This is a genomic window from Deinococcus aestuarii (genome assembly GCF_018863415.1).
Lineage (GTDB): Bacteria > Deinococcota > Deinococci > Deinococcales > Deinococcaceae > Deinococcus > Deinococcus aestuarii.
Genome location: NZ_JAHKSN010000011.1, coordinates 1 through 111,980, shown reverse-complemented (window position 1 = coordinate 111,980; position 111,980 = coordinate 1). Strand labels below are relative to the sequence as shown.

General features: G+C 70.5%; 109 protein-coding genes and 2 tRNA genes (1 of these 111 running past the window's edge). 49 read left to right on the top strand and 62 right to left on the bottom strand.

What is annotated here, in order from left to right:
* Positions 1-31, bottom strand: partial view of a PH domain-containing protein gene (locus IC605_RS14280; protein ID WP_216325435.1) — the 5' portion only. Its footprint begins 473 nt before the window's first position; the window shows 31 of its 504 coding nt (coding positions 1-31); the start codon lies at positions 29-31; its stop codon lies beyond the left edge, outside the window.
* A gap of 77 nt (positions 32-108) precedes the next feature.
* Between IC605_RS14280 and IC605_RS14275 the strand changes: the two genes are divergently transcribed.
* Positions 109-1,137, top strand: coding sequence for an aldo/keto reductase (locus IC605_RS14275; protein ID WP_216325432.1), 1,029 nt, complete (start codon positions 109-111; stop codon positions 1,135-1,137).
* Positions 1,138-1,220: 83 nt separating this feature from the next.
* A complete protein-coding gene (locus tag IC605_RS14270; RefSeq protein ID WP_216325594.1) occupies positions 1,221-1,967 on the top strand; it encodes a chlorite dismutase family protein in 747 nt (248 codons plus the stop codon).
* Positions 1,968-2,011: 44 nt separating this feature from the next.
* Here IC605_RS14270 and IC605_RS14265 read toward each other — a convergent pair whose 3' ends face one another.
* The 13 genes from IC605_RS14265 to IC605_RS14205 all read right to left on the bottom strand — a co-directional run bounded on the left by IC605_RS14265 (position 2,012) and on the right by IC605_RS14205 (position 12,536).
* Positions 2,012-2,452 carry a hypothetical protein gene (locus IC605_RS14265; protein ID WP_216325430.1) on the bottom strand — a complete coding sequence of 147 codons (441 nt, stop codon included), beginning with the start codon at positions 2,450-2,452 and terminating at the stop codon, positions 2,012-2,014.
* Entirely contained in the window at positions 2,449-3,327 is an 879-nt protein-coding gene (locus tag IC605_RS14260; RefSeq protein ID WP_216325428.1) for a hypothetical protein, read from the bottom strand. Before IC605_RS14260 ends, IC605_RS14265 begins: the two co-directional genes overlap by 4 nt.
* Positions 3,324-3,983 (bottom strand): response regulator, encoded by a 660-nt coding sequence (locus IC605_RS14255; protein ID WP_216325426.1) that lies wholly within the window; start codon positions 3,981-3,983, stop codon positions 3,324-3,326. Before IC605_RS14255 ends, IC605_RS14260 begins: the two co-directional genes overlap by 4 nt.
* The gene (locus tag IC605_RS14250; protein WP_216325424.1) at positions 3,980-5,041 is read right to left on the bottom strand and encodes a DUF4097 family beta strand repeat-containing protein; all 1,062 of its coding nucleotides are present in this window, start codon (positions 5,039-5,041) and stop codon (positions 3,980-3,982) included. The genes IC605_RS14255 and IC605_RS14250 overlap by 4 nt, the downstream gene beginning before the upstream one ends.
* The gene (locus IC605_RS14245; protein ID WP_216325422.1) at positions 5,038-6,762 is read right to left on the bottom strand and encodes a sensor histidine kinase; all 1,725 of its coding nucleotides are present in this window, start codon (positions 6,760-6,762) and stop codon (positions 5,038-5,040) included. Before IC605_RS14245 ends, IC605_RS14250 begins: the two co-directional genes overlap by 4 nt.
* Before the next feature lie 56 nt (positions 6,763-6,818).
* Entirely contained in the window at positions 6,819-7,460 is a 642-nt protein-coding gene (locus tag IC605_RS14240) for an alpha/beta fold hydrolase (RefSeq protein ID WP_281416289.1), read from the bottom strand.
* 62 nt (positions 7,461-7,522) lie between these two features.
* Entirely contained in the window at positions 7,523-9,001 is a 1,479-nt protein-coding gene (locus IC605_RS14235; RefSeq protein ID WP_343216622.1) for a M1 family metallopeptidase, read from the bottom strand.
* A 4-nt stretch (positions 9,002-9,005) separates the two neighbouring features.
* Positions 9,006-9,482: an NUDIX domain-containing protein gene (locus tag IC605_RS14230; RefSeq protein ID WP_216325417.1), complete on the bottom strand. Its 477-nt coding sequence runs from the start codon at positions 9,480-9,482 to the stop codon at positions 9,006-9,008.
* 139 nt (positions 9,483-9,621) lie between these two features.
* Positions 9,622-9,807, bottom strand: a complete 186-nt coding sequence (locus IC605_RS14225) for a hypothetical protein (RefSeq protein WP_216325414.1) — start codon at positions 9,805-9,807, stop codon at positions 9,622-9,624.
* Between the two features lie 45 nt (positions 9,808-9,852).
* On the bottom strand, positions 9,853-10,263 hold the full coding sequence (locus tag IC605_RS14220; protein WP_216325411.1) for an acyl-CoA thioesterase: 411 nt from the start codon (positions 10,261-10,263) through the stop codon (positions 9,853-9,855).
* Positions 10,260-10,547: a ribosome-binding factor A gene (locus tag IC605_RS14215; protein WP_216325408.1), complete on the bottom strand. Its 288-nt coding sequence runs from the start codon at positions 10,545-10,547 to the stop codon at positions 10,260-10,262. The genes IC605_RS14220 and IC605_RS14215 overlap by 4 nt, the downstream gene beginning before the upstream one ends.
* A gap of 141 nt (positions 10,548-10,688) precedes the next feature.
* Entirely contained in the window at positions 10,689-12,086 is a 1,398-nt protein-coding gene (locus IC605_RS14210; RefSeq protein WP_216325406.1) for a LysM peptidoglycan-binding domain-containing protein, read from the bottom strand.
* 162 nt (positions 12,087-12,248) lie between these two features.
* Positions 12,249-12,536: a hypothetical protein gene (locus IC605_RS14205; protein WP_216325403.1), complete on the bottom strand. Its 288-nt coding sequence runs from the start codon at positions 12,534-12,536 to the stop codon at positions 12,249-12,251.
* A 127-nt stretch (positions 12,537-12,663) separates the two neighbouring features.
* Between IC605_RS14205 and IC605_RS14200 the strand changes: the two genes are divergently transcribed.
* Complete coding sequence (locus IC605_RS14200; protein ID WP_216325400.1) at positions 12,664-13,620, top strand: LysR family transcriptional regulator; 957 nt, start codon at positions 12,664-12,666, stop codon at positions 13,618-13,620.
* A gap of 324 nt (positions 13,621-13,944) precedes the next feature.
* Here the strand turns inward: IC605_RS14200 and IC605_RS14195 are convergent, their stop codons facing one another.
* Positions 13,945-14,859 carry an ABC transporter permease gene (locus IC605_RS14195; protein WP_216325397.1) on the bottom strand — a complete coding sequence of 305 codons (915 nt, stop codon included), beginning with the start codon at positions 14,857-14,859 and terminating at the stop codon, positions 13,945-13,947.
* A complete protein-coding gene (locus tag IC605_RS14190; protein WP_216325394.1) occupies positions 14,860-16,857 on the bottom strand; it encodes an ABC transporter permease in 1,998 nt (665 codons plus the stop codon).
* A 214-nt stretch (positions 16,858-17,071) separates the two neighbouring features.
* Here IC605_RS14190 and ndk point away from each other — a divergent pair, with 214 nt between their 5' ends.
* Both ndk and IC605_RS25145 read left to right on the top strand, forming a co-directional pair.
* The gene (gene ndk, locus IC605_RS14185; protein WP_216325391.1) at positions 17,072-17,488 is read left to right on the top strand and encodes a nucleoside-diphosphate kinase; all 417 of its coding nucleotides are present in this window, start codon (positions 17,072-17,074) and stop codon (positions 17,486-17,488) included.
* 132 nt (positions 17,489-17,620) lie between these two features.
* Positions 17,621-18,670, top strand: a complete 1,050-nt coding sequence (locus tag IC605_RS25145; protein WP_281416288.1) for a GGDEF domain-containing protein — start codon at positions 17,621-17,623, stop codon at positions 18,668-18,670.
* Positions 18,671-18,724: 54 nt separating this feature from the next.
* On the opposite strand, the gene IC605_RS14175 is transcribed toward IC605_RS25145, so the two are convergent.
* Entirely contained in the window at positions 18,725-19,213 is a 489-nt protein-coding gene (locus tag IC605_RS14175; protein ID WP_216325388.1) for a hypothetical protein, read from the bottom strand.
* A 35-nt stretch (positions 19,214-19,248) separates the two neighbouring features.
* Between IC605_RS14175 and IC605_RS14170 the strand changes: the two genes are divergently transcribed.
* The 4 genes from IC605_RS14170 (at position 19,249) to IC605_RS14155 (ending at position 22,669) form a co-directional block, all read left to right on the top strand.
* Entirely contained in the window at positions 19,249-19,566 is a 318-nt protein-coding gene (locus IC605_RS14170) for a hypothetical protein (RefSeq protein WP_216325385.1), read from the top strand.
* Positions 19,567-19,681: 115 nt separating this feature from the next.
* Positions 19,682-20,458, top strand: a complete 777-nt coding sequence (locus IC605_RS14165) for a nitroreductase family protein (RefSeq protein WP_216325585.1) — start codon at positions 19,682-19,684, stop codon at positions 20,456-20,458.
* Positions 20,459-20,555: 97 nt separating this feature from the next.
* Positions 20,556-21,449, top strand: coding sequence for an aldo/keto reductase (locus IC605_RS14160; RefSeq protein ID WP_216325382.1), 894 nt, complete (start codon positions 20,556-20,558; stop codon positions 21,447-21,449).
* Between the two features lie 152 nt (positions 21,450-21,601).
* Positions 21,602-22,669, top strand: coding sequence for a type III polyketide synthase (locus IC605_RS14155; protein WP_216325379.1), 1,068 nt, complete (start codon positions 21,602-21,604; stop codon positions 22,667-22,669).
* Between the two features lie 201 nt (positions 22,670-22,870).
* Here the strand turns inward: IC605_RS14155 and IC605_RS14150 are convergent, their stop codons facing one another.
* Positions 22,871-23,215: a hypothetical protein gene (locus tag IC605_RS14150; protein WP_216325376.1), complete on the bottom strand. Its 345-nt coding sequence runs from the start codon at positions 23,213-23,215 to the stop codon at positions 22,871-22,873.
* 324 nt (positions 23,216-23,539) lie between these two features.
* Between IC605_RS14150 and acnA the strand changes: the two genes are divergently transcribed.
* Positions 23,540-26,260, top strand: a complete 2,721-nt coding sequence (gene acnA / locus IC605_RS14145) for an aconitate hydratase AcnA (RefSeq protein ID WP_216325373.1) — start codon at positions 23,540-23,542, stop codon at positions 26,258-26,260.
* Between the two features lie 94 nt (positions 26,261-26,354).
* Here acnA and IC605_RS14140 read toward each other — a convergent pair whose 3' ends face one another.
* Together IC605_RS14140 and IC605_RS14135 are read right to left on the bottom strand one after the other, a co-directional pair.
* Complete coding sequence (locus IC605_RS14140; RefSeq protein ID WP_281416287.1) at positions 26,355-26,705, bottom strand: Uma2 family endonuclease; 351 nt, start codon at positions 26,703-26,705, stop codon at positions 26,355-26,357.
* 15 nt (positions 26,706-26,720) lie between these two features.
* Complete coding sequence (locus tag IC605_RS14135) at positions 26,721-26,843, bottom strand: Uma2 family endonuclease (protein WP_216325367.1); 123 nt, start codon at positions 26,841-26,843, stop codon at positions 26,721-26,723.
* 164 nt (positions 26,844-27,007) lie between these two features.
* Between IC605_RS14135 and IC605_RS14130 the strand changes: the two genes are divergently transcribed.
* Positions 27,008-28,375 (top strand): S8 family serine peptidase, encoded by a 1,368-nt coding sequence (locus IC605_RS14130; protein WP_216325364.1) that lies wholly within the window; start codon positions 27,008-27,010, stop codon positions 28,373-28,375.
* A gap of 91 nt (positions 28,376-28,466) precedes the next feature.
* Here IC605_RS14130 and IC605_RS14125 read toward each other — a convergent pair whose 3' ends face one another.
* From IC605_RS14125 to IC605_RS14115, 3 genes are all read right to left on the bottom strand, one after another.
* Positions 28,467-28,742, bottom strand: coding sequence for a hypothetical protein (locus IC605_RS14125; RefSeq protein ID WP_216325361.1), 276 nt, complete (start codon positions 28,740-28,742; stop codon positions 28,467-28,469).
* 87 nt (positions 28,743-28,829) lie between these two features.
* The gene (locus IC605_RS14120; RefSeq protein ID WP_216325358.1) at positions 28,830-29,918 is read right to left on the bottom strand and encodes an enolase C-terminal domain-like protein; all 1,089 of its coding nucleotides are present in this window, start codon (positions 29,916-29,918) and stop codon (positions 28,830-28,832) included.
* Positions 29,915-30,694, bottom strand: a complete 780-nt coding sequence (locus tag IC605_RS14115; RefSeq protein ID WP_216325355.1) for an AAA family ATPase — start codon at positions 30,692-30,694, stop codon at positions 29,915-29,917. The genes IC605_RS14120 and IC605_RS14115 overlap by 4 nt, the downstream gene beginning before the upstream one ends.
* Before the next feature lie 121 nt (positions 30,695-30,815).
* Here IC605_RS14115 and IC605_RS25140 point away from each other — a divergent pair, with 121 nt between their 5' ends.
* Both IC605_RS25140 and IC605_RS14110 read left to right on the top strand, forming a co-directional pair.
* Positions 30,816-30,950, top strand: coding sequence for a hypothetical protein (locus IC605_RS25140; RefSeq protein ID WP_281416286.1), 135 nt, complete (start codon positions 30,816-30,818; stop codon positions 30,948-30,950).
* A 40-nt stretch (positions 30,951-30,990) separates the two neighbouring features.
* Positions 30,991-32,712, top strand: coding sequence for a PRC-barrel domain-containing protein (locus tag IC605_RS14110; RefSeq protein ID WP_216325352.1), 1,722 nt, complete (start codon positions 30,991-30,993; stop codon positions 32,710-32,712).
* Positions 32,713-32,772: 60 nt separating this feature from the next.
* Here the strand turns inward: IC605_RS14110 and IC605_RS14105 are convergent, their stop codons facing one another.
* Together IC605_RS14105 and IC605_RS14100 are read right to left on the bottom strand one after the other, a co-directional pair.
* Positions 32,773-34,020, bottom strand: coding sequence for an ABC transporter permease (locus IC605_RS14105; protein WP_216325349.1), 1,248 nt, complete (start codon positions 34,018-34,020; stop codon positions 32,773-32,775).
* Complete coding sequence (locus IC605_RS14100; protein ID WP_216325583.1) at positions 34,010-34,765, bottom strand: ABC transporter ATP-binding protein; 756 nt, start codon at positions 34,763-34,765, stop codon at positions 34,010-34,012. The genes IC605_RS14105 and IC605_RS14100 overlap by 11 nt, the downstream gene beginning before the upstream one ends.
* 428 nt (positions 34,766-35,193) lie before the next feature.
* Here IC605_RS14100 and IC605_RS14095 point away from each other — a divergent pair, with 428 nt between their 5' ends.
* Both IC605_RS14095 and IC605_RS14090 read left to right on the top strand, forming a co-directional pair.
* On the top strand, positions 35,194-35,697 hold the full coding sequence (locus IC605_RS14095) for a transcription initiation factor IIE subunit alpha family protein (protein ID WP_216325346.1): 504 nt from the start codon (positions 35,194-35,196) through the stop codon (positions 35,695-35,697).
* Between the two features lie 104 nt (positions 35,698-35,801).
* On the top strand, positions 35,802-36,131 hold the full coding sequence (locus IC605_RS14090) for a cyclic-di-AMP receptor (protein ID WP_216325343.1): 330 nt from the start codon (positions 35,802-35,804) through the stop codon (positions 36,129-36,131).
* 163 nt (positions 36,132-36,294) lie between these two features.
* Here IC605_RS14090 and IC605_RS14085 read toward each other — a convergent pair whose 3' ends face one another.
* The 5 genes from IC605_RS14085 to glmM all read right to left on the bottom strand — a co-directional run bounded on the left by IC605_RS14085 (position 36,295) and on the right by glmM (position 42,058).
* A complete protein-coding gene (locus tag IC605_RS14085; protein WP_216325341.1) occupies positions 36,295-36,894 on the bottom strand; it encodes an HAD family hydrolase in 600 nt (199 codons plus the stop codon).
* A gap of 96 nt (positions 36,895-36,990) precedes the next feature.
* Entirely contained in the window at positions 36,991-37,314 is a 324-nt protein-coding gene (locus IC605_RS14080; RefSeq protein ID WP_216325337.1) for a hypothetical protein, read from the bottom strand.
* A 215-nt stretch (positions 37,315-37,529) separates the two neighbouring features.
* Positions 37,530-40,259, bottom strand: a complete 2,730-nt coding sequence (gene polA / locus IC605_RS14075) for a DNA polymerase I (RefSeq protein ID WP_216325334.1) — start codon at positions 40,257-40,259, stop codon at positions 37,530-37,532.
* Between the two features lie 130 nt (positions 40,260-40,389).
* The gene (locus tag IC605_RS14070; RefSeq protein WP_216325332.1) at positions 40,390-40,566 is read right to left on the bottom strand and encodes a hypothetical protein; all 177 of its coding nucleotides are present in this window, start codon (positions 40,564-40,566) and stop codon (positions 40,390-40,392) included.
* Positions 40,567-40,723: 157 nt separating this feature from the next.
* Positions 40,724-42,058: a phosphoglucosamine mutase gene (glmM, locus tag IC605_RS14065; protein ID WP_216325329.1), complete on the bottom strand. Its 1,335-nt coding sequence runs from the start codon at positions 42,056-42,058 to the stop codon at positions 40,724-40,726.
* 102 nt (positions 42,059-42,160) lie between these two features.
* Here glmM and IC605_RS14060 point away from each other — a divergent pair, with 102 nt between their 5' ends.
* Both IC605_RS14060 and IC605_RS14055 read left to right on the top strand, forming a co-directional pair.
* Entirely contained in the window at positions 42,161-42,433 is a 273-nt protein-coding gene (locus IC605_RS14060) for a hypothetical protein (RefSeq protein WP_216325326.1), read from the top strand.
* Positions 42,430-43,446 (top strand): phosphotransferase family protein, encoded by a 1,017-nt coding sequence (locus IC605_RS14055; RefSeq protein WP_246580841.1) that lies wholly within the window; start codon positions 42,430-42,432, stop codon positions 43,444-43,446. Before IC605_RS14060 ends, IC605_RS14055 begins: the two co-directional genes overlap by 4 nt.
* Positions 43,447-43,468: 22 nt before the next feature.
* On the opposite strand, the gene IC605_RS14050 is transcribed toward IC605_RS14055, so the two are convergent.
* The gene (locus tag IC605_RS14050; protein ID WP_216325323.1) at positions 43,469-44,617 is read right to left on the bottom strand and encodes a DNA glycosylase AlkZ-like family protein; all 1,149 of its coding nucleotides are present in this window, start codon (positions 44,615-44,617) and stop codon (positions 43,469-43,471) included.
* A gap of 55 nt (positions 44,618-44,672) precedes the next feature.
* Positions 44,673-45,578, bottom strand: a complete 906-nt coding sequence (yedA, locus tag IC605_RS14045) for a drug/metabolite exporter YedA (RefSeq protein WP_216325320.1) — start codon at positions 45,576-45,578, stop codon at positions 44,673-44,675.
* A gap of 70 nt (positions 45,579-45,648) precedes the next feature.
* Here yedA and IC605_RS14040 point away from each other — a divergent pair, with 70 nt between their 5' ends.
* Positions 45,649-46,026, top strand: a complete 378-nt coding sequence (locus IC605_RS14040; protein ID WP_216325317.1) for a ComEA family DNA-binding protein — start codon at positions 45,649-45,651, stop codon at positions 46,024-46,026.
* The gene (locus tag IC605_RS14035) at positions 46,026-48,260 is read left to right on the top strand and encodes a DNA internalization-related competence protein ComEC/Rec2 (RefSeq protein WP_216325314.1); all 2,235 of its coding nucleotides are present in this window, start codon (positions 46,026-46,028) and stop codon (positions 48,258-48,260) included. The genes IC605_RS14040 and IC605_RS14035 overlap by 1 nt, the downstream gene beginning before the upstream one ends.
* A 55-nt stretch (positions 48,261-48,315) precedes the next feature.
* On the opposite strand, the gene IC605_RS14030 is transcribed toward IC605_RS14035, so the two are convergent.
* Positions 48,316-50,115, bottom strand: a complete 1,800-nt coding sequence (locus IC605_RS14030) for a 30S ribosomal protein S1 (protein WP_216325311.1) — start codon at positions 50,113-50,115, stop codon at positions 48,316-48,318.
* A gap of 270 nt (positions 50,116-50,385) precedes the next feature.
* On the opposite strand from IC605_RS14030, the gene IC605_RS14025 reads away from it, so the two are divergent.
* The 7 genes from IC605_RS14025 to IC605_RS13995 all read left to right on the top strand — a co-directional run bounded on the left by IC605_RS14025 (position 50,386) and on the right by IC605_RS13995 (position 54,909).
* Positions 50,386-50,459, top strand: a tRNA-Gln gene (locus tag IC605_RS14025).
* A 148-nt stretch (positions 50,460-50,607) separates the two neighbouring features.
* A complete protein-coding gene (gene trxB / locus IC605_RS14020; protein WP_216325309.1) occupies positions 50,608-51,582 on the top strand; it encodes a thioredoxin-disulfide reductase in 975 nt (324 codons plus the stop codon).
* Between the two features lie 71 nt (positions 51,583-51,653).
* A complete protein-coding gene (locus IC605_RS14015; protein WP_216325306.1) occupies positions 51,654-52,166 on the top strand; it encodes an HDIG domain-containing metalloprotein in 513 nt (170 codons plus the stop codon).
* 92 nt (positions 52,167-52,258) lie between these two features.
* A tRNA-Glu gene (locus IC605_RS14010) sits at positions 52,259-52,333 on the top strand.
* Between the two features lie 61 nt (positions 52,334-52,394).
* On the top strand, positions 52,395-53,075 hold the full coding sequence (locus IC605_RS14005; protein ID WP_216325303.1) for a hypothetical protein: 681 nt from the start codon (positions 52,395-52,397) through the stop codon (positions 53,073-53,075).
* 70 nt (positions 53,076-53,145) lie between these two features.
* Complete coding sequence (locus tag IC605_RS14000) at positions 53,146-54,330, top strand: MFS transporter (protein WP_216325300.1); 1,185 nt, start codon at positions 53,146-53,148, stop codon at positions 54,328-54,330.
* A gap of 126 nt (positions 54,331-54,456) precedes the next feature.
* The gene (locus tag IC605_RS13995) at positions 54,457-54,909 is read left to right on the top strand and encodes a MarR family winged helix-turn-helix transcriptional regulator (protein ID WP_216325296.1); all 453 of its coding nucleotides are present in this window, start codon (positions 54,457-54,459) and stop codon (positions 54,907-54,909) included.
* Positions 54,910-54,945: 36 nt separating this feature from the next.
* Here the strand turns inward: IC605_RS13995 and IC605_RS13990 are convergent, their stop codons facing one another.
* From IC605_RS13990 to xpt, 5 genes are all read right to left on the bottom strand, one after another.
* A complete protein-coding gene (locus IC605_RS13990) occupies positions 54,946-55,377 on the bottom strand; it encodes a type II toxin-antitoxin system RelE family toxin (RefSeq protein ID WP_343216621.1) in 432 nt (143 codons plus the stop codon).
* Entirely contained in the window at positions 55,286-55,570 is a 285-nt protein-coding gene (locus IC605_RS13985; RefSeq protein ID WP_216325290.1) for a type II toxin-antitoxin system Phd/YefM family antitoxin, read from the bottom strand. Before IC605_RS13985 ends, IC605_RS13990 begins: the two co-directional genes overlap by 92 nt.
* Positions 55,571-55,721: 151 nt before the next feature.
* The gene (locus IC605_RS13980) at positions 55,722-57,284 is read right to left on the bottom strand and encodes an acyl-CoA carboxylase subunit beta (protein ID WP_216325288.1); all 1,563 of its coding nucleotides are present in this window, start codon (positions 57,282-57,284) and stop codon (positions 55,722-55,724) included.
* A 98-nt stretch (positions 57,285-57,382) separates the two neighbouring features.
* Entirely contained in the window at positions 57,383-57,871 is a 489-nt protein-coding gene (locus IC605_RS13975; RefSeq protein ID WP_216325285.1) for a YflT domain-containing protein, read from the bottom strand.
* A gap of 69 nt (positions 57,872-57,940) precedes the next feature.
* On the bottom strand, positions 57,941-58,564 hold the full coding sequence (gene xpt / locus IC605_RS13970) for a xanthine phosphoribosyltransferase (RefSeq protein ID WP_216325283.1): 624 nt from the start codon (positions 58,562-58,564) through the stop codon (positions 57,941-57,943).
* Between the two features lie 62 nt (positions 58,565-58,626).
* Between xpt and IC605_RS13965 the strand changes: the two genes are divergently transcribed.
* Positions 58,627-59,592, top strand: a complete 966-nt coding sequence (locus tag IC605_RS13965; RefSeq protein ID WP_216325280.1) for a phosphotransferase family protein — start codon at positions 58,627-58,629, stop codon at positions 59,590-59,592.
* A gap of 56 nt (positions 59,593-59,648) precedes the next feature.
* Here the strand turns inward: IC605_RS13965 and IC605_RS13960 are convergent, their stop codons facing one another.
* From IC605_RS13960 to IC605_RS13945, 4 genes are all read right to left on the bottom strand, one after another.
* The gene (locus IC605_RS13960; RefSeq protein ID WP_216325243.1) at positions 59,649-60,587 is read right to left on the bottom strand and encodes a quinate 5-dehydrogenase; all 939 of its coding nucleotides are present in this window, start codon (positions 60,585-60,587) and stop codon (positions 59,649-59,651) included.
* Positions 60,588-60,749: 162 nt separating this feature from the next.
* Positions 60,750-62,078 (bottom strand): Glu/Leu/Phe/Val family dehydrogenase, encoded by a 1,329-nt coding sequence (locus IC605_RS13955; protein WP_216325226.1) that lies wholly within the window; start codon positions 62,076-62,078, stop codon positions 60,750-60,752.
* Positions 62,079-62,167: 89 nt separating this feature from the next.
* The gene (locus tag IC605_RS13950; RefSeq protein WP_216325224.1) at positions 62,168-63,415 is read right to left on the bottom strand and encodes a Glu/Leu/Phe/Val family dehydrogenase; all 1,248 of its coding nucleotides are present in this window, start codon (positions 63,413-63,415) and stop codon (positions 62,168-62,170) included.
* 254 nt (positions 63,416-63,669) lie between these two features.
* Complete coding sequence (locus IC605_RS13945) at positions 63,670-64,644, bottom strand: polyprenyl synthetase family protein (RefSeq protein WP_216325220.1); 975 nt, start codon at positions 64,642-64,644, stop codon at positions 63,670-63,672.
* Positions 64,645-64,849: 205 nt separating this feature from the next.
* Between IC605_RS13945 and IC605_RS13940 the strand changes: the two genes are divergently transcribed.
* Entirely contained in the window at positions 64,850-65,449 is a 600-nt protein-coding gene (locus IC605_RS13940) for a hypothetical protein (RefSeq protein WP_216325217.1), read from the top strand.
* Between the two features lie 169 nt (positions 65,450-65,618).
* Here the strand turns inward: IC605_RS13940 and IC605_RS13935 are convergent, their stop codons facing one another.
* A complete protein-coding gene (locus IC605_RS13935) occupies positions 65,619-66,323 on the bottom strand; it encodes an aminotransferase class IV (RefSeq protein WP_216325215.1) in 705 nt (234 codons plus the stop codon).
* Positions 66,320-68,206, bottom strand: a complete 1,887-nt coding sequence (locus IC605_RS13930) for a chorismate-binding protein (protein ID WP_216325212.1) — start codon at positions 68,204-68,206, stop codon at positions 66,320-66,322. The genes IC605_RS13935 and IC605_RS13930 overlap by 4 nt, the downstream gene beginning before the upstream one ends.
* 137 nt (positions 68,207-68,343) lie before the next feature.
* On the opposite strand from IC605_RS13930, the gene IC605_RS13925 reads away from it, so the two are divergent.
* The 15 genes from IC605_RS13925 (at position 68,344) to IC605_RS13855 (ending at position 85,147) form a co-directional block, all read left to right on the top strand.
* Positions 68,344-68,805 carry an RrF2 family transcriptional regulator gene (locus IC605_RS13925; protein ID WP_216325210.1) on the top strand — a complete coding sequence of 154 codons (462 nt, stop codon included), beginning with the start codon at positions 68,344-68,346 and terminating at the stop codon, positions 68,803-68,805.
* 94 nt (positions 68,806-68,899) lie between these two features.
* Complete coding sequence (locus IC605_RS13920) at positions 68,900-69,985, top strand: quinone-dependent dihydroorotate dehydrogenase (RefSeq protein ID WP_216325207.1); 1,086 nt, start codon at positions 68,900-68,902, stop codon at positions 69,983-69,985.
* 102 nt (positions 69,986-70,087) lie between these two features.
* Positions 70,088-70,840: a sulfite exporter TauE/SafE family protein gene (locus tag IC605_RS13915; RefSeq protein WP_216325203.1), complete on the top strand. Its 753-nt coding sequence runs from the start codon at positions 70,088-70,090 to the stop codon at positions 70,838-70,840.
* Entirely contained in the window at positions 70,837-71,121 is a 285-nt protein-coding gene (locus IC605_RS13910; protein WP_216325200.1) for a hypothetical protein, read from the top strand. Before IC605_RS13915 ends, IC605_RS13910 begins: the two co-directional genes overlap by 4 nt.
* A gap of 43 nt (positions 71,122-71,164) precedes the next feature.
* Positions 71,165-72,271, top strand: coding sequence for a basic secretory family protein (locus IC605_RS13905; protein ID WP_216325197.1), 1,107 nt, complete (start codon positions 71,165-71,167; stop codon positions 72,269-72,271).
* A 98-nt stretch (positions 72,272-72,369) separates the two neighbouring features.
* Entirely contained in the window at positions 72,370-74,703 is a 2,334-nt protein-coding gene (locus tag IC605_RS13900; protein ID WP_216325194.1) for a 3-hydroxyacyl-CoA dehydrogenase/enoyl-CoA hydratase family protein, read from the top strand.
* 4 nt (positions 74,704-74,707) lie between these two features.
* On the top strand, positions 74,708-75,898 hold the full coding sequence (locus tag IC605_RS13895) for an alpha/beta hydrolase family protein (RefSeq protein WP_216325192.1): 1,191 nt from the start codon (positions 74,708-74,710) through the stop codon (positions 75,896-75,898).
* Positions 75,891-76,790, top strand: a complete 900-nt coding sequence (locus tag IC605_RS13890) for a DUF4393 domain-containing protein (RefSeq protein WP_216325189.1) — start codon at positions 75,891-75,893, stop codon at positions 76,788-76,790. Before IC605_RS13895 ends, IC605_RS13890 begins: the two co-directional genes overlap by 8 nt.
* A gap of 10 nt (positions 76,791-76,800) precedes the next feature.
* Positions 76,801-77,994, top strand: a complete 1,194-nt coding sequence (locus IC605_RS13885) for a thiolase family protein (protein WP_216325186.1) — start codon at positions 76,801-76,803, stop codon at positions 77,992-77,994.
* 83 nt (positions 77,995-78,077) lie between these two features.
* Positions 78,078-79,295, top strand: a complete 1,218-nt coding sequence (locus tag IC605_RS13880; RefSeq protein WP_216325183.1) for a 23S rRNA (cytosine(2499)-C(5))-methyltransferase — start codon at positions 78,078-78,080, stop codon at positions 79,293-79,295.
* Between the two features lie 15 nt (positions 79,296-79,310).
* Positions 79,311-80,390, top strand: coding sequence for a DNA polymerase IV (dinB, locus tag IC605_RS13875; protein WP_216325180.1), 1,080 nt, complete (start codon positions 79,311-79,313; stop codon positions 80,388-80,390).
* A 63-nt stretch (positions 80,391-80,453) separates the two neighbouring features.
* Positions 80,454-81,647 carry a branched-chain amino acid ABC transporter substrate-binding protein gene (locus tag IC605_RS13870; protein ID WP_216325175.1) on the top strand — a complete coding sequence of 398 codons (1,194 nt, stop codon included), beginning with the start codon at positions 80,454-80,456 and terminating at the stop codon, positions 81,645-81,647.
* 116 nt (positions 81,648-81,763) lie between these two features.
* Positions 81,764-83,041 carry a glycolate oxidase subunit GlcF gene (glcF, locus tag IC605_RS13865; RefSeq protein WP_216325171.1) on the top strand — a complete coding sequence of 426 codons (1,278 nt, stop codon included), beginning with the start codon at positions 81,764-81,766 and terminating at the stop codon, positions 83,039-83,041.
* Positions 83,038-84,501: an FAD-binding oxidoreductase gene (locus tag IC605_RS13860; RefSeq protein ID WP_216325168.1), complete on the top strand. Its 1,464-nt coding sequence runs from the start codon at positions 83,038-83,040 to the stop codon at positions 84,499-84,501. Before glcF ends, IC605_RS13860 begins: the two co-directional genes overlap by 4 nt.
* A complete protein-coding gene (locus IC605_RS13855) occupies positions 84,488-85,147 on the top strand; it encodes a DUF5639 domain-containing protein (protein ID WP_216325165.1) in 660 nt (219 codons plus the stop codon). The genes IC605_RS13860 and IC605_RS13855 overlap by 14 nt, the downstream gene beginning before the upstream one ends.
* Before the next feature lie 84 nt (positions 85,148-85,231).
* Here IC605_RS13855 and IC605_RS13850 read toward each other — a convergent pair whose 3' ends face one another.
* Positions 85,232-85,372 (bottom strand): hypothetical protein, encoded by a 141-nt coding sequence (locus IC605_RS13850; RefSeq protein ID WP_216325162.1) that lies wholly within the window; start codon positions 85,370-85,372, stop codon positions 85,232-85,234.
* 103 nt (positions 85,373-85,475) lie between these two features.
* Between IC605_RS13850 and IC605_RS13845 the strand changes: the two genes are divergently transcribed.
* The gene (locus IC605_RS13845) at positions 85,476-86,756 is read left to right on the top strand and encodes a lactate 2-monooxygenase (protein WP_216325160.1); all 1,281 of its coding nucleotides are present in this window, start codon (positions 85,476-85,478) and stop codon (positions 86,754-86,756) included.
* A 23-nt stretch (positions 86,757-86,779) separates the two neighbouring features.
* Positions 86,780-88,705: a 2',3'-cyclic-nucleotide 2'-phosphodiesterase gene (gene cpdB, locus IC605_RS13840; RefSeq protein WP_343216620.1), complete on the top strand. Its 1,926-nt coding sequence runs from the start codon at positions 86,780-86,782 to the stop codon at positions 88,703-88,705.
* A 77-nt stretch (positions 88,706-88,782) separates the two neighbouring features.
* On the opposite strand, the gene IC605_RS13835 is transcribed toward cpdB, so the two are convergent.
* From IC605_RS13835 to rlmN, 6 genes are all read right to left on the bottom strand, one after another.
* A complete protein-coding gene (locus IC605_RS13835) occupies positions 88,783-90,876 on the bottom strand; it encodes a hypothetical protein (RefSeq protein ID WP_216325157.1) in 2,094 nt (697 codons plus the stop codon).
* A gap of 13 nt (positions 90,877-90,889) precedes the next feature.
* Positions 90,890-91,519, bottom strand: coding sequence for a hypothetical protein (locus tag IC605_RS13830; RefSeq protein WP_216325153.1), 630 nt, complete (start codon positions 91,517-91,519; stop codon positions 90,890-90,892).
* Entirely contained in the window at positions 91,516-92,214 is a 699-nt protein-coding gene (locus IC605_RS13825) for a redox-sensing transcriptional repressor Rex (protein ID WP_216325150.1), read from the bottom strand. Before IC605_RS13825 ends, IC605_RS13830 begins: the two co-directional genes overlap by 4 nt.
* Before the next feature lie 5 nt (positions 92,215-92,219).
* Positions 92,220-93,458 carry an SPOR domain-containing protein gene (locus IC605_RS13820; RefSeq protein WP_216325147.1) on the bottom strand — a complete coding sequence of 413 codons (1,239 nt, stop codon included), beginning with the start codon at positions 93,456-93,458 and terminating at the stop codon, positions 92,220-92,222.
* A complete protein-coding gene (locus IC605_RS13815; RefSeq protein ID WP_343216619.1) occupies positions 93,455-95,080 on the bottom strand; it encodes a tetratricopeptide repeat protein in 1,626 nt (541 codons plus the stop codon). The genes IC605_RS13820 and IC605_RS13815 overlap by 4 nt, the downstream gene beginning before the upstream one ends.
* A gap of 215 nt (positions 95,081-95,295) precedes the next feature.
* On the bottom strand, positions 95,296-96,333 hold the full coding sequence (gene rlmN, locus IC605_RS13810; RefSeq protein WP_216325145.1) for a dual-specificity RNA methyltransferase RlmN: 1,038 nt from the start codon (positions 96,331-96,333) through the stop codon (positions 95,296-95,298).
* Positions 96,334-96,453: 120 nt separating this feature from the next.
* On the opposite strand from rlmN, the gene IC605_RS13805 reads away from it, so the two are divergent.
* Together IC605_RS13805 and IC605_RS13800 are read left to right on the top strand one after the other, a co-directional pair.
* A complete protein-coding gene (locus IC605_RS13805) occupies positions 96,454-96,987 on the top strand; it encodes a DUF2721 domain-containing protein (RefSeq protein ID WP_216325143.1) in 534 nt (177 codons plus the stop codon).
* Between the two features lie 35 nt (positions 96,988-97,022).
* Positions 97,023-97,874, top strand: a complete 852-nt coding sequence (locus IC605_RS13800; protein WP_216325141.1) for a hypothetical protein — start codon at positions 97,023-97,025, stop codon at positions 97,872-97,874.
* 81 nt (positions 97,875-97,955) lie between these two features.
* On the opposite strand, the gene rpoC is transcribed toward IC605_RS13800, so the two are convergent.
* Complete coding sequence (rpoC, locus tag IC605_RS13795) at positions 97,956-102,596, bottom strand: DNA-directed RNA polymerase subunit beta' (RefSeq protein WP_216325140.1); 4,641 nt, start codon at positions 102,594-102,596, stop codon at positions 97,956-97,958.
* Positions 102,597-102,689: 93 nt separating this feature from the next.
* Positions 102,690-106,148 (bottom strand): DNA-directed RNA polymerase subunit beta, encoded by a 3,459-nt coding sequence (gene rpoB / locus IC605_RS13790; RefSeq protein ID WP_216325138.1) that lies wholly within the window; start codon positions 106,146-106,148, stop codon positions 102,690-102,692.
* Positions 106,149-106,464: 316 nt separating this feature from the next.
* On the opposite strand from rpoB, the gene IC605_RS13785 reads away from it, so the two are divergent.
* Entirely contained in the window at positions 106,465-107,256 is a 792-nt protein-coding gene (locus IC605_RS13785) for a hypothetical protein (RefSeq protein WP_216325136.1), read from the top strand.
* 33 nt (positions 107,257-107,289) lie between these two features.
* Positions 107,290-107,724 (top strand): immunity 22 family protein, encoded by a 435-nt coding sequence (locus IC605_RS25580; RefSeq protein WP_216325134.1) that lies wholly within the window; start codon positions 107,290-107,292, stop codon positions 107,722-107,724.
* 18 nt (positions 107,725-107,742) lie between these two features.
* Here IC605_RS25580 and IC605_RS13775 read toward each other — a convergent pair whose 3' ends face one another.
* The 9 genes from IC605_RS13775 to IC605_RS13735 form a co-directional block, all read right to left on the bottom strand.
* Positions 107,743-108,036 carry a cold-shock protein gene (locus IC605_RS13775; protein WP_216325131.1) on the bottom strand — a complete coding sequence of 98 codons (294 nt, stop codon included), beginning with the start codon at positions 108,034-108,036 and terminating at the stop codon, positions 107,743-107,745.
* A gap of 206 nt (positions 108,037-108,242) precedes the next feature.
* Entirely contained in the window at positions 108,243-108,611 is a 369-nt protein-coding gene (rplL, locus tag IC605_RS13770) for a 50S ribosomal protein L7/L12 (RefSeq protein ID WP_216325128.1), read from the bottom strand.
* 51 nt (positions 108,612-108,662) lie between these two features.
* The gene (gene rplJ / locus IC605_RS13765; RefSeq protein ID WP_216325125.1) at positions 108,663-109,166 is read right to left on the bottom strand and encodes a 50S ribosomal protein L10; all 504 of its coding nucleotides are present in this window, start codon (positions 109,164-109,166) and stop codon (positions 108,663-108,665) included.
* 193 nt (positions 109,167-109,359) lie between these two features.
* Positions 109,360-110,055, bottom strand: coding sequence for a 50S ribosomal protein L1 (gene rplA, locus IC605_RS13760; protein WP_216325121.1), 696 nt, complete (start codon positions 110,053-110,055; stop codon positions 109,360-109,362).
* Positions 110,048-110,485, bottom strand: a complete 438-nt coding sequence (rplK, locus tag IC605_RS13755) for a 50S ribosomal protein L11 (RefSeq protein ID WP_102128600.1) — start codon at positions 110,483-110,485, stop codon at positions 110,048-110,050. The genes rplA and rplK overlap by 8 nt, the downstream gene beginning before the upstream one ends.
* 165 nt (positions 110,486-110,650) lie before the next feature.
* Entirely contained in the window at positions 110,651-111,220 is a 570-nt protein-coding gene (gene nusG / locus IC605_RS13750; RefSeq protein WP_216325117.1) for a transcription termination/antitermination protein NusG, read from the bottom strand.
* Complete coding sequence (secE, locus tag IC605_RS13745) at positions 111,217-111,396, bottom strand: preprotein translocase subunit SecE (RefSeq protein ID WP_216325105.1); 180 nt, start codon at positions 111,394-111,396, stop codon at positions 111,217-111,219. The genes nusG and secE overlap by 4 nt, the downstream gene beginning before the upstream one ends.
* An 84-nt stretch (positions 111,397-111,480) precedes the next feature.
* Positions 111,481-111,648, bottom strand: a complete 168-nt coding sequence (gene rpmG / locus IC605_RS13740) for a 50S ribosomal protein L33 (RefSeq protein ID WP_012692576.1) — start codon at positions 111,646-111,648, stop codon at positions 111,481-111,483.
* A 211-nt stretch (positions 111,649-111,859) separates the two neighbouring features.
* Positions 111,860-111,980, bottom strand: a 121-nt coding sequence (locus tag IC605_RS13735) for an EF-Tu C-terminal domain-related protein (RefSeq protein WP_216325569.1), incomplete at its 5' end; no start/stop codon positions are given.

Below are 111,980 nucleotides of genomic sequence, written 5' to 3'. Positions count from 1 at the left end.
AGTGCCGGGCGAGGGGGACGGACTGTCTCACGGCCCGATGATAGACGCCCGTTCCTGACCGCTCGTTCGGGGTGCATTGTCCCCGTGGGGCGGTGGAATACTCCCGGCATGGAATACCGAAAGCTGCTCGGAACCGACCTCACCGTGAGCGCGGTGGGCTTCGGCGTGTGGACGGTCGGCACGACGTGGTGGGGCGTCAAGGACGAGGACATGGCCGTGCGGCTGCTCCGGCGCGCCTTCGACCTCGGCGTCACCTTCTTCGACAACGCCGACACCTACGCCTCGGGCCGCGCGGAGGAGATCCAGCGCCGCGCCCTGGGTGACGTGCGCGATCAAATCGTCATCGGCACGAAGTTCGGCTACGACATCTATACCCACCCCGAGCGCCCCGGCCAGCAGGAGCGCCCCCACGACTGGACGCCCGAGTACCTGCGCAAGGCGCTGGAGGGCTCGCTGAGGCGGCTGGGCACCGACTACATCGACTATTACCAGCTTCACAACTGCCGCGTGGACGCCATCCGCAAGGACGATCTGTGGGCGGAGTTGGAGAAGCTGAAGGCAGAGGGCCTGATCCGCGCCTACGGCACTGCCCTGGGCCCCGCGCTGAACGAGCGGCAGATCGAGGAGGGCATCGCCTCCATCAAGGAGCGCCGCGCGCCCACCCAGATCATCTACAACCTGCTCGAACAGGTCCTCGGCGAGCAGATTCTGCCCGTTGCAGAGGAAGAGGGCGTGGGCGTGATGGCCCGCGTGCCGCACGCCTCCGGGCTGCTGGAGGGCTACATGACCCTCGACACCGAGTTCGAGCCCGGCGATCACCGCAACTGGCGGATGACCACCAATGCCCGCCGCAAGGCGTGGATGGAAGACGGCCTCAAGAAGGTCGAGGGGCTGAACGCCGAGTTCGTGGAGGGCCGGGACCGCACCATCGGTCAACTCGCCATTCAGTTCGCCCTGCGTTCCCCGGCGATGGCGAGCGTCCTCCCCAACATCTACGACGAAAAGGGGCTGGAGGAGTACGCCGCCACCTTCGAGGCCGCGCCCCTGACGGACGACGAGTACGACGCCATCCAGGCGCTCTACCGCGATAACTTCGGCCTTACCCACGACCTGCGCGGGCAGGAGGTGGCACGATGACCGACGAGCCGAAGCCGACGCAGACGGAGAACACGCCGCCTACGGGAGGCAGGCCCGGCGGCGCCCCCGGTGGCCGTCCGAAGATGATGGTGGACCTCGACCCCAGCGGGCAGGTCACGCAGCGCGAGCCCGACCGCGCCCAGCGGCAGTTCCTCAACTATGCCTTCTACAAGCTTGACCCCGCCTTCCGCCGCCTGCCTCTGACTGAACGGGAGGAGCTGAAGGCCGAGTTCCTCGCCGCCGCCCAGGGCTGGGTGGACGACGCTCCCGCCGAGAAGGGCATCATCCAGCGCACGTACAGCCTCGTCGGCGTGCGCGCGGACGTGGATTTCATGCTGTGGCGGATCGCCTTCGACGTGCGCGAGTTTCAGGAGGCGCAGGCGAGGCTCAACCGCACCCGGCTGATGGGCTACCTGACGCAGCCCTTCAACTTCGTCTCCATGCAGAGGCGCAGCCAGTACGTCAACCGCATCGAGGGCAGCGGGCACGGCCTCGAAATCCTGCCGGGGCAGGGCAAGTACCTCTTCATCTACCCCTTCATCAAGACCCGCCCGTGGTACGACCTGACGCCGCACTCGCGCCAGGGCATGATGGACGAGCACATCTACGCCTCGGGTCCCTTCAAGGGCGTGCGGATCAACACCTCGTACTCCTACGGCATCGACGACCAGGAGTTCGTGGTCTCCTTCGACTCCGACTACCCGCAGGAGTTCGTGGACCTCGTTCACCGCCTGCGCTACACCGAGGCGAGCATGTACACGCTGCGGGACACGCCGATGTTCACGTGCGTGAAAAAGGAGCTGGCGGAGGTGATACAGGACCTTGGCTGACGCCGATGGGTTGGGGCAGGGGGCGTGAGCGGTGGCCCTCTGCCTCAGTTTTTGGTGGGTCGGGTGCCCAGCCAACGCCCCAACAGATACCCGACGACCGGGAGCGCCAGAAAGAGCGCGAGCAGGAGTGGGAGCGGCGCGAAGGCGGTCGGGGACAGGCCGAACAGCAGGCCCAGGGCATACAACAGCACGCTGCCACCCACCCCGAGGCACAACCCCCAGAGGGCCGTGAGCCGGGGGCGCAGCACGCCGTCACGCCTGGCGCGGGCACGCAACACGAACAGGACGGTGAGGAGCGGAGCAAGGACGGGGATCAGCGTGCCGAGCGCAGCCCCGCCCAGGCTCAACAGCACCTCGGGCCAGGTTGCGGACCCACGCCCGTACCACCGCCACAAGACGAGCAGCGGCAGGAGCGCCGAGGCGAGCGCCACCAGCACCGGAGGCAGCAGCGGCCACAGCCAGGGCTTGAGGGGAACGCGCGTCATCTTCCTCCCCGAGTGCCCAGCCCCCATCCCGCACCGTACCCGACAATGGGCGGCGCGGCGCACAGCAAAAGCAGGCTTTCCAACGGCAGGCGCGGCAGCACCGACAGGCCGAAGCCGAACAGCCCCAGCGTCATTGCCAGCCCCAGGCACAGGCCCCAGAAGGCCGTGAGCCGGGGGCGGAGCATTCCGTCACGGGCGGCGCGACCTCGCAGGACCAGCAGGGCGATCAGGGCGGGGGAGAGGCCGACGGCGAGTTGCCCGGCGGAGCCAGAGATCACGGCCGGCAGCAGGCCGGGAAGTCCCGCCACGTCCAGTTGCCCAACCCGCCACAACTCCGCGAATGGCGCCGACACCGCCAGCGACACTACCCCCGGCACCACCAACGGCCACAGCCAGGGCCGCAGCGGGGGCAGGGGCCGGGCGTCCTCCAGCGCGGCGGGAGAGGGGGAACGGTTCCGCAGCCGTTCCTCCAGAAAGCCCGACAGCCCGCCCACCAGCACGGCCGGGCCGAGGGGAAACAGCCAGCCGAAGGCCAGGTAGAGGCCCAGCCCGATATTCGCGTCCTGGTTGTCCTTCGGGTGCAGCAACTCGAAGGTGTACACGGCAGCGACGAGGGCGGCGGCGACCCCACCTCCCAGCGCCGCCCCGGGACTCACGCGGGCCAGCCACACGCAGAACGCGGCGACGGCGGCCACGGGCAGGAGCAGCCACGGCGCGTAGAACAGGGAGCCCAGCAGACTCCACCTGTCCGGTTCCAGCAGCCCCGCCCGCACGACGCCTGCCACGACCCCCAGCCCCGCGATCCCCACCATCAGCAGGGGCAACCGCCACCCGCTCCAGGCTGACGGCTGACCGCTGAAGGCTGAGAGCTTCATTCCAGCCGCGCCAGCCCGTGCCGCAGCGCGTACAGCGCCGCCTGCGTCCGGCTCTCCAGCCCCAGCTTGCTCAGCAACCGGCTCACGTGCGTCTTCACGGTCGCCTCGCTCACCCCCTGGTCGTGGGCGATGTCGCGGTTGGAGTGGCCCCGCGCGATGAGTTGCAAGACGATGGTCTCCTTGGGCGTCAGCGTCTCGCGCATGTCGGGGGAGCGGAAGTCGCGCACCAGGCGGCGGGCGGCCTCCGGGTGCAGCCGCACCTCACCCCGGGCGGCGGCGTGGATGGCGCCCGCCAGCGTGTCCGAGGAGGCGTCCTTGAGCATGTAGCCGATGGCCCCGGCCTCGATGGCGCCGTTCACCTTGTGCTCCTCCAGGGTGCTCGTCAGGGCGATCACTTCCGTGTCGGGCCATGCGCGGCGCAGGAGCCGGGTGGCCTGGATGCCGTCCATCACGGGCATCATCAGGTCCATCACGACGACCTGGGGGTGCAGGATGCCCGCCTGGGCGAGCGCCTCCTCGCCGTTGGCGGCCTCGCCGACGACCTCGATGGAGGGGTCGAGACCCAGGAAAAGACGCAGCCCCTGCCGGACGACGGCGTGGTCGTCCACGAGGAGTACGCGCACGGAGGGGGCAGCAGGGGTGGGTTCGGCGGTCACGGCGTCGGGTCTCCTTCGGGGGTGGTGCCCGGCTCGCGGGTCGAGAGGTCGCTCTGCCGCGCGTCGATGAAGAGGTCGAGGTCGGGGGCGTCGAGGGCGCGGGAGGTGGTGGCGGCGGTGTTGCCCTGGCGCAGCCACCCTCGCGGCAAGTCCACCGCGCCCCGGTCGGTGAAGCGGACCCGGGTGGAGAGGCCCTGCGGCACCACCAGGGTCACCCGGCCCCCCTCCGAGCGGAAGTCGAAGGCGCCCGCCGCCCCGTCGGGGAGGTTGAGGTCCACGTCGCCCGAGCCCGTGGTCACGCTCAGGCGACCCGCGCGCGGCAACTCGCCCGTCACGTCGCCGCTGCGGGTGCCGATGTTCAGGGCCTCGGTGCGGGCCGTTCCGAGGGCGAGGAGCACGTCTCCGCTCTCGGTGTTCACGCGCAGGGCGGGCGAGCGCCACCCGGACCCGGCGCGCAGGGTCACGTCGCCCCCCAGCGTGACGAAGGTCAGGGGCCCGCTCTGGCGCCCCGGCAGGGTCGCCGTCACGTCCCCGAAACTCGACCGCACGCTGAGCGCCCGCAGCCGCAGGGCGTGGAGGTCGAGTCGGGCCTCCCCGCTGTAGGCGTCGGTGGTGAGGGTGACGGGCACCCCCCGGGTCAGCCCCACCTCCAGCCTGTGTTGCAGGGGCGCGGTGCCTCCCCGGATCACGCCCTCGTTCAGCGGCCTGACGTTCAGCCGCACCTGCGCGTGGAGGGTGTTCTCCTGCCGGAGCGTCGCCAGCTCCACCGGGTTGCGCTCGCGGCGGGTCGCCGTGCCGACGAGCGCCGAGCGCTCCGGCCACGCCAGCCCGCCGACGAGGAACGTCGTGCGGTCGCCCTCCAGCCGGACGTTGAGCGAGGTCGCACCCGAGAGGGGCACGCGCAGCGGTGTCCTGACGGTCTCCAGGCCGGGCACCGGCGTCACCCGCGCGCCCTGCCAGCCCAGCCCCACCCCACCCGCCACGAGGGCGAGCCCCAGGGCGATTCGGGCCAGGACGGGCGGCAGGGGACGGTCGGGAGGACGGCGGGCGATGGTCACGCGGTCACCTCCCCCCCGGGCGCCGGGGTCGGCCGGGGCTCGGCGGGCAGGGTCAGCGTGACGGTGGTGCCCTGGCCGGGTTCGCTCCTCACGTCGAGGGTGCCGCCGACCTCCCGCGCCCGCTCCCGCATCCCCCGCTGCCCGAGGGTGCCGCCCGGCAGCGCCCCCGGGTCGAAGCCCCGCCCGTCGTCTCTCACCTGCACGGTGACCTCCCCCCCTTCCCCGCGGACGGTCAGCCACACCCGACTCGCGCGGGCGTGCTTGACGACGTTGTGCATCGCCTCCTGCGCCACCCGGTAGGCGGCGGCCTGCGCGGCGGGGGAGAGGCCCGGCTCGGCCCCCATCCCCGCGTGGACGGTCAGGCCGTGGCGGGCCTCCAGGGCGTGCGCGTGCTGCGACAGGGCCGCGACGAGCCCGCCCTCCTCCAGCGCGTCGGGGCGCAGGCTGAAGAGCAGCGCCTTCATCTCCGAGACACCCCCCTCCGCGAGGCGGATGGTGTAGTCGAGGCTCGCCCGGGTCTTGGCCTCGTCGCGGCCCAGGGTGGCGCGGGCGGTCTTCGCGCCGAGGGTGATGCCGTAGAGGGCCTGCGCCACGCTGTCGTGCAGCTCGCGGGCCAGCCGGGCACGTTCCTGCTCCCCGGCGCGCGCGCTCGCCTGCTCGATCAGTTCGGCGGCGTGCAGGGCCGTGCCCGCGTGGTCGGCGATGCTCAGCAAAAAGGCGAGTTCGTCCGGGGTGGGCCCGCTGCCGGGCGCGTACACCGCGCGCAGGGTGCCGCCGTCCCGCCCCCCCGCCACGACCGGCAGGGTCGCCCGGGCGCCGCCCCCCGCCGCGAGGCGCACGTCCGCTCCCCCCGCCGGGAGGAGGGGCGCGGGGCCGCGCAGCCCGGGGTGGTCGGGGCCGCTCGCCGCGCGCACCGTGCCGTCGGGGCTCACCAGCGCCACCGCCCGCGCCGTGCTCGCCGCCCGCGCCTGGGCCGCCAGGTCGGCGAGGGTCGCGCCCAGGTCGTCGCCCAGGGCCACCCGGCCCGCCGCGCGGCGCAGGGCGGCCACCTCGCGGCGGGCGATCACCTCGTCCGCCCGGTTGGCGAGCAGCGCGGTGGCGAGCCGGGTCCACATCCGACCGAACAGGTCGAGCACCGCCGCCGTGACGAGAAGTCCGCCCACCCCCGCCAGGGTCAGGCCCGCCACGCCGAGCCCGGAAAAGGCCACCGTGCCGCCGTCCCACATCACGGGAAACAGGTCGGGACGGCGGGTCCACAGCGGAGCCGTGAGGGCGAGCAGCGACACGCCGAGCAGGGAGCCCAGCACCGTCCAGCACAGGGCGGCCAGGGGAAGCTGCACGGTGTGGAACATCAGCGCCCGGTAGGTCGCCCCGTCGCTCAGGGTCGCCCGCAGCCAGGGGAGGACGCCCGCGTGGGTCGGCGGCGGCAGCACCCGGGAGAAGCGCACGCCGAGCAGCCCCGCCAGCCACCGCTGCACCCCCGCGAGCGCCGGGACGAGCCAGAGGGTGCCCAGCAGCAGCGCGGCGCCGACCAGCAGCGGCAGGGTCAGCACGCCCGCGAGCGTCCCGGCGGCGAGCAGGAGGAAGACCAGCCCGCCCAGCGGCAGCGCCAGCCCGACGTACAGGGCGACGCGGTAAGTCCGGGCACTCAGGAGATCGCTCCAGGGCCCCTCCCGGCGCGGGCGCCCCGGTGCGGGTGGCAGGGTCATCGCCTCCATCATGCCCGCAGGCTAGGGGGCACGGGGAGGGATGGGCGTCCGCCGAAAGGGGGAAGGGGTCAGGCCCTCTTTTCTTTTTGAATGTCGGATAACGTGGCCCGCAGTGCTTCCTCCAACTCTGGGCCGTGGGTCAACCAGGCGTTATGTGGCGCACCGGGCAACACCAAGAATTCGGCTCGTGGTAGCAGCGCCGCGAGTTGCGCGGCGGGCCAGCCAGGGCGGATGTCGGCCCCCATGTGCAGGAAGGTGACGGGCGTGGGAAGCCGGGCGAGGCGGGCGAGCAGGTCAGGCGTCTTGATGAAACGCCGCCAGTCGTCCAGCAGCACCCGATGAACCCCTGGGTCCCAGTCCACCTCGAACTGCGGCTCCGCATCTTTCCCAGCCTCGTAGGCGGCGTGCCAGTCACGGTCGTTCTGGATACCGGTCCCCGCCCAGCTCACCAGCCGCATGATCCGCTCCGGGTGCGCCAGCGCGTAGGCGAGGCCCAGGTCAGCTCCCCAAGAGTGGCCCAGCACGGCCCAGCGTTCCAGCTCAAGTGTCTGCCGCACGGCTTCCAGGTCACGGAGCGCCGTTCCCAGATCGTGTGGACCGCCTAGACTTTTGCCCACGCCGCGCGCATCGAGGAGAAGACAACGAAAGGTGGGCAGCAGCCCTGCGACGGGCTTCAGGTCGTTCACACAGCCCGGCCCACCACTCAGCATCAACAGGGGTGGCCCCTCACCAAGGATGGTGACTTGTAGATTGGCCCCGTCTACTCGGACCCTCACCGCCCCGCCACCACCGGCAGCGGCGGCAGCGTGGGCGACTCCACCCACAGCCGCAGCGCCGCCTCCCCCCGCTCTCCCGTCTGCGCGCGGGCGAAGGCGAGGAACTCCGGGGTGCTCACCGTGCCCCCCGAGAAGCGGGCCGTGTAGGCGCGCAGGAAGGCCCGGAAGGCGGCGTCGCCGACCGCCGCGCGCAGGGCGTGGACGGCGAGGGCCCCGCGCTGGTAGGCGCTGCGGTCGAAGAGCTGCTCCTCCCGCGTGGCGACGAGGGGACGGCTGCCCCCGCGCACGAGGGTGTCGTACCAGCGGGCGGCGACCGCCTGCCCGTCTCCGCCCTGCGCCTCGGTCCACAGCACGTCCGAGTAGGTGGCGAAGCCCTCGTTGAGCCACACGTCGGCCCAGGTCGCGGGGCTCACGTCGTTGCCGAACCACTGGTGGGCGAGTTCGTGAACGGCGGTGCGCTCGGTGTTCAGGTTGGGCGGGATGGTACTGAGCGTGGCCGTCTCCAGCGCGGGCAGCCGGGGCGTGACGAGGGCCACCCCACACGCCCCGAAGGGGTAGGGGCCGAACCACTCCGAGAGCACCCGCAGCGCCTCCCCGGTCCGGTCGTACACGGCGCGGACATTCGGGGGCGTGCCCACCGGGAAGTAGTCGCGCCGCGCGACGGTCGCCCCACCCACCCCCACCGGCACGGCGGGCGCCGTCACCCGCTCGAAGCGGTTCACGTGCAGGCCCAGCACGTAGGTCGGGATGGGCTGGGCCTGGGTGAAGACGAAGGTGCGGGTGCCCCCCCGCTCGGTGACCGGGCCCTCCACCCCGCTCGCCGCCGCCGTGAAGCCCTGCGGCACGGTGAGGCGCGTGGTGAAGGTCGCCTTGTCGGAGGGGTGGTCGTTGCTGGGCAGGAAGGTGTGGGTGCCGTGCGGCTCGCTGAGGGTGAAGTTCGCCCCCACCCGCCCGTCCGCCGCCAGGACGCTCTGCCAGCCGAGTTGCACGGGCGTCCCGAACCCTGGGTCGAGAATCACGCCGGGGCGCCCCCCGTACACGACCGTCAACCGCGCCTCCTGCCCCGGCAGCAGCGGCGCGGGCGGGGTCACGCTCAGCTTCTGGGCCGCCGCGTCCACCCGGTAGGGCGCGGCCCGGTTATTCCAGCGCACGGCGCTCACCGCCAGACCCAGGAAGTCCAGCCGAATTTCGGCGAGAGGCCGGGTGCTGCTCAGCGTGAGGGTGACGCTGCCGTACAGCTCGGGCGTGCCGGGCCGCTCCACCGTCAGGCTCACGTCGTAGTGCCGCACGTCGAGCCCTGCCTGCCCGAGGCCGGGGAAGATGGGGTCCCCGAGCGTGTCCGCCGCAGGGGAGACCTCGGGGCGCAGGGGCAGGGTGGGCACGGTGGAGGGGGAAGACGGCTGTGCCCCCGTCCAGCCCAGGCTCAGGAGCCCCAGCAGGAGCAGGGCAAGCCGCGGCTGTTCTTTGCGTCGCACGGCGTCAGATGGGGTAGTACGTCCGGGCCTCGCCGCGCAGGAAGTCGCGGGTGGGCACCCAGATCAGGGGGTTGCGTTCCTCGACCTCGGGGGGCGGGCCGTAGCGCACCAGCCCCTCGACCTGCTCGAAGGGCACCCACTTCACGCCGACGACCTCGGGGTCGGTGGGCGCAAGGTCGCCGCTGAAGGTCGCCGTGAAGCGCCCGAAGTTGGCGTAACACTCGTTGCGGGTGCCCGTCAGCATCTCGCCCTCGAGCAGGCTCACGAACACGAGGTCGGTGACGGTCAGGCCCGTCTCCACCGCCACCTGCCGGACGGCGGCGCTGGCGAGGCTCTCGCCCGGGTAGGCCTTACCGCCGGGCAGGCCGTAAAAGATGCTGCCGTCGTCCATCCGCTCCTCGACGAGCAGGAGTTGTTCCTCCCGGACGAGGTAGACGTGTGCGGCGCGCTTGATCGGCAGGGTGCGCGACAGGTGGCTCATGTAGGGGGCAGTCTAGCGGGAAGGGGTGGGGGCGGGTGGGGGGGAGTGGTCAGCGTCCGGTTCCATCAGCGGATTGAGTTGCTGAGCGAACAACTCACGAAGTTCCTGGTGAATAGTCAGGAGTCGGGCCTGCACGAAATCAAGTTGGGCGGAGCTGGAACGCCCCGTGAGTTTCCGGCTGAGCCCCTCGCAGCGGCGCGGCGATGGCTCTGGCCCGCTGGCGGATCTGGGGGGTCGGCTGGGGCGTCTTCTCGATGCGGAGCCCGAGCCGCGCGACCCGGCCATGAAGCCGCCGCACGGCCTCCAGGCGATCAGGCGGAGTCACATCCCCAGGTTGCCCCGCCAACGTGGCGTCGTGGAACCTTCCCCGTTACTGCTTACGTCCCCCGGACAGCCGCTCCACCACGTCGTCCGGCAGCCGCGCCGGGCGGTAGGTCTTGTCGGTGGCGATGTGGCGCGTTTCCCCCGTCGCCAGCACCTCGTCCCCGCGCCGCACCTCGTAGGTGAAGGTCAGGGTGCGCGAGCGGACGTTCCCCACCCGTGTCACCAGCGTGAGGAGGTCGTCGTAGCGGGCGGCGCGGCGGTACTCGACGTTCAGGCCGGAGAGCATCAGGAAGTAGCCGCGCGCCTCGACCTCGGTGTAGGGGAGGCCGAGAAGGTGCATCAGGTCGGTGCGGCCCACCTCGAACCACACCGGGTAGGTCGCGTGGTGCGCCACGCCCATCGCGTCGGTCTCGGCGTAGCGCACGCGGATCTCGCTGCGGCTTTCGGGCGCGGTCACAGCGGCGAGTCTCCCGCGTCGCGGAATTCCAGCGTGGGGGTACGCCGCATCCGCACCTGGGCGGCGACCTCGCGCTGGAGGTGGCCCCGCGCGTGCGAGAGGGCGTCGAGCAGGGCGGGCATGTCGGCCCCCATCGCGCTCACGTACACCCGCGCCAGCCCGTAGTCCGCCGTCACGCTGACCCGCTCGACCGTCACGATCAGGGGCACGCGGGGGTCACGCAACTCCGAGATCGCGCTCGACAGCACCCGCGCCAGTTGCGCCTGCACCTGCTCGGGTTTCACGGCTGGCCCCGGTGGGAAAGAAACGTCATCCCTGCATGGTAGGGCAAGAGGAGGGACCAGCGGCCAGCAGGAACGGGATGGGTGCTTTCGGCACAGGCGCCCTTTCGCTGGCGGGAGGCCGCTGGGGGCTGGCCGCTCCCCCTACCTCGCGTACCGCCGCCCCGTGTAGTCCGTGAACACCCCAATCCCGTACGCCACCTTCCGCACGCTGTCTAGCACCGGCTGGCCGTTCCACGCCAGGCCCGCGCTGCTGCCGCCGTCGAGGAGGAGGGCGTCCCTGACCCCCAGCCGGGCCATCACCTTGCCCATCTCGGTGGTGGTGAGCCGGGCGTGGGTGGTCACGAACACGAGGTCGCGGTTGCTTCCCAATCCCACAGCGCTGCGGGCGGCGCGGCCGAAGAGGGCGGGGTCGCGGAAGACGTTGGCGTAGCGGGTGACGACCCGGCCCGAGGTCAGGATGCGTGGGCCGGTGGCGATCACGGTTTCCATACCACGCCAGCTCGCTTCCAGCGGGCGCCCGAGGAGGGGCGTGGTGCTCGTCATGATGGTGGCGCGGTTGTCGGGCGTGATGGCGAGCGCGGCGGGGATGCGGCCCCAGGCGAGCAGTCTCCCCTGCATCACGAGGTCCCCGGCGGGCACGTAGGAGCGGGGGTGGAAGTAGCTGCCGTTCACGACCGCCCGCGCCCCGCTCGTGCGCGCCAGGGTCCCCACCCGCGCCCCGGCGCTCAGGCCCGCCCGCGGCAGCACGGGCGCGACGAGCACGTCCCGGTGCCGCAGGTCCACCCTCAGCACCCGGACCGGGATGCCCAGCGTCCTGAGCTGCCCCACGCTCACGGGCTGGCGGCGCGGCGCGGGCGGAATCGGCACGGGCACCCGGCGCGGCACCAGGACCCGCTGCCCGACATACGGGCGGGCGCGGACGTTCATGTGGTTGAGTCGGGCGAGACCCGCGGCGGTCGTGTGGTGCTTGCGGGCGAGGGAGGCGAGGGTGTCGCGCGGGCCCGCGCGGACGTACCCGTAGACCACCCGCACCTCGGTCCTGGGCCGGAGGGGAGCCGGACGGCGGGTGGCAACCGCCACCGTGCCCCGCGGGGGCACGCGCAGGCGCTGGCCGGGCTTGATCAGGGTGCCGCTCAGGTTGTTGGCGGCCCGCAGCGCGGCCACGCTGACCCCGGCGCGGGCGGCGATCCGGCCCAGGGTGTCCCCCGGGCGGACGGTGTAGACGGCGGGGGGCTTGGCGGCGACCGGGCGCGCGGGAGCGGTCCTGCCGGGTGCGGGTTTGGCCGACACGGGGTCGGGCGAGGCCGCCTTTGCCACCGGGACCTCCGCGCTCAGCCGCAGCTTTTGCCCGGGTTTGATGGTGTTGCTCTTCAGGCCGTTGAGGGCCTTGAGCCGCGCCACGCTCACCCCGCTCTTGCGCGCGATGCCGTAGAGCGAGTCGCCCGGGCGGACGGTCACCGTCCTCGCCGCCGCGAGGGCTCCCGGGTCAAGCAGCGTGGGGCCGAGCAGCACAGACAGCAGGATCAGGCGGCGGAACATGGACCCACAGCCAAGCACGGGCGCGCGGCGGGCGGGTGAGCCGGAACTGACGCGCTCCCCAGTCGTCTAGGACGCGGCGGCGGGAAGATGAAAAATGATACCGCCGTCCTCCCAGAGGGTGAAAAACCTCATGCGGACTTGTCCTCCGGCGGCCCTCATCTCCTATCGCCGCGCCCGCCGGATGGGCCCGAGCGGCGTGTACCCGGCCCGTCGCAACTCCGTGTCCAGGTCCACCGCCCCCAGCCCCGGGCGGCGCGGCCTCGCCTCCAGCGTCGCGTCCCCCAGCCGGGCGACCGCCCAGGCGCGCAGCTCCCAGTCGGGCAGCGGGGGCGCGCTGGCGTGTCCATCCGGCGTCAGCACCTCGGCGATCAGGGTGCCGAACACCTCGCCTTCCGGGCGGGGGGGACCGAGGGGGAGGGTGATGGGGAGAACCGGGCGGGCGTGGGTCATGGGCCACCTCCTGCCTCTCAGCCTGCGCCGGGACCCCACCCGCAGGACATCGGGTAGGGGAGACGCGGCGCGGAATGGTCATCGGGGGAACCGATGGCTGGGCAGGGCCGCGCGCCTACAATGGGGCATGACCGACCGGACGCCCCAGGCCCCCTCGCTGGCCCAGCTCCGCGCCCTGATCGCGGTCGCGGACGCCGGGGGCTTCGGCGAGGCGGCGGCGGAATACGGGGTGTCGCAGTCGAGCCTCAGCGAGGCGGTCGCCAAGCTGGAAGGGCTTGCGGGCCGTCCCCTGCTGCGCCGCACGCCGGGTGGGACCGTTCCCACCGAGGCGGGGGCCCGCGTCCTGACCCACGCCCGCGCCGCCGTGCAGGCCGCCGCCGACGCGCTGCTGGCCGCGCAGGAGGAAGGTGGAGGGCTCTTGGGCACCCTGCGGGTCACGTCCATGCGCTCCGCCGCCACGCACCTGCTCCCGCCCGCGCTCGCGGCGTTCCGGGCCCGCCACCCGCGCGTGACGGTCACCGTCCTCGACTCCGACACGGGCGGGAGAGGGGCGCCCGCCGTGCGCTCGGGCCGGGTGGACCTCGCGGTCATCGTCGCCGAGGAGGCCCCCGACCTGTGGCTCCACCCCCTCTCGCCCGACGAGTACCTCTTCGTCGCGCCCGCCACCCGCGGAACACACCCCGTCACCCTCGCCGATCTGGGCGCCGGGCCGCTGATCCTGCCGCCCGCACGCGACTCCTGCCACCGGCGGGTGCGGAACTACCTCGCCGCCCGGGGAGTTCCCCTGACGGGCGTGCAGGAGGTCGAGCAGGACAGCGTGACCCTCTCGATGGTGGGGCACGGCCTGGGCGTGACCGTCATGCCGAGGCTCGCCCTGCTCCCCCTGCCGCCCGGCCTCGTCACCCTGCCCCTGCCCGAGCCCCTGTTCCGGCCCCTCGCGCTCGCCGCGCTCCCCCACCGCGCCGGGTTGCCGCTCCTGCGCGCCTTCACCGGGGCCGTCCTCGCCCACCTCCCCGCCTCCGGGCTGCCTACGGGGGAACCGGGTCCCCTCCCCGTCCCGGTCTCCGCCCCGCCGCCCAACTGATACGGCTTCCGGCCCCATGCCGTTCTCCTTCGGGAAAACGAAGGCCAACTCCATTCTGGAATCCGTCCTTTTCCTTCTCCCTCTGCTGACGCAGCTCTACGAGTCCGGTCGGGTTTCACAGTTCTTCCATTGCGGGGGACTGGCACAGCTCCGCAGGAGAGGGGGTTGGGGACTCGCAGAGCTGCCCAGCAGAGGGGGGTGGACGGCAACGCCTCCCAGCGCAAGAAACCCCAGAGAGTGATGAAACTGTCCGCACCATTGATGAGGGGGCCAAGGGGAAGGCGGGCCCGGTCGTCCCAGGCCCGCCTCCCTTCACCTCCCGCCTCAGCCGTCGTACGGCTTGCCGAGCGCGCGGGGGGCGGCGCTGCGGCCCGTGAAGATCAGCGCGATGATGGTGATGAGGTACGGCAGCGCGGTCACGAGGGTCGGCGGCAGCAGGTCCGTCCCGCCCAGGGTGATCGAGAGCGCCTGGAGGAAGCCGAAGAGCAGGGTGGCGCCCAGCACCCCCAGCGGCTTCCACTGCCCGAAGATCAGCGCGGCGAGCGAGATGAAGCCCAGCCCCGCGCTGATGTTGCGCACGTAGGAGTCGAGGTTGCCGATGCTCAGGAAGACGCCCGCCGTGCCCGCCAGCACGCCCGAGAGGATCACGCCGCTGTAGCGCATCCGCCGCACGTTCACGCCCATGCTCGCCGCCGCGCCGGGGTGCTCGCCCGTCGCCCGCAGCCGCAGGCCGTAGGGGGTGCGGTAGAGCACGTACCACGTCACCGCCACCACCAGGAAGGCGAAGAACACGGGCGGACTGAAGCGCAGCTCCCCGACGCCCCACAGCGGCAGCGGATTTTGCACCTTGGGGCTTTCCGTGCTCGTGCCGTACAGGGCGGTCAGGATCACGGCGGGCACCCCGCTCGCCAGCAGGTTGATCGCCGTGCCGCTGATGACCTGATCTGCCCGGTACTTGATGGAGATGACCGCGTGAATCCAGGCGATCAGGCCGCCCACGAGCGCCCCGGCCAGCCAGCCCAGCCAGGGGGCCAGCGCCCCGAAGGTGGGCTCCAGCGCCAGCGTCGCCACCGCGCCCGCCAGTGCCCCGAAGATGATCAGGCCGTCGAGCGCGATGTTCACGACGCCGCTGCGTTCGCTAAAGAGGCCGCCCAGCCCGGTCAGGAGCAGGGGCACCAGGCTGCGGATGAAAGTCGCCAGGAAGGCGGTCGTCAGGAGTTGGGCAAAGAGGCCTTCCACTTAGCGGCCCCCTTTCTGGGCCTCTTCGACCCGGGCATTGGTCTCGCTGCTCACCCCGAGGTTGGGCAGCGGCGTGGCGCGTTCCCCGGCGGCGGCGGCGGGGCTCAGGCGGGCCGTCTCGTCCGTGCCCGCCCGGTCCGCCGCCTGCACGAGCTGCGGAGGCGGCGGGTCCGTCACCCGGCGGCTGAGGAAGCCCCCCGCCGCGATGAACAGCACGATCAAGGCCTTGAGGACCGTCACGATGTCGCGGTTCACCCGGTCGAGCTGCTGGTCCACCTCCAGCCCGCCCGTGTCGATGGTTCCGAAGAGGACGCTCGCCGCCACCACGCCCGCCGGGGTGCTCTGCCCCATCAGCGCGACCGCGATGCCGTCGAAGCCCACGTTGACCGGGGTGTTCCCCCGCAGGCGGTACTCGTCGAGCGCCCCGCCGTTCACATAGTGCGTGCCCGCCAGCCCGGCGAACATGCCCGCCAGCGTCATCGCCAAGATGGTCCCGCGCGCCACGCTGATCCCGCCGTACTCCGCCGCCCGGGGCGAGAGGCCGACCGCCCGCAGCGCGTACCCGGTCGCCGTGCGCCACATCAGCGTCCCGAACAGCGCCACGCACAGAAGCGCGATCAGGAACGAGGCGTTGAGCTGGCTGCCCGTCACCTGTACCGGAATCCCGATCCGCCACGTCAGGGCGCCCAGCACGAGGGCCGCGACCAGGGCGAGCAGCGTGCTCCGCTGCACCCGGGCGCGGGCGAGGAGCGGACGGGCGACGAGGAAGGCGACGAGCGCCACCAGGGGAGCAATGGTGAGCGCCACGCCGCCTGACCCGCCCACGTTGAACAGGCCCAGCAGGGTGGGGAGCCGCGCCGCCTCCTGCAATTCCTCGCTGCGGGGCTCGAAGCCCTCGGCCTTGAAGGGGAGGTTATATTCCCGACCCAGGAAGGGGAAGGTCTCGCTGCCGATCAGGAAGATGAAGATCGCCGACGCGATGTAGTTGAGCATGATCGTGTTGATGACCTCGCTCGACCCGAAGCGCGCCTTGAGAAAGCCCGGAATCGCCCCCCACAGCGCCCCGCCCAGCCCGGCGGCGAGGACCGAGAGGACGAGCAGCCCCCACCCCAGCCCGGGAGGACCGTACACCCCGACCAGCGTCGCCCCGATGGCCCCCATCGTGAGCTGACCAGGGGCGCCGATGTTGAAGAGGCCCGTGCGGAAGGCGAAGGCCACGCTCAGCCCGGTGAAGATCAGTGGCGTGGCGAGCTTGAGGCTGTCGAGGAAGGGATTGAGGGCCGTGACGGGCGCGAAGAGGGCCGAGTACACGAAGTACACCACGTCGCTCTTGGCGAGCCAGCGGCCCCACAGCGACAGGGGCACGTCGCCCGAGTTCACCCCCGGCTGCACGATCAGGACGACGACGGCGCCGACGAGCACCGCGAGCGCGATGGCGACGGCGGGCACGAGCAGGCCTCGCAGGCGGTTGAGGCGCTCCCACCACGCCTGCCGCGCACTCAGCCCCGCGACCGCCGTGATCAGCCCGCCGAGCACCGCGAGGAAGAGGCCCAGGTTCATCCCGCCCCCGCCGTAGAAGTTCCGCAGTTGCCGCCTCGCGCCGGGCCGCAGGCTGGTGTCGGTGAGCACGCGGGCCGTCTCCGCACTCAGGACTCCCCGCAGCACGAGGACCGCCGCCACCCCCGCGAGGAAGGCGAGCAGGCCCGTCAGCCACACCCAGCGTGCCCGGCGCGCGGCGCCCACCCCACTCGCCACGAGGAGGGCGAGGGCCACCCACCCCAGCGCGAGGACAGGCCCCACGGCAGGGAGGGGGGCCTGCTGGCTGGAGCTGAGGTTGAGGGTGCCGCCCGTGAGGTGCAGCAGCACGCCCCCAGCGCTGAAGTCGCGCCCCAGGGTGGCGAGGGGAAAGAGCAGCAGCCCCGCCGCGGAGGCAGCGCTCGCCGTCAGGGCGATCCGGGCCGCCGTCGGCGAGGGGCGGGCGTCTGAAACGTTGGTCATTTTTTCATTGTAGGGGCCTGACTGGACAGGCTGGAAGGGTGGCGGGGACGGGCCGGGCCCCCCGTGCGCGTCACGCCGCGTGTGCGCTGGGACGAGGAGGTGGGGGCGTGGAATCGGCCCGCAGCCCTGCCGTGGGAATGGGGGCGATCACGGGCTCTCCAGGGGGCGTGCCGGGGCCGGGGGGACCGCGCCGCCTGCTATCCTCGCGGGCGGTATGGAACGCACTTTTGCCATGATCAAGCCCGACGGCGTGCGCCGGGGCCTGACGCCCGAGCTTCTCGCCCGCATCCAGCGCAAGGGCTACCGGGTGGTCGGCCTCAAGCAGATGGTGATCCCCCGTGAGGTCGCCGAGACCCACTACGGCGAGCACCGCGAGCGCCCCTTTTTCGGCGAACTCGTCGAGTTCATCACGGGCGGCCCGGTCGTCGCCATCGCGCTGGAGGGTGAGAATGCCATCTCGGGCTGGCGGGCGATGATGGGCGCGACCAACCCCGCCAACGCCGCCCCCGGCACCATCCGCGCCGACTTCGCCACGACCACGGGCGAGAACGTCACCCACGGCAGCGACTCGCCCCAGAGCGCCGAGCGTGAGCTGGGCCTGTTCTTCAAGCCGGAGGAACTGCTCGGCTGAGCTCCCCTCCCCGCCGCGCCGCCCGCAGGCCCCATCCGGGACGCGGGCGGCGTCTTCATGTTCGGAGTCGACCCCCCGGTCAGGCTGCAAGGGAACGGTCAGACGGGGGGGCTTACCCTGCGGGGCGAGACCATGCTGACGCGCCGCCCCGCCTCCCCCCTGCGCCCCGCGCTGCACCGCAGCCGCCAGTGGGCGCTGTGGCTGCTGGGCGGGGCCTACCTGCTGTTCGCCGCCGTCACGGCCCTGCTCGACCCGCCCGGCGCCTTTCCGGGGGCGTACCAGACGCCGAAATTCTGGATGGCGGGTGTGTTCGTGCTCGTCCTGCTCGGCGCGGCGCTGGCTCCCCGGCGCCTTCGCCGGGTCGGGGTGGGGGCCTTTGTGCTCCTGACGCCCCTGCTGTGGCTGGAGGCGTGGCGGATGGTCTCCCTGGGCCTCCAGCCTTCCGAGCTGACCCTCTGGGCGGCGGCGCTGGCCGGAGTCGCGCCCCTGCTGCTGGGCTCGGCGTGGGGCGGCGCGGCGGTCATGGCCGTCCTGGCGGGGGTGGGCCTCGTGCTGCTGGAGGGCCCGCCCCTCTCCCCGGCGCTCCTGGCCGCGTGGGTGTCGGGGGGCCTCGCCACGGCGGCCCTGGCGGGCACGTCGTTCGTCGCCGCCCGCCTCATCGAGTCCAACCTCACCCTACACGAGCAGGCGAGCGCCCAGCTCCAGGCCGCCCGCTTCGACAGCCTGACCCGGGTGCTGTGCCGCGCCGCCACCGAGGAAGACCTCCTCGACCGGCTGCGCCACGCCCTGGAGACCCGCACCCCCCTGAGCGCCGTGATGTGCGACATCGACCACTTCAAGGCCGTCAACGACCGCTACGGCCACCCGGCGGGCGACGAGGTGCTGCGCGGGGTCGCCAAGCGGCTGCGCCGCACCGTGCGCGGCAGTGGCGGGCTGGTGGGCCGCTGGGGCGGCGAGGAGTTCCTGATCCTGCTGCCCGGCCTCGCCAGGCCTGAGGCGCACGCCCTCGCCGAGCGGCTGCGCCAGGCCGTCGCCGCCACCCCCGTCGCGGGCCTCCCCGTCACCGCCAGCCTCGGCGTGGCCTCCTTTCGCCCCCCGGGCGACACGGCGGACGCCCTGCTCGCCCGCGCCGACCAGGCCCTGTACGCGGCCAAGCGGTCGGGGAGAAACCGGGTGGAGTGAGGGCGCGGGGATCAGGGCTGGGCGGTGGGGAGGCGCGGGCCCCGCTGTTGCCCGTCATTCTCCCTGAAAGGCGGGCAGCAGCGACGGTTCCTCCCGGATCACGAAGCCGCGCGTCACGAGGCGCAGGCCCCCCGGCGTGCGCAAGATCAGCACCTCGGCGAGGCGGCCTCCCCGGGGCCTGAGCCCCTCGCCCTGCGGGGTGGAGACGGTGGCGGCCCCCTCCCCCGCGAGGCTGCGGGCGCTGAACCCGGGGCCCTCGACCTCCAGGTCCCACGACAGGGAGCGGACGTTGCCGTCGAACCGGACGGCCACCGCGCGGGCGGGGAGTGGCGGGCGCGTGGTCCAGGTGATGCGCCGCAGCCCGCCGTGGGTCCGCTCGCGCCGGTCGGCCTGGGCGTCGTAGGTGCCGTTGACCGTGAACAGCACCCGCGCGGTCAGGTCCTCCCCGGTGCCCCCCCGCGTGTCCGGGCGGCACCCCGAGAGTCCCCCGCACAGGAGGACGGCCAGGGCAAGCAGGGCGGGAGCCGGACGCGCGACCTTCATCGCCGCCAGGGTAGCCCGGGAAGGGGTGTGCGAGCATGGGACAAGTGGACCCGCACCGCCTCGCCCTGCTCGTGACCGCCGCCCTGCTCGGCGGGCTCCTCGCGCTGGGGCTGGGCCTGCAACTCGGGCGCCGGCGGCTGAGGGCCCGCTGGGTCCACCACGCGCTCTTCTTCGCGGTGTGCGCGGGGGTGGGGCTGTCGGGGCTGCTCTCGGGGCTTCGCGGCCTCGCCCTGCTCCCCGCGCTGGCCCTGCTGCTGCTGATGCCGCGCACCCGGCCCGGGCGGGCGGGGCACTGGCGGCTCGCGCTCGGGTGTGCGGCGGCCTTCGGGGTGGGGCTGTGGGGCGCGTGGTGAGGGCCGGGTCGCAGGGGCACGCGGCCCCTCACCGCCGCGCTAGCCTGCACCCATGACCGTGCCGCCCGCCCTGCCCTCCCCCCCCAGGCCGCCCCGGGCCGGGCTGATCGAGGGGATGCTCGCCCGCCGGACCACCAACGGCCCCTTCCGGCCGGGGCCGGTCAGCCGCGAGCACCAGCACCTCCTGATGCGGGTCGCGCAGGCCGCCCCCAGCCACTTCAACAGCCAGCCGTGGCGCTTCGTCCTGATCGAGAACCGGGAGACCATCCGCGAGGTCGCGCGCATCTCGGGCGAGAGCATGACCGAACTGATCGAGGCGGGCGTCTTTTTCGAGCGCTACCGCCGCTACTTCCGCTTCACGGAAGCCGAGCTGGAGCAAAAGCGCGACGGCATCCACATCGACCACCTGCCCGGCCCCCTGCGCCCCTTCACCCGCCAGGTCTTCTCGGACGCGGGGCTGAGGGTGATGCGCCAGCTCGGCGTGCCGAAAAAACTCGGCGAGGACAACCGCAAGCTGGTGGAGGGCAGCCCCCTCCTCCTCGCCGCGCTGCTCGACCGGGCAGAGTACCGCCCCGGCGAGCTGAGCGGCTTTTACTCCGTCTTCGGCCTCGGCGCGGCGATGGAGAACATCTGGAACGCGGTCGGCGCCCTGGGGATGGGCCTGCAATTCGTCTCCACCCCGATGGAGATTCCCCGCCAGTGGCAGATGATCCGCGAGCTGCTGCGGGTGCCGGGGGACCTCGAACTCATGGCCGTCTACCGCCTGGGCTACCTGCCGGAGGACGAGAAGCGCCCCAGCATCGACTGGAGCAGCCGCCACCGCAAACGGCTCTCGCAGTTCGTCTTCCGCGAGACCTGCGAGGTGCCGGAGGGGGAGGGCGGCCCTTCCTGAGCGGGCGTTCCTAAACGAACGGTGTGCCCCGCCGCGCCCGCCTCTCCACCGCCTTTTCACGCCTCTTCCCCCACAATGCCCGGTGGAGGAGAACACCATGACGACACTGCAAGCGAACGCCGCGCAAAGCGGCACGTTCCGCATCGGGGGAGAGCTGACGGTCAACCGCCTGGGTTTCGGGGCCATGCGCGTCACGGGCGAGGGGATCTGGGGCGACCCCGCCGACCGCGAGGGGGCCCTCGCCACCCTGCGCCGCCTCCCCGACCTGGGCGTGAACTTCATCGACACCGCCGACTCGTACGGCCCGGCGGTCAGCGAGGAACTGATCCGCGAGGCGCTCTACCCCTACGACACGGTGGTGATCGCCACCAAGGGCGGCCTGACCCGCACCGGCCCCGACGTCTGGCCTCCGTGTGGTCGCCCGGAGTACCTCAAGCAGCAGGCGCACATCTCCCGCCGCCGCCTGGGGGTCGAGCGCATCGACCTGTGGCAGCTCCACCGCATCGACCCCAAGGTCCCGCGCGACGAGCAGTTCGCTGCGGTCCGAGAGCTGATGGACGAGGGCGTGATCCGCTTCGCGGGCCTGAGCGAGGTGAACGTCGAGGAGATCGAGGCGGCCCGCCAGGTCTTCCCGGTCGCCACCGTGCAGAACCTCTACAACCTCGTGAACCGCAAGAGCGAGGACGTGCTCGACCACTGCGGGCGCGAGGGCATCGGCTTCATCCCCTGGTACCCGCTCGCGGCGGGCAGCCTGACCCGCGAGGGCAGTGTGCTGGACGAGGTGTCCCGCCGGGTCGGGGCCACCCCGTCGCAGGTCGCGCTCGCCTGGGTCTTGAAGCGCAGCCCAGTCATGCTCCCGATTCCCGGCACCGGGAAGGTCAAGCACCTCGAGGAGAACGTGGCCGCCGCCGGACTGCACCTCTCCGATGAGGACTTCCGCAGCCTCGACGAGGTGGGCCGTCAGGAGTGGGAGAGCAAGCGGCGGCGCTGAGCGGCGCGGGTACGGGGGCGGAGCGTGGGCGTGTGTGCCCACCTCCGCCCCCCCTGCTGACGGAAGATGAGCCGTTGATCGGGGTTTTCCCTTCCCCTGGAGGGGACAACCGTGCTTTTGGTACGGCGGGGCCTCGGTATCCAGACGAGAAAATGCCCACCATGCCTGCCCTCCCTGCCCTGCGCTCGCTCGTCACCGGGCTGCCACCCCACCGCGTTCCGCAGTCGGACATCCGCGAGGCGGCGCGCACCCTCTTCCCCCGCATGGCCGCCCGTCCCCACATGCTCGACGTGTTCGACAACGCGCAGATCAAGTTCCGCGCCCTCTCCCGCCCCCTGGAGTGGTACCTGGAGCCGCGTGGCTTCGGCGAGAAAAACGCCGTCTTCATCGCGGAGGCCCGCGCCCTGACCCTGCGGCTGGCCCGCGAGGCGCTGGAGCGGGCCGAACTCGCCCCGGGCGACGTGGACGCGGTGGTCGTGGTGAACACCAGCGGCCTGAGCACCCCCAGCCTCGACGCCTCCCTGATCGAGGCGCTGGGCCTCAACCGCCACGCCGCGCGCCTGCCCGTGTGGGGCCTGGGCTGTGCGGGGGGAGCGGCGGGGCTCGCGCGGGCCGCCGATCTCGTGCGGGCGGGATACCGGCGCGTGCTGTACGTGGCGGTCGAGCTGTGCAGCCTGACCCTGGTGAAGGGCGACGAGTCCAAGAGCAACTTCGTGGGCACGGCCCTCTTCGCCGACGGCGGCGCGGCCCTCGTCGTCACCGCGCCCGACGTGCCCGGTCCGCCCCCGCTGCTGGACGTGCACGGCGGCTACTCCACCCTGATCGAGGACTCGGAGGACATCATGGGCTGGGACGTGGTGGACGACGGCCTCAAGGTCCGCTTCTCCCGCGACATCCCCACCCTCGTCCACTCGATGATGGCCCGGAACGTCGCTGGAGCCCTCGCCGCCCACGGCTGGACGCGTGAGGAGGTGGAGACCTTCGTGGTCCACCCGGGCGGCGTCAAGGTCCTCGCCGCCTACGAGGACGCGCTGGACCTTCCCGAGGGCGCCCTGAATGCCAGCCGCCGCGTCCTGTGCCGCCACGGCAACATGAGCAGCGTGACCGTCCTCTTCGTGCTGGAGGAGACCCTGCGTGGCGGTCCCCAGGGCAGGGCCCTCCTGAGCGCGATGGGCCCGGGCTTCAGCGCGGAGCACGTGCTGATTGAATTTCCGATCTGAGAGACGTCGATGGTCTAGCTCCTCCCTCCTTGCGGGGAACTCGTAGAGCGGCTTGCAGAGGTCGGGAGGGGGGAGCGGGCCGAGCGCCACGGGCCACTGGACGACCCTCTGAATGAAGTCATTGAGGCCAGCGGCGCCACTCCGAAACACGAGCGAGGCAGGGCCTCCCTCCTCACCCCGCCCCGCTCTCCTGGCCCCGCCTCAGCTTCCCTCTTCCCCGTCCACCGTCTTCTCAGGGTTGGCGGCGGCGCCGCTCGCGGGCAGGCCCCCCTGGTAGCCGCCGTAGCTCTGCGACGTGGTTTCCATCCCGCCCGCCGGGGCGCTGGGCCGCCGCTGCTCATCGCTCACGGCGCCCTGGTTGACCGGCGTGTCCGATCCTGCCGCCGCGTTCTCGTCGCTGACGTGCTGGTAGATGCCGTCGTGGATCGCGTCGCCCGTGCTCTTCTCGCCGCCCGTGTCCCAGTTGGGATTGTCGGTCACCTCCCGCAGGCCGACATTCTCCTGCGCTCCCGCTGGGCCCGTGTTGCCGTTCGTGCTGTCGTCCATCTGCGTCTCCTTTCCCCGGTCGGGGTCTAGGGGCTGGGTGGCGAGCGCAAAACCAGAGGGTCGGCGCTCATGCGGCAAAGGACTCTGACTTGTGAAGCTCGCCCAGCGTACCCCGCCCGCTCCCCACCCCGTGCGGAGGGTCAAGGGCCGCTCAAGCTGAACCGGAGGGAGCGCCCCTCATCCCTCGCACCCATGTTGTCCTTCAAGTGGTGACAGCGTGCCTGTGACGGTAACGGGAGGCGCCCAGGGGGCCTTCGCTTATGATGAAGGGACCAACCCCACCCCTGTGGGCTGCCCCGCCAGAGGGCAAGGAGGAGACCAGAGATGGCGATGAACCTGTTCGGTGCGCGCGAGACGCTCACCACCAAGGCCGGGCAACCGCTCTACTACTACCGCCTCGACAAGTTGCAGGAGCTCGGGCACGACGTGAGCAAGCTGCCCTTCTCGGTGAAGGTGCTGCTCGAAAGCGTCTTGCGCGAGGCCAACAACTACGACGTGCGCGAGGAGGACGTGCACGCCGTGGCGAACTGGAAGCCCGTCAACGAGGAGGTCGAGATTCCCTTCAAGCCCGCCCGCGTGATTTTGCAGGACTTCACGGGCGTGCCCGCCGTCGTGGACCTCGCGGCCATGCGCACGGCGATGGTCTCGCTCGGCGGTGACCCCAAGAAGATCAACCCGCTGATCCCGGTGGACCTCGTGATCGACCACTCGGTGCAGGTGGACGAGTTCGGCACCGACTTCGCCCTCGCCAACAACATGGCGCTGGAGTTCGAGCGCAACCGCGAGCGCTACGAGTTCCTGCGCTGGGGCCAGCAGGCCTTCGACAACTTTGGCGTCGTGCCCCCCGCCAGCGGCATCATCCACCAGGTCAACCTCGAATACCTCGCCAAGGGTGTGCAGAGCCGCCCCGAGGACGACGGCGCGGTCGTGTACCCCGACTCGCTGGTGGGCACCGACTCGCACACCACCATGATCAACGGCCTCGGGATCGTGGGCTGGGGCGTGGGCGGCATCGAGGCCGAGGCCGTGATGCTGGGCCAGCCCATCTACATGCTGATGCCGGAAGTCATCGGCTTCAAGCTCACGGGGGCGCTGCCCGAGGGCGCGACCGCCACCGACCTCGCCCTGCGCGTGACCCAGATGCTGCGCGAGAAGGGCGTGGTGGGCAAGTTCGTCGAGTTCTACGGGGCGGGCCTGAGCAACATGACCCTGCCCGACCGGGCGACCATCGCCAACATGGCCCCCGAGTACGGCGCCACGATGGGCTTTTTCCCAGTGGACGACGAGGCGCTGCGCTACCTGCGCCGCACGGGCCGCCTGGAGGACGAGATCGAACTCGTCGAGCAGTACTACAAGGCCCAGGGCCTGTTCCGCACCGACGAGACGCCCGATCCCGTCTTCACCGACACCATCGAACTCGACCTCTCGACCATCGTGCCGAGCCTCGCGGGCCCCAAGCGTCCCCAGGACCGCGTGAACCTCAGCGACATGCACACGGTGTTCAACGAGGCGCTGACCGCCCCCATCAAGCAGCGCGGCTTCGAGCTGAGCGGCGACAAGCTGGACGCCCAGGGCACCATCGGCGGCACCGACATCAAGATCGGCCAGGGCGCGGTGACGCTGGCGTCGATCACCTCCTGCACGAACACGAGCAACCCCAGCGTCCTGATCGCGGCGGGCCTCGTCGCCAAGAAGGCGGTGGAGCGCGGCCTCAAGCCCAAGGCGTGGGTCAAGACCAGCCTCGCCCCCGGCTCGCGCGTCGTGACCGAGTACCTGGAGACCTCGGGGTTGCAGGAGTACCTCGACCAGATCGGCTTCAACACCGTCGGTTACGGCTGCATGACCTGCATCGGCAACTCGGGCCCGCTGCCCGAGCCCGTCGTGCAGGCGATCCAGGAGGGCGACCTCGTGGTCGCGTCGGTCCTCTCCGGCAACCGCAACTTCGAGGGCCGCGTGAACCCGCACATCCGCGCGAACTACCTCGCCTCGCCGCCCCTCGTCGTGGCCTACGCCCTCGCCGGGACGGTGGTGAACGACATCATCAACGAGCCCCTTGCCACGGACAGCGACGGGCAGCCCGTGTACCTGCGCGACCTGTGGCCCTCGAACGCCGAAATCCAGCAGATCATGGACCAGGCGATCAACGCCGAGATGTTCAAGCGGGTGTACGACGGCATCGAGCAGAGCAACGCCCAGTGGAACGCTATTCCCGTGACGGGCGGCGACCTGTACGACTGGAACCCCGAGTCCACCTACATCCAGAACCCGCCCTTCTTCGAGACGCTGGGAAGCGGGCCGAGCGAGACGGTCAGCTCCATCGAGGGCGCGCGGGCGCTCGTGAAGGTGGGCGACTCGGTGACGACCGACCACATCAGCCCGGCGGGCTCCTTCAAGTCGGATACCCCAGCGGGCAGGTACCTGCAAGAGCGTGGCATCGCCCCGAAGGACTTCAACTCCTACGGCTCGCGGCGCGGCAACGACCGCATCATGACGCGCGGGACCTTCGCCAACATCCGCCTCAAGAACCAGCTCGCGCCCGGCACCGAGGGCGGCTTCACGACCGACTTCACGACCGGGCAGGTCACGTCGATCTACGACGCCTCGGTGAACTACAAGGCGCAGAACATCCCGCTCGTCGTCTTCGCGGGCAAGGACTACGGCATGGGCTCCAGCCGTGACTGGGCCGCCAAGGGCACCTTCCTGCTGGGCGTGAAGGCCGTCATCGCCGAGTCGTTCGAGCGCATCCACCGCTCCAACCTCGTCGGCATGGGTGTGCTGCCCCTCCAGTACAAGAACGGCGAGACCGCCGACTCGCTGGGCATCAACGGGGACGAGACCTTCGACGTGATCCTGCCGCCCGACCTCAAGCCCCGCCAGGACGTGACCCTGCGGGTGACGAAGGACGGCGTGAGCCGCGACATCACCGTCCAGTGCCGCATCGACACGCCGGTCGAGATCGACTACTACAAGAACGGCGGCATCCTCCAGACTGTGCTGCGCGGGATTCTGGCTCGCAGCGGGCAGGAGGCGGGCGCGCAGGCGTAAGCCGGGCAACGTCGGGAAGAGGGGCAGGCCCGTGGGTGGGGCTGCCCCTTCTTGTTCGAGATGGTGAAACGCGCCTTGGGCTCTGGGCGTATCGCTACAGCTCCACCCCCTCGTACACCTCATCCAACCTCAGCTCCACGTCCAGGCAGGGCAGGCGCACGCTGCCTTCCACCGTCTCGACCTGCCACCCGTTCGGGGTGCGCCGGTAGAGTTCTGCGGCCCGTTCCTCGCTGTCCACCAGCAGGTGGCCTTGCAGGCTGGGCAGGCTGAGGTAGTCGTGCGCCTTATAGGTCATGTCCACCTGCCGGGTGGACTGGCTCAGGATTTCGACGATCAGGCCGGGGCGGGTCTCGGCCTGCCGGAGGTCCTCGTGCGGTTCGCAGACCACGACGAAATCGGGGGAGGAGGAGCTGAGCTGGCCCATTCTGGTCACGCGGACCTTCATGTCGTTGGCGTAGGATCAGCAGGGGCCGCCGCGTGTGGCATTCAGCAACACGCGCCCGAGGTTGGCGGCGATGCGGTTGTGCGGCAGGCTCGCCCCCGCGTGGGCATAGACGAAGCCGTCCACGTACTCGCGCCTCACCGGGCTCGTCTCCTCGGTGCGGAGGTATTCCTCCTCGCTGATCTTGCGCAGGGCCGGGTCGCTCAGGCGGCTATGGTGCGTGGCGCCGATTCTCCCCGCGTGACGTGAGTGCTCTGTCTCCTGGCCCTCAGCCTGGCGTCAGGGAAATGGGCTATCACGGACGGATGAAACCCGCCCTGCCCCTGCTGGCCCTGACCGTCGCCGTGGCTCTCGCGTCCTGTGGGGGGTCGGGGGACCCGCCGGTGGATGGGGGCGGGACCGACGTGTGCGCCCAGACGGTGCCGGTCGGGACGACCCGCCCGGTGGGCGTGGCGGCGGCCAGCGTTCTCCCGACGACCGCGCCCGCCCCCGACTGGACGGCGCCCCATGTGCCGGGCCGGGTGCTTGTCGTGGGCCAGGACGGGACCCTGGGCGCGCAGGGCCTGGGTCTCCTCTCCACCGTGCGGACCCAGCGGGTGACGGCGGGCCTGAGCCTGGCCCTCACCCCGGCGGGCGAGACGGACCGGGCCTTCGCCGGGCGGCTGGCGGCGGCGGGAGTGCGCGTGCAGCCGGACTTCCTCTACCGGTCTCTCGCCACGCCCAACGATCCCGGCTACCCCGGAAACGGCGGAGTCGAACTCGGTTTCACGAACGCCTCCCAGACCTACCTGACCCGCATCCGGGCGGAGGGAGCCTGGGACGTGCTGGGCGGGTGCGGGAAGACGCCGGAGGGGGCGCTGACGGCGGTGCTCGACACGGGGGCAGACGGCGGTCACCGCGACCTCAACGGGCGGCTTCTGGGGGGCCGGAGTTTCGTGAGCGGGGAGAGCTCCGCCACCGTGGACCTGATCGGGCACGGCACGGCGAGCGCGGGGCTGATCGGCGCGGCCACGAACAACGGCGTGGGCCTGGCGGGCGTCACCTGGAGCGGACGCACCCTGCTGCCCGTCAAGGTGCTGGGCAGCGCGGGGGGCTCGACGAGCGCCATCGCGCAGGGGCTCGACTACGCCGTGGCGCAGGGGGCCAGGGTCATCAACCTGAGCCTGGGCACGCCCGGGAACCCGGGGGATCAGGTGCTGGACACGGCGCTGAACAACGCGGCCAAGACGGCCGTGCTGGTCGCGGCGGCGGGCAACACCGAGAGCGTGGGGGGGTACCAGGGCGTGTACTACCCGGCGAGCAACCCGAACGTGATCGCGGTGGGAGCGGTCGGGGCGAGCGACCGGACCCTGGCGTGCTACAGCGAGCGGCCCACCGCCTCCCAGGGCCGCAAACTCGACCTCGTGGCCCCGGGTGGCGCGGCGGACGGCTTTTGCCCGGGCGCCTCCCCCGACCAGGACCTGCTCGTCCTCTCGCCCGGCAGCGCCTACGCCCGCAGCGCGGGCACGAGCGACGCCGCGCCCCTCGTCAGCGGCGTGGCGGCCCTGGTGCGCGCAGCGAACCCGGACCTCACCGCCCCGCAGACGCGCGCGCTCCTGATCAACAGCGCGAACTCGTCGGGGGGCCTGCCCCTGCTTGACGCGCAGGCCGCCATCAGCGCCGCCCTGCGCTAGGTCGGGAGGGGAGGGCCCAACAGGCGAGGCGGTGGACCGGCCCGGAGCCCGCGCCCACCGCCTCGCCTGTCGTGACGACCGCCCGCTCCCGCTACTCGCGCCGTACCCGCTCGGGCGCGAGGTCCTTGTGCGGCGTTTGCAGGCCGTGGAGGAGCAGCGCGAAGACGACGAGGCCGTGCAGCACGAGCAGCCCGAACAGCGCCGTGCCCGGCTCCATCACGTGCCCGCAGGCCCCCACGAGCTGAAACAGGATCAGGGTCACGAGCACGCGCGGGCGGCGGTCCGGAAAGCGCAGGTAGGCGTAAACGCCACCCCCCATGCTGAACAGGAGGGGCAGAACGAGCGCGTTAAGGATGTCTTGACCCATGCCTCATCTTGACCGAACTCGGCGAAAAAGGCGAGCTGTCCCCGTCTAGGTCACCACTTTTCCTCACAGAACTCTGACAGCCCGGCCTCAGACCCGGTAGTGCTGGAGCTGCGCGGGGTCGAGGGCATGGTCACGCAGGGCGGGCACGTCGAGCCACCCCTCGCGGAAGGTGACTGGGAGGTTCAGCAGGTCGTCTTGCAGCTTGAGGACGAAGCTCAGCTCGCAGGGCTCGGTGACCTCGGCCCGGGTCGAGAGCAGGGCGGCGTGCAGGGTGCCCAGGCCGGTGCTCGCCTGCGAGCCCACCATGCCGCGTTTGCCGTGCCGGGCCGCCGCCCGCAGCATGGCGAGGCCGTCGGTGAAGCCGTTGCGGGCGGTCTTGACGTTCAGGATGTCGAAGGTGCCCAACTCCAGTTCCCGCGCGAGGTCGGCGGGCGTGAAGCAACTGTCGTCGGCGACGATGGGGAGAGGCGCCCGCGCGTGGAGATCGGCCCGGGCCTTCACCTCGCGGACGGGGAGCGGTTCCTCCACGCACGTCAGGCCCGCGTCGCGCATAGCGGCGAGGGCGGCAGGGGCCGTCTCCGGGGTCAGCGTCTCGTTGCTGTCGGCGTACAGCTCCACCGCGTCCCCGAAGGCGCGGCGCAGCTCCCCGATCACGGCGAGGTCGCGGGCGTGGTCACGGCCCACCTTCACCTTCAGGCAGCGCACCCCCGCGTTCACCACGCGCTCCGCCTCGGCGAGCATCCCGGCGGGGGGGGCGATGCCCAGGATAAAGCTCACCCGCACCCGGCGGTTCGGGCCGAGCAGGGTGTCGAAGAGGCTCTCCCCCCGCGCCCGCGCCCGCGCCTCCCACAGGGCCATGTCGAGGGCCCCGCGCGCCGTGTGGTTGTTCGCCACGCTGTTTCGCACCCGGTTCAGGGCCTCCTCGTCGTCGATGCCCAGCCCCCGGAGCGCGGGTTCGAGCAGGCGCAAGATGGCGAGCACGCTCTGCGGGGTCTCCCCGTAGATCGTGGGGCGCGGGGTGGCCTCCGCCACGCCTACCGTGCCGTCCTCCAGCGTCACGCGGACGAGGACGTGTTCGGCGGCGCTGAGCTGGCTGTGCGCCCCCCAGGCGAGGGTGCCTTTCAGGGGCAGGCGGTAGGCGAGGCCCTCCACCCGGGCGACGGCGGGGGCACTCACGCCCAGCTCCGAACCGCCTGCGCGACCTGCGCCGGGGAGAGGGCCACGGTGTCCAGAACGAGGGCCCGCGAGGGCGGCAATGTCCCCAGGAAGGCGCTCGCCGCGTCCGGGTCGTAGTGCGCTCTCTCGGTCACCACGATCCGCACCCGGGCGAGGAGGTCGGCCGGGGAGTGACCCTCCGCCACCAGCGCGGCGAGGCCGTCCAGCTCGGCGGGCGTGAAGACCGCCGCCGCGCCGGGCAGGGTGGCGAGGTCGGCGCGCAGGTCTTTCCCCGCCTCCCCCCCCGCTGCCCGGTCGAAGGAATCCGCGCGGCCCAGCAGGCGGCGCACCCGCACCACGTCGGGGGCGACGAGGGCCACGAACCGCCAGCGGGGAAAGTGCTCGGCGGCGTGCCTCACCTCCTCCAGCCCGCGCAGCCCGTCGAAGAGGGGCCGCTCCCCCCAGTGCCGGGTGTCGGCGCTCAGCGTCCCCAGCGCGTGCGCCATCCCGCCCGGGTGCCGCTCGCGGTACAGGGCGGTGAGGCGAAACCGCTCGGCGCGGTCGCTCACGGGGCCGCCCGCCAGCGGAGCGATCACCGCGTGGTCGGTGACCATGCGGCGGTCGGGCAGGACCCGCAGCCCCGGGTTGGCCTCCCCGAGGGCGGCGAGCGCGGTGCTCTTGCCTACCCCCGTGACCCCCACGAGGACGGTCAGGGGCAGCTCGGCGAGGAGCCGCTCGTGCGGGGGGCGGGGCGGGGCGGCCCGGAGGTGGGGCAGCGGGCGGGCGGGAACGCTCATGGGCGGAGTGTAGGCGCCGGGATGCCTTAAGGCTGGCGTAAGGTTCAGTCAACCCGGGGTGAGCCCCGAAAATCACATTGTGGGGGCGGCGTTTCTAGACTTTTGCTCGGAGGATTGACCCATGGCCCGACTGCAAGGAACCGGTGGCGGCGGCGGCAGAACCGCCGTCCTGATTATCCTGATCTTGATCGTTCTCTTTCTGCTCGCCTATTTCCTGTATCTCAAGCCGCAGGGCATCCTGAACCTCGGCTTCTGAGACGGACCTCCCCAGCGTTCACCCGAAACGGAGTTTGTCCATGATCAAAGGTAAAGAACTGCTCGGCCGTCCCGTGATCGCCATCGACAGCGGGGAGCGGCTGGAAACGGCGCGCGATCTGGTGTTCGACCATCAGGCCAACCAGGTGCTCGGCATCCTCGTCGATGAGGGCGGCTTTTTCCGTGCGGCGAAGGTGGTGCCCTTCGAGGCGATCCGCTCCATCGGGGAAGACGCCATCATGGTGGACAGCGCGCACTCGGTGACGACCACCCGTGAGGACGGGCGCCTCGCCGACGTGCTCGACTCCAAGGTCAGCCTCGTCGGGATGACGCTGCTCACGACCGACGGCCAGAATCTCGGCAAGATCGCCGACGTGTTCTTCGACGAGCGCTCGGGCCGGGTCGAGGGGTACGAGGCGACGGGCGGCATCTTCAGCGACCTCTCCAGCGGCCGGACCTTCGTGCCCGCGCCCGAGCACGTGCAGATCGGCGAGGACGCCGCCATCGTGCCCATCAGCGTGGCGGCCTCGATGCAGGAGCAGGAGGCGGGCGGCCTGAAGGGCGCCTACCAGAGCGCGGCCCAGAGCGTCAGCGGCGCCTACCAGAATGTCGCCGAGAGCGTCAAGGAGAGCTACGGCAACATCGCCGAGGCCACCAAGGAGCGCCAGAAGGAGTTTCTGGTCGGCAAGACGGCGGGCTCGGACCTCACCCTCGACGACGGCACGGTGCTCGTCCGCCAGGGGGAGACCATCACCCACGAGCAGGTCGAGCGGGCCGACGCGGCGGGCAAGCTCACCGCCCTCCTGACCGGGGTGACGGGCGGGGCGCTCTCCGGGGCGTACGACACCGCCAAGGAGCGGGTGCAGGGCACCGTCGAGGACCTGCGCGGTGCGTCCGTCGAGCGCCAGCGCGAGTTCATCGTGGGCAAGACGGCCTCGGCCGACGTGGTCGCCAGCCTCGCCGACGGGGTGCAGGAGATCGTCGTCCACAGGGGCGACACGGTGACCGAGTTCCAGGTCCAGCGTGCCGAGCAGGCCGGGGTGCTGCCCGCGCTGCTCGCCGTCACGGCGGGCGGGGCACTTCAGGCGGGCCTGCAAGGGACGCGCGAGCCCGCCCAGCCCGGGACCCAGGCGCAGCCTGCCCAGACCCAGGTCGATCCCCTCGACGCCACGGTGGGCCGTCGCGTGAAGACTGACGTGCGCGCCCCGAGCGGCAGCCTGGTCGCCGTGCAGGGCCAGATCGTGACCCCGGCGGTCGCCGAACGGGCCCGCAGCCTGGGGGTCGAGTCGGCCCTGATCAACGCGACGACCGGCTCGCGCGTGGGCGCGGTGGCTCCGGCGGCGGGAGCGGCCCTCTCGGGCGGCGTCGCCAGCGTCAGCGAGGGCGCGAGCAACCTGCTGGAGCGCGCGAAGTCGTGGTTCGGCGAGAAGCGCGACGAGGCCGGGCAGGCCATCGAGGAGCGCCAGGAGCAGCAGCTCGAGCAAAAGGTCCGCGACGCCCTGGGCCGCCCCGTCAACCGCGTGATCCTCGCGCCCGACGACACGATCATCCTCAACGTCGGCGAGATCATCACCAACAAGGCCGTGCAGCTCGCCCGCGAGGGCAACGTCCTCGACATCCTGGTGGACAGCGTGAGCAAGGAGACCGTCAAGATCGACCCCCTCGCCGCGCGCCCCCACGAGACCGGCGTGGCCGCGCTGGAGGGCCAGGACGACGCCCCCGTCGCCCTGAACCCCACCGATCCCCAGAACTCCGGCCGCTGATCCCCGGGCCAGGGAAGCGGGCTCCCTTCCACCGCGGAGGGGGCCCGCCTCCCGTCCGTCTCAGGTGCGGAAGATGACCTCCTCGCGCCCGAAGGCCCGTAGGGCGAGCAGGCCGAGCAGCAGCGCGCCGAGCAGGTTTGCCCCCACGGCGGTGAGCAGGTGCCCCGGGGTGAGGGTCCCGCGCACCGTGTCGAGGATGGCGAGCATCCCCCCGAAGAGGGGAAGGGCGTAGAGGGCGCCGCCCGGCGTCAGGAAGTCGCTGAATTGCAGCAGCACGGCGGGAAAGACGATGGCGAGCGAGAGGGGGGTGACGTAGGTTTGCGCCTCCTTGTAGCTGCGCGCGGAGATGCTCAGGGTGATGAGCACCGCGCTGATCAGCAGGGCCGCGCTGACCACCGTGGCGAGCAGGGCGAGGGCGCTCCCGGCGGTGAGGGTGAGCTGCCCGCCGAAGCTCCGGGCGATCTCGTCGGAAGTCCCCCCCTGCGACAGGGCCGCCCCCGCCACCAGGCCGGTCACGAGAAAGCCCAGCACGCTGAAACAGGCGGTGGTGAGGGCCGTGAGGGTGGTGGCGAGGAGCTTCCCGGCGACGACCTCCGAGCGGCGGACGGGCGAGACGAGCAGGCTCTCCAGGGTGCCGCGCTCCTTTTCACCCGCGGTCGCGTCGAGCGCCGTCGCCATCGCGCCCGTCAGGATGAAATTGAGCATCAGGAGGGGAATCAGGAAGGCGAGCTGACCGCCCCGCCGCTCCTGTTCGGGGCTCGCGTCGATGGGCGCGAGGGTCACGGGCGTCAACGTTCCCGCCCCCAGCCCCAGCGCGGCGAGGCGGCTCACGGCGAGCTGGCGGTTGTAGCCCTCCACCACGTCCTGCACCTTGGCGTAGGCGCCCGTCTGGGCGCGCAGGTTGCCGAGCCGCGCGTAGACCTCCAGCCGCCCCGTGCCGTCTCCCGCGCGGGCGGGCAGGGGAGAGGTGACGCGCAGGGCCGCGTCCACCGCGCCCGAGGCCACGGCGGCCCGGGGGTCGGTTACGGGCACCAGCCGGACCCCGGCGCGCGTGACGGTGCCGTCGGGACTCCGCTCGTCTTGCGTGAGGGCTGCGCTCAGCGGGGCGGGAAGGGTTCCGGCCACCCCCACCCGCTGCCGTTCCTGCGCCTGCCCGCCCACGAAGCGGCCCAGCAGGAGGGGCAGCCCGAGCGTGAAGAGGGGGATGAGCAGCAGCGGGATCAGGACGCTGCTCGCCAGGGCCCGGCGGTCGCGCAGGGTGGAGAGCAGGTCGCGCGCCGCCACCCGCCACACGAACTCAGGGCGCACGCGAGGCCTCCATCCGGGCTTCGTGCGGTTGCCCCCGCACCAGGGCGAAAAAGGCCCGCTCCAGGCTGCGCTCCCCGGTGCGGGCCAGGACCCCGGCGACCGGGCCGACCGTCACGACCTCGCCCCGGTGGAGGATCGCCACCCGGTCGCAGACCTCCTCGGCCTCGCTCATCACGTGGGTGGAATAGAGGGTGAGCCGCCCCGGGCGCCGCGCCGCGAGCACGAAGTCGAGCAGGGCCCGCCGCGCGAAGATGTCGAGCCCGCTCGTCGCCTCGTCGAGCATCAGGACGGGCGGGTCGTGGATCACGGCGCGGGCGATGACCACCTTCTGCGCCATGCCGGTGGAGTAGTCGCCCGCCCGCGTGTCGAGCGTGCGCCCCAGCCCCAGCGCCGCGTCCAGCTCCTCGATGCGCGCGTCGGTTTGAGCCCGGCTCAGCCCGTACAGCCCCGCAAAGGAGCGCAGCACCTCGCGCCCACTCAATCGGGCGGGCAGGCCCATGCCGCCGTTCACCACGCCCACCGAGCGGCGAACGGCCTCGGGGTCGCGCCGGGTGTCGAAGCCCGCCACCCGCACGGTGCCCGAGGTTGGAGAAAGCAACGTGGCGACGGTTCGCAGCAGGGTCGTCTTGCCCGCCCCGTTGGGGCCCAGCAGGCCGAAGACCTCGCCCTCCCCGGCGCTCAGGGTCACGTCCGAAAGGGCCACGTGCGTCCCGTAGGTCTTGCTCAGGTTCTTGGTCTCCAGCACTCTCCCCGCTCCCCCTCCGTGGTGCCGACTCTGGGCCTCCGGGTCCTTCGCCTGATTGCGCCCGACCTGCAGCATACGCGGGCCCTCTCCCGACAAGGAGACACCTCTTCCGAGCGCAAGTCGACGTTGCCGCGCGAGGCGGCCTCGGCCGGAAGGTCACCCTGTCCCACGCAAGCTGACGAGAGCTTCACAGGGGGCGCCGGGTCACGGTGACGCGCCCCGCGACCGCTTACGATGCGCCACCGCCCGACACCGGGGGGCGGGGCCCGGCCCTCTCCCCCCCCTGGGCTGGTCTCATGCAAGGGGCACGAAAACCTGTCACAATAGGAAAGTTGCGCTTCTGGGCGCAGTTGAACTCGGTTCATCACCAACAACCACGCCAGGGTGAAGCACGGGTGTTTTGCTCTGGTTTTGACGGAGGATAGCGCATGTTCAATCCCCCCACCCTCGAAGACCTGCAAGAGACTCGCCGGGCGAACGAGAAGCTGGTGCTCAAGGCGCTGGAGAGCAAGCCCGAGTGGGTCGAGACCGAACTCGCCAAGACGACCGGGCTGGCCCTCTCGCACCTGCGCGCCGCGCTCGCCAGCCTGCTCGACCAGGGCCGGGTGCGCCGCCTGCCCGGCACCGGCACCCGCGCCGTGTACGGCCTCGCCGACCCCGGCCTCGCCGACGTGCCCGCCACGCCGCTGACGAATGACGCCAAGCGCGTGCGCGACTATCTCGAAGGCCGCGCCGACTCGGCCCTGTACATGAGCGAGCAGCTCCGGATGAGCCGCGAGGACGTGATGAAGGCCCTCTCGCTCCTGAACGCCCACGGCATGATCACCTGCACCTTCGTGGGCAGCCTGGTGATCTTCCGCCTCAAGGAGACGCAGGCGCTCGGCCAGGAGCAGAGTGCCCCGGTGACCGGCAAGAAGAAGCAGGTCGCGTAAGGCACCCACAAACCCACCCCCCCGGCCTCCCCGTGCGGAGGCCGCTTTGCTTGTGCCCGCCCGGCTGACCGACCCTTCACACCCCCTCTGTTATGCTGCACTTCATGAAGCTGGTGCTCGCCGTGATTCAGGATGCCGACGCCGCCGCCCTCGTGCGCGTGCTGTCCGAAAACGCCTTTGAGGTCACGAAACTCGCCAGCACGGGGGGCTTCTTGCGGGAGGGCAACACCACCCTGATGATCGGCGTCTCGGACGAGCGCCTCGCCGAACTCAAGCGCCACGTGCAGCGCACCTGCCGCACCCGCACCCGCCTCGTGACTCCCAGCGTGCCGATGGGCGAGCAGGGCGAGGGGCTGGTCGGCGATCCCGTCGAGGTGGCGGTCGGCGGCGCGGTGATGTTCGTGCTGGGTGTACAGGAATTCGTGAAGGTCTGATCGCGGTTTTCTGTTCCGTTGAAGGGACAACCTGCGTCCCTTCAACGCCACGCAGGGCCGCTCTCGTCACGGGTGCTCGCTCCGCTCAGGCCGGACACGTTGAGGAAAAGACCCTCAATGTGTCCGGCCGCCGCTGTGAGACGCCGGGACGGTCCCACCTGTCCTAGTCCACCCCCAGCGCCGCCAGTTCCTCCCGGAGCTGCGCAGCGTGCTCGTAGCGCACGGCGTGCATGCCCACCGAGCGGGCGGCCTCCGCGTTCTGCGGACGGTCGTCGATCATGACGGCCTCGTCCGGGCGCACCTGCGCGAGGCTCAGGCCCAGCCGGTACATCGCCGGGTTGGGCTTGAGCACGCCCAGATAGCAGGAGGTGAAAAAGGCGAGCAGAAACTCGTCGAGGTGGTAGGTGCGGATGCGGTGCTCGTTGAGGTCGTGGCCCTCGTTGTTCAGCGAGTACATGCGGTGGCGCCCGCCCAGCTCCTGCGCGAGAGCGAGCGCTTCCTCACGCGGCTGACTCTCGGCCTCCATCGCGGCGCGGAAGTCCTCCGGGGTGAAGGGGCGCGGCGTGTGGAAGACCACCTGCCCCAGGTACTCCGCCAGGGTCATGCGCCCCCGTTCCAGCTCCGGCGCGGCCAGCTTGTGCCGCTCCGCGAAGTCCTGGGCGTCCAGCCCGAAACGGGCCACCACGTCTGCCCGCTGTTCGCGGTCCCACCCGTTCGTGAGCAGCACTCCGCCGATGTCCCAGAAGACGGCCTTGATCGTCATGCCGGAGCCTACCGCCGCCGGGACCCGGGTAGAGCGGGTCGTCCACACACGAAAGGCGCCCGGACGAGCCTCCGAGCGCCCGAAGGTCAGGTGGGTTCAGGCGTCCAGCCCGCCGTCCGAGAGGTGCAGCACCTCGGCGAGGCGCATCAGGGTGGGCTGGATGTCCTCGGGGGCGCCCCGGGCCACGGTCTCCACCTCGGCGCCGAGCGGGGGAAGGGAGGCGGCGGCTTCGGTGTACTGCCCCGCTTGCAGCAGTTCGGCGATCTTGCCGAGCTGGGCGGCGAGCATCCCGCCGCCGGGGTGGTCACTCACCGCCGCCTGCCACGAGCGCAGGTGGGTCACGGCGAGGTTGGGGTCGATGTTCTGCGCGCCCCCCGAGAGCAGGGCGAGCGTTTCTTCGAGCTGGCTGTTCATCGTCATGGTGAAACCCTCCGGCGCCCAGGAGACCCGACCCGTGGATGCCTGAAGGTACGCCCCCTCCCCGTGTGAAGCGAGGCTGAAGGCGGGGGTCATACCGAATGGCGTTGATTCGCAAGAATCAACCGAGCGGAGCGAGCAGCAAAAGAGACCGGCTGGCGGCGATGCAAGAACATCCGGCGTTTTCCCGGATGTTCTGGAATCAGAGCGAGTCGGTCTCACTTCGTGTCATACCAGTTCGGCCCCACCCCGACCTCCACCGCGAGGGGCACGCTGAGCTGCGCCGCCCCCTCCATCACCTCGCGGGTCAGTCGGCTCGTCTCGTCCACCCGGTCCCCCGGCACCTCGATCAGCAGTTCGTCGTGGACTTGCAGGAGGAGGCGGGCGCCCAGCGTGTCGAGTTCCCGGTCGAGCCGCACCATCGCCACCTTGATGATGTCGGCGGCGGTGCCCTGGATCGGCATGTTGTACGCCAGCCGCTCCCCGGCCTCGCGCACGTTGCGGTTGGTCGCCTTCAGCTCGGGCACGTAGCGGCGCCGTCCGTACAGCGTCTCCACGTAGCCGTGCTCGCGCCCGAATTCCAGCGTGCGCTCGATGTAGCCGCGGATGCCCGGGTAGGTCGAGAAGTAGATGTCGATAAAGGACGCCGCCTCGGTGTACGAGATGCCCAGGTCGTTGCTCAGGCGGTGCGCGCTCATCCCGTACAGCACGCCGAAGTTGACCGTCTTCGCGGCGCGGCGCTGCTGGGCGCTGACCGTGGCCTCCTCCAAGCCGAGGACCTGCGCGGCGGTGCGGCGGTGGATGTCCGCCCCCTCCTGGAAGGCCTGCTGCATGAGTTGGTCGCCCGCGATGTGCGCGAGGAGCCGCAGCTCGATCTGCGAGTAGTCGGCACTCAGGAGCACGTAACCCTCGTCCGAGATGAAGCCCTTGCGAATCTCGCGGCCCAGCTCGGACCGGATGGGGATGTTCTGGAGGTTGGGGTTGAGGCTCGACAGCCGCCCCGTCGCCACCGCCGTCTGCGCGAAGGTGGTGTGCAGCCGCCCGGTGCGCGGGTTGACGAGGTTGGGGAGCGGATCGAGGTACGTGCCCCGCAGCTTCTCCAGTTCGCGGTATTCGAGCAGCGCCGGGATGATCGGGTGCTCGCCCCGCAGGGGTTCGAGGGCGGAGACGGCGGTGCTCCGCTTGCCCGTCAGCTTGGTCTTCTTGCCGCTGGCGAGGCCGAGTTCGTCGTACAGCACGGCTTCGAGTTGGTCGCGGCTGCGGATGGGGAACTCGCGGCCCGCGTGGCGGTAGATCTCGGCCTCCAACTGCCCGATCCGGGCCGTCGTCGCCCCCGCCAGCCCCCGGATGTAGTCGCTGTCGAGGCGGACACCGCGCACCTCCATGCGGGTCAGGACCCCGGCCAGCGGCTTTTCCATCTCCTCGTACAGCTTGCGGCGGGGCTCGTCGAGTTGCCCCGGCAGGTCGCGCAGGAGATGCTGGGTCATCACGGCGCGGGCGGCAGCGTCGGCGGGCCAGGACGTCCTCAGGTACCGCTCGGCCACCGCCGGCATGTTCGTGTTCGCGGGGTCGAGGAGGTAGGCGACGAGGAGGGGGTCGTCGCCCGGCTCCACGGTCGTCCCCCGCACGCTCAGGTGCGCCGCAAGGGACTTGGCCCCCGCCGCCGTGAGCGTCCGCTGCCCCACGAACTCTGCCTCGGAGACCGTGGGGGGGAAGAGGGCGGCGGTCTTTTGCGCGGCCTTTTCGGCGGCCTTGCGCGCCTTGTCCGCCGCCTTCTGCTCGGCCCTGGTGAGGAGCTGGGGCTCCTCCGCTTCCCCGAACAGGGCCCCACCGGGAGACGCCGCCTGCAAAGCCGCCACCGCCCCGTCCGCCTCGCGGGGGCGCTCCTCGGTGGGGGCCACCCGCGCGACCCGCCCGTCGAAGGTGGCCGCCGCGAGCAGGTCCGCCGTCAGATCGTCCTCCCGCGAGAGCACGAAGCCCCAGGTCACGCCCTCGCCGGGGGTGCGCCACTCGGCGACCTCGATCTCCTCGGCGGGCCCCTGCGGCACCGGGTCGGGCTCGCTGGGTTCGGGCGCCCCCAGGCTCGTCAGTTCCCGCCTGATGCTCACGAGTTCCAGCTCGTCGAGGAGTTGTTCGAGCCGGGCCGGGTCGCCCGCGCCGCGCAGGGCGCCCAGTTCCACCTTCAGCGGCAGGTCGGTCACCATCCGCGAGAGGTCGCGGCTGAAGAGGATGTCCGACTCGGAGGCGAGCAGCTTCTCGCGCGTGCCCCTGGGTTCGAGCGTGCCGTCCTTGGCGCGGGCGAGCACGGTGTCGAGGTCGCCGCACTCCTGAAGGAGCTTGGCCGCCGTCTTCGGCCCGATGCCCTTGGCGCCGGGGATGTTGTCGCTCGCGTCCCCCGTCAGCGCCCGGTAGTCCACCCACTGCCGCACGGTGACCCCGTACTTGTCCAGCACCTCCCCCGGCCCGATCAGGGCGAAGTCGTTGGAGATCACCCGCACGTGGTCGTCGAGCAGTTGGTAGGCGTCGCGGTCGGAGGTCACGATCCGCACCTGAAAGCCCCCCCCCTCGGCCATGCGGGTGAGAGAAGCGATCACGTCGTCGGCCTCGTAGCCGGGTTCCTCCAGCCGGGGAAAGCCCAGCGCGTCCACGATCTCGCGGATGCGGTTGATCTGCCCCGGCAGGTCGGAGGGCGTCTGCGCGCGGCCCGACTTGTAACCCTCGTACTGCTCGTGGCGAAAGGTTTTGACCGGCGGGTCGAACACCACGATGATCTGATTCGTCGCCTGCCGCGCCAGCCGCAGGGTGAAGCGCAAGAAGCCCAGGATCGCGTGCGTCGCCTCGCCCCGGCTGCTGCTCAGCGGCGGCAGCGCGAAGTACGAGCGGAAGGCCAGCGCGTGCCCGTCGATCAGGACGAGCGTGTCGGGAGAGCCGGAGGCGGGCGGGGTCATAAGGAGATTCTACGGGGGTATCCGGGTTGGCTTATGGCTCCGCACCGCTTTGTGATTTCGCCTGATACCTTGTCTTATGGCTCTGGAACGCCTAACTGCTAGAGAGCGCTTCCTCCTAGGTCAGTGCCTGTCAGCCGCAGCGGAAGGCCCGTTTTTTGATGACGATGACGGGTTTGGCACCATATTCGGGGTAAGTGTCGAAGAGGTGACCGAGGTCGCCCAAGCCTGGCCCCACGTTGACGACGATGAGGAACGCGTAGAACTTGCCATTAACAACGCTGTCGGCAATCTTTTGGGGTACCCGCATGGGCGAATGAAGGCCTGGCCGAAGTTCATCTCGGCCCCTCCTGGGGAGATTCGCCGCGTGCTGAGGAAGTGGAGGCGCCTGAAGGGCTGGGATGACCCTGAGCAGCAGCACCTCCTCCTTTGACACCGCACTCTCGACTCTAGTGGGTGGAAACTACCTACACCCCGACCTTGCCCCGTTCCTCCACCACGCTCGCCAGTGCCCCCGCGACCTCGTGGATCTCGGCCTCGTCGGGGCCCTCGACCATCACGCGGATCAGGTTCTCGGTGCCGCTGGGACGGAGGTTGACGCGGCCCCGGCCATTCAGGCGGGCCTCGGCCTGCTGCACGGCGGCCTGCACCGCCTCGTCGCGGGCGATGGCCTTTTTGTCGCCGACGCGGACGTTCACCAGGGTCTGCGGGAACATCACCAGCTCGTCGTGCAGTTCGTCGAGCGTCGTGCCGAGCCCCTTCATCGCGGCGAGGGTCAGCAGCGAGGTCAGCACCCCGTCGCCGGTGGGGCTGTGGTCGAGGAAGAGGACGTGCCCGCTCTGCTCGCCGCCCAGGGTGAGGCCGCGCTCGTGCAGCCGCTCGTGGACGTAACGGTCGCCGACGGCGGTGCGCTCCAGAGGGATGCCCGCCTCGCGCAGCTTCACCTCCAGCGCCATGTTCGCCATGATCGTGGTGACGACGCCCCGGTCTCCCCGGGCGCGGGCGTTCAGGAGCAGCATGTGGTCGCCCTGCACCACGTTCCCGCGCGAGTCCACGAGGAGGGCCCGGTCGGCGTCCCCGTCGAAGGCCACGCCGAGGTCGTAGTCACCGTCCCGCACGATCTGCCGCAGGTGCCCCAGGTGCGTGCTGCCGCAGCCCCGGTTGATGTTGCGCCCGTCGGGGGTGGTGTAGACGGCGAACACGTCCGCCCCCGCCGCCTGGAAGACCCGGGGGCCGACCCGGTACGCCGCCCCGTTCGCGCAGTCCATCGCCACCCGCAGTCCCGTCAGGTCGGGCGCGTGCGAGCGCAGGTATCCGACATACAGCCGCTCGGCCTCGGTGTAGTTCGTCACCGAGCCGAGGGCCACGCCCGTCACGGGGGGCAGGCTGGCCGTCTCGTCCACGGCGGCCTCGATCTCGTGTTCGGTGGCGTCGCTGAGTTTTTCCCCGCCCTTGCCGAAGAACTTGATCCCGTTGTCCTCGTAGGGGTTGTGCGAGGCGCTGATCACCACGCCCGCGTCCGCGCCGAGGTGGCGGGTGAGGTAGCTCACCCCCGGGGTGGGCAGCACGCCGACGTGGATCACGTTCACGCCCCGGCCCGTCAGCCCCGCCGCGAGGGCCGCCTCCAGCATGTCGCCGCTTTGCCGGGTGTCCTTGCCGATCACCACGCTGGGGTGCGGGGTCTGCCGCCTCAGCACCTCGCCCGCCGCCGCCCCGAGGCCCATCACCCAGGCGGGGGTCAGCGGAAACTCGCCCGCCACGGCCCGCACGCCGTCCGTTCCGAAGTACTTGCGCTCGCTCATCGTGCCGCCAGTGTACCCCCGTGAGTGCCGTGTGCATGATGCTCATGCCCACCCGCCGCGAGGCCAGGAAACTTTCGTCCCCCGGGCCGCGTACCCGGGGGCATGAGCGGACATTCGGGCGGTTCCTTTTCCTTCAGTCACAGCGGCGGGCGCCGGGGCGCCTTCGGGCGGCGCAGCCACAGCAGCGGGCACCGGGGCGGCTTCCTGGGCGGGGTGGTCGGCCACAGCCACAGCAGCGGCCACCGGGGGCGCTACGGCGCGGGCGGGCACTACCGCCAGGTGCGGCGGCGCGGCCTGGGGTGCCTGGGCGTGTTTCTCGTCGGCGCGGCGCTGGTGGGCGGCTCGCTCGCGGGGCTCCTCACGCTGATCGCTTGAGGCTGGGGCCTACCCTCGCGGACTGGCGGGACGCCCTGCGGGGGGACGGTCCCGCCGTCTCGTCCCGGGTGTGGCCCGCCGGGCTGCGGGCGGCCTTTCCCGGCCCGCGCCGCGCCCTTGAGGCCTGGGAGGGGGAGGGGGCCGCCTTCGCGCGCTACGCGACCGGGCACGGCCCCCTCTTCCTGAAGTACCTCCCGGCGGGGTGGCGGGACGGGCGGGCCTACCGCCGTCTGGCGCGCGAGGAAGCTTACCTGCGCGACTTCGCCCCCCGCTCGCCCGTGCCGCACGCGCCGCTGCTCCACGCGGCCCTCGATCCGGACGGCCTGCGGGCGCACCTCGTCACCCGCGACCTGACGGACGCGACGACCGGGTGGGGGGCGTTCGGGACCGACGCGGAACGCGAGGCGGCGCTGCTGGAGGTCGCCCGGCTCCTCGCCCGGCACCACGCCTTCTGGCTGGACCATTCGGGACTCACCGGAGAGTGGGGCTGGGACGCGGGCCGGGCCGTGCGGCACGCCCGGAGGGTCGCCGCCGACCCGGACCCCGGTTGGGCGCCCGCCGAGGTGGAGGCCGTCCGGGAAGCCGCCCGCCTTCTCCCCGCCCTGCTCGGCGCCACGCGCGGGGTGACCCTCGCCCACGGCGACCTCCACGCGGGGCAGGTCCTCTGGCCGCGGGAGGGTGGCCCGCCCATCCTGATCGACTACGGGCAGGCGCACGGCTCCGTGCTCGGGGAGGACCTCGCGCATCTGATCCACGTGCGGCTGGACGCGCCGGACCGCGCCCGCCTGGGGCCCGCCCTGCGGGAGGCGTACCGGGCCGAACTCACCGCGCACGGTCAGCCCCGCACGCCCGCGCAGCTCGAAGACGAGGAGCGGGCGGGGCTCGCCCTGAACGTGCTCGCCACGGCCCGGCAGGCGCGCAGGTCGGGCGGGGACGGGGTGCGGGAGGCGCTGGGGCGTGTGGTCGGTGCGTGGGCGCAGGAGACGACACCCCGGGAACGTCGCTCCTCCTAGGGCGGGGGGTGGGGTGACCGGCTCACTCGGGGAAGGAAGCGGTGGCAATCTCCCCGACCTGCCCGGGGTCCTCCAGCCCCAGGAAGACCCGGAAGCGGCCCAGCTCCGCCTCCAGCCCCCGCCCCAGCGCCGCCGTCTCGCGCACACCGGGGATGAGCTTCACCTCCGCACGCAACTCGCCCCCCTCCACCCTCAGATTCGCCCAGCCCACCGCGCGCTCGGCCTGAAAGAAGGGAAGGGCGTAATAGCCGAACTGCCGTTTCGGGGGCGGCGTGTACGCCTCGAACCGGTACGTCCAGCCGTGCAGGTGGGCGAAGCGGCGGCGGTCCCACACCAGGGGATCGAAGGGCCCCACGATCCGCACGCCGCGCGGCGTGGGCAGGGCCTCCGCGTCCCAATCGGCGGGCCACACGTAGCGCAGGCCGTCCACCCGCGCGCCCGTCAGCTCCTCCCGCACGGCGGTTTTCAGGGCCGCGCGCAGCTCGCCGTGCAGGTGCGGCAGCCCGAAGCGCGAGAGGGTGACGAGGTACCCCAGGCTCGCTTCCGGCAAGGGCCCGTAGAGCGCCGCGAGGAGGTGGACCGTTCCCCGCACGCGCTCGGGGGTGGGGAGCGGGGCCGCCCGCAGGGCCGCGAGGTGGGGCGCCGGGCCGTACAGCCGCACCCCGCCCGCCCGGCGGGTCACTCGCACCTCGCCCCGGCGGTGCAGGAGGTCGAGCGCCCGCGTCGTCGCCGCCGACTGCCCGCCCCAGGCGTTGACCACCCGGCCCCGCCCCAGCTCGGCGGCCACCTCACGGGGGTGAACGTCCGACCGCCCGGACACGACCGCCCGCACCGCGTCCAGCAGCTCGGGCTGCTCGCGCTCCAGGGGACTCTCGCCGACCTCGCGCGGGTGGAGGAGGGCCTGCACCGCCCGCGTGACGAAGCCGTAGTTGGGCAGCAGGTCCTCCTCGGCGTCGAGGGTCGGGTACAGGCGTTCGAGGTCGCCCGCCCGGTAGCCGCGTACCCGCTGCATCAGCGTCAGGTCCTGTGCGCGCGCGGGGGCGCGGATGGGGTCGGCCTGCACGAAGCCCATCCGGCCCAGGGCCGATTGCAGCGACGTGCGCGGGCCGAGGGTCCGCAGCGCGAGGGCCCTCAGCCCGGCGGGGGTGAGGGGGGCGGGGTGGTCGGGCATGGGGGGAAGGTAGCGCGTCTCCGGGGGTGTCCGGGGCGAGGTGCCGCGCGGCGGTTCAGGTCTGCCCGGCCACCTCCGGCCCGGCCCGCCGCCGGGGCCACGCGACGAGCGCCACCCCCGCCAGGATCACCCCCACGGCGCCCCAGCCCAGCCCGGTCAGGGTCTCGCCGCCCAGCCCCACCCCCAGGAGAACCGCCACGACCGGGTTGACGTAGGCGTAGCTCGTGGCGAGGGCCGGGCGGGTGTGCGCGACGAGGTACATATAGGCGCTGTACGCGACGAGGCTGCCGAAGACGATCAGGTACGCCAGCGCCCCCAGGCTCGCGGCGCTCGGCGTGCCCCAGCGCTCCCCGAACACGCCGCTCAGCAGGGCCAGCAGCACCCCGCCCGCGACCATCTCGGCGGCGCTGCCCATCAGCCCGGCGGGCAGCGGCAGGTGACGCGACCACTGGCTGCCGAACGTCCAGCACAGCGGCGCGAGGATCAGGAGCAGCGCGGCGAGGGGGGTCGCGCGCAGCTCGCCCACGTTCAGCAGCGCGATCCCGACGAGCCCCACCCCGATCCCCAGCCACTCGCGCCCGCTGGTCCGCTCGCCCCACAGCCGGGCGAAGAGCGCCGCGAAGAGGGGAGAGACCGCCAGCACGAGCGCCGCCACGCTGCTGCTCGCGTCCCGTTCGGCCAGCGTCACCAGCCCCGTCCCGCCGCCCAGCAGCAGCAGGCCGACGGCGGCGCTGGCCCTCCACTCCCGCCGCGTCGGGGCGGGCACCCCCCGCCAGCGCAAGAAGACGTAGAGCGCCGCCCCCGCCACCAGGAAGCGGACGGCGAGCATCCCCAGCGGCGGCAGGCTCCCGATGGCGACCTTGATCCCGAAGTAGGTGCTGCCCCACACGACGTACACCAGGGCGAGGCACACGAGCACGGCGGGCGTGAGGCGGCTGGCCGGGGCGGCGCTGGGGGTCACCCGCCGAGGATACCCGCGCTGTGCGAATTTGCGGCCCGGACACCCGGAGGCCCGCCCTACACTGGCCCCCGTGTTCAGCTCGGAACGTTCCTGGACGCTTCTTCTCACGGGCGGCGTCCTGGCGGTGGGGGTGCTGGCCCTCGGCCCCCTCCTCTTCCCGCACGCGCGGGCGCCCACCGTCACCCACGCCGACCTGTCGCCCCCGGTCCGGGCCCAGGAGGCGGCCCCCGAGTACCCAGAGGCGGCGAGCGTGAAGCCGCTCATCTCGGGTCGACTCAACCTCAATTCGGCGTCGGTCGAACAGCTCGAAGCCCTGCCCAAGGTCGGCCCCGCCCTCGCCGCCCGGATTGTCGCCGGTCGTCCCTACCGCAGCCTCGCCGACCTCGACCGGGTGAGCGGGATCGGTCCCTCCACCCTCTCGGCCCTCACGCCGCTCGTGACGTTCTGATGCCCGGAAGACACGCCGCCGCGCCCGTCGCCCGACCGTCCACCGTCAGCCCTACCCGGGCCACCTCCGGGCGTCTCGCGTGGTCCATCCCGCTCGCCTGCGGGGTCATCGGCGGCATCCTGCTCGGGCTGGGGGTGGGGTGGGGCCTGCTCGCGGGAGGGCTCGGCGTGGCCCTCGCCGTGTTCGACGGGCGGGCCGTGCTGGCGCTCCTCGCGCTCCTGGGCACGGGACTCGGCTTCGGCTCGCAGCGCCTGAACGCCGCGAGGCCCGACCACATGGCCCCCTGGGTGGGCGCCCAGGTCACGCTGACGGGCGACTGGGACGGCCAGTTCCTCAGCCTCGAAGACCCGCCCGCCCGGGTGGCCGTTTCCCCCAAACCGCGCGTCCCGCCGGGCCGGGTCGTGCTGAGCGGTCGCCTCGTGCGTCCCGAGGGTCAGGACGTACCGGGCGGCTTCGATCAGGCGGCATGGCTGCGGGGTCAGGGGGGCCTCCTCGTGCCCACGCCCACCACCGTCCTCGTCGGCGCCCGGGTGAGGCAGAGTACGCCCGAGGGGGGCCTGCGCGGCTGGTTTCGTCAGGGCCTGACCGCCGGGCTGGGCCAGCGTGAGGCCGCCCTGATGCAGGCCGTCGAACTCGGCGACCGGGGCGACATCGGGCGCGAGGACTTCGGGGAGGGGTATTCGGTACGCGACGCCTTCGCCCGGTCGGGCCTCTCGCACCTGATGGCCCTCAGCGGGCAGAACGTCGCCCTGCTGACGGGCGCCGTCATCTGGTTGCTGATGTGGCTGCGGGTGCCGCTGGGGTGGCGGTACGCGGGGGCGCTCCTTTTCCTGATCCCCTACCTGCTGCTCGTCGGCGTGTCCCCCAGCATCCTCCGCGCCGTGCTGATGGGCGGCGCGGTGCTGCTCGGCTACGCCATCGGGCGCGGGCGGCCCGACCCCTCCGGCGTGATCGCCCTCGCCGCTTCTGTATGCCTGCTGCCCTTTCCGCTGTGGCTGCTCGACGTGGGCTTCCAGCTCTCCTTCCTGGCGGTGCTCGGCCTGACGCTCTCCGGGCAAGCGGCGGCGCGCCTCCCGGAGCGGTGGCCGCTGTGGCTGCGCCTCGCCCTCGTCGCGACCGTCCTCGCGGAACTCGCCACCCTGCCGGTCATCGCCGGGAACTTCGGCCAATTGCCCCTCGTGGGCCTGCCCGCCAACCTGATCGCCGGGGTGATCATGGCCGCGCTCGTGCCCCTGGGGTTTATGGCGGGCCTGCTCGGTCCGCTCGCCGTCCTCGTGAACTGGCTGACCGGCCTCCTCGCGGCGGCCCTGCTCGGCGTGGTCGAGGTGTTCGGACGCGCCCCCGTCCTGACCTGGGGCGAGGTGGGCCCGGCGGGCGTGGTCGCCTACGCCGTGACGGCCCTCGCGGGGGTGCTGTGGCTGCGGGGCCGCCTCCGTGCCCCGGTCGCCCTCGGCACGCTCCTCGCCTGCGCCCTCCTCACCGTGCTGCCCGGCCTGCTGAAACCCGCGCGGGAGCTGGTCTTCCTCGATGTCGGCCAGGGGGACGCGACGCTCCTCCGAGCCCCCGGCCTGACGGTCCTCGTGGACGGCGGCGGCTCGGTGGGCAGCGACTACGACGTGGGGGGGCGGACGGTCGTCCCCGCCCTGCGTGCCCTGGGCGTCCGCTCGCTGGGGGTCGTGGTCGCCACCCACGCCGACACCGACCATATCGAGGGGTTGCCCAGCGTCCTGCGTGCCCTCCCCGTCGGCGAACTCTGGATCGGGCAGCGCAAGCAAGGCGACCCCGTGCTGCGCGATCTCCTCACCGTCGCCCGCGAGGAGGGCGTGCCCGTGCGCGAGGTCCGGCGCGGCGATACGGTCACGGCGAGCGGCGTCACCCTCACCGTCCTGTGGCCCGCCGGGCAGGGGTGGAGCCCCGAGGACAACGAGAACAGCGTCGCCCTGCGGGTCGAGTCGCGCGGCTTCCGCGCTGCTCTCATCGGCGACCTGCCCACCCCCGTCGAGGCGCGGCTGGGTGTCGGCGACCTCGACCTCCTCAAGGCCGCGCACCACGGCAGCCGCCACAGCACGGGCACAGACATCCTGCGGGAAAGCACCCCCGCCGACGTGCTGCTCAGCGTGGGACGCAACACCTACGGGCACCCGCACCCCGACGTGCTCTCCCGCGTCGGGGAGGTCGGCGCCCGCGTGTGGCGCACCGACCGGCTCGGCACCGTGCGGTGGCCGCTGCCCTGAACGGCAGAGCAAAACCCGCCGGGATCACTCCCAGCGGGCCTTGGCGTTCAGAGGATTACTCGCCCTGCTTCTCGTCCTGGCCGCCCTCGGTCTTGGCGTCGTCCTTCTTGTCGCCGCCGAGGCCGAACTGCGCGAAGAGGTCGGCGTACACGTCGCCCAGCTTCGTGCTGATCTTGCCGCCGCCCTGGGACGCGTCCTTGGCGTTGAAGGTGTAGTCGGCGCCGCCGCCACGTCCGCCGCGCCCGCCACCACGGTTGCCGCCGCCCTGGCCGCCCCCGCTGTACCGGTCGCTGCGCGAGCCACCGCCCTGGCTGACGAAGTCGCGCACAGGGCCGCCCCCGCCGCCGAGCGCCCGGCGCCGCGAGAGGCTCGCGCGCTGCTCCACGGGGTCGATGTTCAGGATCACGGCCTCGATCTCGTCACCCTTCTTGAAGAGGTCGGCGGGGTTGTTCACCCGCTGGGTGTCGAGTTCGCTGATGTGGATCAGGCCCTCGATCCCTTCCTCGATCTCCATGAAGACGCCGAAGTCGGTCATGCCGGTGATCTTGCCCTTGACGGGCGTGCCGGGCGGGTAGCGGTCGGGCAGCGCGCTCCAGGGATCGTCCGTCGTCTGGCGAATGCCCAGGCTGATCCGGCGCTCCTTGGGGTCGATCCGCAGGATGACGGCCTCGACCTCGTCGCCCTCCTTCATCACCTCGTTGGGGTGACGCACCCGCTTCGTCCAGCTCATCTCGCTGACGTGCACCAGCCCTTCCAGGCCGGGCTCCAGCTCCACGAACGCCCCGAAGTTGGTGAGGTTGGTGACCTTGCCCCGCACCCGCTGGCCGATGTGGTACTTCTCCACCGCGCCCTGCCAGGGGTCCTCGGTCAGCGACTTCATCGAGAGGTTGATGCGCTCGCGCCCCTCGTCCACGTCGATCACCTGCACCTGCACCTTGTCGCCCACCTTGACCACGTCGCGGGGGTGGTTGAAGCGGCCGTAGGTGAGCTCACTGCGGTGCACCAGCCCGTCGATGCCGCCGAGGTTCACAAAGACGCCGAAGTCGGTGATCTCGACGACCTCGCCCTCGAAGGTCGCGCCGGGCACGAGCTTGCCGATGGTCTGCTCGCGCGCCTGGGCCTTCTGGGCTTCCATGATCGCGCGGTGGCTGATGATCACCCGGTTGCGCTTGCGGTTGAGCTCGATCAGCTTGACCATCAGCGGCTTGCCGACGTAGGGGTCGAGGTCGTTCACCCGCCGGGTGTCCACCTGCGAGGCCGGGAGGAAGGCCCGGATGCCCTCGACCTGCGCGACGAGCCCGCCGCGCACCTTTTCGAGCACCTCGACCTCGAAGGCCTCGTCGCGCTCCTGCATCCGCTCCAGCACGCGCCAGCCCTTGTCCTGATCGGCCCGCTTCTTGGACAAGACGATCTGGCTGTTGGCGAGGTCCACCCGCACGACGTACGCCTCGATCTTGTCACCGGGCTTGTACATCCCCTGGGCTTCTTCGAGCGTGACGGGCTCCTCGGCGATCTGGTTGAGGGGAATCGTGCCCTCCACCTTCGCGCCGACGTCCACGGCGATGCCCTCCTGGCCGATGAACACGACCGTGCCGTCCACGATGTCGCCCCGCGACACGGCCTGGTGCTCGGTCGCCTCGCTGGCGAGCACGTCCTCCATCGTCATCGCGGGATAGTCGCGGTCGTCGGTGCTGGCCGGCGTGGCGCTCGCCTGAGCGGAAGTCGCCTGGGCCACCGGAGCGCTGCTCGTCTCGGTGGTCGGGGTGTCCGTCTGCCCCTCGCTGGTCTGGTCGGTGCCCGGCGTGGGCTGAATGGTCCCGCCCTCTGCGGCGGGGGTCTGGGTCTGGTCTTCCATGAACTCCTGTCCTCCTGGGCTCCCGGCACGTCAAGCGCCCGGTGCCCTGTCCCTGTACCTGCGCCTGAGCGCGGCAACACTGCACACTGTAGCACCGCCCGTCCGGGGGGGGCAAGCTCGGCTTGCACGCGGTCCAATCGATGTTCAGCGGCTTTCGTTCCCGGTCGCCGCCCCGTCGCGCGGTGGGGCCACGGTTGACGCCCGGGGAAGGGGCGGCTATACTCCCTCACGCTCACCCCGCTGAAAGCGGTGGGCGGCCAGCGCACGCGATGGGGCATCGTCTAATGGCAGGACGTCGGTTTCTGGCACCGTTAATCAAGGTTCGAGTCCTTGTGCCCCAGCCAAAGCAGCAGCAACAGGCACCCTCGCCCGGCGGCGGGGGTGTTTTGCGGTCCGCCACCGAGCCGGGTCGCCAAGTCTCGCAAAGCACTTTAGAAATCAAAGTGTGCTCGGCTGACCTTCCCGAAAGGTGGCCGGTGGTACGCTTTTTCCATGACGAGCGCTCCCCAGGACTACGACGTGGTGATTGTCGGCGGCGGTCCCGCCGGGTTGACGGCGGCCATCTACACGGGCCGCGCCAACCTGAAGACCCTGGTTCTCGAAAAGGGCCTGCCCGGCGGCCAGATCGCGCAGACCGAGGACGTGGAGAACTACCCCGGCTTTCCCGAGCCCATCAGCGGGATGGAACTCTCGCAGCGCATGGTGCAGCAGGCGGAGAAGTTCGGCGCGCGGATCGAGATGGAGGAGGTCGAGGCCATCGAGTGTGTGCCCGCCGAGCACGGCCACGCCTTCACCGTGCGCGGGTACGGCGGCACCTACCGTGCCCGCAGCGTGATCCTCGCCACCGGGGCCAACCCCAAGCGGCTCAACGTGCCCGGCGAGGAGCACTTCTGGGGCAAGGGCGTGAGCACCTGCGCCACCTGCGACGGCTTCTTCTACCGGGGCAAGAAGGTGGTCGTGATCGGCGGCGGCGACGCGGCGGTCGAGGAGGGCCTCTTCCTCACCAAGTTCGCCGAGGAGGTCACCCTGATCCACCGCCGGGACACCCTGCGCGCGAACAAGGTCGCGCAGGCCCGGGCGTTTGCCAGCCCCAAGATGAACTTCATCTGGGACACGGCGGTCGAGGAGATCCAGGGCGAGGACAGCGTCATGGGCGTGCGGCTGAGAAACCTCAAGACGGGCGAGGTGCAGGACATGCCCACCGACGGCGTGTTCATCTTCATCGGGCACGTGCCGAACACCGACTTCGTGCAGGGCACCGTGAAGCTGCGTGAGGACGGCTACGTCGAGGTGACGGACGAGATCTACACCAGCGTGCCCCTGCTCTTCGCGGCGGGCGACGTGTCGGACTACGTGTACCGCCAGCTCGCCACCAGCGTGGGCGCCGGGACCCGCGCCGCGATGAGCGCCGAGCGGGCCCTCGCCGCGCTGGAGGTCGAGCAGGGGACGGTGGCGGCGGACGACTGAGCCGGGGGCCGGAGGGGGACGGGTGCCGGGGGCTTCGCCCTCCCACCCGTCCCCTCATCTATCCTCCCCCCATGTCGGCCCCCAGTTTCTGCGCCCGTCTGAGCCGCAAGGTCCGGGGATACGTGGGCAAGGTCGGGAGGTTGACGCGCAGCCTGAGTGCGGCGCACGCCCACCCCGACGACGCCTGGGCCGCCGCCTATCTCACCCCCGCCGAGCGGCGCGTGTACCTGGGCATGGACCCGCGCGACCGTGAGCACGCCTGCCGGGTGGCCCGCCACCTCCTGCGCGACCACCCACGGGCCGCGTCCGACCTCGTCGCCGCCGCCCTGCTCCACGACTGCGGCAAGAGCATCCGGCCCTACCGGGTCGTCGAGCGGGTGCTCGTGGGGCTGGTGCCCAACCGCCTGGCCCGGGTCGTGCCGCTCGGGCCCCTCGCCGTACGCGCCGACCACCCCGAACTCGGCGCCGAACTCCTCGCGCGGATGGGGGCCCGGCCCCGCGTCGCCCGCCTCGTCGCCCGGCACCACCACGCGGGCGGCGACCCCGACGCGGCGCTCCTCCACCACTACGACGACCTGGAGTGAGCGGCCCTCCTGCCCCTCCTTGACTTCCCCGTCATCCCTGCTAGAATCTCTCTTCGCGCCTGACACCGCCCCCGGGCGGGCTTCCACCGGACGGCCCCATCGTCTAGCGGTCAGGACAGCGCCCTCTCAAGGCGCAGACACGGGTTCAAGTCCCGTTGGGGTCACCACCCGAAAGCCGTCTTCCCCGTGGAGGCGGCTTTTTGCGTGCCTTCCCGCTAGGCTGCCCCCATGAGCCTGCCGCCCGCCCTCGCCGAACTCGCCGCCTATTTCGAGCCGCTCTCGACCCTTCGCCGCGACTTCCGGGGGGCGGTGACGCTCCACACGCCGGGGGTGAACGTGCTCGCGCTCAACGCGACCTACCTGCCGGACGGGGACCCGGACCGCCTGCCGCTGATCCGCGCCTGGCACCACGCGCAGGCCATGCCCGCCCTGGTGGCGAGCGTGGGGGAGAGGGCGCCGGGCGAGGAGGTGGCCGCCCTGCGGGTGGGCGAGTACCACCCCGCCGGGGCACCGGACATCATCCGGGTCGAGCAGGTGGGCCGTCTGCACCTGCCCGTCTGGGCGGCGACGCTGGCGCAGGCCTACGGGACGCCGGAGTGGGCGGGCCCGCTCGCCCGCCACCTCGCGGCCCGGTTGGAGGGGGAGCGGGACGTGACGCTGCTGCTCGCCTACGCGGGCTCGGAGGAGCTCGGGGCGCTGCTGTGGCGGGCGGGCCAGGGCGGGGGTGGAGCGGCCCACCTCTGGGGCACCCTCGACCCCGCCGTCGACGCGCCGCTCCTCGACACGGCCCACGCCCTCGCCGGGGGCTTGCGGGCCAGCCTGCCGGACGGCGCCCCCCTGAGTGTCCACGGCGAGGCGGTGGTAACGTTCAGCCTGCTGGACGGAGCGGCCCAGGCGCCCGGCCTCTGAAAGGACTCATCCCCATGCGACGACCGCCCGCCCGCCCCCGCTCCTCGTCCTCCTCCCGGCGCCTCTCCCCGTGACGGCGGCGCAGGTGGGGCCCGGCTTCGGGCGTGACCGGGCGACCTGGATCACCTACCTGCTGTTGGGCTACTTCGCCTTCCTCCTGAATGCCCTGGGGCCGCTGCTGCCCTTCCTGCGGGAGAAGCTCGGCCTGACCTACGCTCAGGCAAGCCTGCACACGAGCGCCTTTGCGGTGGGCTCCCTCATCGCCAGCGTGAGCGCCGACCGGCTGGGGCGGCGCTTTGGGGCCGGGGCCGTGCTGTGGGGCGGCGCGGCGGGGATGGCGGCGGGCGGGGTGTTGCTTGCGGTCGCACCGACGTTCCTCCTCAGCGTCCTGGGGGCGCTCGTGATGGGCACGCTGGGGTCGCTGACGCTGGTGCAGGTCTCGGCGGTGCTCGCGCGGCGGCACGGGGAGAGGCGTCCCCAGGCGTTCGCGGAGGCCAACGCCGTGGCGAGCGTGTGCAGCGTCATGGCGCCCCTGGCCGTCGGGGGCGCGGTGGCCGCCGGGCTGGGCTGGCCGGGCGTGCTGGGGTTCGCGGCGGGGGTGCTGGCCCTGCTCGCCGCCGTCTCTCGCCGGGTGAGCTTCAGAGGGGAGGCTGGAGTGGGCGCCCCCTCCCGGGAAGCCCTGCCCGCCCGCTACTGGCGGCGCTGGGCCGTCTTGCTGCTCGTGGTGGCGGTGGAGTTCGGGGTGGCCTTTTGGGCGGCGGATTTCCTGCAAGGCGTGGGGGGATTCGGGCGGGCGGCGGCGGCTACGGCGGTAAGTGCCTTCCTGCTGGCGATGCTGCTGGGCCGGCTGGCGGGCGGGGCGCTGCTCGCGCGGGTTCCCGCCGGGCGGGTGGTGGGCCTGTCCCTGCTCGTCGCGCTGCCGGGTTTTCTGGTCTACTGGCTCGTCCCGGTGGGCGCCGTGCGGATGGTGGGCCTGTTCGTGACCGGGCTCGGCGTGGCGAACCTCTACCCGGCGATGCTCTCGCTGGCGGTGGGCACGGCGCCGGGCCGCGAGGACGTGGCGAGCGCGCGGGCGGCGCTGGCCTCGGGCCTCGCCATCCTGCTCGCTCCCTTCGCGCTGGGGGCCCTGGCGGACGTGTCCTCGCTGTTCCAGGCCCAGGTGGTTGTGCCCGCGCTGCTCATCCTCGCCGGGGTCGCGCTGGGGTGGGCGGAGCGGAGGGAGCCCCGGGAAGGCCGCGTGCGTCCGGGCTCCTGAGACCACGCGACGGGAGCGGGCACGCTAAGCTGGCCTCCCTGACCTCGGGATCGGCCTCACCCCCCGCCGAAGGACACCGGACCAACACCCTTCATCTGGAAAGCCGAGGGCCCCGGACACACTGCCATGACCCAGACCCCAGACCCCCCCATCCACGACCTCGACACCATGCTGTGCTTCAACCTCTACGTGGCGTCGCGGAGCATGGTGATGGCGTACCGTCCCCTCCTCGACCCCCTGGGCCTGACCTACCCGCAGTACCTCGTGATGCTGGCCCTCTGGAACGCCCCCCACCCCCCCACCGTCAAGGCCCTCGGCGAGTGGTTGCACCTCGACTCCGGCACCCTTTCCCCCCTCCTCAAGCGTCTGGAGGCCGCTGGGCACCTCAGGCGCCACCGCCGCGCCAGCGACGAGCGCGAGCTGGAGGTCACGCTGACCGAGCAGGGGAGGGCGCTCCGTGAGCAGGCGCGCGACATCCCCCGCCTCATCGGCGAGCGGGTGGGGCTGGGTGACCGGCAGGTGCGCGATCTGATCGGGCTGCTGCGGCAGGTGATCGTGAATCTGGATGAGGGGGGTTAAGGTGAGGGGAACAAGGAGTTTCGTGCGGCTGAAATTCTAGCCGTGGCGCCGCCCAAGCAATCGGTATACGGCGTCATCATTGCGGCGCCCGATGACGGTGACGGTCGCGATGATCAGGACTTGACCGGACTCGTCCAGGTCATAGACGATACGGTACTCGCCCACATCCACGCGAAAGAAGTTCCAGCCGTTCACCCGGTACGCCTCGCCCTGGATAGGCCGCGCGTCCTGTGGCCTGGGATTGACCGAGAGAGCGTCAAGCTGGCGGGCGATCTGGCCCAGATGCTTGCGGTTGCCTATATCTCGCAAGTCTTTCTCAGCCGCCCGAGTCAGTTCGACCCGAACTTCACGCGTGGGAACCTGCGGCTTCTGCTCCTCAGAGGCCGAGGTTTCGTTTAAGGTCCTGCCAGTCGATTCTTCCGGCTCCGCTCCGCTTTTCCTCTTTGAGTCGTTCAAGGGCGAGGTCACCCCACAGGCGATCCTCCAGGCGCTCCAGCAACTCCAGGTCCGCCACGCTGATCATGACCGCCGCAGGTTTGCCCTGCCGGGTCACCGTGACGCGCTCGCCACCGTACTGCACGCGGTTGACGAGATCGTTGAAGTTGCTGCGGGCCTCCGAGGCGCTCAGGGCCGGGGTGGTCTCCTTTCGTGATGTTGTCATGGTCCTCCCCGCTCGCCTTGCGAGACGTAGCCGTGACCTGCCTTGCAAGTCCGCCGCTGAGTCCCCCCCTCCTTGAGAGAGGCTTCTCACCGAAAGTGTACAGGAAAGACGTTTCGTACAAAAGAGACAAGCAGAAGGAGCAAGCCGACGGCTACAGCGGCATGTTCCCGTGCTTCTTGTACGGCCGCGTCTCCGCCTTGCCCCGCAGCATGGCGAAGGTCTGGATCAGACGGGCGCGGGTGTCCTCCATCGGCAGCACGTCGTCGATGTAGCCCTTGGCGGCGGCGACGTAGGGGTTGTCGAAGGTCTCCTTGTACTGGGCGATCTTCTCGGCGCGGGTGGCGTCCGGGTTCTCCGAGTTCTGGATGTCGCGGCGGTAGACGATGTTGGCGGCCCCCTCGGCGCCCATGACGGCGACGGCGGCGGTGGGCCAGGCGTACACCACGTCGGCGCCCATGTCGCGCGAGTTCATGGCGAGGTACGCCCCGCCGTAGCTCTTGCGGGTGATCAGGGTGATCTTGGGGACGGTCGCCTCCGCGTAGGCGTAGAGCATCTTCGCCCCGTGCCGGATGATCCCCGCGTGCTCCTGCGCCACCCCCGGCAGGAAGCCCGTCACGTCCACCAGCGTCAGGATCGGCACGTTGTAGCAGTCGCAGGTGCGGATGAAGCGCGCGGCCTTGTCCGAAGCGTCGATGTTCAGCGTCCCCGCCATCACTTTCGGATTGTTCGCCACGATGCCCACGCTCTGACCGTTCAGCCGCGCGAAGCCGCAGAGGATGTTCCTGGCCCAGCCGGGCTGGATTTCGAGGAAGGTGCCGTCGTCCACGAGTTCGTGGATCACGTCGTGCATCGCGTAGGGCTTGCGCTGGTCGGGCGTCACGAGGTCGAGGAGGCGGTCGTTGCGGCGGTCCACCGGGTCCGCGCACTCGCGCACAGGCGGCTGCTCGCGGGCGTTCTGCGGCAGGTAGGAGAGGAGGTCGCGGATACCGTCAATGACCGCCTCGTCCCCGTCGTACTCCAGGTGGGCGACGCCCGAGCGGCGCGTGTGCACGTCCGCCCCGCCGAGCCCGTCGAAGGTCACGTCCTCGCGGGTGACCGACTTGATGACCTCCGGCCCGGTGATGAACATGTACGAGCTGCCCCGGCTCATCAGGATGAAGTCGGTCAGGGCGGGGGAGTACACCGCGCCGCCCGCGCAGGGCCCCAGGATCGCGCTGATCTGCGGCACGGCGCCGGAGTAGATCGCGTTGCGGTAGAAGATCTCGCCGTAGCCGCTCAGCGAGTCCACCCCCTCCTGAATCCGCGCGCCCGCCGAATCGTTCAGGCCGATCACCGGGCAGCCCGTCTTCGCGGCGAGGTCCATCACCTTCGTGACCTTGGAGGCGTTCATCTTGCCCAGCGAGCCGCCGAGCACGGTGAAGTCCTGGCTGAAGACGAAGACCTGCCGCCCGTCGACCGTGCCGCGCCCGGTGACGACGCCCTCGCCGGGGGCCTCGACGCCCGCCATCAGGCGGTTGTGGCCGTGTTCGACGAAGGTGGAGAGTTCGAGGAAGGAGCCGGGGTCGAGCAGGCGCTCGATGCGCTCGCGGGCGGTGAGCTTGCCGCCCTCGCGCTGCTTCTTCTGGCGCTCGGCACCGCCGCCCGCCTCGACCTTGGCGCGGCGCTGCTCCATCGCGGCGATCAGCTCCTGCAATTCCAGCCCGGGTTGTGTCATGGGGCCATGCTAGCGGGGCGAACGCCCGGCTGGACCGCGTTCCCGGACAGGAGACACCCCCGCGCGGCAGGCGGGGGCGCAGGAACGAGGCCGGGCGTTCAGGAGGAAGGCAGGCCGCCCAGCAGCGTCCGCGCCCGCTCGGCGACCTCGGCGTCGGCGAGGATGACGTACCGCTCGGCGCGCATCCCGCCCACCGAGGTGAAGTCGCGCCGCCCGCCCGTGACGGCGTAGCCGATCAGGCCCCAGATCAGGCCCGTGATCGCGCCCAGCACCATGCCGTAGGCGACCGCGTACAGCAGGTTCCCGCCGCCCAGCCCCAGCAGCCCGAAGAGCAGGCCGATGAACAGGCCGATAAAGAGCCCCTGCCCGAATCCCAGGCTCGCCGCGCGGCCCCAGTCGAGGCGGCCCGTGACCTGCTCGATGGTCTTCAGGCCCTCGCCCACGATGGCGGTGCGCTCGACCGGAAACCGCTGGTCGCTGAGGTAGTCCACGGCCCGCTGCGCTTCGAGGTAGGTGGGGTAGGTCGCCACGTTCACGCGCGCACTCTGGTCGGGAATCAGGGCCGAGCGGGGGTCAGGCTGGGTCACGGGATCACTCCTTTGCCCCAGCCTAGAGACCGCCCCCGGCCCGCATCTGAGGGGGCGCTTCAGGAAGGCTCATCCTTCCGCCAGGACGGGGCCGGGCGCCGGGACCCCGCCCCAGCCCCCCGCCTCCACCACCACGCCCTCCGTCTCGCTCATCCGCACGATGTTCGCCAGCGTGAGAATCGGCACCCCCAGGTCGGCGAGCTGGCTCCTTCCGTCCTCGAAACCCTTCTCGATCACGCATCCGAGAGCGAGGAGTTCGGCCCCGCTCGCCGCGATGATGCGGGAGAGCGCCCGCAGCGTCCCTCCCGAGGCCAGAAAGTCGTCCACGACGACCACCCGGTCTCCCGCGCCCAGGAACTCGCTGCTCACGAAGAGGTCCACCACGCCCCCCTTCGTGCGGCTGACCGAGTGCGCCGTGTAGGCGACCTCGTGCATGGTGACGGGCCGTTTCTTGCGGGCGTACACCAGCGGCACCCCCAGCACCAGGGCGGTCGCCAGCGCGGGGGCGATGCCGCTCACCTCGATGGTGACGATCTTGCTGGGCGCGAGGGGCGCGAAGCCCGCCGCGAACCGCTCGCCCATCTCGCGGGTGAGCCCGGGGAGAAGCTGGTGGTTGACCAGCCCGTCCACCTTGAGAAGGCCTCCGGGCAGTATCCGCCCCTGTTCCCGAATCGCGTTCACAAGCGCCTGCATGGGGCGAGTGTACTCGCCGAACGGCTCATGCCCGCCGCTCCCTGTGCAGGGGAGACTGGGGCATGTCCGGACTGCCCGACCTCACCCCTGCCGAACTCGCCGCCCTCGCCCGCAAGCACGGGCTGCGCGGCCCTCTGGAGCGGCTTCCCAGCGCGGGCATCGTGAACCGGGCCTACGCCGACCGCGAGGTCGTGCTGCGCGTCGCCGTGCCGGGAGACGAGATGGGCGAGGAGGACGCCCGCACCGAGGCCGTCGCCGTGCCCGCCGCGCTGCGCGCCGGAATCCGCACCCCACCCCTCCTCGCCTTCGACGACAGCCGGGAGGTGGTGGACGCGCCCGTCACCGTCTACGCCCGCGTGGACGCCCCCAGCCTGCACGGCACGGGTTGGGACGTGGCCGACCCCCGCTTCGTCCGCGCCGCCCGCGAGACCGGGCGCGAACTCGCCCGCCTGCACCTGAGCGTCACCGACGTGCCCGACCCGCGCGGCTGGCTCGAAGTTTGGGACCTGCCCGACGCACGGGAGGGGGTGGAGGCCGCCGCCACCGCCGGGCGCATCGACCGCCGGACCGCCGACTGGGCCGTCCGGCTCCTGACCCGCACCGCCGCGATTCCCCGGCCCGCCCCCCGCTTCCTCCACGGGGACGCGCAGCCCGGCAACCTGCTCGTGCACCCGGACGGCTCGCTCGCCGCGCTCATCGATTGGGGAGACGCCGGGTGGGCCGACCCCGCCCTCGACTTTCCCGCCCTGCCGCCCTACGCCGCCGCGCACGCGCTGGACGCCTACCGCGAGGTGGCGCCTGATTTACTCGGCGAGGGGGTGGAGGGCCGCATCCTGGAGGTCTACCTGAACATGGCCTTCCGTCGCCTGGGCCGCTCTCCCACGTCCCGCGAGCTGTGGAGCGCCCGGCCCGGCAGTGTCCTCGCCCACCTCCTGCGGTTCTCGGTGGACGCTCCGGAAGGGTGGCGCCAGTGGCTCCGGGAGGAGGGGCGCCGTGGGCCACAAAAAATCCGCCCTCTCGGGCGGTGATAAGGAAAAGATAGCGTGGGATGCACGGGAGGTCAACCCTATGCAGTCCATCCGGCTCACTCCAGCTCGTTGATCTCCGGCCTGAACCCCACCTCGCGGACGAAGCGCAGGTATTCTTCCTCGCTCAGCGCCTCGCGCCTGCCGCTGAGGGCCACGAAGAAGGCTTCGAGGACGTTGGTGGCGAAGTTGCGGCTGCCGATGCGCGGCGTCGTGGTGATGAGTCGGGCGACGCCCCGCTCCCTCATCCAGGCGCGGTCGGCCTCGGTGATCGTCTGGGTGAGGATCGTCTTGCCGCTGAGCATGCGCGGGGCGTAGCGCTTGGCGTAGTGGGTGTCCCCGGCGATCACGTCGGCCCAGGCGTAGAGGCGGGTGCCCTGGCCCTCCACGCTCGTCTCCTGCTTGTCCCCGGTGGGGTAAAACCAGTCTTGCGGCAGCTTGGTGATCGCGGGCAGGGCGAGGCGGGCCACCCGGCGCAGGGCGGCGATGGACCGCAGCGGCACGTTCAGGTTCAGGCCGAACACGATGTCGCCGTACACCATGTCCGCCCCGTGCTCCGAGAGCGCCTCCGCCATGCCGAAGCGGTCGACGGCGGAGACCATCAGCACCCGCTTGGTCCGCCAGTTCAGCACGGGGTCGAGCTGCGCCACCGCGTCGCGTTCGAGGGTGTTCTTCAGGCCGCTGCCGTCGAGCACGGGCGTGATCTTCGCGTGCGAGACGAGCTTGCGGACGTTGCCGAAGGTGTAGCGCCGCCCGTCCGCGATCACGTACAGGTCCGCCCCCCCCAGCCCGAAGGCGTCCACCCGCCCGTCGAGCGCCTGGAAGAGGGCCGCCGCCCTCCGCGCGTCCCCGTCGGTGCCGATGCGTTCGAGCACGAAGGGCTGGCCCAGCACGCTCATCTCCTCGCGGGCGTTGCGCTTGCTGTTTCCCAGCGACACGCTCACCACGTGCTTGAACCCCGCCGGGGCCGGGTGCCACCCGCTCAGAAGATCGGACATGGAGGGCATTGTAAGGGAGCGGTCAGCCCTCAGCGGTCAGCCCTCAGCCGGGGCAAGGCGGGGTGCCCGCCGCGAGGAGACGCCATAAAAAAGCCAAAAAAGCCCCGGCATTCGCCGAGGCTCCCTTTCTCGCTGATCGCTGACGGCTGAAAGCTGACCGCTTCAGGGATACAGCCCCCGCAGTGCCCGCGCCTCCAGCACCCGGGTGCAGGCCACGATGTAGGCGGCGGTGCGCAGCGTGACGCCGTGCCGCTCCTTGACGTCCCACAGGCCCAGGAACGCCTCGCGCATGATGCGGTCGAGCCGGGCATTGATCTCGTCCTCCGTCCAGAAAAAGGAGGAGAAGTCCTGCACCCACTCGAAGTACGAGACCGTCACGCCGCCCGCGTTCGCCAGCACGTCGGGCACCACCAGCACGCCCTTCGCGTGCAGGAGGTCGTCGGCCTGCGGCGTGGTGGGCCCGTTGGCCCCTTCCACGATGACGCGCGCCCGGATGCGGTCGGCATTGTGCTCGGTGATCTGCTTTTCCAGCGCGGCGGGGATGAGCACGTCGCAGTCCACCCCCCAGAACTCGCCCGCGGCCAGCTCCTCGGTCCCCTCCAGGCCGGTGATCTTGCCCGTGCGGGTGAGGTGCGCGGCGGCAGTGTAGGGGTTGATTCCCGCCTCGCTGTGAACCGTGCCCGTCACGTCCTGAATCGCCACGATCCTCGCCCCGTGGTCGAAGAAGATGCGCGCGGCGGCGTTCCCCACGTTGCCGAAGCCCTGCACGGCGATCCGCGCGCCCTCCAGCGGCATCCCGAGCTTGACGAGCGCCTCCGCCCCGGTCACGAACACGCCGCGCCCGGTGGCGTCGCCGCGCCCGAGCGAGCCGCCCAGGCTCACGGGCTTGCCCGTCACCACGCCCGTCGCCGTGCGGCCCACGTTCATGGAGTAGGTGTCCATCATCCACGCCATCGTCTGCGGGTTGGTGTTCACGTCGGGCGCCGGGATGTCCTTTTCCGGCCCGATGACCAGCCCGATCTCGGTCGTGTAACGGCGGGTGAGGCGTTCGAGTTCCCCGGTCGAGTACTTGCGCGGGTCGATCCGCACGCCCCCCTTGCCGCCGCCGTAGGGCAGGTTCACGGCGGCGTTCTTGATCGTCATCCACGCCGAGAGCGCCATGACCTCAGATAAGGTCACGTCCTGGTGAAAGCGCACGCCGCCCTTGGCGGGCCCGCGTGAGGTGTTGTGCTGCACCCGGTAGCCCTCGAAGTGCGCGACCGTCCCGTCGTCGAGGTGGATGGGCACGTCCACCACCAGGATGCGCTTGGGCCTTTTCAGGGTCTCGACCCAGTACGCGAGCTTGCCGAGGTAGGGCGTGACCCGCTCGACCTGCTCCAGGTAGATCTCGTACGGGCCGATGTTGTTCGGATCAAGGTAACTCGGCAGGGAGTGCCCGCCGAGCTGGGGTTGAGCTGGGGTCTGGTTCTGGGGGTCTTGGGTGGCGGTCATTGGGAACCTCCGGTTGGGGGTGGGAAGGAAGGGGAGCTTTCAGCTCTCAGCCGTCAGCCATCAGCAAAAGTCCTGAACGGCTGACGGCTTCACGGATACACGCCCCGCATCACGCTCGCCTCGTGCAGCCGCCCGAGGGCGAGGGCGTAGGCGGCGGTGCGCAGGTCGTCCACGCCGCGCGTGCGGGCGAAGGCGAGCACCCGGTCTACGGCGGCGTTCACCCGCGTGTCGATGGCGCGTTTGATCTCGTCTTCCGTCCAGAAGAAGTTGCTGGCGTCCTGCACCCATTCGAGGTAGTTCACGACCACCCCGCCGATGCTGGCGACCAGATCGGGGAGGATGGTCACGCCCTGCGCCTTGAGGAAACGCTCGGCCTCGGGCAGCACCGCGCGGTTGGTCGCCTCCACCACGTAGCGGGCGCGGACGGCGTGGGCATTCCCGGCGTTCACGGCGCCGTAGTCGTAGGCGAGCATCAGCACGTCCACGTCGAGTTCGACGACCTCCCCGGCGGTGATGGCGGTGGCGAAGCCCTGGACGGTGCCGTGCTCCTCGCGGTGCCGCGAGAGGGCCTCTAAGTCGAGTCCCCCGCTGGCGAAGGCGCCCCCCTGCTGGTCCGAGACGGCGACCACCAGGGCCCCCTGCTCGGCGAGGGTCTGCGCGGCCCGGCGCCCCACGTCCCCGAAACCGTAGACGGCCACGCGCGCCCGGCTCAGGCTCTCGCCGCGCCCCTCCAGAATCCGGCCCGCCACCAGGGCGGCGCTGCGGCCCCGGGCGTCCTTGCTGCCGTAGCTCCCGCCCAGGCTCATCGGCTTGCCGACGACCACGCCGCTCAGGGTGGAGCCGGTGTTCTCGCCGTAGGTGTCGAGCATCCACGCCATCGCCTGCGGGTCCGAACCCACGTCGGGCGCGAGGATGTCCTCGGTGGGGCCGATCAGCTCCACGAGTTCCGAGGTGTAGCGCCGGATCAGCCCCTCGCGCTCGTGGGCGCTCAGGAGCGAGGGGTCCACGTCCACCCCGCCCTTCGCCCCGCCCAGCGGCAGGTCCGCGACCGCGGCCTTGAGGGTCATGATCGCGGCCAGGACCTCGCACTCGTGGGCGTTCAGGCCCGCCTTGAAGCGCACGCCGCCGATGCTGGGGCCGCGCGCCGTCGAGTGCACCGTGCGGTAACCCTTGAAGACGCGCACCGTGCCGTCGTCCATCCGCACCGGCAGATTCACGCTCACGGTGCGTTTCGGGTACTTGAAATAGGCGAGGGACTGGTCGGTCACCTCGCAGTGCGGCAGCGCCTCCTGAAGTTGCTCCATCAGGCCCTGCCAGTTGAGTCCGGATGCCCTCATCACGCTTTCCTCCGCAGTGGTCTAGCGTTCCGAGGATACACGCATAGACAGGCGGGCGCTGTGAGGACGGGATTGCAGTAAAAGGGCGCCGCCTTGCAAATGCCAGCCGGTCCGTCCACCCGGTGGGTGGCCCGGGTCTCGGCGAAGCGCTGCTCCTTCAGGGCGCCAGCCCGCCGGGTGATTCCGGGAGGAAGGGGCGGGACCTCCGGGGCGTCCGGCCTGACCGGACAAGCGGCCCTGCCGCGGCCTCGCCCTCAGCGGGCGCGCTCGGTCTCGTGGCGGGCGAGGGCGGCGAGGGCGTCTCTGGCCTCGGAGGGGGGCAGGGCTTCCAGGGCGCCCACGGCGAGCGAGACGCGGCGCCCGATCTCCTCGCGGGTGGCGTCCACGGCCCCCGCGGCGAGGGCGAGGTCGCGGACGCGGGCCACGTCCCCCGGCGCGGCGGCGCGGCGGGCGAGGAGCTCACGGACCTCGGCCTGCTGGGGACCGCCCAGCAGCAGGAGGACGGGCAGGGTGGCCTTGCCTTCCCGCAGGTCGCCGCCGACCGGCTTGCCGAGCGTCTCCTCGTCGCCCGCGAGGTCGAGGAGGTCGTCGCGCATCTGGAAGGCGAGGCCGTACTCGCGCCCGAAGGTCGCCAGCGCCTCCCGCTGCTCGTCGGGGGCCCCGAGCACGAGGGCGGGGGAAAAGGCGGCAAGTTCGACGAGGGCCGCCGTCTTTCCGTAGATCACGTCGAGGTAATTCGCCAGGTTGTAGTCGGCGTAGGCGGCGACCTGAAACTGCAAGACCTCGCCCTCACACACCAGGCTGGCGGTCTCCCCGAAAGACCGCACCAGGGCCGCCCCCCCCGGCAACCCCGCGAGGAGCACGAGCAGCCGCGAGAGCATGAAGTCGCCGCTCATCACGGAAACGACGTTCCCGAAGCGGCGGAAGGCCGCCTGCTGGCCGCGCCGGGTGTCGGCGTCGTCGATGAGGTCGTCGTGCAGCAGCGAGGCCGAGTGCAGCAGTTCCACGCACGCGGCGAGGTCCGTGACGCCCGGCCAGAGGGGGTGGCGGGCGTCCGCCCCGAGGGTCTGCGCGGCGAGGTAGGTGACGGTGGGCCGCGCCCGTTTGCCGCCCGCGGTCACGAGGTCTTCCCCGATCAGCTCGATGAACTCGACACGCGACCGCAGCACCTCGCGCAGCCGCACCTCGAAGGCCGCGCCGGGGAGGATCAGGGACGCCACGCCGGTCATGCGGGCAGTATAGAAAACGTCCGGTGGGCCGAACGTACCTCCCGCGGGGGAGCGGGACGAAAGCCCTGGGGGCCCGGGCCGTGTCTTCAGGGGCCCTCAAGGCAAGATGACCTTCGGCTCAAGGGGCCGCCCCCACGCCGCCAGAGCGGGGGATGCTCCTTTGTCCCTCGCCCTGGTCGCGGCCTCCGTGGTAAAACCGGAGGCAATGGAAAGTGTCGTTGCCCTCTTTCGTGAGCCGCAGCAGGCGGGGGTGGCCCTCGCCGCGCTGCAAGAACGCGGTTTCGACCGTGATCACCTCGGCTTCAGCATGCTCGACGCGGTGACCAAAGACACCCTCGCCCAGCAGACCGGCGTGAGCCCCGAGGAGGGGGCGCCGGGCGGCTCGGGCAGCGTCATCCGCGGCACCCTGCTCGGCGCCTTTGCGGGCGTGGCGCTCACCTTCCCGGTGTGGCTCCTCCTGCTGTGGATTCCCGACACCCGCGTCTATCAGGAGGGCGGCGTCCTCGCCATGCTGTTCGGCCTCATCGGCGGCGCCGGGCTCGGCGGGATCTTCGGCGCGCTGACCGGCAGCGATCACGGCGATTACGTCAAGCTGCTGCGCCGCATGGGCGTGCCCGCCGCGCAGGCCGAGCGCTTTTACGACGGCATCCGGTCGGGCAACGTCCTCGTGATCGCCCGTGATCCTGACGAAAGGCGGGTCACCGAGGCCCTGAGCATCATGCGCCGTTCCGGGGCCCTGCGCCTCGACGAGGCGACGGGCGGAGGCCGCCTCCAGAGCGAGCGCGTCGGGCAAGACGGCCACTGAAGTTTCACAGCGATGGCCGGATAGGTTGCGGCTCTTTGTCCGGCCCGAGCGGAGCGAGCAGCCGTGAGGAGAGCGGCCCTGCGTGACGTGTCCTTTCAACGGAACGGAGGACCGCGATCAGAGGGTTCAGGGGCGGTGGGGGCGACCTCGCCGCCTCTCTCGTCGGGGCCTACTCCGGCCAGACGAGCGCGGGGTCGTCGGTGGGCGGCCAGGAGGAGGTGAGGCGGACCTCCCACCCCTCGCCCGCGATCTCTCGCACGGGGACCACGCCCACGCCGCTGCCACACAGCCAGGCGCGCGTGACCTCTCGCAGTTCGGCCACGGTCACCGCTCTTTCCTGAAAGTCCTGTCTTCGCAAGAAGGCGGCGCGGGTCACGCCCGGCAGTCCCCCCGCGGGCACGACGAGCCTCCCGCCGAGGTCGAACAGAGGCGAGGTTCGCCCGCCGTCCACCACCCGCCCCTCGGGGTCCGTGAGCCAGCCCTCAAAGGCCCCGGCCGCCCCCGCGTCCCGCCCGGCGAGGAGGTAAGGCAGGTAATTGCCCGTCTTGTGGGGGGCGAGTTGCGGATGCACCTGCCGCCCCGTGAGCAGGACCCGCACGCCCTCCGTCGGGCGCGGCCCGGGCGTGAGCGGGCGGTGCGACCAGAACGTGCCCTCCGGGGTGGTGGTCAGGCGCAACAGGCCCCAGGGGAGGGGGTCGAGGGTGGGAGGCCGGTCCTCCGGCGCGGGCAGCCCCAGGAACACGCAACTGCCTGCCAACCGCGCGAGGTGGGCCTCCCAGAGCAGGGGCAGGCCGCGCCGGGTGCGAAGGGTCGTGAAGGTGGTCGCCCCGTGCAGCCACGCGCCCGCTTCGGCCCCGGGCGGGAGCGGCCTCATCCCCGCCCGCCCGCGCTCAGCCGCAGCCAGTTGGCGAGAAGGACCCGCCCGGCGGGGCTGAGCACGCTCTCGGGGTGAAACTGCACCCCCCAGGCGGGGCGTCCGGGCACGTGCAGGGCCATCACCTCGCCGTCCGCGCTGCGGGCCGTGACGACCTCCTCCGGCAGCCCGCGCACGACGAGGGAGTGGTAGCGGCCGAACTCGGCTCCGTCCGGCACGCCCGCGAACAGCCCCTCCCCGCCGTGCCGCGCGGCCTCCGGGCGGCCGTGGACAGGCACGGCGCGTTCCACCCGCCCGCCCAACACCTGTCCCAACGCCTGGTGTCCCAGGCACACGCCCAGCAGGGGTACGCCCCGCTCCAGGCACGCCCGCGTCAGGTCGAGCGTGCTGCCGCTCGTGTCCGGCGTCCCGGGGCCGGGTCCCACGAGCACGGCGTCCGGTGGGGGGGCCAGCAGCGCTCCCACCGTCTCTTCCGGCGAGCGCACGTCCACCTCTGCCCCCAGCGCGAGCAGGTCGTGGGCGAGGTTCATGGTGAAAGAATCGTGGTTGTCGAGCAGCAGCACCCGCAGGCCCGGAGCGGAGGGGGCGGGCGGCGGCGCCCAGGCCACGCCGGGCACGGGGGGAGCGGGCGCCCTCGCGGGCCGACCCGGCACCCCCGCGAGCACGCTCAGGAGCGCCTGCGCCTTGTGCACCGTCTCCTGCGCCTCACGCGCCGGGTCGGCGTCGATGACGGTGCCGCCCCCCGCCCGAACCTCCACGGTCCAGCCCTCCCCGTCCCGCGTGAAGGCCGCCGTCCGGATCAGGATGTTCACGTCCACCCGTCCCCCGGCCACGATGCCGACCCCGCCCGTGTACCAGCCGCGCGGCCCCGGCTCCAGGTCGCGGATCGCCTCCATCACCCGTTCCTTGGGCGCGCCCGTGATCGTGCCGCCGGGAAAGGTCGCGCTCAGGAGCTCGCGCACGGTCAAGTCGGCCCGGGCCTCGCCCACCACCTCCGAGACGAGGTGCATGACGTGGCTGTAGCGCTCGACGAGGCCGAGGTCCGGCACCCGCACCGTGCCCGGGGCCGACACCCGCCCCAGGTCGTGGCGCACGAGGTCCACGAGCATGGTGTGTTCGGCCCGCTCCTTGGGGCTCGCGCGCAGTTCCCGCTCCAACGCGGCGTCCTCCCCCGGCGTGTCGCCCCGGCGCCGGGTGCCCGCGATGGGCCGCGCCGAGACCTCCTGCCCCTCCCACCGTACCAGCCGCTCCGGGCTGCACGACACGACGACCTCCTCGCCCAGGTCGAGAAAGGCCATGAAGGGGCTGGGGTTGAGCTCCCGCAGGCGCAGGTAGGCGGCCAGGGGGTCGCCCTCCGCCCGCGCCCGCACCCCCCGCGAGAGGTTGACCTGATACACCTCGCCCGCCCGGATGAGGTCTTGCACCGCCCGCACGCCCGCCGGGTAGTCCACGTCGTCCGCGCCGAAGGGGCCCACCGTGAGGACGGGCGTGGGAACGGGCTCCCCCGCGAGCACCGCCGCCCAGTCCACGTGCCCGGCCTCGCCCACCACCTCAAGGCGGCCCGCCTCGCGGTCCCACACGAGGCCGCCCGGGTACAGGCCCCACCAGCCCGGCTCGCCCTCCGGGTCGTGCGTCTGTCCCCCGAAGGCCCGCGCCGCCTCGTACTTCAGGCCGCCCAGCCACGCGGGGAAGAAGGCGTCTCCCTGCGGGCGCCCCGGCACTTCGTGTTGAACCCGCACCGGCCAGGCGCTCAGGAAGGAAAAGCGGCCGTAAGAAACGACCGGGCCCAGCGACTCCAGCAGGGCCACCCCCGGTGCGCCCGCCGCCCGCAGGCGCAACAGCACGTCCGCCGGGGAGAGGTCCGGGGGCAGGGGAGAAGGCACGGGGCGGATTGTAGGGGAGAGGCGGGGGGGGCGGCCAGCCCGGGTCACCTGCACGGACACCGCCCCCCGCCGCGCGGCCCCGACCAATTGCCGGGAATCCCCTCCTCCTCGCCCGGATTTCCGGGTAGAATGTCCCCATGTGGGTCTCGACCAAAGCACAGTACGGTCTGCGCGCCCTGATCGAGATCGGACGGCGGGGCGGGGAGGCCGTGCCGCTCAAGGACGTGTCCGGGCGCCAGGGCATCAGCCAGCACTACCTGGAGCAGATCGCCAGCAACCTGCGCCGCGCGGGCTTTATCAAGAGCGTGCGGGGCGCCCACGGCGGGTACCGGCTCGCCCGCCCGGCGTCGGCCATCAACGCCTATGAGGTCGTCACGGCGATGGAGGGCAGCATCGCGCCCGTGTCGTGCGTGGAGGAAGATCATGTCTGCGACCGGGGCCAGGTCTGCGGCACGGTGGACCTGTGGCAGCGGGTGGACACCGCCCTACGCGACGTGCTCGGCGGCACCACCCTCGCCGACCTGATCCACGAGAGCGAGCGCCAGGAGCACGCCCGCCTCGTGCAGCTCGAACCGACGTTCGCCGCGCCGCGCCTCTGAGACCTGTGCCCCTGGCTTCCCGCCATCACGGCGGGATGTCTCTTTGGGGCAGACGTCCGGGAAGCGGAGGCTGTCCCTTCGTATCCTGCTGGGGATGTACCGCCGCCTCAAGCCCGCCCTCTTCCGCCTGGACGCGGAGGACGCCCACCACCTCACCCTGCGGGCCCTCGGCGTGGCGTCGCGCGTGCCCGCGTGGCCGGGCCTCGCCCGCCGCCTCGGTGCCCAGGCCGACCCCCGGCTCGCCCAGACGCTGTGGGGCCGACCCTTCGCCTCCCCGGTGGGGCTGGCGGCGGGGCTCGACAAGAACGGCGAGGCCGTGCCCGCCTTCTGGGCGCTGGGCTTCGGCTTCTTGGAGGTCGGCACGGTCACGCCCCTCGCGCAGCCGGGCAACGGGCGGCCCCGCCTCTTCCGCCTGCCGGGGGACATGGCGCTCATCAACCGCATGGGCTTCAACAACGCGGGCGCCGAGGCCCTGCGCGCCCGCCTCGCCGCGCTGCCCGCCCGCCTCGCCCCCGTGTGGGTGAACGTCGGCAAGAACAAGGCCACGCCGAACGAGCGCGCGGTGGAGGATTACCGCGCCTGCGTCCGCGCGCTTTTCGAGGTGGCGGACGGCTTCGTGGTCAACGTCAGCTCCCCGAACACGCCGGGCCTGCGGGCCCTCCAGGCGGCGGACGACCTCGCCGACCTCGTGCGCGCCGTGCTGGACGAGGTGGAGACGGCCCGCGTCCGCACCGCCCGCCGTTCGCCCCCCGTCCTCGTCAAGCTCGCCCCCGACCTGCACCCCGCCGACTTCGAGGCGAGCGTGGGGGCGGTGCTCGCCGCCGGGGCGAACGGCCTGATCGTCAGCAACACCACCCTGAGCCGCGACGGCTTGACCCACCCTCACCGCACTCAGGCGGGCGGGCTGAGCGGGCGTCCCCTGACCGAGCGCAGCACGGCCCTCGTGCGGGACGCCTACCGGCTCACGCGTGGGCGGGTGCCCATCGTCGGGGTGGGCGGCGTGTTCACCCCGGAGGACGCCTATGCCAAGATTCGCGCTGGGGCCAGCCTCGCCGAGGTGTACACGGCGCTGATCTACGAGGGGCCGGGGCTGCCCCGGCGCCTGAACCGGGGGCTGGCGGCGCTGCTGGAGCGCGACGGCTTCACGAACGTGGCGGGGGCGGTGGGCGCAGGGACGTGAGCAGGCGCCGGGGCCGCGCCCCTTCCCTGAACAGAAGGGCAACGTGGCGGCGCGGCGCCCGGCCCCGACCCGTGTTAGCCTCCCTCACGTGATCTTTCCTTGATGCTCGCCGTCATCGCCGTGGGCCTGCTCGCCGGGGTGCTGGGCGCCATCCTGGGCCTCGGCGGCGGCGTGGTCGTCGTGCCCGCGCTGGAATTCGTGTTGCCGCAGTTCGGGCGCGAGATCACCATCGGGCAGGCGGTCGCCGTGTCGCAGATCGGGGTGCTGGCGGTGGGCCTGAGCGGCGCGGCGAGTTACCTCCGGCAGGGACTGGTGCGGGCGCGGACGGGCTACCTCCTCTCGCCCTATACCATCCTGGGCGGGGCGCTGGGCAGCTTCCTGGGCCTCGTCCTGCCCGCCCGGGCGGTGGCGACCGTCTTCGCGCTGCTGCTGCTCTATTCCGCGTACAACCTGCTGCGCGGGCTCAGGCGGGTGGAGGTCGAGCGTCCCCCCAGCCGCCTCGTGCCCCCGGCCATGACCTTCGCGGGCGTGATGAGCGGCCTGCTGGGCATCGGCGGCGGGACGGTGCAGGTGCCGGTGCTCAACCTCCTCGCGGGGGTGCCCATCCGGCAGGCCATCGCCACGAGCACCTTCATCATGGGCCTGACGGCCGTGGGCAATGCGCTCGTCTACCAGGCGGGCGGACTCCTCGACGTGCGTCTCGCGGCGGGGGTGGCGCTCGGCGTCCTCATCGGGGCGCGGGCGGGGGCGGGGTTGCAAAGCCGCATTCCCGCCGCACAGCTCAAGCTCTTTTTCAGCCTGCTCCTGATCTTCACGGCGGGGCAACTGCTGTGGAAATACTGGGGGAACGGGTGACGCCTTCCGAGACGAAACCGGACACCGAACTCGCGGGCCTGCCGGCCTGGCTCTACCCGGCGGGCTTCTGGGTAGCCGTGGTGCTCCTTGCCCTGGGCGTTTTGCTGCCGGGTTACGCTTTCCTCGGCGTGGTGGCCGTGGCGCTCGTGCCCGTCCTCGCCGCCGTGTGGGTGGCGTTGGGGGCGTGGAAGAGGGACCGCCGCCTGAGCATTGCTGCCCTCGCTGCGCTGGCGGGGCTGGCGGTCGTGTTCGTGGTCAAGGGCTTCCTCCCCGGAGGGTGATGCGAGGTCGGCGCCCGCCCCACCACCTTCTCTAAGCTGGGGCATGACCTTTCGTGCCGCCCTCCTCGTGGGCCTGACGCTGCTTGGCCCCGCCGCCCTCGCGCAACGCACGCCGCAGGAGTTGGCCCAGGCCCTTCAGCAGGCCGCCCGTGCCGGAGACGCCGCGGCCTACCGCAACCTCCTCGCCCCGAGCGGAACTTTCACCGTCGAGGGCGCGAATTTCGCGGCGGACCTCGCACGCCGGACGCCCGCCGACGTGACCTACACCTTCAGCGAGCTTGGGCAGGAGGGCTCGCGGGCCGACGTAAGTCTCACCCTCACGTGGACGCGCGTGCCCGAGGGGAGGGGCCCGTCGGAGGGGCAGGCGAGCCGCGTCACGCTGCCCGTTCAGCTCGTGCGGGTGGGGGAGGTCTGGCGGTACGCGGGAGAGGCGTTCATACCCGTGAAGACGGAGACGGGCTCACTGCTCGCCCTGCGCGTGCCGGGCCTGCCCGAACGGGTGTCTCCCCTCGCCCCGCTGCTGCCCCGCGCCGCCCAGGAGGTCAAGAACGTCCTCGGTCTGCCCGTGCCCCCGGACGCCGTGGTCAAGGTCTATCCGGACTCGCCGAGCCTCAGCGCCAGCGTTTACCTCTCTCTACCCCCCGTCGCGGGCTGGAACGAGCCGGGCGAGGCGATCAAGCTCGTCATGCCGGGCGGCACGGCGGCGGAGGTCGAGGGGGCGACCTTGCGGGTGCTCACGCACGAGTTCACCCACCTCGCCGTGGGGCTGGCGGCGGGTCCAGGCCGGGACAAGCGCATCCCCTGGTGGCTGCACGAGGGGCTGGCGAACTTCGCGGCCCGCACCTTCGTGACCGAGCGGGGCTGGCAGGCGTGGCAGAGCCGGGTGAACGGCTACGCCCGCTCGGGCTGGGTGCCTTTGGGTGAACTTGCCGACTTCCCGAACGTGCCCGAGGCCCGCTGGGACAACGCCTACCGCCAGGGGCTCGGAGTCGTGGAATACCTGGCGGCGACCCGGGGCAAGGAGGGACCGTGGCAACTCGCGCGAGCGTTCGCCCAGACAGGGGAGTCCGACGCCGCCGCCCGGGGAGCCGGGTTCTCGTCCTTCGCCGCCCTGGAAACCGCCGCCCGAACTTGGCTCGCCGCACGCTGAGCCCATCCCGTTTGTGCCCTTCCGGGTGGACAAACCCTCGTGCGCGTCCTAAAGTTTGAACTGAGTTCAAGAATCCAGCTACAGCTACCGGAGGTCGCATGAAGATACAGAAAGCCGCCGTCATCGGCGCGGGCGTGATGGGGGCCGCCATCGCCGCCCAGCTCGCCAACGCGGGCATTCCCGTTACGCTCCTCGACATCGTGTTGCCGGACCAGCCGGACCGTAATTTCCTTGCAAAGGCGGGCATCCAGCGGGCGCTCAAGGCCAGCCCCGCCGCCTTCATGGACCCGGCGCGGGCCTCGCTCATCACCCCCGGGAACCTGGAGGACGACCTCGGGAAGCTCAAGGACGCCGACTGGATTCTCGAAGCGATCATCGAGAAGCTGGGCGCCAAGCGGGACCTCTGGGCGCGGGTGGAGGGCGTCGCCAAGAAGACGGCGATCATCTCCTCCAACTCCAGTGGTATCCCCATGCACCTCCAGATCGAGGGCCGGGGCGAGGACTTCCAGCGGCGCTTCGTGGGCGCGCACTTCTTCAACCCGCCGCGCTACCTGCACCTCCTCGAAGTCATCCCGACGCCGAAGACCGACCCCGAGGTCCTGAGAACCTTCTCCGAGTTCGCGGACCACACGCTCGGCAAGGGTGTGGTCGTCGCCAACGACGTGCCCGGGTTCGTCGCCAACCGTATTGGTGTCTACGGGATCATCCGCGCGATGAAGCACATGGAGCGCACGGGCCTGACGCCGGACGAGGTGGACCAGCTCACCGGCCCGGCCCTCGGACGCGCCAAGAGTGCGACCTTCCGCACCGCCGACCTGAGCGGCCTGGACATCATCTACCACGTGGCGAACGACCTCGGGAAAGCCACGCCGGAGGATGAGGACTTCAGCCTCACCGACACCTTCCGCCGTCTCGTGGAAGAGAAGAAGTGGCTCGGCGACAAGACGGGCAGCGGCTTCTACAAGAAGACGAAGGACGAGCGCCGCAAGACCAAGATTCTGAGCCTCAACCTCGACACCCTGGAGTACGAGGACCGGGGCAAGGTCAGCGTGCCCGCCGTGGAGGCAGTGAAGAGTCAGCCCCGCGCCGCCCGCGTGAAAGCCCTCTACAATGCCGAGGGCAAGGAAGGCGACTTCCTGCGCGGCGTGATGAACGACGGCTTCTGGTATGCGGCGAAGATGGCTGGGGTCGTCTCAGGCCGCCTTCAGGACATCGACAACGCCTTGAAGTGGGGCTTCGGCTGGGAGGAAGGCCCCTTCGAGACGATGGACACCTTGGGCGTCCAGACCGTCATTGCCAACCTGGAAGCGGAAGGCCGCACCCTCCCGCCCCTCCTGCAAGCCATGAAGGACTCGGGGCGCGAACGCTTCTACCAAGGCGACACGACAGTCACGCCGACGGGCGAGCCCACGCGGTACGAGGCGCCCTACTTCATCCTGACCGACCTGAAGAAGGACGGGACGAAGGTCGTCAAGAAGCGGGCGGGCGCGAGCATCGTGGATCTCGGCGACGGCGTGCTCCTCGTGGAGTGGCACGCGAAGATGAACGCGCTGGGGGAAGACCAACTCCGTGCCGTGCAGGACGCCCACAAGCTCGTGGGGGAGATGGGTTACGCGGGCCTCGTCCTCGGCAACCAGGGCGAGAACTTCAGCGCGGGGGCGAACCTTCCGCTGATCCTCGCGCAGGCGCAGGCCGAGGAGTGGGACGAGCTGGACAGCGCGATCAAGCAGTTCCAGCAGGTCACGACCTCCATGCGCTTCAGCCCCCACCCCACGGTCGCCGCGCCCTTCGGCCTCGCGCTCGGCGGCGGCTGCGAGTTCTCCATCCACGCGGACCACATCGTCGCCAGCGCGGAGACGTACATGGGGCTCGTGGAGGTCGGCGTCGGTCTGATCCCCGGCGGCGGCGGCACGAAGGAGATGCTGCTGCGCTTCACGGACCAGCTCCAGCCCGGCCAGCCCCTCCTGCCCGCCGTCCAGCGTGCCTTTGAACTGATCGGCACGGCGAAGGTCTCCACGAGCGCCCTCGAAGCCCGCAAGCTCGGCTTTCTGCGCGACCACGACACCATCGCCATGAACAAGAACCGGATCATCGAGGAGGCCAAGCGACAGGTCCTCGCCCTCGCGCCCGGTTACGTGCAGCCCACGCCGCGCCAAGACATCCCGGTTATGGGCGACGCCGCCATCGCTGCCGTCAAGCTCGCGTTGTACGGCATGACGGAGGGCGGGTACGCCAGCAAGTACGACGCCGAGGTGGGCAAGCAGCTCGCCCGCGTCCTCTCCGGCGGCACGGGCAACAACCGCACCGCGAAGGTCAGCGAGCAGCACCTCCTCGACCTCGAACGCGACGCCTTCCTCACCCTGCTGGGCAAGAAGGGCACGCAGGACCGGATTGCCCACATGCTCAAGACGGGCAAGCCCCTGCGAAACTGAGCCAATGAACGAGCGTCCCCGTCTCCTCGACCGTCTGCGCCACGTCCGCAAGCGCCGCGTCGCCGCCTGGGCCGCCCTGGGTTACGCCGCCCTGCTGGCGGTCGGGGCGTTCGTGGGCGCCGACATCACCCTGCGGTCCAAGACGCGCTGGGTGAAAGGGACGTTCGTGCCTGTGGGGCGGCGGGGCAACTCGATCTACCTGCCCGCCTCGCCCGAAACGCTCTCGCGCGGGGTCATCGGCATCGTGCCCCTGCGGCCCAACCGGGGGCACGCGATCCTAGGCCCGGCGGGAATTGTGGGGACGCTTGTGCGGCGGGAGATTCAGGAGGAACGCGGCCTCCTGCCGAACGGAGCCATTGCCTGGGCCTCCTCCTTCGTCTACAACGGCACCCCGGCGCAACTGGGCGTGGAGTACGAGAACACCGTTGTCAGCACGCCCTTGGGAGACATGCCCGCCTGGCAAATCCCGCCTGTCTCGGGCGAGCGAGACGCCATTGTGATCGTCGTCCACGGGCACGGCGGGCAGCGGTCGCAGGCGCTCAGGATGCTTCCGGCACTCCGGCGCACGGGTGCGGGCTCCCTCTTCGTCACCTTCCGCAACGCCTTTGGTGCCCCGCGTTCCCAGAACGGCTTTCACACCCTGGGCGACGAGGAGGCCGAGGACGTGCTGGCGGCCCTCCAATGGGCGAAGGAGGCGTGCTACCGGCGGGCGGTGCTGTACGGCTTCAGCATGGGCGGCAATATCGTCCTGAGCGTGCTGCGGCCCAAGCACGAGCCGTTCCCCCTTCCCGTTCTGGGCGTGATGCTCGACTGCCCGGTCCTCGACTGGCGCGCGACCATCCGCTGGCAGGGGCAGCGGTACGGTCTGCCGCCCTTCGTGGCGCGGCACGTGGCGACCTTCGTGCAGTACGTCGTCACTCGCCGCAGCGGCCAGGACTTCGACGCGGTGGACCAGATCAGGGCTGCCCCCACCTTCCGGGTGCCCATCCTCCTGTGGCATGGCACCCGCGACCGCACCATTCCGGTGGGGCAGGCGGACGCCCTCGCCGCCGCCCGCCCCGATCTGGTGGAGTACCACCGGGTCGAGGGCGCCAAGCACATCCGCTGCTGGAACATCGACCCGGAGAAGTACGACGCGGCGCTGGAGAGGTTCGTGGCGCGGGTGTTGTCAGAAGTTGAGGTGGTTAATGCCTGAAGAAAGTCCTAGCGATAAGTTTTTCGGTAAGTTCGCTGAAGGTGTATATGAAGATGGACTCAAGCCATCTGTCTCCAATCTTGGCGAAACGATAGGTTTCGTGTTCAAGGCTATTTCCTACTATCCGAGATTTTGGGGCAAAGTTCTTGACATTAAGTGGGAAGATAAAGTCGCTCAATTCGAGAAGGAGTATAAGGAGCGATTCGACAAGATTAAAGAAGAGGACAAAACACTTCCTTCTCCAAAAATGCTAGGACCAATAGTTCAATCTCTCGAATACAGCGTGTTTGAAGACGAATTGAGAAAGATGTTCGCCAATCTGCTCGCGTCGTCCTGTGATGTTAATTCAAAAGCCCACCCTGCCTTTGTAGAAATAATAAGGCAGTTGGATGCGGAAGAGGCACGGTTAATACAGAATTACTCTTCTGATTGGATCAACGGAGAGTTCCCAGAAAGTTTGCCAATAATAAAAATCTATATAGACCCAAGGAATTATAGTGATGTTGATGTGAGTATATTTGATACCCCTATTGAATTAAACTCATGGAGGTTGATTCGTTTCGAGGATGCTAAATCTCGCTCCCCTGGCAGAGATTGGTCCTATGTTGGTTACGTGTACCCGAAGGAATATGATTCGAACAACATGTTTGCCCAGATAGACAACCTAGAACGTCTTGGAATAATTAGGTTTGAGGACGACTACAGAGAGGTTGTCAGTGGAAATTCGCTCGGCCCCTTTACACAAGATGTAGATGCGGCTATAACAAGGTTTTCTGGTGCTGTTCTGGAAGATTTTAGGTATGACATGGATTATGAAGTCGGGTATTTGACAAAATTGGGAAGAAACTTTGTTAGTGCCTGTGTTGCAGTAGACGAAAGTGAGGAGGAGTAGAACTATGCCTATGCGTGATGCTGTCATCGTTTCTGCCGTTCGTACCCCCGTCGGTCGCGGCGTCAAAGGCACCCTCGCCAACACCCGCCCCGACGACCTCGCCGCCCTCGTGCTGTCCGAGGCCGTGAAGCGTGCGGGCGTGGACGCCTCCATCGTGGAGGACGTGTACCTGGGGTGCGCCATCCCCGAGGCCGAGCAGGGCCTGAACGTGGCGCGCATGGCTGCGCTGCGGGCGGGGATGCCCGACTCCGTGGGTGGCGTGACGATCAACCGCTTCTGCTCCAGCGGCCTCCAGACCATCGCTATGGCGGCGGCGGCGATCCAGACCGGGCAGGCGGATGTGATGCTGGCGGGCGGCGTGGAGAGCATGAGCATGGTCCCCATGACCGGCCACAACCCCAGCCCCAACCCCGACCTCGTGGACGAGCGCCCCGGCGCCTACATCGGCATGGGCCTGACCGCCGAGAACGTGGCCGCCAAGTACGGCGTGAGCCGCGAGGACCAGGACGCCTTCGCCCTCCGCTCTCACCAGCGCGCGGCGGCGGCCCAGGACTCCGGCAAGTTCGCCGAGGAGATCGTGCCCGTGCCCGTCCGCGTGGACAAGGTGAAGGGCACTAAGGTCAAGTCCGAGACCATCAGCTTCGACAAGGACGAGCTGATCCGCCGCGACGCCAACCTGGAGGACATGGCGAAGGTGCGCCCGGCCTTCAAGGCGACCGGCTCGGTGAGTGCCGCCAACTCCAGCCCCTTCAGCGACGGGGCAGCCGCCGTCCTCGTGATGAGCGGCGAGAAGGCGCAGGAACTCGGCGTGAAGCCCCTGGCGAAGTTCCTCGGCTTCGCCGTGGCGGGCGTGGAGCCTGAACTCATGGGCATCGGTCCCGTGCGCGCCGTGCCGAAGGTGCTCGCCCAGACGGGCCTGACCCTCGATGATATCGACCTGATCGAGCTGAACGAGGCGTTCGCGGCCCAGAGCCTCGCCGTGGCCCGCGAACTCGGCTTCAACGAGGAGAAGATGAACGTGAACGGCGGCGCCATCGCCCTGGGGCATCCCCTCGGCTGCTCGGGCGCTAAGCTCACGGCGACCGCGATCTACGAGCTGCGGCGCCGGGGCGGCGGCAAGGCGCTGATCACCATGTGCATCGGCGGCGGCATGGGCGCGGCGGGCGTGATCGAGGTGTTCCCGGAGGAGCAGGCAGCCGACTGAGCGCCGGAAGGGGATCACGGGACGTGGTGGGGGAGACTCCACCCGTCCCTTTTCGTTGCTGCCGCCTGCGCTACCCTCCGCCCATGTCCGTCTCTGTCGCCAAGCCTGCCCGCCTCCGCCTGCGCGTAACGGCGGCGGCGGAATCGCACCTCCGGGCGGGGCACCCCTGGCTCTACGAGGGAAGCGTGCGCGAACAAAACCGGGAGGGCGAGGCCGGAGAACTGGCGGTGGTATACGACCGCCGCGACCGCTTCCTCGCCCTCGGCCTGTACGACCCCTCCTCACCGCTGCGGCTGCGGGTGCTGCACGCGGGTTCGCCCGTCACCGTCGATGAGGCGTGGTGGGCGGCCCGGCTGGACGCGGCCCTCTCGCGGCGCGCCCCCCTCTTCGGCCCCGATACCGACGGCTACCGGGTGGTGAACGGCGAGTCGGACGGCTTTCCCGGCGCGGTGGTGGACCGGTACGCGGCCACGCTCGTTCTCAAGCTGTACACGGCGGCGTGGTTTCCGCACCTGCCCCTGCTGCTGGGATTGTTGGAGACGCGCTTCCCCGGCTTCCGGGTCGTCCTGCGCCTCAGCCGCAACATCGGGGACGCGGCGGGGGAGGTGGGCCTCCACGACGGCCTGACGCTGGTGGGGCGGGAGCCGGACGGCCCGGTCATCTTCCATGAGTCGGGCATTCGATTCGAGGCGGACGTGGTGCGCGGGCAGAAAACGGGCTTTTTCCTCGACCAGCGCGAGAACCGCCGCCGGGTGGGGGACCTCGCGCGGGGGCGGCGGGTGCTGAATGCCTTTTCCTTTTCCGGGGGCTTCTCGCTGTACGCGGCGCGGGGCGGGGCATCCGAGGTCGTCAGCCTCGACCTCAGCGCGCACGCCCTGGCGAGTGCGGAACGCAACGTCGTCCTGAACGCGGACGATCCCGGGGTCGCTGCCGCCCGCCACGAGACCGTGCAGGCGGACGTGTTTCACTGGCTCGCGGACACGCGGCGCGGGTTCGACCTGATCGTGCTCGACCCCCCCTCCCTCGCCCGGCGCGAGGCGGAGCGGACGGGAGCGATCCGGGCCTACGGCAAGCTGGCGGCGGACGGCCTGCGGCGGCTTGCGCCGGGCGGCGTCCTGGTGAGCGCCTCGTGCTCGGCCCACGTCGGCGCCGAGGAGTTCTGGGACGTGGTGAGGGCGGCGGCAGACCGCTCGGGCCGGAGGTGGCGCGAGCTCGCCACCACCCGCCACGCGCCCGACCACCGGGCGACCTTTCCCGAGGCGGAGTACCTCAAGGCCATTTACCTCCAGCTCGAAGCCTGAGCCTAGACTGCCCGGGTGGAAGGGGCGCCGCGCAAGATCATCCACGTGGACATGGACGCCTTTTACGCGTCGGTGGAACAGCGGGACGAGCCCCGGCTGCGTGGGCGTCCCCTCGCCGTCGCCTGGGGCGGCAAACGCTCGGTGGTCCTGACCGCGAGCTACGAGGCGCGGGTGTACGGGGTGCGCAGCGCCATGCCCCTCTACCGCGCCCTCGAACGCTGCCCCGGTCTGGTCGTCGTGGAGCCGAGATTCGACGCCTACCGCGAGGTGAGCGCGGGGGTGCGGGACATCTTCGCCGCCTACACGCCGCTCGTCGAGCCGCTGTCGCTGGACGAGGCGTACCTCGACGTGACCGCGCCGCTTCAGGGCGGGCCGAGCGCGACCCGCATCGCCGAGAGCATCCGCGCCGAGATTCACGCCCGGCCCGGCCTCACCGCCACGGCGGGGGTGAGCGTCAACAAGTTCCTGGCGAAGCTGGCGAGCGGCATGAACAAGCCCGACGGCCTGACCCTGCTGTTGCCGGGGGAGGCGGATACGCTGCTGGCGGCCCTGCCCACCGGAGCCTTCCACGGCATCGGTCCGGCGACCGCCGCCAAACTCGCCGCGCACGGCGTCCACACCGGGGCGGACCTGCGCGCCACACCGCCCGCGCAGCTCGTGGCGTGGTTTGGCCGGGTCGGTGAGCATTTCGCCCGCATCGCCCGGGGGCAGGACGACCGCCCGGTGGAGCCTGGCCGCGCGCCCGTGAGCATCGGGACGGAGGAGACCTACGCGGACGATCTGCGGACCGCCGAGCAGGTGTGCGGCGTGCTGCCGGACCTCGCCCGGGCGGTGGAGGGGCGGCTCACCCGGGCGGGGCTCTCAGGGCGGGTGGTCATCCTCAAGCTGAGGTTCGACAGCCGGGCCGTCGTGACGCGGCGGGTCACCCTGGGGTACCCGGTGCGCGACGCGGGGACGCTCGGCCGCGCCGCCGCCCGCCTCGTGAGCGCCGAGCTGATCGGTGGCCGGGGGGTGCGGCTCGTGGGGATCACCGTCTCCGGGCTGGGCCCCCCCACCGACCCTCCCCCCACCCTCTTCGGCCTGCCTCTGGCGTGAGAGACCTCGCGTGCCCGCTCCGGGAAGGAAGGGCCCCGTGAGCCGGGGTTCTTCCTCTGAGGGATGGGTCAACAGAGCTTCCGGTTTCTCTCCTCCATGCTCGCCGCCGCGCTGCTCGCGGGCGCGGCCCAGGCCGCCACCATCAAGATCGCCGTGGTGGGCCCGATGAGCGGCGACGTGAGCGGCTTCGGCACGGAGATCAGGCGCGGGGCCGAGCTGGCGGTCCGGGGGCAGGTGGGGGCGCTGAGGGCCCTGGGGCACGAGCTGGTGCTGGTGACCTACGACGATCAGGCCTCCGCCACCGTGGGTGCCGGGCTCGCCAGGACCCTCGTGGCCGACCGGAGCGTTCTGGGCGTGGTGGGGGCCTACAACTCCAGCGTCTCGAGGGCGTTGGCGCAGGGGTTCGCCCCCGCCAGGCTCGCCATCATCTCGCCGGGCAGCACCAACGACGGACTCACGCACAACAACTGGACGCACTTCAGCCGCGTGGTGGCCCCGGACGGCGCCCAGGGGGTGGCGGCGGCCAACTCTCTGGCCGACGAGTTGAAGGCAAAATCCGTCTTCGTGATCTCCGACAACACCACCTCCGGCAACGGCCTCAGCAAAATCCTGATGGGCACGCTGAAGGGGCGCAAGGTGGGCGTTCCCGCCTACGTCGGCGTGTCCAACGCTGCCCAGATCGCCGACGTGGTGAGAAAGGTCGGGGCCAGCGGCGCGGATGCCGTTTACTTCGGGGGGACCTACGATGTCGGGGCCGGACTGGTCAAGGCGTTGCGTGCGGCGGGAATCAAGGTTCCCTTCATGGGGGGAGACGGCCTGGACTCCAGCAAGTTTTTGCAGCAGGCCGGTCTCGCCGGGGCGGGCGTGATCTACACGACCGTATTCGGGTCGGTGAGCTCCTTTTCCAGCGGGCTCGAGTTCGCCGACAAGGACCGGGCGGCCTACCAGGCCAAGCCCGAAGGCCTGTCGGTCTACGCCTACGACGCGACGAACACGCTGATCACGGCGATCAAGACGGCGTTGACCGGCCGGGGTGGCCTGCCCACCCGCGCCCAGGTGAGTGAGGCCGTGCGCCGGGCCACCCTGCCCGCCTGCTTCGCCGGAGACAACAGCCGTTGCGTCACGGTCACGGGCGCCATCGGCTTCTCGAGCACGGGTGAGCGTCTGCGCTCCCGCCTGCTGGTCATGCGCTTCGACGACGTGTTGCAGCCCCAGGTCGCCAAAATCCAGATCGTCTCGGCCGACAGCCTGAAGTGAGGGCGGCCCGGGCGGGTCCTCCGGGCGGCACCGGGGGAGAGGTCAGGGGGCGGGCTACATGACTCCCTTTTGTCCTCGCCGCCCCCGCCTATCCTGCTGGTCATGAGGGCCCGCCCGTGAACAACGACATTCCCGTGCTCCAACTGGGGCCACAGGGCGAGGTGATGGCGCACGCCGTGGACGCCTGCGTTCACTGCGGCTTCTGCCTCCCCGCCTGCCCGACCTACGCCCTCCTCGGCGACGAGATGGACTCCCCGCGCGGGCGCATCGTCTTGATGAAGGAGGTGCTGGAGGGCGCGCTCCCTCTCGAAGACGCCGCCCCCCACCTCGACCGCTGCCTGGGCTGTCAGGCGTGCGTGACCGCGTGCCCCAGCGGTGTCCCCTACGGCGAACTCATCACCAGCTTCCGGGGCTGGAGCGAGCCGCAGCGTGAACGCTCGCCCCTCGACCGCGCCAAACGTGCCGCCATCTTGAAGATTCTTCCCGCGCCAAGGGTTTTCAGCGTGGCCGCGAGGGTCGGCCAGTACGCCAAACCGCTCGCGCCCCTGCTGCCCGCCGCCCTGCGCGCCCCGATGGACCTGCTGCCCGAGCGGGTCCCGGCGATGCAGCCCAGCGCCGAGTTCACGCCCGCCAGGGGCAAGAGGCGGGGCCGGGTCGCCTTCCTCGCCGGGTGCGCCCAGCAGGCCCTCACGCCCAACTTCAACGCCGCGACCCTGCGGGTACTCGCCCGCAACGGCATCGAGGTCGTGATCCCGGAAGGCCAGGGCTGCTGCGGGGCCGCCGCCCTCCACACGGGCGCCCGCGACGAGGCGCTGCGGCTGGTCCGTCAGAACCTGGGCGCCTTCGACCCCGGCGACTACGACGCCATCCTCTCCAACGCGGCGGGTTGCGGGGCGGGCCTCAAGGAATACCCGGTCGTCTTGCACGGCCTTCCGGACGAGGAACGGGCGCGGGCCTTCGCCGCCAAGGTGCAAGACGTCTCCGAGTATCTGGGGCACCTGTTGCGCGAGGGTGACCTGGAGCGGCCCATGCCCACCTCGCGGCCCCTCACCGTCGCCTACCACGACGCCTGCCACCTCGCCCACGCGCAGAAAATTCGGCTGGCCCCCCGCGAACTGTTGCGCGCCATCCCCGGCGTGACGGTCGCGGAGGTGCCGGAGGGCGACCTGTGCTGCGGCTCGGCGGGCACGTACAACCTCGAACAGCCCGAACTGGCGAACGGGCTCGGAGTCCGCAAGGCGGGGAACATCCTGTCGACCACCCCCGACCTGATCGCCAGCGGCAACATCGGCTGCCACACCCAGATTCAGAGCCACGTGCGCCGTCAGGGGAGCTGGGTGCCGGTGATGCACACGGTCGAGGTGCTGGACCTGGCGTACCGGGGGGAACTGTGACCGTCCGAAGGAGAACCCCGGAGAAAGTCGCCCTGAACACCACCTCCCCCGCCCCCAAGCCCGTCTCGAACGGGGCGCCGGACAACCCCCTCGCCGCCGAGTTGACCCACCTGCTCGGCCCCAAGAAGGTGCTCAGCGCCCGCTCCGAGCGCCTGAACTACCGTTACGACGCGATTCAGTTCGGGGAGACGCCCCTCGCGGTCGTGCTGCCCGAATCGACGGCGGACGTGGTGGTGGCGGTGCGGGCGGCGCGGGCGGCGAGGGTGCCCATCGTGGGGCGCGGCGCGGCGAGCGGCCTGAGCGGCGGGGCGGCCCCATTGCAAGAGTCGCTGGTGATCTCGTTCACCCGCATGACGGGGCTCACGGTCTTCCCGGAGCGGCGTGAGGCGCGGGCGCAATCGGGCGTGGTGACCCTCTCGGTGACCGAGAAGGCGCGGCCTCACGGCCTGATCTACCCCCCCGACCCGGCCTCCTTCCGCACGAGCACCATCGGCGGCAACCTCGGCGAGAACGCGGGCGGGCCGATGTGTTTCAAGTACGGGGTGACGGGCGACTACGTGAGGGCGCTGGAGTTCGTGGACGAGGGCGGCGAGGTCCACGAGCTGACCCGCGGCGCCTACGACCTCGCCGGGCTGCTGATCGGCTCGGAGGGGACGCTGGGGCTGATCACCGAGGCTTCATTGCGCCTCACCCCGCCCCCCCGCTACACCCGCACCCTGATGGCGAGCTTCCCCGAGGTGGGCGAGGCCGCCGAAGCCGTCAGCGCCGCCATCGCCGCCGGGGCGGTGCCGAGCAAGCTCGAATTCATGGACCGGGCCTGCACGAACGCGGTCGAGGACTTCCTCGCCATCGGCCTGCCGCGGGGGGCGGGCGCCGTCCTGCTGGTGGACACCGACGGCGACGACCTGGAGACGGTGGAGGAGGAACGGGCGCTCGTGGAGGCCGCCTGTCTGAGAGCTGGAGGCACCGTGCGCCGCGCCGCGACCGACGCCGAGAGCGCCGCCCTCTGGCAGGCCCGCCGCAGCGTGTCGCCCGCGCTCGGCCGCATCCGCCCCCAGCGCATGAACGAGGACATCGTGGTGCCCCGCTCCGTGCTCCCCGACGTGGTGCGCGAGATTCGCGCGCTCGGCGACGCCTCGGGCCTGCCCGTGGTGCAGTTCGGGCACATCGGCGACGGCAACCTCCACCCCAACATCCTCTTCGACCCCCGGCGCGAGTCCCCGCGGGCCGTCCATGACCTCGCGCATGAGATCGCCCTCGTCGCCATCCGGCACGGCGGGGTGCTCAGCGGCGAGCACGGCATCGGCACCATGAAGCGGCCCTTCATGCGCGAGGCGGTGGACCCGGTGACCCTCGGCGCCCTGTGGAGCGTCAAGCACGCCCTCGACCCCCGGGGGATGCTCAACCCCGGCAAGATTCTCCCCGACGAACACGGGGACGGTGCCCATGCCCATCCTTGACCTCTCCCCCGGCGACCAGACGGTGACGGTGAGTGGGGGGACCGGGCTGCTGGAGGTCTACGGGGCGCTCCCGCCCGGCCTCTTTCCCCCCTTTCCGCGCGTCGAACTGCCTGGCGGCGTGGGCGGCCTCGTCTCGCGCGGCGGCTTCGGGCAGACCTTTTTCTTCGGGGCGGAGGTGCTCGGCGTGACCTTTCGCGCCCCCTCCGGCCGCGTGGTCCGGGCGGGCGGGCGCACCGTGAAAAACGTCCAGGGCTACGACCTCACCCGCCCCTTCGTCGGGAGTTTCGGGGCCCTGGGCGAGGCGCTGGAGGTCACCCTGCGTTTGCGACCCGGCCTGAACGTGCGGCATGTCGCGGCTCCCGGTGACCTCGCCGCATGGGGTGACGTGGGCGCCCGCTTCGCCTGGCAGGACGGGGCGGAGGTCCACCTGATGCACTTCGGCCACGCGCGGGAGGTGGAGCGTGGGTTGGGTGTCCTGCCCGGTGCCCGTGAAGTCACCGAACCCCTCGACCTCCGCCCCCGCTTCCCCAACGGACTGGGAGTGGGGGAGGGGGCTGCCCTGCGCGACCGCCGCTTCGGCTGGGTGAACGGGGACGGCGTGCCGCCCGTGCCCGCGTTGTTCGGGCGGTTGGCAGCGGCGTTGTAACAGGCGGCTCAGGACCTTCGCTCGCTCCGCATCCCAACTGCTGACCGGAAGGGGCGCCGGGTGGTCAGGACCTGCCGAGCCCTCTCACGGTTCCCGTTTTCGCCGGGCGCGGAGACGGGCCAGGGCGACCGCACCCAGGGCGATCAGCACGGCGGCCAGCCCCATCGTCTGGGCGGAGGTGGCGGGTGGGGTGGACTGGAAGCGCGTGTGGTCAGAGGGGGACATGGAACCTCCTGATCGTTGGGGCAGTGGCGTCCAGCATAGTTCCCCGCCGAGCACGGCACGCCCGCGCGTTATGCTTCCCGGACGCCACAACCAGGGAGGCAGCATGACGAACATCGGACCAGGACCGGGCAGGTCGAGACAAACGCGGGTCTATGTGCGCGGCCTGGGCGGCGAGCGCCCGCGCGTGCCGGTCAACCCGGAAAGGCTCGAAGCGGCGGCCCGCGCCAAACTCAGCCCCCCCGACTTCGCCTACCTCGCGGGCGGGGCGGGCACCGAGCGCACCATGCGGGCGAACCTCGCCGCCTTCGAGCGGGTGCGGCTTTTCCCCCGCAGGCTGAGCGGCACCCGCGAGCGCGACCTGAGCGTGGAGCTGCTGGGCCACACGTTCCCCACGCCCCTGCTCCTCGCGCCTATCGGCGTGCTGGAGTGCGCCCACCCGCAGGCCGACCTCGCCGTGGCCCGCGCCGCCGCCGAGGAGGGGGTGCCCTTCGTCTTCAGCTCCCAGGCGTCGGTGCCGATGGAGGCCTGCGCGCGGGCGATGGGCGAGTCCCCCCGCCTCTTCCAGCTCTACTGGGGCACCGACGACGAGGTGACCCGCTCCTTCGTCCGCCGCGCGGAAGGATGCGGGGCGCGGGCCATCGTCCTCACCCTCGACACGACGCTGCTGGGCTGGCGGCCCCGCGACCTCGACCTCGGGCACCTCCCCTTCCTGCGTGGGCGCGGCATCGCCCAGTACCTCAGCGACCCGGTGTTCCGCTCACGGCTGGAGACTCCCCTCCCGGCGTCCGCCGTGCAACCGCCCCGCACACCCGCCCTGTTGCGCGCCGGGGCCGAACTCGCCGCCAAGGGTCGAGCGTTCGGCCTGAGTTCCGCCCAGGTGCGCGCCGCCGCCGCCCGCTTCACCGCCACCTACACCCGCCCCGACCTCGGCTGGGACGACGTGAGCCGCCTGCGCGAGTGGACGCGGCTGCCCCTGCTCCTCAAGGGCATCCTCCACCCGGAAGACGCCCGCGAGGCCGCCCGGCGCGGGGTGGACGGCGTGATCGTGAGCAACCACGGCGGGCGCCAGATCGACGGGGAGGTGGCGGCCCTCGACGCCCTGCCCGGCGTGGTTGAGGCGGCGGGAGAGCTGCCCGTCCTCTTCGACAGCGGGGTCCGGACGGGCTCGGACGTGGCGAAGGCGCTCGCGCTGGGGGCGCGGGCCGTCCTCCTGGGGCGCCCCTACGCCTACGGGCTCGCGGTGGCGGGGGAGGCGGGAGTCCGGGAGGTCATTGGGAACGTCCTGGCCGAACTCGACCTCACGCTGGGGCTGCTCGGGGTGCGGGCGGCCCGCGATCTGGAACCCCGGCACCTGACCTCCCTTCCCGGCCATACACATCCCTGACCCGGCGGCGTATTCTGGAGGGCGTGCATAAGCCCCGTTCCTTCAAAAAATACAGCGCCCTGATGACCGCCATGTTGCTGGGCGCGGCGGGCGCGCAGACCGTGGACCTGCGCATCCTGGAGACGACCGACCTCCACACGAACGCCCTCGGCTACGACTACTACCAGGACAAGCCCACGGGTGAATTCGGCTTCGAGTACACCGCCACCCTGGTCAAGCAGGCGAGGGGCGAGAAGCGCAATACCCTGCTCTACGACAACGGCGACCTGATCCAGGGCAACCCCCTCGGCGACCTCGTGGCGCGGGTGCAGCCGCTGGGGGCCGGACAGCTCCACCCCATGCACGCGGCGATGCGCGTCCTGAAGTACGACGCGGGCAACCTCGGCAACCACGAGTTCAACTACGGCCTGCCCTTCCTCCAGCAGGTCCTGGCCGCCGCACCCATGCCCTACGTCAGCGCCAACGCCTACAAGGACGACGGCACCGGCAAGCCCGGCGAGAACGCCTTCACGCCCTACCTGATCCAGCGCAAGGTCGTGTATGACACCGAGGGGCGCCCCTACGTCCTGAACGTCGGCGTGATCGGCCTGCTGCCCCCGCAGATCGTGAACTGGGACAAGGCGAACCTCGACGGCAAGATCGTCACCGCCGACATCGTGGAGACGGCCCGCAAGTTCGTGCCGCAGATGAAGGCGCAGGGGGCCGACATCGTGGTCGCCATCGCCCACAGCGGCATCACCGCCGACTACCAGCCCGGCCAGGAGAACGTCGCCACCGAGCTGACCAAGGTGGACGGCATCGACGTGGTGCTCAGCGGCCACAGCCACCAGGAGTTCCCCGGGCCGGTGTACAAGAGCATCCCCGGGGCCGACATCACCAAGGGCACCATCAACGGCAAGCCCGTCGTGATGGCGGGCTTCTGGGGCAACGACCTCGGCGTCGTGGACCTGCGGCTGAACTACGACCGCCGGGCCCAGCGGTGGACCGTTGCCGACGGTCAGGCCGCCATCCGCCCGATCTGGGACAAGACGGCGAAAAAGAGCCTCGTCACCCCCGACCCGCGTATCGCCCAGGCCGTCAAGGGGGCGCACGACGCCACCCTCGCCTACGTGCGCGGCAAGGTCGCCGACCTCACGGCCCCCATCAATTCCTACTGGGCGCTCGTGCAGGACGATCCCAGCGTGCAGCTCGTGAGCAACGCGCAGACTGCCTACGTGAAGGCGGCGCTTGCCAACACCGAGTACAAGGACCTGCCCGTGCTCTCCGCCGCCGCGCCCTTCAAGGCCGGGGGACGCGGCGGGGCGAGCTACTACACGGACATTCCCGCCGGGACGCTCGCCATCAAGAACGTCGCCGACCTGTACGTCTACCCCAACACCGTGCAGGCCGTCCTCGTGAACGGCGCGGGCGTGGGGGAGTGGCTCGAGCGCGCCGCCGGGCAGTTCAAGCAGATCGACCCCACCAAGACCGAGCCGCAAGCCCTGGTGGACGACGCTTTCCCCACCTACAACTTCGACATCCTCGACGGCGTGACCTACGAGATCGACGTGACCCAGCCCTCGCGCTACGACAGCAAGGGCCAGCTCGTGAACGAGGGCGCCCACCGCATCAGGAACCTGCAATACCAGGGCAAACCCATCGACCAGGGCGCGCGGTTCGTGATCGCCACGAACAACTACCGCGCCTCGGGCGGCGGCTCTTTCCCCGGCCTGGACGGCAAGAACATCATCCTCCAGGCCCCCGACGAGACGCGCCAAGCGTTGATCTCGTTCTTCCAGCAGCAGAAGACGGTGAATCCCACCGCCGACGGCAACTGGAAGCTCACGCCCATCCCCGGCGCGACCCTGCTCTACGTGAGCAGCCCGAACGCCCAGAAGTCACTGCCCGCCGGGGCGACGCTGCTGCGGACGCGCGAGGACGGGTTCGCGGAGTACACGATCAAGTTCTAAATCCGCACGACAGGAGAAAGAACCGCACCGTGTATGCAGTGCGGTTCTTTTTGATGCCTGGCACTCACGCCAGGGCTTTACTTCTCGCTGACGTTCACCAGCCCGCCGGGGTACAGCTCCACGACGCCCGTGACGAGGTCCTGCACCAGGAAGTCCTGGCGGTAGGAGCCCGCCTTGTTGAAGGAGGTGCCGCTTCCGATCACGCTGCCCGGGGCCGCGTCGGTCTCGATGCCCACCAGGGTCGGGATTTCCCGGGACAGCCCTTCTCCGCCGCCGTCGTACCACAGGGAGATGATCCGGACGGGGTTCACGTTCGTTCCCTGGACCCGCCAGAGTGCGGAGGCGGGGGTGTACTTGCTGGCCGCGCTCTCGAAGGTGGTGGTGACCACCGGACCCAGATTGGCGATCCCCGCGCTGCTCCGGTCCACGACAACGTTGATTTCCTTGATGTTGCTGTTGCCCGCCGCGTCGGTGGCCGTCACACGCATCACGTAGTTGCCGTTCTCGACAAAGGGTTGCCCGTCGATGAGCACGCCCGTGTCGAAGACGCGGTAGAAGAGCCCGGCCTCCCCGATGGGGAAGTTGAAGTTGTACGCGGACGTGTTGCAGCTCTGGGTGGGCAGCCGGGTGGCCTGGTCACAGGTGAACTGGAGCTGCACCTGCTGGATCGCGTCGCTGTCGCTGACCTGTACGGCGATGGCGCTCTTGCGGGTGAGGACCGGCCGCTTCCCGCTCTGGGGGCTGTTGGGGTCGTCGCCGTAGAAGGCGGGCAGGATGATGTTCAGGGCGGGGGGAACGCCGACCCTGGAGAGGTTCGAGACGTCGTTGACCGCCGTGAGCGTGCGGGCCGTGCTCTCCCCGCTCAGCAGGACGTTCGTGCGCGCCTTGAGCGTGTAGGCCCCGTTGAGGTACTGGGTCGCGTTGAAGTCCACACTCAGCGTGGCCTGGTACAGCCCCTCGTTGACCTTGCTCAGGGTCCCCGTCTGGGTCGTCACGAGCTGCCCACGCGAGTCGATGACGTCGAGCGCGACATTGTCCGTCTGCGCGGTGAAGTCGAAGCCCGTGTTGTTGCGGCGCACCTGAATCGTCACGTCCGTGATCCCGGTGACGCTGCCGCCGTTGGTCGGCGACACGATGGTGAGGGTGGGGGCGACCAGGTTGCTGATCTGCACCGTGTTCACGCCGCTCGTGCCCCGCTGGTCGGTCGCGTCGATGGCGATGGCCCGCAGTTTGAGGGCCCCGTCCGGGAACTTGGTGGTGTCGATGTTGAAGGTGGCGTTCTCGCTGGAGGCCGTGTAGGTCGTGGTGTCCACGATGCCGTTGGCGTCGGTGACCTCCAGGATCAACTGCTTCAGCGCGATCCCGGGCGCCACCCCCGCCGAGGCAGTGACGCTGAGCACGTTGCTGTAGGGCTGCGCGCCCGTGTTGTTGATCAAGAGGACCGGGGTGGGGGCGGGCGTCTCCTTGGAGTTGGCCTGGTAGTTCACCGTGAAGGCCCGGCTGGTGCTGTTGCCCACGGCATCGACGGCCACCACCGTGTAGGCCGTGCTTCCGGCGGCGCCCCCGCTGAGGTCGGCTGTGACGCTGCCCGTTCCGGAGGCGAACAGGGTGCTGCCCCGGTACACGTTCAGGGTCACGCCCGCGGCGTTGTCGGTGGCGCTCGCCGTCAGGGTGCCGCTCGCGCCGACCACCAGGGTGGTGCTCGCCCCGTCGGCGAGGGCCGTGCCGTTCAGGGCGACGGGGCCGAGGACGGGAGCGGTGGCGTCCACCGTGAAGCCCGTCTGCGCGCTCGCCGTGGCGCCCCCATCGTCGGTGACCTTCACCGTGAGCGTGTAGGTCCCGCCCGCCAGGGTGGGCAGCGTGAGGGGCAGCCGGGCCTTGACCTCATCGCCGCTGAGCTTGCCGCTGGAGAGGGTCTTCGGGCCCTGCGTCACCGTCCACTCGATCACCCGGACGCTGCCGTCGGCGTCACTGACGTTCAGCGTGAACTGCGCGCTGGGGCCGACCACGACCCCCGTGCCCAGTCTCGCGCCGCTGGCACTCAGGATGCTGGCCTCGGGTGCCTGGTTGCTGCCGCCAGTGGAGGTCGTGGTGCCGGGCGTCGTGCCCCCGCACGCGGCGAGCAGCAGGGGGAGGGTGAGGGCCAGGGAGCGCAGGGCAGGATGGGTCATGGACTGGTTACTCCTAGAGGACGTTGCAGGTCTCTTGAATCGGCGCCCGGGTGATCACGATGGGCTGGATCTCACGGCGAAGGTCGTCGAAGCCGAGCAGCCGGACATTGAGGGAGAGGTCGGGGCAGGCCGTGAGGTCTGAGTAGCGAGAGGCGAAGTCGAAGGCCGCCTGCCCCGTGGTCGTCGCGTCAATGACGGGAACATTCGCCACATCCACGGTCTTCGCGTAGGGCATCTTCAGGCTGTAGTCGCACTGGTCGGTCAAGGGCACGAGGGGCTGGGTCGCCTCCACCGTCGCCTTGCAGGCGTAGCCGCTGGGGACGCGTTCGGCCAGGGCCTGCCTGAAGACCTTGCTGTAGGTGATTCCGGCCGCATCGACCACCGTCACCTCGATGCCCGTGAGGGTCACGCCGAGGCTGGCGGGCGCGACGACGACCCGCAGCGTGGGCTGCTCGGAGAGCTGCTTGATGCTGAGCCCGGTCACCTGACCGGTGGTCGCGTCGGTTGTGATCGTCAACGTGCTTTCGATGTCGGCCCCGGTCAGGTTGGCCGTCATGCCCACCTGACCGGAGAGGCTGGGCGTTCCCCCTCCGCACGCGGCGAGCAGCAGGGGCAGGGCGAGGGCGGGCAACAGTCTCTTCATTCGTCGGGTTCCTCCGGTCCGGCGGTGCTGAGGTCGGGGTTGAGGACGTAAAAGGCGAGGCGTTTCATCCCCGCCAGAAAGTCCACGTTCTCCACGATCACACCACGCCACTCGTCACCAATTTCTTGCAGACCGGAGCGGTCCACCGTGCGCGGTTGAATCACGACCGGGGCGAAGTTGAGGATGCCGCGCACGCCCGCGTCGGCGAGGCTCTGGGCCGCGTCCTGCGCGTGCTCGGGGGGCACGGCCAGAAAACCCATGTCCACACGGGTGACCGCCACGAAGTCGCGCAGGTCACCCGTGTGCCGCACCGTCAGGCCCCGCACCCCGGTGCCGATAAGCTGGGGGTTCACATCGAAGAGGCCGACGTATTGAAACTGGTAGTCGCTCGCCCCCGGATAGTTGGCGATGGCCTGACCGAGCCGCCCCACCCCCACGATCACCACGTTCCAGGTCTGGTTGAGCCCCAGCACCCGCAGGAGTTCGCGCTTGAGGACCGGGACCGTGTACCCCATGCCGCGCGTGCCGAAACGCCCGAAGTACGCCAGATCCTTGCGCACCTGGAAGGCGGTCACCCCGGCCCGTTCGGCGAGGTCGGTGCTGCTCGTGCGGGTCACCTCCTGTCCCTCCAGGCCCTCCAGAATCCGGAGGTAGGTGACCAGGCGGCTGATGGTGGCGGTGGGAATCCCGGTCACCCCGCTCACCGCACCCGGAAGAAGTCGTGGCCCTGCGCCGCGAGGTTCGTCTCGGCGTTCGTGAGGGCCGTGCCGCTGAACGGGCCGACCAGCACGGTGACCTTGCGCCCGTCGGGAGCGTTCACGGTAGGCGTGTAGCCTTCCCGCCGCAGCTCCGCCACGAGGGTTTGCGCGCTCTCCACCTGGTCGAAAGCCCCCAGTTGGAGGTACACGGGAGCACTCGCCGCCGGGACGCTCGCCTTGGGCTCGGCAGCGGCGGGCGGGGTGGGCGGGGTGGGCGTGCTCGGGGCGGGGGTGGGAGCGGGGATCGCCTCGGGGGGAGCGGGGGAGTCAGGAACCAGCGCAGGTGCGGCTGAGGTGGGAGCGGTCGCCGCGGGACGGTTCGTGTCCGGTGCGGCGGGGGCCGGGGAAGGGGTGGGCTCGGCCGTGTCGCCCCGCAGGCTGCGTCCCCGGGGCGGATAGAGAACGGCTCCCGGGTAAGCCCGCCGGATATCCGCCAGGGCCCGGCGGGCGGTCGCCTCGTCCGGGAAGGGGCCGATCTGTGCCACCACCTGATCACCCAGGTCGATGGGATAGACGGTGTATCCCAGGTCGCGCACACCCTCGGTGAGGCGCTCGGCCGTGCGCCGCGTGGCGAACGAGCCCAGGCTGACCCGGTAGTCGCTGCGCAGGGGCGTGCGCCGCTCGCTCGTGGCGACCGGCGCGGCCGAGGGGGGAGGCGTGACCGTGGTCGCGGCGGGCGGCGGCGTGGAGGGGGGGGGGTCGGCCGGCTCGCTCTGCGCGGGATTCGTCGCCGTGGCGCCCGCCGGGGGAGCCTGCTCGATGGGCGCGGCCGGAACCACAGGAATCTCTGTGGTCGGTGCGGGGTCGTTGTTCTGCGCGCCCGCAGTGGCCGTGTCCGGTGTGGTCGTCGGCGCGTCGGCGGGGGTGCCCGTGTTCTCGTCGGTCACGGGGGGAGTGGTTCCCGTCGTGGCCGGAGCGGCCTCGCCCGCCTCCCCGGGGGAGGTGGAAGGCGTGACGGGTGCGGGGATGCTCCCGGTCGCGTCGCTGCCTGGCGCGGTGGGAATTGTGATGGGTTCGGGGGCCGGCTCGGTGGCGGGCGGGGTCGCCGGGGTGGGGGCCTGCGCCACCGGCTGGGGACGCTGGCCGACGAGGAGGAAGGCGAAGCCGCCGAGCAGCAGCACCACCAGCAGGCCGATCAGCACGTCGGGCCAGCGGCGGGCTTTCCCGGACGCGCGGGTCATTTCAGGGCCCCCTGCGCCCGGGCGTTGCCGAGGTTCGCGGCGGTCTTCAGCGACTGCCGGGCCTCCGCCTCGCGGGTCTGGGCACGCTGTGCGAGGCCGAGCAGGTACCAGGCCTCGTTGTTCTTCGGCTGTTCACCGACCAATCCGCGCAGCACCGCCTCGGCCTCCGGGTAACGGGCGGACGCGAGGAGCGCCGAGGCGAGATTCTGGCGCGCGGTGGGGGTGGGGTCGAGCCGCACGCTCTCGCCCAGGGCCGTGGCGGCGCCCGCGTAGTCCTTCTGGGCGTAGGCGCTCAGGCCCAGCCACAGGAACGTGTCGGCGCTGGGGGCCCCCAGGGCGCTGGAGCGCAGGGCGGCGCGCGCCGGGCCGTACTGCCCCTGGCGGTAGGCGGCGAGCCCCTGCACGAACTGGGCGCGGGCGAGGGTGGCGGGGTCGGGGCTCAGGCGTAGGGCCTGGGCAGCGTCCCGCGCCGCGTCGGCATACTGCCCCAGCGCGAGCCGCAGGGCGGCCAGGCTGGCGCGGTACCCCGCATTCTTCGGCGCGAGCCGGACGGCGCTCTGGGAGGCCGTCAGCGCCCCGGAGCGGTCCCCCCTCACGGTCCGCAGCTCGGCCAGTCGGGCGAAGGCGGCGGCGCTCCGCGTATCCGCCCGGGTCGCCTCCTGCGCGGCGAGGACGGCCCCGCGCGCGTCACCGGAAGTCGCCAGTACGTCCGCCTTGCGCAGCAGAAGTCTGGCGCGGTCCTCCCCCCGGGTCACCCGCCCGGCCGCCGCGTCGAGTTCGCGCACCGCCCGGCTGGACAGGCCCTGCGCCACGTAGATGTCGGCGACGAGGAGCGCGGCGTCCAGATGGGCGGGTTGCCGCTGCAAGACGGCGTAGGCCCCCGGCAGCGCCAGGGCGCCCTGCCCCGCGAGCGTCCGGGCCTGCGCCAGCCGGAACTGCGCGTCCACGTCGCTCGGGTCGAGGGCGGCGACCTCGGCGAGGGTGGCGCCCAGTCCCGTGAAGTCCCCGGCGCGGGTCTGCTCGGCGGCCAGGGCCCCCAGCACCTGCCGCACGGTGGCCGTGCCCGCCTTGCCGCGCGCCAGATGGGCCGCCTCGCCGTAGAACTTCAGCGCCTCGGCGTGGCGTCCCTCACGGGTGGCGATGACCCCCAGGTTATACGGCCCCTCGTAGCGGCCCGGTGCCAGGGCCATGAGCTGCGTGAACTCGAAGGCCGCGCCGCGCAGGTCGTTTTGCGCAAACAGCGTCAGGCCCAGCCCGAAGTGTGGCTCCGGCTGCGCGTAATTCTGCGCGATCAGCCGCTCGAACAGGGTGCGCGCCTGCCCGAGCTGCCCGCCGCGCAGCGCCGCCTGCGCCTGCCCGAGCGCGGCGACTTGGGCCGGAGTGAAGGGGGCGACGGGTGCGGTGGGCGGAGTGGTGGCCGCCGGGGCAGTCGGGGAGGGTGCCGTGGTGGGGGCCGGTGGGATGGGCATGGCCGGAACACGGGGGGCGGCGGGGGTGCCCGTCTGCATCAACGTGTTCTGCACGGAGACCGCAGTCGAGGTCTCGACCAGCGTCTGTGCCGAGGCGGCGGGGGTGGCGGCCAGCAAGAGGCTGAGCAGCACAAGGGGGGTAGGTTGAGTCACCGGGGGCCTCCTGTACGGGGGAACGGGGGAATCGTAACGACGCGGCTCTTTCTGAACCCTTACTCGCGGTGTGGGCGCTGGGCGCCGTAATTGTTCCACGGCAGGGCAATGGTTGTGCTGGGCGGGAGCCGTCTCCCCCGGTCTTTTGGGCCGCCGGGCCAAGAAAAATGTGCCCCCCGGTCACGGAAGGCACGTCGGGAGCTGGGGTTGGGACGTTAAGCCGGGACCGCCCCCGCCACCGCCCCGGGCCGCTTCAGGGCGAGTTGCCCGCACGCCGCCCCGGCATCCTTGCCGCGCGAACGCCTCACGCTCACGTCCACGCCGCGCGCCTCCAGCGTGTCGTAGAACGCCTGAATCTGCGCCTCCGTGCTCGACTCGAACCCCGAGCCGTCCCAGGGATTCATCGGGATCAGGTTGACGTGGCTCACCAGACCACCCAGCAGGTCGGCCAGCAGCTCCGCCTGCCAGAGATGGTCGTTCACCCCGCGCAGCATCGCGTACTCCAACGTCACCCGCCGTCCCGTCACCGCCTGGTACTCGCGGGCGGCGGCCATGATCTCGGGGATGGAGTTGGCGGCTCCGGTCGGAATGATGCGCTGGCGGGTCTCCTCGTCCGGCGCGTGCAGGCTGATCGCCAGCTTGATGCCGAGGTCATCCTCGGTGGCGAGCCTGCGGATGCCGTTCGCCAGCCCCACGGTGCTCAGCGTCACCCGCCGCTTGCTCATGCCGAGCGCCTGGGGGTGCAGGAGGATGCGGGCTGCCGCCATCGTGTTCGCGTAGTTCAGCAGCGGCTCGCCCATGCCCATGAAGACGAGGTTGCGCAGCTCGCGCGGCGCGATCCCCTCGCCGCCCGCGACCGCAAGGACCTGCCCCACGATCTCGCCCGGGGTCAGGTTGCGCCCGAAGCCCATCGCGCCCGTCGCGCAGAAGGCGCACTTGGCGGGGCAGCCCACCATTGTCGAGACGCAGATCGTCTTGCGGTCGAGATAGGGCATGTAGACGGCCTCCATCTGCCGCCCGTCCCCCAGGGTGAAGAGGTACTTGACGGAGCCGTCGGCACTACGAACCGTCTCGATGTCCTTAAAGGGGTTGAGTTTGAAGTCGGAGGCGAGGTCGGCGCGCGCCTCTGCCGGCAGGTTCGTCATGGCGTCAAACGTCCCCACGCCCTGCGCGAAGACCCACTCCAGCAGTTGCCGCCGCCGGAAGCCCTCCAGCGGGTACTCGTCAGGGTGAAGGTCGAGGAGAAGCTGCATCAGGAGAGTCTACCGTCCGGACACGGGCGGGGGGAGGGTCAGATGCACCTTGGGGGACGGATGTCCGGACGTGCAAGCAACGTCCCCCACCCACTTTCCCGTCCGCCCTACCCTGAAGCTATGGCAGCGCCCGACTCCACCCTCAGCGTCCTCGCGGCGATGATCACCCCCGCCGTGCTGATCAGCGGCGCGGGCACCCTGCTGATGAGCACGAGTACACGGCTGGGGCGCACCACCGACCGGGTGCGGCACCTGACCGCCCGCTTCAAGGTGCTCGTCAGCGAGGACGGGCAGCAAGAACCTCTGGCGCGCGAGGAAAAGCGCATGATCATCCGCCAGTTGCCCCGGCTGGCCCGCCGCAGCCGTATCATCCAGCGGGCGATGACGGCGCTGTACGTGGCGGTCGCCCTACTGGTGCTGACGAGCATCCTGATCGGCTCGGGGGCACTCTTCGGCGCGAGGTTCGGCCCTGCCCCAGTGGTCCTCGCCATCCTGGGCGCGGCGTCTCTCGCTTATGGGGCGCTGCTGTTGAGCTTCGAGACGCGGCTGAGTGCGCGGACGACGCACGAGGAGATGCAGTTCCTTGTCAACCTCGGGCAGCACTACGCCACCCTCTACAGCGATGAGGCGGAGAAGGTGGTGCGCGAGGTGTGACTACCATGCGGTGTCGCACGGGGTAGCCTCTGCCGGTGCCCCTTCATCTCGTCAACGTCAAGCCTCTGACGGCGCTACCCGTCTTCGCTCTCCTCTATAGGTGCAGTGAGCAGGATTTCGAGGAAATGACAGCCCAGATGACTGCCGCCTGGATTGCACAGGACGGCACTCGGCAAGCCGTGGGCGCCGTCGGGTTACGTCCCTCGCCTGCACACGGGGCGGAGGTGATGGGGGGTGCCTTCCCCGGCCCGGTGCAACACGAGACGGTCGTGGCGCTGATCCGGGCTGCCCTGGCGACCGAGCGCCACCTCTATGCCTACGCTGAGGCCCATCTGCTCCCCGAGGAGGCACTCAACATGGTTGGTCTGCACCCGGTCAGTGCCTACACGCGGATGACTGGCTCCCTCCCGTCTGTGCCCCCTGTCGTGCCGGACGGGTTCAGCATTGTTCCGTTGTCGGAAGTCGGCCACCTGGAAGATCGTTGGGCCGCCCAGCAGACCTACTCCGACCGCATCGGGCATACCCATGTCACTGCCCTGGCAGTGCAGCCTGACTTTGGCGGCTCCGACGACACGCTGGGTCGTCTGGCCTACGACGGCTCGGGCGTGCCTGTCGGTATCTGCCGGGCCTCGCTGCATGGCGAGCAAGCCGCGCTCGAAACCCCGGGGGTGCGCCCCGACGCAAGAGACACCGGATTAAGGCGGGCCCTCTTGCTCTCGGTCTGTGGAGCGGTACGGGTGGCGGGCGCGACCCATCTGACTTTGGAGGCTCGGGGCGACACCGCAGCGGAGCGGGCAGAGGATGAGGCGCTGGAGCTGGTGATGGAAGAATGTACACCGATCTATGCGTCAGTCACCCCTGAACCCGCCAATCCCCTCCTTCGGTAGCCGAACGGTTGTTGCCGGGCTGCCTCACCAAAGCAAAAACCCCACCCGTCTCCGAGTGGGGGTCAAGAAGCTCAGACGCGCTCAGTCCGCGTAGCCAGGAACGGTCGGCGTGCTGCCAGGGCGCGTGTCGTCGTACCGCTGGGTGCCCGTCACCGAGTCGGGGCTGCGGCTGTCCTCGCCGTACTTCTCCAGCGTGCGCTCGTCGGCGACCTGCATCTCGCGGACGGTGGTCAGACCCGTGCCCGCCGGGATCAGCTTGCCGAGGATGACGTTCTCCTTCAGCCCGATCAGGTCGTCCACCTGCCCGCGCATGGAGGCTTCCGTCAGCACGTGGGTCGTGTGCTGGAAGCTCGCCGCCGACAGCCAGCTCTTGGTCGTCAGGCTGCTCTTGGTGATGCCGAGCAAGACCGGCTTCCAGCTCGAAGGCGTCTTACCCTCGGCCAGCGCCTCGTTCGCCTGATCGACCTCCCAGCGCTCGACCGTCTGCCCTTCGAGCAGGTCGGTGTCGCCGCCGTCGGTGATCTCGACGTACCGCAGCATCTGCCGCACGATGACCTCGATGTGCTTGTCGTGCACCTTCACGCCCTGCGAGCGGTACACGCGCTGCACCTCCTCCACGAGGTAACGCTGGGCCGCGTCGGTGTCGCGGTAGAGCAGCAGGTCGTGCGGGTTCACCGCACCGCGCGTCAGGGGCTGGCCCGCCTCCACCCGGTCGCCGTCGCGGACGACGAGGCGCAGGCCCTTGCTGATCTTGGTCGCGGTCTTGGAGCTGAAGGCTTCGTCCTCGGCCTCGATGCGCACGAGGTAACGCTCCTCCTCCTCCTCGATGCGGACCACGCCGTCACGGTCGGCCACGACCGCCTGGTTCTTGGGCTTGCGCGCCTCGAACAGCTCGATCACGCGGGGGAGACCCATCGTGATGTCGCCGCCGCCCGCCACACCGCCCGTGTGGAAGGTGCGCATGGTGAGCTGCGTGCCGGGCTCGCCGATGGACTCGGCGGCGACCACGCCGACCGCCTCACCCATGCTGACGGGCTTGGCCTGCGAGAGGTCGTAGCCGTAGCACTTCTGGCACACGCCCGCCTTCACGCGGCAGTTCAGCGGCGTGCGGACGAACACCTCGCCGATGGCCTTGGCGTCCCTGGTGATCGCCTTCACGTCCTCCAGGCTGAGCATCTGCCCGGCCGGGAGGGTCCGGCCTGCGACCTCCACGTCCGCCGTCAGGGTGCGTCCGTAGATGCTCGTCTCGATTTCGCTGCCCTTGCGGGTGCGCCACTCGCCCGTGCGCTCGTCGACTGAGCCCAGCGGAATCACCGTGTAGTCGGTGGTGCCGCAGTCCACGTCGCGGACGACGACCTCGTGGGCCACGTCCACCAGCTTGCGGGTCAGGTAACCGGAGTCGGCCGTGCGAAGCGCCGTGTCCGCGCCACCCTTACGCGCGCCGTGGGTGGAGATGAAGTACTCCAGCACCGTCAGGCCCTCGCGGAAGGACGCCTTGATGGGCACCTCGATGGTCGAGCCGTCCGGGCGGGCCATCAGACCGCGCATCCCGGCGAGCTGGCGAATCTGCTGCGGGTTCCCGCGAGCGCCGGACTGCGACATGATCCACAGCGGGTTGAAGGGGTAGTTCTGCGAGAAGTTCTCGAAGACCGCGTTCTTCACCTCGTCGGTGGTGTCGTTCCAGAGCTGGACGACCTGCTTGTAGCGCTCTTCTTCTGTCATGAAGCCGAACTCGTAGTTCTGCTCGATGGACTTGAGCTTCTCGTCAGCCTCGGCCAGCAGCTCCGCCTTGTTGGGCGGCAGCACGATGTCGTCGATGCCGATGGTGATGCCCGAGGTGGTGGAGAGCTTGAACCCGCTGTCTTTCAGCGCGTCCAGCAGCCCCGCCGTCGCCTCGATCCCGAGGTGCTTGAAGCACCCCATGATCATGTCCTTCAGATTGTCCTTCTCGTACGCCGTCTCCAGGTTCACCAGCGTGTCCACGAGGTGGCCCTGCGCGCCCAGCGCCTCCTGCACCAGACGGCGGAACATCACGCGCCCGGCGGAGGTCTCGTACACGGTGCCGTTCAGGCGGATGCGCACATGGTCCTGGTAGTCGATCTCGCCGCGCTCGACGGCCATGATCGCCTCGTCGGGGCTGGAGAAGACGTACTTGATGCGCCCGGGGCTCGTCTCGGTCCCGTTGACCGTGATCGGCGTGTTCAGCGCGACCTTGCCGTCGCTGAGCGCCGCCAGCGCGTCCTGCTCACTCCCGAACTCACTCCCCGCGCCCAGGTTGTCCTTGCGGAGCTGGGTCAGCGTGAAGATGCCGAGGATGATGTCGCGGCTGGGCTTGACGTTGGGCTCGCCGTTCGCGGGCGAGAGCAGGTTGTGCGCCGAGAGCATCTGGATGCGCGCTTCCGCCTGCGCCTGCGCGCTCAGCGGGACGTGGATCGCCATCTGGTCGCCGTCGAAGTCGGCGTTGAACGCCTCACAGACCAGCGGGTGAAGCTGGATGGACTGACCCTCGACCAGCACCGGCTCGAACGCCTGGATGCCGAGGCGGTGCAGGGTGGGCGCGCGGTTGAGCAGCACGACCTTGTCCTCGATGACCTCTTCCAGCGCGTCCCACACGCTGTCGCGGGTGTCGCGGTAGCGCTCCAGCATCTTGCGGGCCTGCTTGATATTGGTGACCTCGCCCTTCTCCTCCAGCACCTTGAACAGGAACGGCTTGAAGAGTTCGAGGGCCATGCGCTTCGGCACGCCGCACTGGTGCAGCTTGAGCTGCGGGCCCACCACGATCACCGAGCGGCCCGAGTAGTCCACGCGCTTGCCGAGCAGGTTCTGCCGGAAGCGGCCCTGCTTGCCGCCGAGCAGGTCGGTCAGCGAGCGCAGGCTGCGGTCGGAGCCGGGGTTGGTGACCGGGCTGCCGCGCCGCCCGTTGTCGATGAGCGCGTCCACGGCCTCCTGAAGCATCCGCTTCTCGTTGCGGATGATCATGTCGGGCGCGCCCTGGCTCATCAGCTTCTTGAGGCGGTTGTTGCGGTTGATCAGGCGGCGGTACAGGTCGTTGAGGTCGGAGGTGGCGAAGCGCCCACCGTCCACCTGCACCATCGGCCGGAGGTCGGGCGGCATGACCGGCACCGTCTCCATGATCATCCACGAGGGGCTGTTGCCGCTGCGCTTGAAGGAGCGGGCGACCTCCAACCGCTTGCGGGCCTTGGCGCGCTTGTGACGGCTCGAATCCTTCATCTGCTCGCCGAGTTCGGCCTCCAGCACGTCGAGGTCGAGGTCGTCGAGGAGTTCCTTGACCGCCTCGGCGCCCATCTTGGCCTCGAAGTCGTAGGACTCGATGACCCGCACCTGCTTGCGAACGAGATCGATCTCGATGCGGCCGCTGATCTCGGAGCGGAGGTTGCCGGAGTCGGCCAGCTCGTCGCCGGGCTCCACGCGGTCGCCGTTCACGACGAGGGGCTCGTCCTGGTAGGCGTACACCTTCGCCTTGGAGACGATGATGCTCGCGGGGGCGTGCAGCGTGATCACGCCGTCGGCCTCGGCCACGACCTCTTCATCCTTGTCGATGGCGCCGACGACCTTCTGGCCCTTGCGGACTTCCGAGCCGTCGCCCACGAGGACGTGCATGGTCGGGTTGATGGGGTACTCGGCGCGGCGGGTCCAGTGGACGCTCACCTTCACGTCGCCCTTCTTCTTGGGGAAGGTAACTTCGCTGAGGCGGCTGTCGCGGCTCACGCGCAGGCGGTCACCCGCCGAGGCGGTCGCCAGCACGGCTCCGGCCTCCACGATCTCGCCGGGGACGACGGCCACGTTCATGCCGTGGGGCACGTACACGCGGGTCAGAATCTCACCCAGCGGTGCGGCCTGCTCCTCCTCGCCCTCGACGGGTTCGGGGGCGGCCACGGTGTCGCGCAGCTCGATGAGCACGCTGTCCTCGCCGAGGTCTACGAGGAAGGCGGTGCCGTCCACGGGGCTCGTGATCTGCATGTCCTGTTCGAGTTCGCTGAGGATGTCACCGGCGCGGAAGGCGTCCTGCTCCACCAGCACGTCGGCGGGCAGGGGCAGCGAGGCCTCAACCTGCTCGGCGTAGGCGATCTCGGCGCGGCGGGGGAAGCGGTACTGCGCCAGGCCGTCCATCTTGCTCACGACGTTGCCGCCGAGGGACTGGCCGCGCGTCACGTACTCGCCGTCACGGATGTTGGCTTCCTGCCCGTTCGGGATGGCGTAGGTCTCCTGCCGCCCGAAGCGCAGCTCGCGGTACTCGTCGTCGCTCAGGAGTTCGCCGCGCTTGAGCGGGCGCCCGTCCTTCTGCGCGTTCAGGGGCTGGGTGACCAGGAAGGAGCTGAAGTACAGCACCTTCTCCAGTTGCCCGGCAGACAGGTCTAGCAACGTGCCGATCTTGCTCGGCGTGTCCTTCACGTACCAGATGTGCGCGGCGGGGGTCGCCAGGTCGATGTGACCCATGCGGTAGCGGCGCACCTTGGAGGAGGTCACTTCCACGCCACAGCGCTCGCAGACCTTGCCCTCGTAGCGCTGGCGCTTGTACTTCCCGCAGGCGCACTCGTAGTCCTTCATCGGCCCGAAGATGCGCTCGTCGAACAGACCTTCGCGCTCGGGCTTGAGGGTGCGGTAATTGATGGTTTCCGGCTTCTCGACCTCGCCGAACGACCACTCGCGAATCTTCGCGGGGCTGGCGATGGCGATGCGGACCTTGTTGAAGTCTTTCACGGCTTCTCCTGTGAGAGAGGCTTGTTGTTGCTGGGGAGTCTGAGGGCTCTGGGGCTGTCGGCTTCTCGGCCCTCAGACGGAGGCGTCAGCGCCTTAGCGCTTCGGCATCATCCCTTCGAAGATGTCCACGGCCTTGTCGCCGTTGTCGAGCACCTCGACATCCAGGCCGAGGGAGTGGAGTTCCTTCACGAGCACCTTGAAGGACTCGGGGATGGTGCTGCCGGACACTTCCTCGCCCTTGACGATGCTCTGGTAGGCGGCGTCGCGTCCGTCGATGTCGTCGGACTTGATCGTCAGCATCTCCTGGAGGGTGTGCGCCGCGCCGTAAGCTTCGAGTGCCCACACTTCCATCTCGCCGAAGCGCTGGCCGCCGAACTGCGCCTTACCGCCGAGCGGCTGCTGGGTGATCAGGGAGTACGGGCCGGTCGAGCGGGCGTGCAGCTTGTCCTCGACCATGTGGTAGAGCTTCATGACGTACATGGTGCCCACCACGACCGGACCACTGATAGGCTCGCCGGTGCGCCCGTCGAACAGCACGCTCTTGCCAGTGCGGGCGAGCTGCATCTGGGCGGGCTCGTAGTCCTCGCTCGGCGGGTTGATGACGCCCAACTTGCCGGCGCGCTCCAGCACTTCCTGCTCGCGCTTGTCCACCTCGAAGCCCTCGTCCTTGCGACGTTGCAGGCGTTCGGCGGCGGCGACCTCCAGCATCTCCTTGATGGCGATCTCGGTGGCGCTGTCGAACACGGGCGTCACGAACTTCTGCCCGGTCAGGCGCGCGACCTCGCCGAGGTGCGTCTCCAGAATCTGACCCAGGTTCATGCGGCTGGGCACGCCGAGGGGGTTGAACACGAGGTCCACGGGGGTGCCGTCTTCCAGGTAGGGCATGTCCTCGGGGGGCAGGATCTTGGAGACCACACCCTTGTTCCCGTGGCGGTTCGCCACCTTGTCGCCGACCTGAAGCTGGCGCTTCTGGGCCACGTACACGCGCACCATCTCGCGCACGCCGGGCTTGAGGTCCACGCCCTCGTCGCCGCGGCGGAAGCGCACGGTCTTTACCACGATGCCGCCCTGGCCCGACTGCACACGCAGGGAGGTGTCCTTCACCTCGCGCGCCTTCTCGCCGAAGATCGAGCGGAGCAGACGCTCTTCGGGGGTCGGCTCGCTCTCGCCCTTGAAGCTCGTCTTGCCGACGAGGATGTCGCCGGGCTTGACTTCGGCGCCCACGCGCACGATGCCGTCCTCGTCGAGGTCACGCAGCGCGGCTTCCGAGAGCCCCGGAATATCGCGGGTAATCTTCTCCGGGCCGAGCTTGGTGTCACGGGCCTCGATCTCGTCCTTCTCGATGTGGACCGAGGTGTAGAAGTCCTTGCGGACGAGCCCTTCGGAGATGCAGATCGCGTCCTCGAAGTTGAAGCCGTCGAAGGGCATGATGGCGATGGTAATGTTCTGGCCGAGCGCCAGCCGCCCGAGGTCGGAAGCAGGGCCGTCGGCGATGACCTGCCCGGGCCGCACTTCCTCGCCCACGCTCACGATGGGGTGCTGGTCGAGGTTGGTGCCCTGGTTGCTGCGGGTGAAGCGGACAAGCTCGAAGGTGCGGATGTTGCCCGTCACCATGCCCGCCTGGGGCGCGTCCTCGGTCAGCGTCACCTGGATGACGCGCGAGTCCACGTAACTCACGCGGCCCGTCACGTCGCTGATCACGCTGGTGCCCGAGTCCGTCACCACGCGCTCCTCGACGCCCGTGCCCACGGCGGGGCTGTCGGCGCGCACGAGCGGCACGGCCTGCGACTGCATGTTGGAACCCATGAGCGCGCGGTTCGCGTCGTCGTGCTCCAGGAAGGGGATCAGCGACGTGTTGATCGAGACGATCTGCTTGGGCGACACGTCCATGAAGTCCACTTCGTCGGGCGTGTAGAGCAGCGGGTCCCCCTTGCGGCGGGCCAGCACCCGCTCGTCGGCGAAGGTGCCGTCACCGTTCAGCGGCGAGTTCGCCTGCGCGATGGTGTAGCGGTCCTCGATGTCGGCGGTCATGTAGATCACGTCGTCGGTGACCTTGCCGCCCTCGACCCGGCGGTACGGCGCCTCGATGAAGCCCAGCTCGTTGACCTTACTGTAGCTCGACAGCGAGGAGATCAGGCCGATGTTGGCACCTTCCGGCGTCTCGATGGGGCAGATGCGCCCGTAGTGCGTACGGTGCACGTCGCGCACGTCGAAGCCCGCCCGCTCGCGCGTCAGGCCGCCCGGCCCCAGCGCCGAGATACGGCGCTTGTGACGGAGGTCCGACAGCGGGTTGGTCTGGTCCTTGAATTGGGAAAGCTGGCTGCGCCCGAAGAACTCGCGCATCGCCGCCACGATGGGGCGATTGTTCACGAGCTTGGTCGGGGTCGCCGCGTCGGGGTTGCCAAGCAACATCCGCTCGCGCACGCCGCGCGCCATGCGGCCCATGCCCACCCGGAGCTGGTCGGCGAGCAGTTCGCCCACCGTGCGGACACGGCGGTTGCCGAGGTGGTCGATGTCGTCTTCCGTGACGGGCACGTCGTTCACTACACCGTCCGCGTCCGCGCCGAGTCCCACGGTCTCCAGGCCGCGTTGCAGCGCCATCAGGTAGCGGATGGTGTCCACCAGACCCGCGTCGCTGAACTTGCCGTCCTGGAAGGTCAGCAGCGTGCGCTCCTCGCGGTTCACGCCCAGCTTGGTGTTCATCTTGAAGCGGCCGGGCTCGCCCAGGTCGTACCTCTTGGGGTCGGCGAGCAGCCCGTAGAGGTACTGGATCGCCTTGTCGCGCTTGGGCGGGTCGCCAGGGCGCAGCACGGTGAAGAGGCGCAGCAGGGCCTCGTCGGCGCTCATGCCCGCGCTCTTGTCCTCGGGCAGCTCGGCGTCGGGCTCGAACTCGGTGAACAGCGCCTTGAGCTGCGCGTCGTCGTAACCGAGGACCCGCAGCAGCATTGCCACCGGGAACTTGCGCTTGTTGACCTTCATCTCCAGCACACCCGCGTTCATCTCCAGCTCAATCCACGGGCCGCGCTTGGGCATGGGGATGATGGCGGCGGTGTAGAGCTTCTTGATCCCCTTGTAGCTCAACGTGAAGTACACGCCGGGCGAGCGGTGAATCTGCGAGATCACCACGCGGTCTGCCCCATTGATGACAAACGAGCCGTCCTCGGTCATCAGCGGCAGGTCGCCCAGGAACACCTGGTCTTCCTTGATCAGGCCGCTGTCCTTGTGGATCAGTTGGAGCTTGGCGTACATCGGCGCCTGGTAGGTTAGGTCCTTCTCGCGGCACTCCTCGGGGGTGTAGGGCGGCTCGCCGAGGCGGTACTCCAGAAAGTCGAGCACGAGGCCCGTGGAGCGCCCCTTCTCGGTCTCGTCGATGGGGAAGACCTCGCGGAAGGCGCTCTGGAGCCCGGTGTTGTCGCGGCGGTCGGGCGCCTTATCGGCTTGCAGGAACGCCTTGAAGGAGTTGACCTGCACTTCGGTCAGGTTCGGCAGCGGAATCACTTCGGTGATTTCACCGAAACGCTCGATGCGCGGTTTCTGGCTGCTTAGGCTCATTCACACCTCGCGCCCAGGGTGATGCCCTGTGCCGCCCCGGGGCAGAGAACGGCGCAGGCGGGACCCCAGCCACTCCGGCCGTGTCCCTGAAGAAAAGTGCTAAATTGAGGAGTCCAAAAAGGGAAGAACTCGTGCCTGCAAGGGTCTCCTGTCCGGCCCATCATGGCTGGCGACCAGGGAGTATAGACCCTGACTATCCGGGCTGTCAAGCCCCTCCGCATCCGACGGTGCTCTTCTCTCCAGATTCTCCACGGTTTTTCGTGCCCTGGGACGCCCCTTCTGGAACCGCCACGCAGGTCAGGCCGTACCATCAGGTATGAATCCGTTCGCCATCTTCAACCAGGCGCCCTGGTTGTTCACCGTTTTTACCATTCTGAACGTCATTTTTCTGGTCCACGCCATCGTCACCCGGCGGGGGGTCATCTGGATCGCCGTGCTGGGGTTCAGTCTGTTCGTGGGCGGATTTCTGGGCGTGCTGATCTACTTTTTTCTGGAGTTCCTGCCCACCCTGCGGGGCAGCGGGCGCCGGGCCGGGGCCGCGCTGGGGGCGGGTCTGGAGGCGATCAAGCCGCTCGACACCCGCATCCGGGAGGCGCAGGCGGAACTCGCCGAGAGCGACACCCTCGCCAACAGGGCCGATCTGGCCGCGCTTCAGGCCCGTGCGGGGCGACCCGACGAGGCGCAGGCCAGCCTCCAGCCACTCCTGAACGGCATCTATGCCGACGATCCGGTCGTGCTGCTGACCAGCGCCGAACTCGAACTCGCGCGGGGAAACGCTGCCGCCGCCGAAAAGCTGCTCAATCGGGTAGACCTCAAGACAAGTGCCGCCACCCGCACCCGCAGCCTGACCCTGCTCGCGCAGGCGCAGGAGGCCCAGGGCAAAACCGCCGAGGCCGACGGGACCTACCGCGACGCCATGACCGCCGCCACGACGGAGGAACCACGCGCCCGCTACGCCGCCTTCCTCCTAAAGCAGGGGAGGCGGGACGAGGCCCGGCAGATTCTCGACCAGCTTGAAAAAACAGAACGCCGGGCCACCAATCTCTATCGCCGCCAGGAGCGCGAGTGGTTCCAGATGGCGGCGGGTCTGCGGCGGGAGCTGAGGTGAGCCTGTATCAGCCGGAAGTGGTGACCTTATGGATTGTCGAGGCTCCAGACGAACAGACGCTCCATAACAGCCTGGGGACAGACGCTCCATAACAGCCTGGGGTTCACCTACGACGAGGACGGCGAAGTGGTGCTCTCGCCCTTTGCCTCCGCGTTTCGGCTTGGCTGGTACGACGAAGACTTTGCCGAAATACATTTCGGTCGTCTTGCACGAGAACTCTTGTTGGAGGCAGCAGAGACTTGGCACACGCTAGATGAGCAGGCTTTACCCAGATTCCCCGCTGGCGAATGGAATGGCCTCTACATCGTAACTGGAGGAGCAGGTGAAGAGTGGTCAGCTCCAAACGCCCGTCCCCCCATGCCTCACGGAGAGGTCAGGAGGGGAGACGGTGTTCAAGCTCGTGGACACCCTTCACGTCCTCTACCGCCCGGCATAACAAAACCCCCAACCTCGCGGCTGGGGGCTTGAACTTGCTCGCTTCTCCGCTTACCAGCGGTCGTCGCGGTCGCGGCGGGGGGGACGGCTGCTGTAGCCGCCGCCGGAGCTCCCACTGCTGTCGCTCGCCGGGGCCGCCTTGGTCACGACGATGTTCTTGGCCTGGGGGCCCTTGCCGCGCTGGCCGGGCTCGATCTCGAACTCGACCTCATCGCCCTCGTTGAGCTTCTTGAAGCCCTGGGCCTGGATCGCGCTGAAATGCGCGAACACGTCGGGGCTGCCTTCCGTCTCGATGAATCCGTAACCCTTTTCCGCGTTAAACCACTTCACTCTGCCTACTGCCATGCTCGACTCCTCGTCATCCCCAGCCAAAAAGGACGGGTTGGCTGTTTACCCAACCGCGCCTCTTCTAGGAACTTCCTGGGAAAATAACCACCTTAATATGACTGCCTTCCCCCGCCAGAGTAGTGTGCCAGATCACACTGAGCGGGTGGGCCAAGAAAAACCCCCGACCTTGCGGCTGGGGGCTGCACTCCCGGTGGGGGTGGGGATCAGCGGACTTCGACCTTGGCGCCCGCACCTTCGAGCTGGGCGCGGAACTTGTCGGCGTCTTCCTTGCTGACGCCTTCCTTGATCGCGCCGCCCTTCTCGCTGAGGTCCTTGGCTTCCTTGAGGCCCAGGCCGGTGATGGCGCGGATCTCCTTGATGACGTTGATCTTGCTCGCGCCCGCGTCCACCAGCACGACGTCGAACTCGGTCTTCTCCTCGGCCGGGGCCGCGTCGGCAGCCGCGCCGCCACCGCTGACCGCCACGGCAGCGGTCACGCCCCACTGGGCCTTGAGACCATCGATGAGATCGGCGAGTTCCATGATGGTGAGGGTGCTGAGCTGGTCGATCAGAGCCTGCTTGTCGTAAGCCATGGGGTGAGTCCTCCTGGACTGAATTTTTGGAACTGGGGAAGAGTGGTGCGTTTAGGCAGCCTCGGTCGCGCCGCCGAGCTTCTCGCGGTAGGCTTCGAGGATGCCGACGAAGTTGCTGAGGTGCGCGCTGAGCACGCCCACGAACTCGCCCTGAAGGCTCTGCTTGCTGCCGAGGTTGGCGAGACGTTCGATCACGCGCACGTCCACGCGCTGCCCCTCGACGAAGCCGCCCTTCATGGCAGGGATGCCCCGGTCGTTGCCCTTGGCCGCGTCGCTGAGCGTCTTGGCGATGCCCGCCGGATCGTCCTGCGCGAGCACGAGGGCGCTGGGTCCCTGGAGGGCGTCCGCGAAGTCGCGCCCGCCGTCCTGAAGGGCCAGGTTGATCAACGTGTTCTTGGCGACGATGAGCTGGCCGCCCTTCGTCCGAATGTCTTGCCGCAGCTTCGTGAGCTGTCCGGCGGTGAGGCCTTGGTAATCGACGACGTAGAACGTCTCGACGCCCGTCAGGCTCTCACGCAGGCTGCCCAGGGTCTGCATGTTCTTTTCGTTCGCCACGCTTGAAGACCTCCTGTGTGGTGAACAAGTTCAGGTGCGCTTGTCACGCCCTGACAACTCGGCGGGATATTTAAACCTGGCTGCGGTCCCCGCTGTCTACGGTGCCATTTGAAGAAGGTGCAAGAAGCGCACCGGGGTGCCGAAGGAGTATAGGGGAGAAAGGGGCCTGTGGTCTCCTCCCTCCCCGTGGAAATCAGGCCTGCGCACCCAGCGTCAGGGGAATGCTCGGCCCCATCGTGGTCGTCAGGTGCGCGCTGCGGAGGTACACGCCCTTGGCGGCGCCGGGCTTGGCGGCCTCCAGGGCATTCAGCAGGGCCGTATAGTTCGCGCTGAGGTTGCCCGATTCGAAGCTCGCCTTCCCGATGGGCGCGTGCACCACGCCCGTCTTGTCGTTGCGAAACTCGATGCGGCCCGCCTTGAGCCCGCGTACCATTCCCGCCACGTCCGTGCCGACCGTCCCGCTCTTGGGGTTGGGCAGCAGGCCGCGCGGCCCAAGGAGACGGGCGAGGCGCTGGCCGACGAGGGCCATCACGTCGGGCGTCGCCACCACGGCGTCAAAGTCGAGAAAGCCGTTCGCAATGCGCTCGATCAGGTCCTCGGCGCCCACCACGTCCGCTCCGGCGGCCTCCGCAGCGGCCACGTTATCGCCCCGGGTGATCACCGCGACGCGCACGCTGCGGCCCGTGCCGTGGGGCAGGGACACCGTGCCGCGCACGTTCTGATCACTCTTGCGGGGGTCGATCCCCAGGCGGAAGTGCACTTCCACCGTCTCGTCGAACTTCGCGGTGGCGAGTTCCCTGACGAGCGTGGCGGCCTCGTCGATGGTGTACTGCTTGGAGCGGTCCACCCGGTCTACCAGGGCGCGGTAACGCTTGCCGTGCTTAGGCATGGGGGGCCCCCTCGATGGTCACGCCCATGCTGCGGGCGGTACCGGCCACGGTGTTCGCGGCGGCCTCGACGCTCCCGGCGTTCAGGTCAGGCATCTTGGTGCGGGCGATCTCCATGACCTGATCCCAGTTCAGCTTGCCGACCTTGGCCTTGTTGGGGGTGGCGCTGCCCTTCTGGAGCCCCGCCGCCTTGCGGATCAGGTAGCTCATGGGCGGCGTCTTGGTGATGAAGGTAAAGGAGCGGTCTGCGTAGATGGTGATCTCCACGGGGATGATCGCGTCACCCTTGTCGGCGGTCGCCGCGTTGAACTCCTTCGTGAACCCCATGATGTTCGCGCCGTACTGGCCGAGCGCGGGCCCCACGGGCGGGGCGGGCGTCGCCTTTCCGGCCGGAAGCTGAAGCTTCACGATCCCGGTCACTTTCTTTGCCATGCTGTTTCCTCCTTAGCTCCCCCGGCGTCTCTCCGTCCCATTGGGCACAGGGAGGGGCGGGGTGCGGGCGCTAAGTTCCGCAGTCGGAAAGCCCTGGGGCCACCACTGCGGCAACTTTGCAAGTCTACAGGTCCGGGGCAAGGCTGCCAACCCCGCCCCGCCGACCTACTTGGCGACCTGCGCGAAGTCGAGTTCGACGGGCGTCTCGCGGCCGAAGATGCTCACGAGCACCTTGACCTTCGCCTGCGGGGCGTTGACCTCGCTGATCACGCCGCTGAAATCGGCGAAAGGTCCACCCGTCACGCGAACCATGTCGCCCGGCTTGAGGTTGACCTTGACGCGGGGCGCTTCCTCCTGGGGCTGCGCCGCCACGCCCACCGAGGCGAGCAGGCGCTGCACCTCGTCGGGCGAGAGGGGCACCGGCCGGGTTGCCGTGCCGACAAAACCGGTGACGCCGTTCGTCCCGCGCACGACCTCCCACGACTCACCGAGTTCCCCCGGGGAATCGTCGTCTTCCACGTCCATCTGCACGAAGACGTAGCCCGGGAAGAGCTTGCGCTCGACCTCGACCTTCTTGCCGCCCTCCTGCAACTCCATCGCCTTTTCCTTGGGCTGGAGAACCTGGAAAATCTTGGAGTGGAGCATCCCGAGCTTCCGGGCGCGCTCCATCAGGTGCTGCTCCACGCGGTCTTCCTGACCGACGTAGGTGTGCACCGCGTACCACTCGATGCTCACGGCAGCACCGCCCGCACGAGCGCGCCGAAAAGGGAGTCCATCGCGAACACGATCAGGGTCAGGGCGACCACGAAGATCAAGACGGCCTGCGTGCCCTCGATGACGCCCTGCCGCGTAGGCCACGTCACACGCGCCAGTTCCGCGCGGGAGTCCCGCAAGTACTGAATCAGTTTCATCCGCTCACCTGGTTGCCGCCGTCACGTTCAGGCGGAGAGGAAGGTGGGACCTGGCCGGGCCATCAAAGCAGCCCGGTCCCGGTCTCAGACCTTCTTCTCCTTGAACACGACATGCTTTTTCGCCACGGGGTCGTACTTGCGCAGTTCCATCTTGGCCTGCGTGTTGCGGCGGTTCTTGGTGGTCGTGTAATAAAAGCCCGTGCCAGCGGTGCTTTCCATCTTCACGATGATGCGAGGTCCGTCTTTCGCCATGTTGGTGCTCCTTTCGCGCGGCCCCGGCCTTGGCCGAAAGCCGTGCTCCCAGCCCGCCGGTCGGGGCCGGGGTCGCTGGTAAAAGCCCGCCTTGGGGCGGGCAACATTGGAAGTATAGGCAGTTGGAAGGGGGGTGTCCACCCTGTGGCCGATAAAACAAGGGGGGGAGGCCGATCAAGCCTCCCCCGGTCACTCTGGCAGGTGCCCGAGCTTACTCCAGGACCTTGGTGACGACGCCGGCGCCGACGGTGCGGCCACCCTCACGGATGGCAAAGCGCAGGCCCTCCTCCATGGCGATGGGCTTGATCAGCTCCACCGTGAAGGTCACGTTG

Excerpts from the sequence above, each read along its gene's own strand:
- IC605_RS13785 (WP_216325136.1), top strand. The coding sequence starts at position 106,465 with ATGAATCCGTTCGCCATCTTCAACCAGGCGCCCTGGTTGTTCACCGTT.
- IC605_RS13920 (WP_216325207.1), top strand. The coding sequence starts at position 68,900 with ATGTACCGCCGCCTCAAGCCCGCCCTCTTCCGCCTGGACGCGGAGGAC.
- IC605_RS14205 (WP_216325403.1), bottom strand. The coding sequence starts at position 12,536 with ATGACCCACGCCCGCCCGGTTCTCCCCATCACCCTCCCCCTCGGTCCC.
- IC605_RS14090 (WP_216325343.1), top strand. The coding sequence starts at position 35,802 with ATGAAGCTGGTGCTCGCCGTGATTCAGGATGCCGACGCCGCCGCCCTC.
- xpt (WP_216325283.1), bottom strand. The coding sequence starts at position 58,564 with ATGCAGGCGCTTGTGAACGCGATTCGGGAACAGGGGCGGATACTGCCC.
- IC605_RS13925 (WP_216325210.1), top strand. The coding sequence starts at position 68,344 with ATGTGGGTCTCGACCAAAGCACAGTACGGTCTGCGCGCCCTGATCGAG.
- IC605_RS14190 (WP_216325394.1), bottom strand. The coding sequence starts at position 16,857 with ATGACCAACGTTTCAGACGCCCGCCCCTCGCCGACGGCGGCCCGGATC.
- IC605_RS14140 (WP_281416287.1), bottom strand. The coding sequence starts at position 26,705 with ATGAAGGTCCGCGTGACCAGAATGGGCCAGCTCAGCTCCTCCTCCCCC.
- IC605_RS14115 (WP_216325355.1), bottom strand. The coding sequence starts at position 30,694 with ATGAGCGTTCCCGCCCGCCCGCTGCCCCACCTCCGGGCCGCCCCGCCC.
- IC605_RS13965 (WP_216325280.1), top strand. The coding sequence starts at position 58,627 with ATGTCCGGACTGCCCGACCTCACCCCTGCCGAACTCGCCGCCCTCGCC.
- acnA (WP_216325373.1), top strand. The coding sequence starts at position 23,540 with ATGGCGATGAACCTGTTCGGTGCGCGCGAGACGCTCACCACCAAGGCC.
- IC605_RS14275 (WP_216325432.1), top strand. The coding sequence starts at position 109 with ATGGAATACCGAAAGCTGCTCGGAACCGACCTCACCGTGAGCGCGGTG.
- IC605_RS14175 (WP_216325388.1), bottom strand. The coding sequence starts at position 19,213 with ATGAAGGTCGCGCGTCCGGCTCCCGCCCTGCTTGCCCTGGCCGTCCTC.
- trxB (WP_216325309.1), top strand. The coding sequence starts at position 50,608 with ATGACGAGCGCTCCCCAGGACTACGACGTGGTGATTGTCGGCGGCGGT.
- IC605_RS14110 (WP_216325352.1), top strand. The coding sequence starts at position 30,991 with ATGATCAAAGGTAAAGAACTGCTCGGCCGTCCCGTGATCGCCATCGAC.
- polA (WP_216325334.1), bottom strand. The coding sequence starts at position 40,259 with ATGACCCCGCCCGCCTCCGGCTCTCCCGACACGCTCGTCCTGATCGAC.
- IC605_RS13820 (WP_216325147.1), bottom strand. The coding sequence starts at position 93,458 with ATGACCCGCGCGTCCGGGAAAGCCCGCCGCTGGCCCGACGTGCTGATC.
- IC605_RS13995 (WP_216325296.1), top strand. The coding sequence starts at position 54,457 with ATGACCCAGACCCCAGACCCCCCCATCCACGACCTCGACACCATGCTG.
- IC605_RS13845 (WP_216325160.1), top strand. The coding sequence starts at position 85,476 with ATGACGAACATCGGACCAGGACCGGGCAGGTCGAGACAAACGCGGGTC.
- IC605_RS13900 (WP_216325194.1), top strand. The coding sequence starts at position 72,370 with ATGAAGATACAGAAAGCCGCCGTCATCGGCGCGGGCGTGATGGGGGCC.
- IC605_RS14005 (WP_216325303.1), top strand. The coding sequence starts at position 52,395 with ATGAGCCTGCCGCCCGCCCTCGCCGAACTCGCCGCCTATTTCGAGCCG.
- IC605_RS13980 (WP_216325288.1), bottom strand. The coding sequence starts at position 57,284 with ATGACACAACCCGGGCTGGAATTGCAGGAGCTGATCGCCGCGATGGAG.
- IC605_RS14240 (WP_281416289.1), bottom strand. The coding sequence starts at position 7,460 with ATGCTGAGTGGTGGGCCGGGCTGTGTGAACGACCTGAAGCCCGTCGCA.
- IC605_RS14260 (WP_216325428.1), bottom strand. The coding sequence starts at position 3,327 with ATGAAGCTCTCAGCCTTCAGCGGTCAGCCGTCAGCCTGGAGCGGGTGG.
- IC605_RS13915 (WP_216325203.1), top strand. The coding sequence starts at position 70,088 with ATGCTCGCCGTCATCGCCGTGGGCCTGCTCGCCGGGGTGCTGGGCGCC.
- IC605_RS14265 (WP_216325430.1), bottom strand. The coding sequence starts at position 2,452 with ATGACGCGCGTTCCCCTCAAGCCCTGGCTGTGGCCGCTGCTGCCTCCG.
- IC605_RS13885 (WP_216325186.1), top strand. The coding sequence starts at position 76,801 with ATGCGTGATGCTGTCATCGTTTCTGCCGTTCGTACCCCCGTCGGTCGC.
- IC605_RS13960 (WP_216325243.1), bottom strand. The coding sequence starts at position 60,587 with ATGTCCGATCTTCTGAGCGGGTGGCACCCGGCCCCGGCGGGGTTCAAG.
- IC605_RS13890 (WP_216325189.1), top strand. The coding sequence starts at position 75,891 with ATGCCTGAAGAAAGTCCTAGCGATAAGTTTTTCGGTAAGTTCGCTGAA.
- IC605_RS13880 (WP_216325183.1), top strand. The coding sequence starts at position 78,078 with ATGTCCGTCTCTGTCGCCAAGCCTGCCCGCCTCCGCCTGCGCGTAACG.
- IC605_RS14125 (WP_216325361.1), bottom strand. The coding sequence starts at position 28,742 with ATGGGTCAAGACATCCTTAACGCGCTCGTTCTGCCCCTCCTGTTCAGC.
- IC605_RS13985 (WP_216325290.1), bottom strand. The coding sequence starts at position 55,570 with ATGACAACATCACGAAAGGAGACCACCCCGGCCCTGAGCGCCTCGGAG.
- IC605_RS13850 (WP_216325162.1), bottom strand. The coding sequence starts at position 85,372 with ATGTCCCCCTCTGACCACACGCGCTTCCAGTCCACCCCACCCGCCACC.
- glmM (WP_216325329.1), bottom strand. The coding sequence starts at position 42,058 with ATGAGCGAGCGCAAGTACTTCGGAACGGACGGCGTGCGGGCCGTGGCG.
- IC605_RS13870 (WP_216325175.1), top strand. The coding sequence starts at position 80,454 with ATGGGTCAACAGAGCTTCCGGTTTCTCTCCTCCATGCTCGCCGCCGCG.
- IC605_RS13950 (WP_216325224.1), bottom strand. The coding sequence starts at position 63,415 with ATGAGGGCATCCGGACTCAACTGGCAGGGCCTGATGGAGCAACTTCAG.
- IC605_RS14210 (WP_216325406.1), bottom strand. The coding sequence starts at position 12,086 with ATGTTCCGCCGCCTGATCCTGCTGTCTGTGCTGCTCGGCCCCACGCTG.
- rplK (WP_102128600.1), bottom strand. The coding sequence starts at position 110,485 with ATGGCAAAGAAAGTGACCGGGATCGTGAAGCTTCAGCTTCCGGCCGGA.
- IC605_RS14070 (WP_216325332.1), bottom strand. The coding sequence starts at position 40,566 with ATGCGGGTACCCCAAAAGATTGCCGACAGCGTTGTTAATGGCAAGTTC.
- IC605_RS14160 (WP_216325382.1), top strand. The coding sequence starts at position 20,556 with ATGACGACACTGCAAGCGAACGCCGCGCAAAGCGGCACGTTCCGCATC.
- IC605_RS13895 (WP_216325192.1), top strand. The coding sequence starts at position 74,708 with ATGAACGAGCGTCCCCGTCTCCTCGACCGTCTGCGCCACGTCCGCAAG.
- rpoB (WP_216325138.1), bottom strand. The coding sequence starts at position 106,148 with ATGAGCCTAAGCAGCCAGAAACCGCGCATCGAGCGTTTCGGTGAAATC.
- IC605_RS14085 (WP_216325341.1), bottom strand. The coding sequence starts at position 36,894 with ATGACGATCAAGGCCGTCTTCTGGGACATCGGCGGAGTGCTGCTCACG.
- IC605_RS14270 (WP_216325594.1), top strand. The coding sequence starts at position 1,221 with ATGATGGTGGACCTCGACCCCAGCGGGCAGGTCACGCAGCGCGAGCCC.
- IC605_RS13945 (WP_216325220.1), bottom strand. The coding sequence starts at position 64,644 with ATGACCGGCGTGGCGTCCCTGATCCTCCCCGGCGCGGCCTTCGAGGTG.
- IC605_RS14150 (WP_216325376.1), bottom strand. The coding sequence starts at position 23,215 with ATGGACGACAGCACGAACGGCAACACGGGCCCAGCGGGAGCGCAGGAG.
- IC605_RS13905 (WP_216325197.1), top strand. The coding sequence starts at position 71,165 with ATGACCTTTCGTGCCGCCCTCCTCGTGGGCCTGACGCTGCTTGGCCCC.
- IC605_RS14170 (WP_216325385.1), top strand. The coding sequence starts at position 19,249 with ATGGGACAAGTGGACCCGCACCGCCTCGCCCTGCTCGTGACCGCCGCC.
- IC605_RS14060 (WP_216325326.1), top strand. The coding sequence starts at position 42,161 with ATGAGCGGACATTCGGGCGGTTCCTTTTCCTTCAGTCACAGCGGCGGG.
- IC605_RS14035 (WP_216325314.1), top strand. The coding sequence starts at position 46,026 with ATGCCCGGAAGACACGCCGCCGCGCCCGTCGCCCGACCGTCCACCGTC.
- IC605_RS14130 (WP_216325364.1), top strand. The coding sequence starts at position 27,008 with ATGAAACCCGCCCTGCCCCTGCTGGCCCTGACCGTCGCCGTGGCTCTC.
- IC605_RS25140 (WP_281416286.1), top strand. The coding sequence starts at position 30,816 with ATGGCCCGACTGCAAGGAACCGGTGGCGGCGGCGGCAGAACCGCCGTC.
- rplA (WP_216325121.1), bottom strand. The coding sequence starts at position 110,055 with ATGCCTAAGCACGGCAAGCGTTACCGCGCCCTGGTAGACCGGGTGGAC.
- IC605_RS14165 (WP_216325585.1), top strand. The coding sequence starts at position 19,682 with ATGCTCGCCCGCCGGACCACCAACGGCCCCTTCCGGCCGGGGCCGGTC.
- IC605_RS13955 (WP_216325226.1), bottom strand. The coding sequence starts at position 62,078 with ATGACCGCCACCCAAGACCCCCAGAACCAGACCCCAGCTCAACCCCAG.
- IC605_RS13805 (WP_216325143.1), top strand. The coding sequence starts at position 96,454 with ATGGCAGCGCCCGACTCCACCCTCAGCGTCCTCGCGGCGATGATCACC.
- IC605_RS14030 (WP_216325311.1), bottom strand. The coding sequence starts at position 50,115 with ATGGAAGACCAGACCCAGACCCCCGCCGCAGAGGGCGGGACCATTCAG.
- rpmG (WP_012692576.1), bottom strand. The coding sequence starts at position 111,648 with ATGGCGAAAGACGGACCTCGCATCATCGTGAAGATGGAAAGCACCGCT.
- IC605_RS14015 (WP_216325306.1), top strand. The coding sequence starts at position 51,654 with ATGTCGGCCCCCAGTTTCTGCGCCCGTCTGAGCCGCAAGGTCCGGGGA.
- IC605_RS13855 (WP_216325165.1), top strand. The coding sequence starts at position 84,488 with ATGCCCATCCTTGACCTCTCCCCCGGCGACCAGACGGTGACGGTGAGT.
- IC605_RS14095 (WP_216325346.1), top strand. The coding sequence starts at position 35,194 with ATGTTCAATCCCCCCACCCTCGAAGACCTGCAAGAGACTCGCCGGGCG.
- IC605_RS13940 (WP_216325217.1), top strand. The coding sequence starts at position 64,850 with ATGGAAAGTGTCGTTGCCCTCTTTCGTGAGCCGCAGCAGGCGGGGGTG.
- IC605_RS14200 (WP_216325400.1), top strand. The coding sequence starts at position 12,664 with ATGACCGACCGGACGCCCCAGGCCCCCTCGCTGGCCCAGCTCCGCGCC.
- IC605_RS14155 (WP_216325379.1), top strand. The coding sequence starts at position 21,602 with ATGCCCACCATGCCTGCCCTCCCTGCCCTGCGCTCGCTCGTCACCGGG.
- IC605_RS14245 (WP_216325422.1), bottom strand. The coding sequence starts at position 6,762 with ATGATGGAGGCGATGACCCTGCCACCCGCACCGGGGCGCCCGCGCCGG.
- IC605_RS14080 (WP_216325337.1), bottom strand. The coding sequence starts at position 37,314 with ATGACGATGAACAGCCAGCTCGAAGAAACGCTCGCCCTGCTCTCGGGG.
- IC605_RS25145 (WP_281416288.1), top strand. The coding sequence starts at position 17,621 with ATGCTGACGCGCCGCCCCGCCTCCCCCCTGCGCCCCGCGCTGCACCGC.
- rlmN (WP_216325145.1), bottom strand. The coding sequence starts at position 96,333 with ATGCAGCTTCTCCTCGACCTTCACCCTGACGAGTACCCGCTGGAGGGC.
- IC605_RS13835 (WP_216325157.1), bottom strand. The coding sequence starts at position 90,876 with ATGACCCATCCTGCCCTGCGCTCCCTGGCCCTCACCCTCCCCCTGCTG.
- ndk (WP_216325391.1), top strand. The coding sequence starts at position 17,072 with ATGGAACGCACTTTTGCCATGATCAAGCCCGACGGCGTGCGCCGGGGC.
- IC605_RS13935 (WP_216325215.1), bottom strand. The coding sequence starts at position 66,323 with ATGAGGCCGCTCCCGCCCGGGGCCGAAGCGGGCGCGTGGCTGCACGGG.
- rplL (WP_216325128.1), bottom strand. The coding sequence starts at position 108,611 with ATGGCTTACGACAAGCAGGCTCTGATCGACCAGCTCAGCACCCTCACC.
- secE (WP_216325105.1), bottom strand. The coding sequence starts at position 111,396 with ATGAAACTGATTCAGTACTTGCGGGACTCCCGCGCGGAACTGGCGCGT.
- IC605_RS14050 (WP_216325323.1), bottom strand. The coding sequence starts at position 44,617 with ATGCCCGACCACCCCGCCCCCCTCACCCCCGCCGGGCTGAGGGCCCTC.
- IC605_RS13775 (WP_216325131.1), bottom strand. The coding sequence starts at position 108,036 with ATGGCAGTAGGCAGAGTGAAGTGGTTTAACGCGGAAAAGGGTTACGGA.
- IC605_RS14230 (WP_216325417.1), bottom strand. The coding sequence starts at position 9,482 with ATGAGCCACCTGTCGCGCACCCTGCCGATCAAGCGCGCCGCACACGTC.
- IC605_RS13830 (WP_216325153.1), bottom strand. The coding sequence starts at position 91,519 with ATGAAGAGACTGTTGCCCGCCCTCGCCCTGCCCCTGCTGCTCGCCGCG.